The 102,701-nt window shown below is 61.2% G+C and carries 91 protein-coding genes, 2 tRNA genes and 1 pseudogene; 44 read left to right on the top strand and 50 right to left on the bottom strand.

The window, feature by feature from the left end:
* Positions 1 to 61: 61 nt before the first annotated feature.
* The 5 genes from ABD837_RS03360 to ABD837_RS03340 all read right to left on the bottom strand — a co-directional run bounded on the left by ABD837_RS03360 (position 62) and on the right by ABD837_RS03340 (position 4,939).
* Complete coding sequence (locus tag ABD837_RS03360) at positions 62 to 664, bottom strand: helix-turn-helix domain-containing protein (protein ID WP_345050255.1); 603 nt, start codon at positions 662 to 664, stop codon at positions 62 to 64.
* Between the two features lie 98 nt (positions 665 to 762).
* Positions 763 to 1,167: an alternative ribosome rescue aminoacyl-tRNA hydrolase ArfB gene (gene arfB, locus ABD837_RS03355; RefSeq protein WP_345050252.1), complete on the bottom strand. Its 405-nt coding sequence runs from the start codon at positions 1,165 to 1,167 to the stop codon at positions 763 to 765.
* 147 nt (positions 1,168 to 1,314) lie between these two features.
* Entirely contained in the window at positions 1,315 to 2,262 is a 948-nt protein-coding gene (locus ABD837_RS03350; protein ID WP_345050251.1) for a 3-oxoacyl-ACP synthase III family protein, read from the bottom strand.
* A gap of 375 nt (positions 2,263 to 2,637) precedes the next feature.
* Positions 2,638 to 3,366: a head GIN domain-containing protein gene (locus ABD837_RS03345; RefSeq protein ID WP_345050249.1), complete on the bottom strand. Its 729-nt coding sequence runs from the start codon at positions 3,364 to 3,366 to the stop codon at positions 2,638 to 2,640.
* Between the two features lie 214 nt (positions 3,367 to 3,580).
* Positions 3,581 to 4,939: a carbohydrate porin gene (locus tag ABD837_RS03340; RefSeq protein ID WP_345050247.1), complete on the bottom strand. Its 1,359-nt coding sequence runs from the start codon at positions 4,937 to 4,939 to the stop codon at positions 3,581 to 3,583.
* Between the two features lie 162 nt (positions 4,940 to 5,101).
* Here ABD837_RS03340 and ABD837_RS03335 point away from each other — a divergent pair, with 162 nt between their 5' ends.
* From ABD837_RS03335 to ABD837_RS03325, 3 genes are all read left to right on the top strand, one after another.
* Entirely contained in the window at positions 5,102 to 5,248 is a 147-nt protein-coding gene (locus ABD837_RS03335) for a hypothetical protein (protein ID WP_345050245.1), read from the top strand.
* A 66-nt stretch (positions 5,249 to 5,314) separates the two neighbouring features.
* On the top strand, positions 5,315 to 6,097 hold the full coding sequence (locus ABD837_RS03330; protein ID WP_345050243.1) for an alpha/beta fold hydrolase: 783 nt from the start codon (positions 5,315 to 5,317) through the stop codon (positions 6,095 to 6,097).
* A 25-nt stretch (positions 6,098 to 6,122) separates the two neighbouring features.
* Positions 6,123 to 6,830 (top strand): SAM-dependent methyltransferase, encoded by a 708-nt coding sequence (locus ABD837_RS03325; RefSeq protein ID WP_345050241.1) that lies wholly within the window; start codon positions 6,123 to 6,125, stop codon positions 6,828 to 6,830.
* A gap of 118 nt (positions 6,831 to 6,948) precedes the next feature.
* On the opposite strand, the gene ABD837_RS03320 is transcribed toward ABD837_RS03325, so the two are convergent.
* The 11 genes from ABD837_RS03320 to ABD837_RS03270 all read right to left on the bottom strand — a co-directional run bounded on the left by ABD837_RS03320 (position 6,949) and on the right by ABD837_RS03270 (position 21,149).
* Positions 6,949 to 8,313, bottom strand: a complete 1,365-nt coding sequence (locus tag ABD837_RS03320; protein WP_345050240.1) for an ammonium transporter — start codon at positions 8,311 to 8,313, stop codon at positions 6,949 to 6,951.
* Between the two features lie 121 nt (positions 8,314 to 8,434).
* The gene (locus ABD837_RS03315; protein ID WP_345050239.1) at positions 8,435 to 9,745 is read right to left on the bottom strand and encodes a sensor histidine kinase; all 1,311 of its coding nucleotides are present in this window, start codon (positions 9,743 to 9,745) and stop codon (positions 8,435 to 8,437) included.
* A gap of 108 nt (positions 9,746 to 9,853) precedes the next feature.
* Positions 9,854 to 11,242: a sigma-54-dependent transcriptional regulator gene (locus ABD837_RS03310; protein WP_345050237.1), complete on the bottom strand. Its 1,389-nt coding sequence runs from the start codon at positions 11,240 to 11,242 to the stop codon at positions 9,854 to 9,856.
* A 153-nt stretch (positions 11,243 to 11,395) separates the two neighbouring features.
* Positions 11,396 to 12,097 (bottom strand): head GIN domain-containing protein, encoded by a 702-nt coding sequence (locus ABD837_RS03305; protein ID WP_345050236.1) that lies wholly within the window; start codon positions 12,095 to 12,097, stop codon positions 11,396 to 11,398.
* 264 nt (positions 12,098 to 12,361) lie between these two features.
* Positions 12,362 to 13,561 carry an ABC transporter permease gene (locus tag ABD837_RS03300; protein ID WP_345050234.1) on the bottom strand — a complete coding sequence of 400 codons (1,200 nt, stop codon included), beginning with the start codon at positions 13,559 to 13,561 and terminating at the stop codon, positions 12,362 to 12,364.
* 145 nt (positions 13,562 to 13,706) lie between these two features.
* Positions 13,707 to 14,945, bottom strand: a complete 1,239-nt coding sequence (locus ABD837_RS03295) for an ABC transporter permease (RefSeq protein WP_345050231.1) — start codon at positions 14,943 to 14,945, stop codon at positions 13,707 to 13,709.
* A gap of 57 nt (positions 14,946 to 15,002) precedes the next feature.
* Positions 15,003 to 16,202, bottom strand: coding sequence for an ABC transporter permease (locus ABD837_RS03290; RefSeq protein WP_345050230.1), 1,200 nt, complete (start codon positions 16,200 to 16,202; stop codon positions 15,003 to 15,005).
* Between the two features lie 52 nt (positions 16,203 to 16,254).
* The gene (locus ABD837_RS03285) at positions 16,255 to 17,517 is read right to left on the bottom strand and encodes an ABC transporter permease (RefSeq protein ID WP_345050229.1); all 1,263 of its coding nucleotides are present in this window, start codon (positions 17,515 to 17,517) and stop codon (positions 16,255 to 16,257) included.
* Positions 17,518 to 17,679: 162 nt separating this feature from the next.
* On the bottom strand, positions 17,680 to 18,348 hold the full coding sequence (locus ABD837_RS03280) for an ABC transporter ATP-binding protein (protein WP_345050260.1): 669 nt from the start codon (positions 18,346 to 18,348) through the stop codon (positions 17,680 to 17,682).
* A gap of 71 nt (positions 18,349 to 18,419) precedes the next feature.
* On the bottom strand, positions 18,420 to 19,886 hold the full coding sequence (locus ABD837_RS03275) for a TolC family protein (RefSeq protein WP_345050227.1): 1,467 nt from the start codon (positions 19,884 to 19,886) through the stop codon (positions 18,420 to 18,422).
* 12 nt (positions 19,887 to 19,898) lie between these two features.
* Positions 19,899 to 21,149, bottom strand: coding sequence for an efflux RND transporter periplasmic adaptor subunit (locus ABD837_RS03270; RefSeq protein ID WP_345050225.1), 1,251 nt, complete (start codon positions 21,147 to 21,149; stop codon positions 19,899 to 19,901).
* A 281-nt stretch (positions 21,150 to 21,430) separates the two neighbouring features.
* Here ABD837_RS03270 and ABD837_RS03265 point away from each other — a divergent pair, with 281 nt between their 5' ends.
* A complete protein-coding gene (locus tag ABD837_RS03265; protein WP_345050224.1) occupies positions 21,431 to 21,829 on the top strand; it encodes a YybH family protein in 399 nt (132 codons plus the stop codon).
* Here the strand turns inward: ABD837_RS03265 and feoB are convergent.
* Together feoB and ABD837_RS03255 are read right to left on the bottom strand one after the other, a co-directional pair.
* A complete protein-coding gene (feoB, locus tag ABD837_RS03260) occupies positions 21,826 to 23,982 on the bottom strand; it encodes a ferrous iron transport protein B (protein WP_345050222.1) in 2,157 nt (718 codons plus the stop codon). The two genes, ABD837_RS03265 and feoB, sit on opposite strands and share 4 nt — an antisense overlap.
* Before the next feature lie 3 nt (positions 23,983 to 23,985).
* Positions 23,986 to 24,255, bottom strand: a complete 270-nt coding sequence (locus ABD837_RS03255) for a FeoA family protein (RefSeq protein WP_345050220.1) — start codon at positions 24,253 to 24,255, stop codon at positions 23,986 to 23,988.
* A gap of 269 nt (positions 24,256 to 24,524) precedes the next feature.
* Here ABD837_RS03255 and ABD837_RS03250 point away from each other — a divergent pair, with 269 nt between their 5' ends.
* Positions 24,525 to 25,379: a carboxypeptidase-like regulatory domain-containing protein gene (locus tag ABD837_RS03250; protein WP_345050218.1), complete on the top strand. Its 855-nt coding sequence runs from the start codon at positions 24,525 to 24,527 to the stop codon at positions 25,377 to 25,379.
* Positions 25,380 to 25,613: 234 nt separating this feature from the next.
* Here ABD837_RS03250 and ABD837_RS03245 read toward each other — a convergent pair whose 3' ends face one another.
* Both ABD837_RS03245 and ABD837_RS03240 read right to left on the bottom strand, forming a co-directional pair.
* Positions 25,614 to 27,011 carry an alpha/beta hydrolase family protein gene (locus ABD837_RS03245; RefSeq protein ID WP_345050215.1) on the bottom strand — a complete coding sequence of 466 codons (1,398 nt, stop codon included), beginning with the start codon at positions 27,009 to 27,011 and terminating at the stop codon, positions 25,614 to 25,616.
* Between the two features lie 217 nt (positions 27,012 to 27,228).
* On the bottom strand, positions 27,229 to 27,846 hold the full coding sequence (locus ABD837_RS03240) for an OmpA family protein (protein ID WP_345050212.1): 618 nt from the start codon (positions 27,844 to 27,846) through the stop codon (positions 27,229 to 27,231).
* A 280-nt stretch (positions 27,847 to 28,126) separates the two neighbouring features.
* On the opposite strand from ABD837_RS03240, the gene ABD837_RS03235 reads away from it, so the two are divergent.
* Positions 28,127 to 29,029 (top strand): carboxypeptidase-like regulatory domain-containing protein, encoded by a 903-nt coding sequence (locus ABD837_RS03235; protein ID WP_345050211.1) that lies wholly within the window; start codon positions 28,127 to 28,129, stop codon positions 29,027 to 29,029.
* Positions 29,030 to 29,498: 469 nt separating this feature from the next.
* Here ABD837_RS03235 and ABD837_RS03230 read toward each other — a convergent pair whose 3' ends face one another.
* Together ABD837_RS03230 and ABD837_RS03225 are read right to left on the bottom strand one after the other, a co-directional pair.
* On the bottom strand, positions 29,499 to 30,902 hold the full coding sequence (locus ABD837_RS03230) for an alpha/beta hydrolase family protein (RefSeq protein ID WP_345050209.1): 1,404 nt from the start codon (positions 30,900 to 30,902) through the stop codon (positions 29,499 to 29,501).
* 276 nt (positions 30,903 to 31,178) lie between these two features.
* Positions 31,179 to 33,782 carry a bifunctional UDP-N-acetylmuramoyl-tripeptide:D-alanyl-D-alanine ligase/alanine racemase gene (locus ABD837_RS03225; RefSeq protein WP_345050206.1) on the bottom strand — a complete coding sequence of 868 codons (2,604 nt, stop codon included), beginning with the start codon at positions 33,780 to 33,782 and terminating at the stop codon, positions 31,179 to 31,181.
* Positions 33,783 to 34,001: 219 nt separating this feature from the next.
* On the opposite strand from ABD837_RS03225, the gene ABD837_RS03220 reads away from it, so the two are divergent.
* From ABD837_RS03220 to ABD837_RS03195, 6 genes are all read left to right on the top strand, one after another.
* Positions 34,002 to 35,447 (top strand): amidohydrolase family protein, encoded by a 1,446-nt coding sequence (locus ABD837_RS03220; RefSeq protein WP_345050205.1) that lies wholly within the window; start codon positions 34,002 to 34,004, stop codon positions 35,445 to 35,447.
* Between the two features lie 410 nt (positions 35,448 to 35,857).
* On the top strand, positions 35,858 to 39,484 hold the full coding sequence (locus ABD837_RS03215) for a DUF4394 domain-containing protein (RefSeq protein WP_345050203.1): 3,627 nt from the start codon (positions 35,858 to 35,860) through the stop codon (positions 39,482 to 39,484).
* A gap of 87 nt (positions 39,485 to 39,571) precedes the next feature.
* Positions 39,572 to 39,805: a PID-CTERM protein-sorting domain-containing protein gene (locus ABD837_RS03210; RefSeq protein WP_345050201.1), complete on the top strand. Its 234-nt coding sequence runs from the start codon at positions 39,572 to 39,574 to the stop codon at positions 39,803 to 39,805.
* A gap of 316 nt (positions 39,806 to 40,121) precedes the next feature.
* Entirely contained in the window at positions 40,122 to 40,913 is a 792-nt protein-coding gene (locus ABD837_RS03205) for a bacteriorhodopsin (protein ID WP_345050200.1), read from the top strand.
* A gap of 176 nt (positions 40,914 to 41,089) precedes the next feature.
* Entirely contained in the window at positions 41,090 to 42,094 is a 1,005-nt protein-coding gene (locus ABD837_RS03200; RefSeq protein WP_345050197.1) for a Brp/Blh family beta-carotene 15,15'-dioxygenase, read from the top strand.
* Between the two features lie 208 nt (positions 42,095 to 42,302).
* Positions 42,303 to 43,175, top strand: coding sequence for a hypothetical protein (locus ABD837_RS03195; protein WP_345050196.1), 873 nt, complete (start codon positions 42,303 to 42,305; stop codon positions 43,173 to 43,175).
* A gap of 58 nt (positions 43,176 to 43,233) precedes the next feature.
* On the opposite strand, the gene ABD837_RS03190 is transcribed toward ABD837_RS03195, so the two are convergent.
* Positions 43,234 to 45,879: a DUF5686 and carboxypeptidase regulatory-like domain-containing protein gene (locus tag ABD837_RS03190; RefSeq protein WP_345050193.1), complete on the bottom strand. Its 2,646-nt coding sequence runs from the start codon at positions 45,877 to 45,879 to the stop codon at positions 43,234 to 43,236.
* A 162-nt stretch (positions 45,880 to 46,041) separates the two neighbouring features.
* Between ABD837_RS03190 and ABD837_RS03185 the strand changes: the two genes are divergently transcribed.
* Positions 46,042 to 46,548 carry a regulatory protein RecX gene (locus tag ABD837_RS03185; RefSeq protein ID WP_345050192.1) on the top strand — a complete coding sequence of 169 codons (507 nt, stop codon included), beginning with the start codon at positions 46,042 to 46,044 and terminating at the stop codon, positions 46,546 to 46,548.
* A gap of 20 nt (positions 46,549 to 46,568) precedes the next feature.
* Here the strand turns inward: ABD837_RS03185 and ABD837_RS03180 are convergent, their stop codons facing one another.
* Entirely contained in the window at positions 46,569 to 47,204 is a 636-nt protein-coding gene (locus ABD837_RS03180) for a DUF4230 domain-containing protein (protein WP_345050191.1), read from the bottom strand.
* Positions 47,205 to 47,321: 117 nt separating this feature from the next.
* On the opposite strand from ABD837_RS03180, the gene ABD837_RS03175 reads away from it, so the two are divergent.
* Both ABD837_RS03175 and ABD837_RS03170 read left to right on the top strand, forming a co-directional pair.
* The gene (locus tag ABD837_RS03175) at positions 47,322 to 48,497 is read left to right on the top strand and encodes a hypothetical protein (protein WP_345050189.1); all 1,176 of its coding nucleotides are present in this window, start codon (positions 47,322 to 47,324) and stop codon (positions 48,495 to 48,497) included.
* A 150-nt stretch (positions 48,498 to 48,647) separates the two neighbouring features.
* The gene (locus ABD837_RS03170) at positions 48,648 to 49,133 is read left to right on the top strand and encodes a hypothetical protein (protein WP_345050186.1); all 486 of its coding nucleotides are present in this window, start codon (positions 48,648 to 48,650) and stop codon (positions 49,131 to 49,133) included.
* A 15-nt stretch (positions 49,134 to 49,148) separates the two neighbouring features.
* Here ABD837_RS03170 and ABD837_RS03165 read toward each other — a convergent pair whose 3' ends face one another.
* The 4 genes from ABD837_RS03165 to ABD837_RS03150 form a co-directional block, all read right to left on the bottom strand.
* A complete protein-coding gene (locus ABD837_RS03165) occupies positions 49,149 to 50,075 on the bottom strand; it encodes a 1-aminocyclopropane-1-carboxylate deaminase/D-cysteine desulfhydrase (protein WP_345050184.1) in 927 nt (308 codons plus the stop codon).
* 120 nt (positions 50,076 to 50,195) lie between these two features.
* On the bottom strand, positions 50,196 to 52,733 hold the full coding sequence (locus tag ABD837_RS03160) for a YfhO family protein (protein ID WP_345050181.1): 2,538 nt from the start codon (positions 52,731 to 52,733) through the stop codon (positions 50,196 to 50,198).
* A gap of 158 nt (positions 52,734 to 52,891) precedes the next feature.
* The gene (locus ABD837_RS03155; protein WP_345050178.1) at positions 52,892 to 53,161 is read right to left on the bottom strand and encodes a DUF4834 family protein; all 270 of its coding nucleotides are present in this window, start codon (positions 53,159 to 53,161) and stop codon (positions 52,892 to 52,894) included.
* Positions 53,162 to 53,196: 35 nt separating this feature from the next.
* On the bottom strand, positions 53,197 to 53,679 hold the full coding sequence (locus ABD837_RS03150; protein ID WP_345050176.1) for a hypothetical protein: 483 nt from the start codon (positions 53,677 to 53,679) through the stop codon (positions 53,197 to 53,199).
* A 143-nt stretch (positions 53,680 to 53,822) separates the two neighbouring features.
* Between ABD837_RS03150 and ABD837_RS03145 the strand changes: the two genes are divergently transcribed.
* Both ABD837_RS03145 and ABD837_RS03140 read left to right on the top strand, forming a co-directional pair.
* A tRNA-Thr gene (locus tag ABD837_RS03145) sits at positions 53,823 to 53,895 on the top strand.
* 339 nt (positions 53,896 to 54,234) lie between these two features.
* Complete coding sequence (locus ABD837_RS03140) at positions 54,235 to 54,621, top strand: hypothetical protein (protein ID WP_345050173.1); 387 nt, start codon at positions 54,235 to 54,237, stop codon at positions 54,619 to 54,621.
* On the opposite strand, the gene ABD837_RS03135 is transcribed toward ABD837_RS03140, so the two are convergent.
* From ABD837_RS03135 to ABD837_RS03125, 3 genes are read right to left on the bottom strand one after another with little or no spacing between them, the layout of a single operon-like run.
* Positions 54,618 to 55,415: a geranylgeranylglyceryl/heptaprenylglyceryl phosphate synthase gene (locus ABD837_RS03135; protein ID WP_345050171.1), complete on the bottom strand. Its 798-nt coding sequence runs from the start codon at positions 55,413 to 55,415 to the stop codon at positions 54,618 to 54,620. The genes ABD837_RS03140 and ABD837_RS03135 overlap by 4 nt on opposite strands.
* Complete coding sequence (locus ABD837_RS03130; RefSeq protein ID WP_345050168.1) at positions 55,387 to 56,298, bottom strand: hypothetical protein; 912 nt, start codon at positions 56,296 to 56,298, stop codon at positions 55,387 to 55,389. Before ABD837_RS03130 ends, ABD837_RS03135 begins: the two co-directional genes overlap by 29 nt.
* A gap of 11 nt (positions 56,299 to 56,309) precedes the next feature.
* Positions 56,310 to 56,687 (bottom strand): phage holin family protein, encoded by a 378-nt coding sequence (locus ABD837_RS03125; RefSeq protein WP_345050166.1) that lies wholly within the window; start codon positions 56,685 to 56,687, stop codon positions 56,310 to 56,312.
* A gap of 147 nt (positions 56,688 to 56,834) precedes the next feature.
* Here ABD837_RS03125 and ABD837_RS03120 point away from each other — a divergent pair, with 147 nt between their 5' ends.
* Together ABD837_RS03120 and ABD837_RS03115 are read left to right on the top strand one after the other, a co-directional pair.
* Positions 56,835 to 57,977: a DnaJ domain-containing protein gene (locus ABD837_RS03120; protein WP_345050164.1), complete on the top strand. Its 1,143-nt coding sequence runs from the start codon at positions 56,835 to 56,837 to the stop codon at positions 57,975 to 57,977.
* Positions 57,978 to 58,037: 60 nt separating this feature from the next.
* Positions 58,038 to 58,997: a peptidase associated/transthyretin-like domain-containing protein gene (locus tag ABD837_RS03115; protein WP_345050162.1), complete on the top strand. Its 960-nt coding sequence runs from the start codon at positions 58,038 to 58,040 to the stop codon at positions 58,995 to 58,997.
* Between the two features lie 180 nt (positions 58,998 to 59,177).
* On the opposite strand, the gene ABD837_RS03110 is transcribed toward ABD837_RS03115, so the two are convergent.
* Entirely contained in the window at positions 59,178 to 59,741 is a 564-nt protein-coding gene (locus ABD837_RS03110; RefSeq protein WP_345050158.1) for a fasciclin domain-containing protein, read from the bottom strand.
* Positions 59,742 to 60,016: 275 nt separating this feature from the next.
* Here ABD837_RS03110 and ABD837_RS03105 point away from each other — a divergent pair, with 275 nt between their 5' ends.
* Positions 60,017 to 62,461 (top strand): TonB-dependent receptor, encoded by a 2,445-nt coding sequence (locus tag ABD837_RS03105; RefSeq protein WP_345050156.1) that lies wholly within the window; start codon positions 60,017 to 60,019, stop codon positions 62,459 to 62,461.
* Positions 62,462 to 62,677: 216 nt separating this feature from the next.
* Here ABD837_RS03105 and ABD837_RS03100 read toward each other — a convergent pair whose 3' ends face one another.
* The 3 genes from ABD837_RS03100 to ABD837_RS03090 are packed head-to-tail and all read right to left on the bottom strand — an operon-like array spanning position 62,678 to position 63,340.
* Entirely contained in the window at positions 62,678 to 62,977 is a 300-nt protein-coding gene (locus tag ABD837_RS03100; protein ID WP_345050154.1) for a COG4705 family protein, read from the bottom strand.
* A gap of 33 nt (positions 62,978 to 63,010) precedes the next feature.
* Entirely contained in the window at positions 63,011 to 63,130 is a 120-nt protein-coding gene (locus tag ABD837_RS03095) for a hypothetical protein (RefSeq protein ID WP_345050259.1), read from the bottom strand.
* A gap of 9 nt (positions 63,131 to 63,139) precedes the next feature.
* A complete protein-coding gene (locus ABD837_RS03090) occupies positions 63,140 to 63,340 on the bottom strand; it encodes a COG4705 family protein (protein ID WP_345050152.1) in 201 nt (66 codons plus the stop codon).
* Between the two features lie 341 nt (positions 63,341 to 63,681).
* On the opposite strand from ABD837_RS03090, the gene ABD837_RS03085 reads away from it, so the two are divergent.
* The 3 genes from ABD837_RS03085 (at position 63,682) to ABD837_RS03075 (ending at position 67,901) form a co-directional block, all read left to right on the top strand.
* Positions 63,682 to 65,316 carry a T9SS type A sorting domain-containing protein gene (locus tag ABD837_RS03085; protein ID WP_345050150.1) on the top strand — a complete coding sequence of 545 codons (1,635 nt, stop codon included), beginning with the start codon at positions 63,682 to 63,684 and terminating at the stop codon, positions 65,314 to 65,316.
* A 335-nt stretch (positions 65,317 to 65,651) separates the two neighbouring features.
* Positions 65,652 to 66,899, top strand: a complete 1,248-nt coding sequence (locus ABD837_RS03080) for a site-specific integrase (RefSeq protein WP_345050148.1) — start codon at positions 65,652 to 65,654, stop codon at positions 66,897 to 66,899.
* 18 nt (positions 66,900 to 66,917) lie between these two features.
* Positions 66,918 to 67,901, top strand: coding sequence for a hypothetical protein (locus tag ABD837_RS03075; protein WP_345050145.1), 984 nt, complete (start codon positions 66,918 to 66,920; stop codon positions 67,899 to 67,901).
* A gap of 294 nt (positions 67,902 to 68,195) precedes the next feature.
* Here the strand turns inward: ABD837_RS03075 and ABD837_RS03070 are convergent, their stop codons facing one another.
* From ABD837_RS03070 to ABD837_RS03060, 3 genes are all read right to left on the bottom strand, one after another.
* Positions 68,196 to 68,576: an alpha/beta hydrolase gene (locus ABD837_RS03070; protein WP_345050144.1), complete on the bottom strand. Its 381-nt coding sequence runs from the start codon at positions 68,574 to 68,576 to the stop codon at positions 68,196 to 68,198.
* 80 nt (positions 68,577 to 68,656) lie between these two features.
* Positions 68,657 to 69,283, bottom strand: a complete 627-nt coding sequence (locus tag ABD837_RS03065) for a hypothetical protein (protein WP_345050142.1) — start codon at positions 69,281 to 69,283, stop codon at positions 68,657 to 68,659.
* A gap of 129 nt (positions 69,284 to 69,412) precedes the next feature.
* Positions 69,413 to 70,039 carry a hypothetical protein gene (locus ABD837_RS03060; protein WP_345050141.1) on the bottom strand — a complete coding sequence of 209 codons (627 nt, stop codon included), beginning with the start codon at positions 70,037 to 70,039 and terminating at the stop codon, positions 69,413 to 69,415.
* 864 nt (positions 70,040 to 70,903) lie between these two features.
* Between ABD837_RS03060 and ABD837_RS03055 the strand changes: the two genes are divergently transcribed.
* Entirely contained in the window at positions 70,904 to 71,467 is a 564-nt protein-coding gene (locus tag ABD837_RS03055; RefSeq protein WP_345050138.1) for a helix-turn-helix domain-containing protein, read from the top strand.
* Positions 71,468 to 71,667: 200 nt separating this feature from the next.
* Here the strand turns inward: ABD837_RS03055 and ABD837_RS03050 are convergent, their stop codons facing one another.
* Both ABD837_RS03050 and ABD837_RS03045 read right to left on the bottom strand, forming a co-directional pair.
* Complete coding sequence (locus ABD837_RS03050; protein WP_345050137.1) at positions 71,668 to 71,913, bottom strand: DUF202 domain-containing protein; 246 nt, start codon at positions 71,911 to 71,913, stop codon at positions 71,668 to 71,670.
* A gap of 157 nt (positions 71,914 to 72,070) precedes the next feature.
* A complete protein-coding gene (locus ABD837_RS03045) occupies positions 72,071 to 73,429 on the bottom strand; it encodes a DUF389 domain-containing protein (RefSeq protein ID WP_345050135.1) in 1,359 nt (452 codons plus the stop codon).
* A gap of 179 nt (positions 73,430 to 73,608) precedes the next feature.
* On the opposite strand from ABD837_RS03045, the gene ABD837_RS03040 reads away from it, so the two are divergent.
* Positions 73,609 to 74,877 (top strand): cation:proton antiporter, encoded by a 1,269-nt coding sequence (locus ABD837_RS03040; protein ID WP_345050133.1) that lies wholly within the window; start codon positions 73,609 to 73,611, stop codon positions 74,875 to 74,877.
* 11 nt (positions 74,878 to 74,888) lie between these two features.
* Positions 74,889 to 76,214: a DUF2254 domain-containing protein gene (locus tag ABD837_RS03035; RefSeq protein WP_345050131.1), complete on the top strand. Its 1,326-nt coding sequence runs from the start codon at positions 74,889 to 74,891 to the stop codon at positions 76,212 to 76,214.
* Positions 76,215 to 76,248: 34 nt separating this feature from the next.
* On the opposite strand, the gene ABD837_RS03030 is transcribed toward ABD837_RS03035, so the two are convergent.
* The 3 genes from ABD837_RS03030 to ABD837_RS03020 all read right to left on the bottom strand — a co-directional run bounded on the left by ABD837_RS03030 (position 76,249) and on the right by ABD837_RS03020 (position 78,698).
* A complete protein-coding gene (locus ABD837_RS03030; protein WP_345050128.1) occupies positions 76,249 to 76,656 on the bottom strand; it encodes a hypothetical protein in 408 nt (135 codons plus the stop codon).
* A 63-nt stretch (positions 76,657 to 76,719) separates the two neighbouring features.
* Entirely contained in the window at positions 76,720 to 77,682 is a 963-nt protein-coding gene (locus ABD837_RS03025; protein WP_345050126.1) for a mechanosensitive ion channel family protein, read from the bottom strand.
* Positions 77,683 to 77,876: 194 nt separating this feature from the next.
* Positions 77,877 to 78,698 (bottom strand): ion transporter, encoded by an 822-nt coding sequence (locus tag ABD837_RS03020; protein WP_345050123.1) that lies wholly within the window; start codon positions 78,696 to 78,698, stop codon positions 77,877 to 77,879.
* Between the two features lie 222 nt (positions 78,699 to 78,920).
* On the opposite strand from ABD837_RS03020, the gene ABD837_RS03015 reads away from it, so the two are divergent.
* Positions 78,921 to 79,178: a YegP family protein gene (locus ABD837_RS03015; protein WP_345050121.1), complete on the top strand. Its 258-nt coding sequence runs from the start codon at positions 78,921 to 78,923 to the stop codon at positions 79,176 to 79,178.
* A gap of 361 nt (positions 79,179 to 79,539) precedes the next feature.
* Here the strand turns inward: ABD837_RS03015 and ABD837_RS03010 are convergent, their stop codons facing one another.
* Positions 79,540 to 80,184, bottom strand: a complete 645-nt coding sequence (locus ABD837_RS03010) for a DUF305 domain-containing protein (RefSeq protein WP_345050118.1) — start codon at positions 80,182 to 80,184, stop codon at positions 79,540 to 79,542.
* A gap of 270 nt (positions 80,185 to 80,454) precedes the next feature.
* Here ABD837_RS03010 and ABD837_RS03005 point away from each other — a divergent pair, with 270 nt between their 5' ends.
* The 9 genes and pseudogenes from ABD837_RS03005 to ABD837_RS02970 all read left to right on the top strand — a co-directional run bounded on the left by ABD837_RS03005 (position 80,455) and on the right by ABD837_RS02970 (position 89,762).
* The gene (locus ABD837_RS03005) at positions 80,455 to 80,793 is read left to right on the top strand and encodes a four-helix bundle copper-binding protein (RefSeq protein ID WP_345050117.1); all 339 of its coding nucleotides are present in this window, start codon (positions 80,455 to 80,457) and stop codon (positions 80,791 to 80,793) included.
* Positions 80,794 to 80,889: 96 nt separating this feature from the next.
* Positions 80,890 to 81,051 (top strand): heavy metal-binding domain-containing protein, encoded by a 162-nt coding sequence (locus ABD837_RS24935; protein ID WP_425554288.1) that lies wholly within the window; start codon positions 80,890 to 80,892, stop codon positions 81,049 to 81,051.
* 212 nt (positions 81,052 to 81,263) lie between these two features.
* Positions 81,264 to 81,659, top strand: a complete 396-nt coding sequence (locus ABD837_RS03000; protein ID WP_345050114.1) for an HYC_CC_PP family protein — start codon at positions 81,264 to 81,266, stop codon at positions 81,657 to 81,659.
* Positions 81,660 to 81,826: 167 nt separating this feature from the next.
* Positions 81,827 to 83,086: pseudogene (locus ABD837_RS02995) on the top strand (efflux RND transporter permease subunit); the annotation flags it as partial.
* 237 nt (positions 83,087 to 83,323) lie between these two features.
* Complete coding sequence (locus ABD837_RS02990) at positions 83,324 to 85,216, top strand: efflux RND transporter permease subunit (protein ID WP_345050109.1); 1,893 nt, start codon at positions 83,324 to 83,326, stop codon at positions 85,214 to 85,216.
* Positions 85,217 to 85,226: 10 nt separating this feature from the next.
* Entirely contained in the window at positions 85,227 to 86,528 is a 1,302-nt protein-coding gene (locus ABD837_RS02985; protein WP_345050107.1) for a TolC family protein, read from the top strand.
* The gene (locus ABD837_RS02980) at positions 86,506 to 87,933 is read left to right on the top strand and encodes a heavy metal-binding domain-containing protein (RefSeq protein WP_345050105.1); all 1,428 of its coding nucleotides are present in this window, start codon (positions 86,506 to 86,508) and stop codon (positions 87,931 to 87,933) included. The genes ABD837_RS02985 and ABD837_RS02980 overlap by 23 nt, the downstream gene beginning before the upstream one ends.
* A complete protein-coding gene (locus ABD837_RS02975; RefSeq protein ID WP_345050103.1) occupies positions 87,926 to 89,398 on the top strand; it encodes an efflux RND transporter periplasmic adaptor subunit in 1,473 nt (490 codons plus the stop codon). Before ABD837_RS02980 ends, ABD837_RS02975 begins: the two co-directional genes overlap by 8 nt.
* Before the next feature lie 109 nt (positions 89,399 to 89,507).
* Positions 89,508 to 89,762 carry a heavy metal-binding domain-containing protein gene (locus tag ABD837_RS02970; protein ID WP_345050101.1) on the top strand — a complete coding sequence of 85 codons (255 nt, stop codon included), beginning with the start codon at positions 89,508 to 89,510 and terminating at the stop codon, positions 89,760 to 89,762.
* 367 nt (positions 89,763 to 90,129) lie between these two features.
* Here ABD837_RS02970 and ABD837_RS02965 read toward each other — a convergent pair whose 3' ends face one another.
* The 3 genes from ABD837_RS02965 to ABD837_RS02955 form a co-directional block, all read right to left on the bottom strand.
* Positions 90,130 to 90,495 (bottom strand): hypothetical protein, encoded by a 366-nt coding sequence (locus ABD837_RS02965; RefSeq protein WP_345050099.1) that lies wholly within the window; start codon positions 90,493 to 90,495, stop codon positions 90,130 to 90,132.
* 123 nt (positions 90,496 to 90,618) lie between these two features.
* The gene (locus ABD837_RS02960; protein WP_345050096.1) at positions 90,619 to 91,365 is read right to left on the bottom strand and encodes a hypothetical protein; all 747 of its coding nucleotides are present in this window, start codon (positions 91,363 to 91,365) and stop codon (positions 90,619 to 90,621) included.
* Between the two features lie 60 nt (positions 91,366 to 91,425).
* Positions 91,426 to 92,031, bottom strand: coding sequence for a thermonuclease family protein (locus tag ABD837_RS02955; RefSeq protein WP_345050094.1), 606 nt, complete (start codon positions 92,029 to 92,031; stop codon positions 91,426 to 91,428).
* A 70-nt stretch (positions 92,032 to 92,101) separates the two neighbouring features.
* Here ABD837_RS02955 and ABD837_RS02950 point away from each other — a divergent pair, with 70 nt between their 5' ends.
* Complete coding sequence (locus ABD837_RS02950) at positions 92,102 to 92,326, top strand: hypothetical protein (protein ID WP_345050092.1); 225 nt, start codon at positions 92,102 to 92,104, stop codon at positions 92,324 to 92,326.
* Positions 92,327 to 92,632: 306 nt separating this feature from the next.
* Here the strand turns inward: ABD837_RS02950 and ABD837_RS02945 are convergent.
* A tRNA-Phe gene (locus ABD837_RS02945) sits at positions 92,633 to 92,705 on the bottom strand.
* Between the two features lie 170 nt (positions 92,706 to 92,875).
* On the opposite strand from ABD837_RS02945, the gene ABD837_RS02940 reads away from it, so the two are divergent.
* The 5 genes from ABD837_RS02940 to ABD837_RS02920 all read left to right on the top strand — a co-directional run bounded on the left by ABD837_RS02940 (position 92,876) and on the right by ABD837_RS02920 (position 99,235).
* A complete protein-coding gene (locus ABD837_RS02940) occupies positions 92,876 to 94,273 on the top strand; it encodes a 4Fe-4S dicluster domain-containing protein (RefSeq protein ID WP_345050089.1) in 1,398 nt (465 codons plus the stop codon).
* A 182-nt stretch (positions 94,274 to 94,455) separates the two neighbouring features.
* Entirely contained in the window at positions 94,456 to 95,307 is an 852-nt protein-coding gene (locus ABD837_RS02935; RefSeq protein ID WP_345050256.1) for a (Fe-S)-binding protein, read from the top strand.
* A gap of 214 nt (positions 95,308 to 95,521) precedes the next feature.
* The gene (locus ABD837_RS02930) at positions 95,522 to 96,034 is read left to right on the top strand and encodes a hypothetical protein (protein WP_345050087.1); all 513 of its coding nucleotides are present in this window, start codon (positions 95,522 to 95,524) and stop codon (positions 96,032 to 96,034) included.
* A gap of 96 nt (positions 96,035 to 96,130) precedes the next feature.
* Positions 96,131 to 98,083, top strand: coding sequence for a CHU_0125 family OmpA-like outer membrane integrity protein (locus ABD837_RS02925; protein ID WP_345050084.1), 1,953 nt, complete (start codon positions 96,131 to 96,133; stop codon positions 98,081 to 98,083).
* A 150-nt stretch (positions 98,084 to 98,233) separates the two neighbouring features.
* A complete protein-coding gene (locus tag ABD837_RS02920) occupies positions 98,234 to 99,235 on the top strand; it encodes a proline and serine-rich protein 1 family protein (RefSeq protein WP_345050082.1) in 1,002 nt (333 codons plus the stop codon).
* Positions 99,236 to 99,307: 72 nt separating this feature from the next.
* On the opposite strand, the gene ABD837_RS02915 is transcribed toward ABD837_RS02920, so the two are convergent.
* Positions 99,308 to 99,781 (bottom strand): DUF4293 family protein, encoded by a 474-nt coding sequence (locus ABD837_RS02915; protein ID WP_345050080.1) that lies wholly within the window; start codon positions 99,779 to 99,781, stop codon positions 99,308 to 99,310.
* A gap of 90 nt (positions 99,782 to 99,871) precedes the next feature.
* Between ABD837_RS02915 and ABD837_RS02910 the strand changes: the two genes are divergently transcribed.
* Positions 99,872 to 101,077 (top strand): thiolase family protein, encoded by a 1,206-nt coding sequence (locus ABD837_RS02910; RefSeq protein WP_345050077.1) that lies wholly within the window; start codon positions 99,872 to 99,874, stop codon positions 101,075 to 101,077.
* Between the two features lie 105 nt (positions 101,078 to 101,182).
* Here ABD837_RS02910 and ABD837_RS02905 read toward each other — a convergent pair whose 3' ends face one another.
* Complete coding sequence (locus ABD837_RS02905) at positions 101,183 to 101,320, bottom strand: hypothetical protein (protein ID WP_345050075.1); 138 nt, start codon at positions 101,318 to 101,320, stop codon at positions 101,183 to 101,185.
* A gap of 450 nt (positions 101,321 to 101,770) precedes the next feature.
* Here ABD837_RS02905 and ABD837_RS02900 point away from each other — a divergent pair.
* The coding region (locus ABD837_RS02900) for an FG-GAP repeat domain-containing protein (RefSeq protein ID WP_345050073.1) at positions 101,771 to 102,701 on the top strand (931 nt) is incomplete at its 3' end.

The raw sequence follows: 102,701 nt of genomic DNA, 5'->3' as shown, positions 1-102,701 counted from the left end.
ATTCTCCCCCTTTAGTGAAAACTAATTCATCCGACCTACTTACGTCTAAATGCTTCCCTTTCTAGGGGCCAGGCTGGTGCGCTAGCAGCGATGCCAGGGCCGCCGCTTCGGTTTCGAGCGCTTCGGCTTGTAAGCGCAGCAGATGGTAGCGGGCGCTATCGGCGGGCGGCAGGGCCGTAGGGCGCTCGGCTAGCCAGCGCCAGCGATACCAAACCAGAAAAGCCGGCCAGCGGCCCGGCCCCGCATGGGCGGGTGGCTCCTCGCCGCCGGGGTCGGGTGGCAGGGCTGCGCGCAGCAATGGCAGCGCGGCTCGCCACCGAGCGGCGTAAGTAGCTTCTGCTTCCAGAGGGCGCAGGGCCCGGCGCAGGTGGGCGGCATGGTGGCGGCAGTAGTCGAGGCGGGCTTCGAGCGGAGCCGGGTCGGGCGGGGCGAGGTCGGCGGGACCGGGCGGGGCTATGGCAGCGGGCGCAATGGCGGGCAGTTGCTGCACCAGTGCATCGAGCGGCTCGGCCACAGCGGGCGCGAAGCTCCGCTGCCCGGTTTCGAGGCGGCTCATATAGGGGCCGCTTACGCCCAGGTAGCGGGCCAACTCCTCTTGGGAAATGCCGAAGTAGCGCCGCAGCCGCGTCAGCAGCGGGTCGGTGGGAGTGTAAGGGCGGGGCATTGGTTGGCAGGAAATTTTGGCCGGCGTGGAATTTTCCTGCCAAAGGTTGGCAGGAAAATTCCATGGCCAGCAAAAAAACCTGCCAATCCGCCCCGACCCTAGTCCAGCTTGCGCCGGTTGGCCTTCTTCTCCCCCTGAAGCTTTTTACCTTCCAGGCGCTTGCGCACGGCGCTTTTGCTGGGTTTGGTGGCCTTGCGGGGCTTGGGCCGCCGCAGGCTTTTGAGGAGCAGCTCGTGGAAGCGGGCCAGCACAATTTCCTTGTTGCGGAACTGGCTGCGGTCGTCCTGCGCGGCCAGCAGCAACAGGCCCTCGGCGGTGAGCTGGTTCGTTAGCTTCTCCAGAATCAGCCGCTTCTGCTCGTCGGTGAGCACCTGCGAGTCCATCAGGTGCCAGCGCAGCTCCACGCGCGATTCTACCTTGTTCACGTTCTGGCCGCCTGGGCCGCTGGCGCGGCTGGTCTGGAAGGTGATTTCGGGCAGGAAAGAGGCGGCGGGAGGAAGCACGGGGTTAGGAAAATAGTTTAACGTCTGTCATCCTGAGCGCAGCGAAGGACCTTATCAAGCCAGCAGCAGGTGAGTTACTGCTAACTGTTCAGCGGTGAGAAGGTCCTTCGCTGCGCTCAGGATGACAGGCAAATTTCCTCCCAGTTGCTACTTATTAAGGAGCATGGCTCCGTACGAGTAGCCGCCGCCGAACACGGTAATGATGACCTTGTTGCCGGCTTTCAGGGTGTCCCATACTTCGGCCAGGCCGATGGCGGCGCCGGCGCAGCCGGTGTTGCCGAGGCGCTCGATGTTGCTCACGGCGCGTTCCGGGTCGATGCCCAGGGCCTTGGTCACATTTTTCGAAATGCGCAGGTTGGCCTGGTGCGGAATGAGGTAGGTAAGGTCGGGGGTGGCGATGTGGTGCTTGTCGAGCAGCGTCTGGGTCACGCGGGCCATGTAGGTGCAGGCCTGCTGAAACACGTCGCGGCCGAAGGGCATCACGATGCCCTTTTCCACGGGCTTCAGGGTCACGGCCTCGTCGGCCTTGCTCACCGGGGCAGCCCCACCGGTGATGACTTCGGCAATGTGCAAATCCTCGGAGCTGATGCGCTCCTTACTGATGAGCAGGGCCGCCGCACCGTCGCCCCACAAGTGGCCGGCCATGGTGTCTTCCTCGTTGTTGTAGGCCGTGTTGTGCTCGGTCACAACGACGACGGCACGCGTGGCCTTGCCCATGGCAAAATAGCCCTCCACAATTTCAACCGCGTTGAGCAGCGACGAACAGGCCGACGAGATGCTAACGGTGGGGATTTCGTTGATGCCCAAATCGCGCTGCACGGCGTGGGCAGCGGTAAAGATGGTATCGTGGGGCGTGTAGGTGCCGACCACGATAAGGTCAATACTCTCCTGAGCAAAATTGGGGGCGGCAGCCAGCACCGCGCGGGTGGCGGCAATGGCCATGGTGTTGGCATTTTCGCCGGGGGCCGCTTTGCGACGCTCCCGAATGCCGGTGCGCTCAATTATCCACTCGCTGGCCAGGCCATTGATACGAGTGAAGTGAGCATTGGTAACGACGGCCTCTGGGAGGTAGGCCGCCACATGATGAAGATACACGGGGTGGTATTGGGTGAAACGCAAAGCCAGCAGATGCTGCCCAGCAAAGGTACGGCTTCCACCCCCCGACGGTCGGCTCGCTCCCCCCATATGCCCGAATTTTATACCAGCAGGCCATTATTGGTCCACTAAAAAGCCCCGGCTGCAAGCTGCAGCCTTGTCCTTACCCAAAACGGCGGTCGTTGCTCCGGTCCGACCGCCCTAGGCGGTCCGACCGGTTGTTGGCGGAGCGAAACCGGGGGTTCTTCAACCGGTCGGACCGCCTAGGGCGGTCGGACCGGACCAGTCAAGTGCCGCCAGCAGTCAGGCAACGAGTGTTGGGTAAGGACAAGGCTGCAAGCGGCAACCGGGGCTTTCCCACAGGGTATTAGCCTGTTATTCTTTGGTAACCCGGCCGCTGCCGTGGGTAGTGCTGCTGAGCTGGGCGCCCCCGGCCACGTACATGGTGCCCGAGCCCGAGATGGTGCCCTCGGCGGTGCGGCTGGCGTACACATGCGCGTCGCCCGAACCGCTGATGCGGGCGCGGCTGGTTTCGGTTTTCAGCTCGTGCGCCTTCACTTTGCCCGAGCCGCTGATGCGGATTTCGTTGCTGGGGCTGCTGCCGCCCACCGTTACATCGCCCGAGCCCGATACAGCCGTTTCGAGGCGCCCGGCCTTGAGCTGCGGCACCAGCAAGTCGCCGGAGCCGCTCACGGCCAGCGCCATGACATCGGCAGTAAGCGCCCCATCTACTTCGAGCTTGCCCGAGCCGCCCACGCGCAACGCCGTGAGGCTCGGCGCGGTCACGTAAACCGTTACGGGACCGTGGTTTTTGCTATTGAACATCTTGCCCGGCTGCTGGCGGAAGCCCAGGCGCAGCTTATTGCCCTGTACCTCGGTTTCAAATTCGGCCAGGTCTTCTTTGCTGGCTTCTACTACCACGCTTTGGGGGCTCCCCTGCTTCACCACCACGTGCGCCGAGCCGCCGAGGCTGATTTCGGAGAACAAACCCACGGAGCGGGTTTCACGGTCGGCCACGAGCCGGCTAGTTGTGAAGGAAGAGAGCGTGCCAACGGCCAGGGCCAATAGGCCCGCGCATATCGAAGTAATCGGAAGCTTTTGCATGCGAAAAAGGGGAAAGGGTGAATGAGTGAACCCGGTTACCGCCATGATGCCGCCAACGTTACAGCGGTTGCCCCAAGTTATGCTTGTTTCGCTTTAGTGGCCCGATTAGCTTAGAGCGTTTTCGTAGCCAGTGTACAGGCGGCACGATGTAGGGGCGGGGTCGTACCCGGTAGGGCTTGCCCCCGCCCCTACATCCACTGATTCCGAAACGGCTCTAAAACTCAACGTGCAGGCGCACCGCCACCACGTGCACCGGGCCGCTGCGGTCCTTGTTGTAGGCCGGGTTGATGACCAGCTGGTAATCGGGGCTGATGGAGGCGTGGTAAGTGGGCAGCCCGAAGCTGTAGTACAGCTCGCCAATCTTTTCCAGGCCGTAGTTCAGCGCCCCGTCGCCTACGATGAAGCCGTAGCCGCCGGCTGCCAGGTAGGCGCGGTGCTCGGCGCTGATGCCGTTCACCACGACGGCCGCCCCGAACCGGTCATCGGGCCGCTGCCACCGGTCGCCGGTGCTCACCACGCCCAGGCTGGCACTCCGGTCGATTTCGGTGAAAGCCCAGGTTTCGTTCTTGCCATCGTTGTAGCTCACCCGGGAAAACAGGCCCAGGTTTTTGGCGATTTCCTGCTCCGCATTCAGGGCGAAGCCGACTTTGGTGTGGCCGTCGTTTCGTACCAGGGTCACATCGGGCTGCTGGCCGGTAAGCTGGGCCAACCGAACGGCCGTGTTGTAGGTAGCCATGGCCGCCACGTTGCGGAAGCCCAGTGCCCGGATGGTGCCCTGCCGGCCGCGCAGCCGGTATACCTTGGTCAGTTCCAGGGTTTCGGCGTGGGCCGTACCGTAGTGGAAATCTAGGACGGGGCCGTTGGCCAGCGTGGGCATGAGCGTGGAGGCGAACCGAGCCGTAAACCCGGGCGTGACGTACTCCAAAACGCCGCCCACGGTATAGCCGCGCGTGTTGGCGGCGTAGTCCCAGGCGCCGGCGCTCATCAAACTCCAGTTCAGAAACTGGGTGCGGGGGTCGTGCGAGTAACTGTTCTGGTCGAAGAAATCGGCGGTACTAAATTTGCCCAGCGTGACGGCAACATAGCGTTGCGGGGTGGGACCGGCCAGCTGGTTGAGGTCGTCGAGGTCGACATCGGTTGCCGTGCCCAGGGCAAATACCTGGCGCAGGTACAGCCGGGCCAGGTACAGGTTGGGCGAAGGGTCGCCAATACGAAAGGTTTCGCCATTGACAAATCCTGCCACTCCGCGCGCACCGCTCAGGCCGCTGCCACCCGCCACTTCGGGGTTGAAGTAGATGGCCCCGCCCTTCCACAGCCGCCGGCCGATAAACAGCGTGCTGGTGAAAGAAAGCTTGGCTGATTCGCGGTCGGCCAGGCTATAATCGCCCGAATAGGGCGTCGTTAGGTTGTTATGCCACTGGTCGATGAGCGTCTGCTGGAAGTGCAGGCTCCAGTTGCGGGCCTTTTCGGGCTGGTGCGCCGGCTCCTGGGCCGAGGCAGCGTTGGGCGGCGTGGCGGGCGTGGTAGAGCCCGGCGGCGTAACCTGGGCCCAGGTATTGGTGGCGAACAGCACCCCGGCGACTAGTAAAGCTGTGTGTTTCAGAACTGAAAGAAGATGAAGGGCGAAATAAAACCGGACTCAAGGTCTGGCGTTTTGGGTGTTGAAGCGGTGAAGTTAGCCGGCGGCCACAGTTGTGGGTGGGGTTTCAGGCAGCGGGCCAGCCTGTACGACGAGATGACCCGCAACATCAACGCAGGGGAGTCGATGGCCAACGGCCCCCGCGACGCAGCCAGCACCACGCCCACCACGCTGGAAGAGTTTGCCAAAACGGTGTTTGCACCTGTGCTTCAAGCGGCCACCGCTACCCCTGTAACGGCGTAGTCGCCCTGCGGCTTCTTTGCGAAAGCCTTCCCGGTCTGCCGGGGAGGCGTTCGCTATTTTTGCACTATGCCTTTGCTTCATCACCTCGACCAAGGCCAGGGCCGGCCCCTGGTTATCCTCCACGGCCTGTTTGGCACCCTCGATAACTGGCAAAGCCTCGCCCGCCGCTGGGCTACCGAAGCCGACCTGCGCGTTATCAGCGTGGATTTGCGCAACCACGGCCGCTCATTTCACTCGCCGGAGCATACTTACGCCCTTATGGCGCAGGACGTGCTCGACCTCTTCGACCACCTGCAGCTCGGGGCCGATACCACGCTTATGGGCCACAGCATGGGCGGGAAAGTGGCCATGCGCCTGGCCCTTGACCATCCCGAGCGGCTGGCCAAGCTCATCGTGGTCGACATCGCCCCGCGCTTCTCCGACATGGAGCATCAGGACGATATTGTGGCCGGCCTGCAAGCCGTCGATTTTACTACCTGCACCAACCGGCAGGAGGCCGATGCCGCGCTGGCCAAATACGTCCCTAACATGGGCACCCGGCAGTTTTTGCTGAAAAACCTCTACCGCCGCGAGGACAACACCTTCGCCTGGCGCATCAACCTAGACGTGCTGGCGGCGCGGTTGTCTGCTATTGGCGAGTCCACGACCAGCACCGCACCGTTTCTGAAGCCGGCCCTGTTCATCCGGGGCGGCAAGTCGGACTATATCACCGCCGAAGACAAGCTGCACGGCATCCCGGCGCTGTTTCCGCACTCGCAGGTGGCTACCGTGGTCGATGCCGGCCACTGGGTGCACGCCGAAAAGCCGGAGGAAGTTTTTGAACTGGTGAAAGCTTTCGCCCTGAGCTAATTGCAGCATCCAAGCTACTATTCTATTGAAAACCCTCTTCCTCATTCCCACGCCGCTGGCCGAAGACACGGCGCCGCAAGTGCTGCCGCCCCACGTAGTTGCGGCCGTAGCTACGCTCCCTTACTTTCTGGTGGAGAATGCCCGGACGGCCCGCCGCTTCGTGAAAGGTGTAGCCCCGCACCGCGTCATTGAGGATATCCGCTTCGTGGTCATCGACAAAGACAGTACCGATGCCGAGGTACGCGCCGCCCTCGTTCCCCTCGCGAAAGAGGGCATTGATGCCGGCATTCTGAGCGAAGCAGGCTGCCCGGGCATTGCTGACCCGGGCGCAGCTCTGGCCCGGGAGGCGCACCGGCAAGGCTTGCGGGTACGGCCGCTGGTGGGGCCGTCGTCGCTGCTGCTGGCACTTATGGCTTCGGGGCTGAATGGCCAGCAGTTTGCGTTCCACGGCTACCTGCCTATCGAGAAAGCACCGCGGGTTGCCGCCATCAAGGCCTTGGAAAAAGAGGCGCAGCAGCGGCAGCAGTCGCAGCTGTTTATTGAAACCCCTTACCGCAACGGGGCGCTGTTTGCCGACTTGCTGGCGCATCTGCAGCCCGGCACCCGCCTGTGCGTGGCGGCCGATATAACCGGAGCCGGCGAGTTTATCAAAACGCTGACTGTAGCCGACTGGAAACGCTTACCGGCCCCGGAGCTGCACAAGATTCCGACGGTATTTGTGCTGGGGACGTAGCAAGATTTCGGCTGTCATCCTGAGCGCAGCGAAGGACCTTATCAAGACTGAGCAATTCGCAGCAGTCGTGATAAGGTCCTTCGCTGCGCTCAGGATGACAGCCTAACAGTTTTCCTGCTTAGGCCCGCATCATAAAGCGGGGCTCGGTGATGAGTAGTTCTTCTTGCGGCGCGGGCAACACTGTTTCGCCGTGCTGGCTCAGGTCGAGGCCGTCGGCTTCGTGGGTGGCGTTTACCCGAATGGGGATAAGGACGTTGGTTATCTTATAAAGAAGATAGGAGCCGCCGAAGGTGAACACCGAAATGAAAGCCAATGCGCCGAAGTGGTGCAGCAGCAGCGTCCAGGAGCCGGTAGTGGCCAAGCCGCCCTCTTTAGCAAAAATGGCGGTCAGAATCATGCCCACAATACCGCCTACGCCGTGGCAGGGGAATACATCGAGGGTATCATCGAGTGTGGTGCGATTCTTCAAATCTACCGCGCCGGCGCTGATGGCCGCAGATACTACCCCGATGAACAGCGCCGGACCGTAGCTCACGTAGCCCGCCGCCGGGGTGATGGCCACGAGGCCCACTACCGCGCCAATAGCTGCGCCCGCCGCCGAAGGCCGCTGCCCGCGCACGGCCTCAATCAGCATCCAAGTGAGCATGGCGGCGGCCGAAGCCAGGTGCGTGGTGAAGAACGCCTGCACCGCGGTGGCATTGGCCGCCAGCGCCGAGCCCGCATTGAAACCAAACCAGCCAAACCACAGCAAGCCCGTGCCAATGAGAATAAAGGGAACATTGGGCGGCACGTGGGTGTGGCCTTCGAGGTGGGAGTGGCGGCGGCCTAAGGCTAACGCACCGGCCAGGGCTGCAAAGCCGGCCGAGATGTGCACCACCGTGCCCCCGGCAAAGTCGAGCACGCCCCATTTCAGCAGGAAACCGTCGGGGTGCCAGGTCCAGTGGGCCAGCGGGCAGTAGATGAGCAGGCTGAACAGGCACATGAACAGCAGGTAGCCCCAGAACCGGATGCGCTCGGCAAAAGCCCCACTGATAAGGGCGGGCGTGATGATGGCAAACTTCAGTTGGAAGGCCGCAAACAGCACCAACGGCAGGTTAGGCGCCAGACGCGGGTGCGCAGCCGTGCCCACGTTGTTGAACATGAAAAACGTGAGCGGGTTGCCAATAACGCCGCCAATGCTGTCGCCAAACGCCAGCGAAAAGCCTACCACGTACCACAGCACCGAGATGACGCCCAAGGCGATAAAGCTTTGCAGCATCGTGGAAATGACGTTGCGCTTGCTCACCATGCCGCCATAGAAGAAAGCCAGGCCCGGCGTCATCAGCAGCACGAGGCCAGAGGCCGAGAGCATCCAGGCCAGGTCGGCGGGCTCGAAGGCGTTGGGCTGGGCCTCGGGGTGGTTTTGCGGCAGAAAAGCAGCAACGCCAGCCAGTAATAACAACAGACCCAGGCAGGTGGTAGCGATAAATTGTTTGCGAGTCATAACAGAGTGTGATTTTAAATGCTGCTCAGCGAAATTAGGCAATACATTCAATCAATACCCTATTATTTTAAAGGCTGTTTCCCAATAATACTATGCAATCGTTTCAAATACCCTTAATAATTTATAGGGTATCTCCAAATTCAATTGAAAACTCTGTGTGTCCAGCGATATTCGTATCGAGCCGAAATTGAAAGCCGTGAGCGAGCAGTACGTCGCGTACCAGGGTCAGGCCAATGCCCTGGCCATCACGCTTGGTGCTGAAAAAGGGGGTGAAAAGCCGTTGCTGCACTTCGGGAGTAAGGGTAGGGCCATCATTTTCAATACAGAGAGCCGGCGGATGAAGCGTGGCACTCACCCAGATGTTGCCATCGTGCCCAATGGCTTCGACGGCATTTTTGGCCACGTTCAGCAAGGCTTGCTCCAACTGCTGGGCGTCGAGGCTTATTAGCAATGGCTCGTCGGGTAGGTCCAAGTGCCACTGAATGCGCCGTTCCTGGCTCTGGGGCTGCAGCAGGCGGGCGGTAGCACGCAGCAGGGCGCACACGTCGGTGGGTTGCGGTGTGGGGGGCGGCAGACGTACCAACCGGGCAAAGCTGCCAATAAAGTTGGCCAGCTGGGTGTTGCGGGCGATGCTCACATCGAGGGCCTCGGTAAAATCGGGCCGGTCGGCGGGCGCGAGCTGGGGCGCGTAATGCTGGAAACTGTGCAGAATGGAGTTGATGGCCCCAATGGAGTTGTTGATTTCGTGCGCCATCATCCGAATCAGTTGCTCGTAGGCTTGTTTTTCTTGCTTGATGAGTACCTGGGTAAGCTCTTCGAGCACCACAAAGCGGCGGGTAAAGCCCCGGTCGAGGAAGTGGGCCGCCGTGGCGCGGTAAGTGGCCAGGCCCGAGAGGCGCAGCGCCTGCGGCTGGCTTTCGGAAAGGGCGGCCAGGGCCGGGCCCCAGGCCCCGGGCAGCTCGGCGGGCATTCGGCCATGCAATTCGGCCGCGGGCTGGCCTATGAAGCGGGCAGCAGCGGCGTTGATGATTTCGATACGGCCCTCAAAATCGAGCAGCAAGATGCCCGCTGGCGAGGCTTGGATGAGGCGTTCGAGCAGCATGCTTTTTTCGTGCTGGCTTACGCGCTCACGCCGCAGGGCGTCAATCATCTGGTTGTACACGCCGATGAGCTGGTCCATCTCGCGCTGGCCCACGGGCACGAACTTCATGCTGAAATCTTGGGCCTGCATGGCCGCCGTGCCCGCCGCGATGAGTTGAAACGGCCGCACGAACCCCTGGTAGAGTTGAACGGTGAGGACAATGCTGCACAACAGCAACACTTCGCTGCCCACAAACAGAACCGGATTGGTGGTGCGCAACTGAGCTGTCAGCGCAATGAGCACTACATGGATAAGGGTAGCAAAAAGCAGAAACCGGACGCGGAGGGACATGGTAACGTAGCGCGGAGCCTTTGCTTCGCAGGGCATGAAACGGTGCAAGGTCGGCTTAATCGGCGAGGTACCGCGGGCCTGCTCCAGAGCAATTGCTCGGGGCGGTGGCTAGGCGTCGAACGGAATTCCGTGCTTCTCCAGCCTTCGATACAATGCGCCCCGGCTCAGGCCCAGCGCCTTGGCCACGCGGCTGATGTTGCCGTCGTAGTGCGTCAGGCTCTGGCGTATCATGTGCACTTCCAGCTCGTCCAGGGTCATCGAGCCGGGCGCAGGTAGCTCGCCGGCTTCGGGTGCGCGGGCGGGCAAGGGCTGCGCATTGGCTTGGAAGTCTTCGGGGCCCAGCTCTTCGTGGCCGCTCACGAGTACCGCCCGCTCCACCAGGTTTTTCAGTTCGCGGATGTTGCCGGGCAGCGGCTGCTCGCGCAGCCAGTGCAGGGCGCGGGCACCCACTTTGAGGGCCGGGCGCTGGTAGGTGGCGCGCAGCTGGGCGATGAAGTGCTGGGTAAGCAGCGGGATGTCGGCTGGGCGCTCGCGCAACGCGGGCAGGCGCACCGAAATCAGGTTGATGCGGTAGAACAGGTCTTCGCGGAAACGGCCCTGCGCCACCATCTCGGCCAGGTTGCGGTTGGTCGCGGCAATGACGCGGATATCGAGCCGGCGCGGCTTCGAGTCGCCCAGTACTTCGTAGGTACGGTCCTGCAGCACGCGCAGCAGCTTTACCTGGCTGGCCAGTTCCAGTTCGCCGATTTCGTCCAGGAAAATAGTGCCGCCGTTGGCCAGCTCGAAGCGACCCACGCGGTCGGTTTTGGCATCGGTGAACGCGCCGCGCCGGTGGCCGAACATCTCACTTTCAAACAAGCTACTCGAAATACCGCCCAGGTTCACCTTCACAAAGGGTTGGCGGGCGCGGTGGCTGTTGCGGTGAATGGCTTCGGCAATCAGCTCTTTACCGGTCCCGCTTTCGCCCTCGATGAGCACGGCGGCGTCGGTAGCCGCCACCTGCCCCACCTGCCGCAGCACGTGCAGCAGCTGGGCATCGTGCCCGACAATGGGCTGGAAATTAAATTGCTGGTCGAGCTGGCGGCGCTGGCTGGCGGCAGTAGCCGGCTCGGCGGGCGCTACCGGTGCTTCCTGCAACGCCAAGACCGTACGGATGGTCTGGAGCAGCGAGTCGTTGTGCCAGGGCTTGGTCACGAACTCGGCCGCACCAGCCTTCATTCCGGCCACGGCCAGTTCGATGCTGCCCCAGCCGGTGATGAGCACCACGGGCAGCTGCGGAGCGAGCTGCCGCACCTGGCGTAGCAGGGCCAGGCCGTCGTGGCCAGTGGTAGCCAGCGAAAAGTTCATGTCCATCAGCACCAGTTCGGGCGGCGTTTCGCGCACCACAGCCAATGCTTCGGCAGGCGTAGCCACAGCCTGCGCGGGGTAGCCCGCTTGTTTCAGTAGCAGCTTTAGCGAAGTGCGGATGGCAAGGTCGTCGTCGACGATGAGAAACATGCTTGTTTTTGATATCTGGAAATTATAAGCCGTCATGCACACCGCAGCGAAGCATCTTGCCCGCAGTCACTAATCAATGATGTACTCACGATTAGAGTTAGTGACTGCAGACAAGATGCTCGCTGCGCTCTGCATGACGTTTTGCAAAAGCTACTAGCGGCTCTTCACGCTGCCGCCGCTGCTGGTGTGCTTGCTCACGCGGGGCGAGCCGGCGTAGCGAATGTCGCCGCCGCTGCTGGCATGGGCCGTCAGGGTTTCCTGCACGGCCACTGACAAGTTGCCGCCGCTGCTGGCCGAGGCGTCGCAGGCGCGAGCCATCAGCTCACTGCCCTTGAACACGCCGCCGCTGCTGGCGCCCACATCGAGCCGCTGGGCGCTGCCGGCCAGCGTGGCAACGCCACCGCTGCTCACCTGGGCGTGCATGTCGGTGCTGCTGAAATTGGCTTTGAGCGTAGCGCCCGACGACACTTGCACATCGAGTTTCTGGGTAGTGAAGGCACCCAGCACTTCGGCTTTGGCACCGCTGCTGGCGTGCAGGGCGGTGAGGCTGGTGGCCATCACGTCCACGCGCAGGTGGCGGGTAGTCTTGAATCCCATCGACTCGGTGAGTTCGCGGTCGTAGCTGATTTTCAGCACGCCATTGCTCACTTCGGTTTTGAGGCGGGCGAGTTGGTCGGCGTCGTCGGCGCTGGCTTCCACGCGCTGGGTGGTACCGGGCGTGAGGCGCAGTTCGATGCCGTTGCTCACCTCCACGGCCTGGAAGCTGGCGACGCTGCGCACCTGCGGGGCGGTTTGGGCGAAAGCTGCTCCCGTGCTCAGGAGGCAAAAAAAGGCGGTGGCGGTTAGGTTTTTCATAACTGAAACAGAAAAAAGGTGAGAGAAGCCGGAGGTCCTGCCGCGGCAGATGCCGCTTGGCAGGGTTTGGTTGCCTGGAGTATCGGCCAAGGTAGCGGTTCGTTACAAGAGTGGATGAAGATTTTTTGTAATTTGAACAATTACGGGCGGGGCTTGTCCCCGCCCGTTGTTAGCTATACTGGCCTTTATTGGATACCCGGAGTCACCCCAACGATGCGGGCGGGGCAAGCCCCGCCCCTACCTCAGCCGCACCAACCCTGCCGCTCACTCCTCGCGCAACGCCGCTGCTGGCTGAATGGCGGCAGCCTGCCAGCTGGGCTGCACCGCGCACAGCACCGCGAAGCCGTACACCAGCACCAGCGCCAGGCCCATGCCCACCGCGTACACTGCCAACGGCTGCCCAAATGCGTTCAGCAATGGAAATTGCGCTGCCAGCAACAGCCCGGGCCCCACGGCCAGTGTGGTCAGCATTAAGGTTTCGGCCACAAACTGCCGGCTGATGCCCGGGCCGGTAGCGCCCACGGCGCGCCGCAGGCCAATCTCGGCCCGGCGCTGGCCAATGGCCTGCCACAAGGCTCCAAACAGCCCCAACGCTACGTTCAACAGCAGAAACGCGCACACCAGCCCCACGGCCCAGATGGGCGCAAGGGCCGTTTCGAGGCCGGCAGCACGGCTGTCGGGCAGGGCGATAACGCTGGTGCTCCAGGTTTTGGTGATGGCGGCTATGGTGCGTACCAGCTGTTCTTCCAGCACGGCACCGCTGCCGGGCCGCACCCGCACCAGCAGCGTGTGCGAGAACATGGTGACGGCACTGTCGGGCAGCACGGCCCGCACGAACACGCCCGGGGTGGGCGCGCCCAGGTCGCCGCCGGGCCGGTACGAGCCCGTGACGCCCACCACCCGGCCCTCCTTCATTTCCTTTGGGTTGGAAGAATGGCTCGACCGCACCATTTTGCCCAGCGCCGGGCCCGTACCAAACAGCGCCTGCCGCAACTCGCGGTTGATGATGATGGGCGGCACCTTACTGGCATCGTCGCGGGGGGCGAACCAGCGCCCCTCCAACAGCTCCAGCTTCAGCAGCGGACCGAAATGGTCGTCGGCCTGCACTTCGTTGCCACTCACCAGCGGGCCTTTTTCGACGCGAATGTTGCTGCTCATGTTGTAGCCCGAAAATGGCGTACTGAACGCGGCCAGGCTCACGTCGGCCACGCCCGGGGTGGCCCGCAGCTGGGCCAGCAGGCGGCGCAGGGTGGGGCTTTGGGGCGTCTGGTCGTTGTTGGTGGTCAGGCGCAGCTCCCACACATCGTCGTAGGCAAAACCCGGCGGCTGGCGCATGGCCAGCGTCACCACCGCCACCAGGCTGCCCAGCCCAAACAGCACGACGAACGACAGAAACAGCTCGGCCATGAGCAGCGCATTGGCCCGCTTGCGGTTCCAGATAAGGATGAGCAGGTGTTGGAACATGGTTTTTGCGGGAAATCAGAAGGTTGTCATGCCGAGCGCAGCCGAGGCATCTCGCGTGTGATGGTAATCCAACTGATTAAGTCAGTGATAGCAGGCGAGATGCTTCGCTGCGCTCGGCATGACGTTCAATTAATCGGTTATCCTACTACCCGGGCGCGTTGCGCAACGCCTCCACGGCCGGCAGCCGGGCCATGCGCCACGCCGGGTATGCCCCCGAGAGCAACCCGAAAATCAAGCTCCCCAGCAGCGCCCAGCCGAACACTGCCAGGTTGGGCTCGATGCGGCCATAGGCGGCCAGGTAGCGCCCGCCCAGCCCGTGCAGCAGCGCGGTGGCCAGCACCAGCCCCACCACGCCGCCCAGCAAGGTTAGCACCAGGGTTTCAATCAGAAACTGACTGGCCAGCGCCCCTGCTGTAGCGCCAAAGGCCTTGCGCACCCCAATCTCGGCGGCGCGCTCGCGCAGGCGGCTCACGTTCATGGTCACCAGGTTGAGGGCGGGCAGCAGCAGCAGCAACGCCACGGCCACTCCGCTCAGCCACCGGAAAAGGCGGGCTGGGTCTTTCGTCCAGTTGTACTGCGCCAGCACGTGCCCAGCCACCGACTCGGCGAAGGGCTGCAGCTTCATGTCCACGGTCATGCCTTTTTCGACGGGTACCGTACTTAGGCCCTTCTGAAACGCCGCTGCCACGGCCGACAGCGCGGCGGGGCTGGGGGAAAGTACCACGGCTTCGGCAGTGCCGAAGGGGTTATCGGCCTGCATATCTATGGCGTTGGGGTCGAAGGGAACCCACACGTCGGCGTAGGTGTGGAAGCGCACGGCCGGCACGTTGGCTACTACGCCGAGTACCCGGTAGTTTTTCTGGTCGATGACGAGTGTGTGGCCCACCACGCCCCGCGCTTTGCCGAAATAGGCCCGGGCCGTGTGCGCACTGATAACCGCCGGAATGCCCTCGCCCCGCTGCCCGGCCGTGTACGGCCCGCCTTCCAGAAACTGAAAGTCGAACACGCGCCAAAAGCCGGCATCGGCAGCTTTCACGTTCAGCGGCAGCTTGCGGCCTTGCACGTAGGCCACCACCGGCATCGGGTCGACGCTGGCAATGGCCACGGTGGCCTGGCCCTGCACGGGAGCCAGCGCCTTGCTCAGCAGCCAGTGGCTGGGGCGCATGCGCATGGGTCCGCCGCCCATGTCCAAGGTCATCAGCGTCGAGGTGAGCAGGCGGTCGGGGTGGCTTTCGGGCGCGTGCGGACCAGCCGCGGCGTCGTAGAGCGCCACGGCCACGAGCAGGCTCATGAGCGTGGCCCCGATGCCCACCAGGCTAAGCAGGGTGAAGAACTTGCGCCGCTGCAAGACCTTCCAGGCCATTTTCAGATGATTGAGTAGCATGCTGCTGAACGGTTAAACTGGAAAGAAAACTGCATAGACGGCCTCACGGACCACGGGTTATTCCTCGCGCAGGGCAGCGGCCGGCTGAATAGCGGCCGCGAGCCGACTGGGCTGCCAAGCGCACAAAGCCGTGAGCACGAAAATGACGCCCGTAGCCACCAGCATGGCCACGCCATACACCTGCGGCGCTACCCCAAAGGCCCCCAGCAGCGGAAATTGCGCCGCCAGCAGCACGCCGCCCAGCACGCCTAGTGTGGTCAGCACCATCATCTCGCCCAAAAACTGGCGGCTGATGCCAGGCCCGGTAGCGCCCATGGCCCGCCGCAGGCCAATTTCGGCCCGCCGCTGGCTGATGGTGTACCACAGCATGCCAAACAGGCCCAGCGCCACGTTCACCACCAGAAAAATCGCAATCAGGGCCAAGGCGGCCAGCGGGGCCAGGGTTGGCTTCAGCTTGTCGACCCGGTCTTTCTCCAGCGAATACACCTGCGTGCTCCACTGCCGGGTGAGGCTGGCCACCGTGCGCACGATGCGCTGCTCCAACGCGGCGCCCTGCCCAGGGGCCACGCGCATCAACACGGACGCGCTTTCCGAGCGGGCGGTGTCTTGCGGTTGCTGGCGTATCCAGGCCGAAGGCGTGGCCGATGCAAAATCGCCGCCTGCCCGCACGTTGTCCACCACGCCAATCACCTGGTAGTCTCTGAGGGTGTCGCGCCCAAACGGATTATCAGACCGAAAAAGGCGACCCACCGCCGACGTGCCCGGCCCAAACAGCGCGTCGCTGGTATTCTGGCTGATAATGGCGGGCCGGTGCGCCGCCGCATCGTCGCGGGCCTCGAACCAGCGCCCGGCGCGCAGCTTCACCCCGAGGGTTGAAGCGTACCGGTCGTCGGCATCGTAGCAGTCCACGTCTGTCGCTTTTCTCGTCCCGTTTACATACGAGGTGTTGGAGGTGTTGAAGCGAAAGGGGGTGTTGTCGCTGGTGAGGGTGATGTCCAGCACGCCGGGCAGGGCCCGCACCTGCCGCAGCACGTCGACGAGCTGGGCGCGGGCCATTTTATCGCCCTGCCCCGCCACGATGTTGAGCCGCCAGACGTTGGCGTGCTGGAAGCCAAATGGCTGCAGGTAGTTGCGGCCGTAGTTGAACAGCAGCGTGGCCACCCCAAAGAGCACAACGAAGGAGAAAAATATTTCGGAAAGCAGCAGCATATTCGAACGCTTGCGGTTCCAGATTAAGCGAAAAAGGTGGCGTAGCATAGGTGCGGTGGTAAGGGGTACGAAATGAAGGTGGCGAACAGCGCCGAGGGCATTATTGCGGCCCGCCGCCGCTGCCACGCAGGGCATCGACGGGGTTGAGGCGCGACATTTTCCAGGCCGGGTACACGCCGCTCATCAGCCCAAACACCAGCGCCAGCACCATGCCCCAGCCAAAGGCCCACCAACTGAGGGAAAACTGCGAATAGGCAATGAGGTGGCTGCCGTTGAGCAGCCCCAACGCCCCGGCGGCCAGGCCCAGGCCCAGCAGGCCGCCCAGCACCGCCAGCACCACGTTCTCGACCAGAAACTGCGCCACCAGCGCGCCGCCCGATGCGCCAAAGGCCTTGCGCACGCCTATTTCGCTGGCCCGCTCCATAATGCGGGTCACGTTCAGGTTCACCAGGTTCAGGGCCGGCAGCAGCATAAACAGTAGGCCGAGGGCCGAACAACCCAGCAGAAAGATGCTCATGCCGTCGTCTTCGGTTTTTGTATGCATCGTGATTTCCCGCACAATGCTGGACAGGGCCGGGTCGGCGTGGCAGTGCAGGGACTTCACCTCCTTCGGGTTTGGTGGCTGCACGCGGCGCATTACCCCGGCAAACTCGGCGTGCATGGCCGGCAGCTGCTCGCTGCCGGGCTTGGCCAGCAGCATGGCCATAAACTCCCCATCCAGGCGGCTGCTTTTTACATAGGAGGTGCTCAGGGTGTACGGCACCCATACGTCGGCACTGCTGTAGAAGCGAATGACCGCCACGTCGGGCACTACTCCGGCAATCCGGTAGCGGTTGATGCCGATTTCAATGTCGCGCCCACTCACGCCCTTGGTGGTGCCGAAAAAAGCCCGCGCCGTGTGCTCGTTGATAACGCACACCCGGTCGGCGCTGCTCACTTCTTTGCCCGAGTAGGGGCGGCCGTCCAGAAAGTCGAAGTCGGTGACTTTCCAGAAGTTGCCATCGGTGTAGCGCACATCCAGGGTCAGGCTCTCGTTGTTGGCGAAGGAGGTGGCGCTGGAAGTCATCGACGTGAGCGCCACGGTAGCGGGCGTTTTCAGGGTGCGCACATACCGGTCGATAAAGTCAGCGCTTACCGGTGTGTTCCTGTTGCCGCCGTCGCGGTATTCCTGGGCTAGAAAGCTCACGAACAGGATGCGGTCGATGCGCTTTTCCGGCGCGTGCCCGCCGGTTACGTGGTTAACAAACGCCATCACCACCAGCATTATCATGAGGGTGAAGCTGATGCCGAATAGCGAGATGAACGTGAAGAACTTGCGCCGCAAGAGCACCTTCCAGGCTATTTTGAGGTAATTGAGAAGCATGGGTTGTTGAGATTAGAAGCAAAAAGAAACGTCATGCCGAGCGCAGCCGAGGCATCTCGCGTGGGGTAGTAAACCAATCGTTGAAAATGAGTTAGTGGTGGCACGCGAGATGCCTCGGCTGCGCTCGGCATGACCGCCCGACGCAGCGTACAGATTCCGAAATCAGCCGACCTGGCTGCCGTCGAACAGGCGGATTACCCGCTGCGTCTTCAGGGCCTGCTGCGCGTCGTGGGTCACCATCACGATGGTCACGCCTTCCTCGCGGTTCAGGGTTAGCAGCAGCTCCATAATCTCCTCCCCCATCACCGAGTCGAGGTTGCCGGTCGGCTCGTCGGCCAGAATAATCTCCGGCCCGCCGGCTAAGGCCCGCGCAATGGCCACCCGCTGGCGCTGTCCACCCGACAGCTGCCCCGGGAAGTGCCCCGTGCGGGCGCTCAGCCCAACTTTATCCAGGGCCGCGAGGGCGCGCTGGCGACGCTCCTTGCTGCCCATGCCGGGCCGGTACAGCAGCGGCAGCTCCACGTTGTCGACCACCGAAAGGTCATTTATCAGGTGGTAGCTCTGGAAAACAAAGCCGATTTTCAGGTTACGCAGCCCGGCCAGTTCCTTGTCGGAGAAGGAGGTCACGGGGCGTCCGTCTACCTCAATCGTGCCGTTGGTGGGCTCGTCGAGCAGGCCCATCAAGCTCAGCAGCGTCGATTTGCCGCAGCCGCTGGGCCCCATGATGGACACGAACTCGCCGCGGTTAATGGTCATGTTCACCCGGTTCAGGGCCACCGTTTCGATGGTCTTGGTCTGGTAAATCTTCTCGATGCCGGTGAGGCGCAGCACCGGGGTGGCAGTGGCCACGGCAGCACGAGAGGAAGCAGCCACTACGGGCTGGCGGAGGTCGGTTTCAACGTTCATTTGAGGAGAGGCGTTTGGTTTTCGAAATCGTAGAGAGTGAGCGCCCGCAGGCGGTAATAAGCAACCCAGCCGGCGCGCAGAGCGAAGATGTAGCCGCGCCGCGCCCCGTCCTTGGCCACCGAGGCCAGGGTTAAATCGGTGAGGCTGATGCGGCCCAGCAGGTAGGTGGCGCGGGCAATGTCGTAGCGGCGCTGGGCCAGCGAGTCGGCCCGTCCCGCCAGCTGAATCTGCTCGGCCAGCGCAGGCTGCTGCCCGGCCTGGATGAGCACCTGTTGCTCGAAGCTGCGCTCTTCCTGGGCCACGTTGTGGCGGGTCTGGTCGCGGGCGAGTTCAGCGGTTTTCACGATGGACTGGCGGCGGCCCCAGTCCACGAGCGGCAGCGAAAAGGCCAGCCGCACCTGCTGTTGGTTTTGCAGGTTCAGGTAAGTATCGGTGAAGTTCGCGGCCTGGTTCACGTAGCCGAGGTTGGCCGTGAGCGTGGCCTGAAAACCGGTGGTACCCCGGGCCTGGGCCACGTCGCGCTCGGCCTGCAACAGCCGGCGGCGCAGTTCCAGTGTGGTGCTGCGGTACTGCCGGGCCTGGGCCAGCGCCTGCGTGGGAGCCACGGCTGGCTGGGGTGCTGGGGTGGGCACCGCCAAGCCCAGCGGGCCTGCGGCAGCCGGCTGCCCGGTGTAGGCCTGCAGGGTCACGGCCGCGCTTTGGGCATCGAGCTGGGCCTGGTTCTGAGCTTGGCGGGCATCCAGCAGGTTCAGCTCCAGCTGCAATAAGTCGCTCTGCGACATCCGACCCAGCGCAAATCGCTCGCGGCCGATGCGCAGCAATTCGGCCGTGGCCTGGGCATTCTGGCCGGCCACGGCAGCATTCACTTGTTGCAGCAGCACGTCGAAATACAGTTCCGTCACGCGTTGAGCCACGGTTTCGCGCTCCTCTACGTAGCTGCGCTGGCTTTCCTGAAAGCGCATCGGCTCAATGGCCCGCGCCCACTTCAAGCTATTAAACTGGCCCAGCGGCTGCGTAATGCCCAGCGTGAACGGTTGGTTGTTGTAGCGTTTCAGGTTGCCGTTGAAATCATCGAACCGTTGTACTTCGGCCCCCACAAACACTTGGGCCCCGGTCATTCCCACGTTCTGGCTCAGCGTCAGAGCCAGGTTGGAGTTGTTGATGCGCACGGCCCGAAAATCAGTAGTGCCGTCGGGCTGCACCACGGGAGTAATCACGCGGCTGAAGTTGGGCAGCGTTCCCAGCAAGCCCAGTTGCGGGCGGTAGTTGGCCTGGTAGGCCCGCCAAGTCCAGTAGCTGGTTTCGCGGTTGGTGATGGTTTGCTGGCCAGCCGCCGAGTGGTCAAGCGCTTGGGCAATCACCTCGGCCAGCGTGAGGGGGGGCGCGGGAGCTTGCGCAGTGGCACGCTCCCACACCCCACCCAGCAGCAGCACAGTAAGCAGAAAAAAGGAAGGGTATTTCATTGTCAGCGGGCACTAGTCGTGCAGGGTCAGTTCGGGCGTTTCCAAATGGTCTTTCATATCCGACACCACAATCTCTTCACCGGCTCGCAGGCCGTTGATAATCTGCACGAAGTCAAAGTTGCTGTCGCCGAAGCGCACTGTGCGGCGCACCACTCGCCCGTCAATCGTGAGCACAAACACCGGCTGCTCCTTACCGCCCTGGTAGAACGGGCCGTTTTTCACGCGCGGCACGCCGTGGTGAGCGCGGGTTATCACAAACACGTCGGCGCGCAGGTTGGGCCGTAGCGCCGGGTGGTGCGGGTTGTCGAGCTGGGCATAAAACGTGACCACGCCCTTCTCTACGCTCGGGCTGATACTGGCCACTGTGCCGCGCAAGTCGGTGTCGTTGATACGCACCTTTACCGGGTCGCCCTGGTGCAGGGCATCGGCGTAGGTATCCGAAATCGTGGCCTTTACCCGAAAGCTGCTCAAATCGGCTACCCGGGCTAGCGCGTCGCCGGCCTGCACAGTGGTGCCAAGGTTATCGTTCACCCAGGTGAGCACGCCCGGCTGTTGGCTGCTGATGTCGGCCTGCCGCAGCTTGCCGGCCAGCTCGGCAATGCTGCGCTGCTGCATCGAAACCGTGTAGCCCAGTTCCCGCACATCGGCCGCATTCGAACGCTGCTGCGTCTGAATCTGGCGCGTCAGGCGGCCGGCTTCGAGCTGGGCCACGGTCAGGTTCAACTCAGCCTGGCGCACGTTTTCGGCGGTACCGCCGCCAATTTTCAACAGCTGCTGCTCGTCGCGTAGTGCCGATTGCAGGCTGCGCACTTTCACGGCCTGCACCTGGGCCTGGGCGCGCAAATCCGTAAGGCTGCGCTCCAGCGTTAGCTGCAGCTGCGAGTTCTTGTTCTGGTTGCGTAGCTGCTCATCGTCGAGCTTGGCCAGGCTCGAATTGGCGAGCTCCTTATCGAGCTCGAGGATGGTTTCGCCCGGCTTCACTCGCGCGCCTACCGCCACTGCCACTCGCCGGATGGTACTCTGAATCGGACTGGTCAACACTGCCTCGCGGCCCGGAATAACGGTACCTGCTGCCGTCAGCGTCGCTTCTACCTCGCCGGTTTCCACGGTAGCCGTCAGAATATCTCCGCGCCGCAAGCTGGGCTTCAGCGCCGTGCGAAAGGCCAGCAAAGCCCCGATAACCAACACCGCGGCGCCGGCCATCAGCAGCCAGCGGCGGCGCTTACGTTGGGTTTGGGTGGAAGCGGCAATAGCTCTGTCCATTTTCGTGCAGAAAGAAGGGAGGTTCCCCTATCTATTGCCAAGCCGCGTGCCAATCGTATAAACCACTGATTTACATGTGTATGTACGCCTTGTGCGGTTCTACACAATCTCAAAATGTGTCCATTTATGAACACTTAGGCTTAAACCGGACACTTATATGCTTTTCCCATCTAAAAAACGGTGTTGGGGCAGCTCACTATCAACATCTATTCAATCAGCCAGAGCATAATAATTCAATTTAAAATCTATATATTGTATAAACAATCTAAAAAACAACCCTTATGATTGCTACATCCACTCCTGTAGCCGCCGAAATCCGGCGGGCCAACGACATCTTTGAATCCAGCTTCGAGCGGAGCGATGCCGCTGCCATAGCAGGCCTCTACACGCCCAATGGGGTGTTGCTGCCAACGGGCATGGAGGCAATCCAAGGCGCGGCGGGCATTCAGGCATTTTGGGAAGGCGCCATGGCCATGGGCATCAAGCACGTGCAGTTGCATACCCAGGATGTTGAAGAAATGGCCGATACCGCCATCGAGCTGGGCCACTATGCGCTGCTGGGCTCCAACGACCAACCCATAGACCAAGGCAAGTACCTCGTGGTGTGGAAGCAGCAGCACGGCCAGTGGAAGCTGCACCAAGACATTTGGAACAGCAGCCTGCCCGCGCCCACTGCTTAGGCCAGTACCTGGTACACGACAAAAGCCGCGACGTAGGCCAGCCCGGTCATGTACACCAACTGCGCCAGCGGCCATTTCCAGTTCTTGGTTTCGCGGTAGGTCACGGCCAGCGTGCTCATGCATTGCATGGCAAACACGTAAAATACGAGCAGCGAAAACGCCCGCGCCGGCGTGAAGAACGGCTGCCCGCTGGCGTCCTTTTCAGCGCGGAGCTTCTGTTGCAGCGTGCCCATGTCGGCATCCTGGCCCACGCTATAAATGGTCGAAATAGTGCCTACGAACACCTCCCGCGCCGCAAACGACGTGAGCAACGCAATGCCGATTTTCCAATTGTATCCCAACGGGCGGATGGCCGGTTCCAGCACATGGCCGAATTTGCCAGCATAGGAATTCTCCAGTCTGGCCGATGCCACCTGCCGGCTGGTTTCAGCCGCGTCCCAGCCACGGGCGGCAGCAGCTTGCCGCACCTGCGCTTCGGCGGCTTCCTGCTGCCGGCCCGGGCCATAGCTGGCCAGTACCCACAGCAGCACCGAAATGGCGATAATTACCCGGCCCGCCTGTAGCACAAATGCCTTCACCTTTTGATAGATGGTGAGGCCCACGTTCTTCCAGCGAGGCCATTGGTACACCGGAAACTCCATGATGAAGTAACTCCGCTCCCGCGCCTTCAGCAGCTTCTTCAATGCCCAGGCCGAGCCCAGCGCCGAGAAAAGCCCCAGCAGGTACAACGACATCAGCGCCACGCCGCGCAGGTTGAAAATGCCCCAGGCGGCTCGGTCGGGCACTACCAGCGCTACTAGTACTGTGTACACCGGAATACGCGCCGAGCAGGACATCAGCGGCGTCACGAAAATCGTAATCATCCGGTCCTTCCAGCTCTCAATTACCCGCGCGCCCATGATGGCCGGCACCGCGCAGGCTAGCCCCGAAATAAGGGGCACCACGCTCTTGCCGCTCAGCCCGAACGGCCGCATCAGCTTGTCCATCAGAAAGGTGACCCGGGCCATATAGCCCGTTTCTTCCAACACCGCCAGAAAGCCAAACAGCAACGCAATCTGTGGAATAAACACCAGCACGCCCCCCAAACCGGCCAGCACCCCCTCGGTAAGCAGCCGCACCAACGGCCCCGAGAAGTTGGCCTGAATAACGGCACTCAGGCCCGAAATGCCCTGGTCAATCCAGTCCATCGGGTACTGCGCCCAGGCAAAAATGGCCTGAAACAGCAGGAACAGAATGCTTAGAAAAATCAGGTAGCCGCCCACCCGGTGGGTCAGCACCTTGTCAATCCGGTTGCTTATAGGCTCGCGTTTTTCGGTGCGCACCACCGTCACCGTTTCAAGCAGAATCTCGTTGATGCGTCCGTAGCGGCCAATGGTCTCGGCTGCCTGTGTCGCAGTGGCATCGAACCCCACCTGCTGCGTCAGTTCCTGAATGTGGGTCTTCTCTTCCGCCGTCAAAAACCCAATCTGACGGTACTGCTGGGCATAGTGCAGCGCCAGGTAGTCGTTGTGCAGGTCGAAGTAGTAGCGAATCTGGCGCACCAGCGGCAGCAGCTTTTCATCGGGCTCCCAAAAGCGCACCGGCGGCGCATCCAGCCGCTGCGCCATCACAATCTTCAGGGCCGCTACGCCAATCCCCTTCCGGGCATTCATCGGAATAATGGGCACGCCCAGCTCGCGCTCCAGCGCTGGCAAATCAATGTTCACGCCGTGACGCTCGGCCACGTCCATCATGTTTAGGGCCAGCACCGCCGGCAGGCCCAGGTCGCCGAGCTGCGTAAATAGCAGCAAGCTGCGGCGCAGGTTGTTGGCATCCACCGTCACCACCACAAAATCGGGGTAGTTATCGGCGGCTTTATCGTACAGTAAATCGGTAATTACTTTCTCATCCAGGCTCTTGGGATAGAGCGAGTACGTGCCCGGCAAGTCAATAATCTCAGCCCGCTGGGTGGCAGTGAGCTGCGCTACGCCGGTTTTGCGGTCCACCGTCACACCCGGGAAGTTGCCCACCTTCTGGTTCAGGCCCGTAAGTTGGTTGAAGAGCGAGGTTTTACCGCTGTTGGGGTTGCCAATGAGGGCAATGCGCAGGGGCCGCACGTCGGCCGGAAGGCCGGCGACCTTTGCGGGAGCCGGAGTGCCTGCGATTGCCGCCATGCGCTACTCTTTTAGTAAAATGGTGGCGGCCTCGCTGGCCCGCACCGACAGGGTGTATTCCTGGTCGCCGAGCACCAGCATCAGCGGGTCGCCAAGGGGCGCGCGGCCACTCAGGCGCACCTGCACACCGGGCACGCAACCCATCTCCAATAGCTTGAGCGCCATCTCAGGGTCTTCGAGGCAGCAGACGGTGCCGGTTTCGCCCACCCGCAGGTCGCGCACGCTGCGCCGTGCAGAACCAATTGCAGTAGAAGAGGGGGAACGTCGAAACAAAGCCACTGGGAAAACGCGAAAAGCTTATTTAGAAACAATACAAACAAAGGTACACAGGCAATTTGTTACCGGCTCTGCAATTTTTTTTATCCCCTAATAATTCGATTTCAAGCAATTCACCCATCTTTGTAGAATCCTAAAACGATACTTACTTGGTTGTGGCAAAAAAAACGGCTAACTTTCAGCCCTTGATTTGTAATTTTGTTCGAACTACTCGATAAACTATGTACGCAAGACTACTTTCTATAGCACTATTCTTATCTGCCATTGTGCCCGTCGCTAACGCTCAGAAGGCGGAGATAAAGGGGGTAATTGTGGATAAGGATACCAAAGAGCCGCTGCCCTTTACATCCATTGGGCTTAAAAACGAACAAATTGGTGCCCTCAGCAATGAGCATGGCCAGTTCGTGGTGCCTGCACCCTCACAGAACACCGCCGACTCCTTGGTAGTCGTCGCGCTGGGCTACGGCCGCCGCGCCGTACTGGTGAAGCGCGGCGTATCTGTAGCCAGCCTCACCATCGAATTGCCTAAGCGCGCCGTAGCCCTTGGCAATGTAACCGTGAAGGCCGGCAAGGTGAAAAACCTGGGCCTGGGGTCGCGCTCCGACGACCCAGGTGAGGGCATGATTCAGGGCCTGCCGGGCAGCCAGTACGCTTTCTTCGTGAAAAACGAGAAGAAAAAGCGCCTCGGCAATGTGCGCACGGTGTCGTTCTACATCGGTGAGAACGGCTTCCCCCGCGAGCCTTTCCGCGTGCGTCTCTACAAGGCCGATGGCAACTACAACGCTCCCAACACCGACCTTCTGCTGGAAAACGTAGTGGTATCGGCTCCACAGGGTGGCCAATGGTACACGGTCGATTTGACGCCTTACAACATTATTGCGCCCGAAGAAGGCTTCTTTGTGGCCATGGAATGGGTAGTGAGCGGCGACAAATTCTTCACGACGAATTTTATGGACGACTACACGCCCTACGGCCAGATTATGCGCCCCACGTACGAGTTCAAAGAAAGCCGCACCTGGAACTACACCATGGGCAAGGGCTGGAGCCTCATTACGGCTTCTAACGGCCAGGGCCTGCGCTACAACGCCATGATTCGGGCCGAAGTAGACATGATTAAGTAGTGCTCCCGGCTGCATAGCCGAATGAACACCCACAAAAAAGGCCTTGCTACAAGCAAGGCCTTTTTTATTTAAGTACTCGTTCAAAAGTAAACGAGTACAAGCACGTCATGCAGAGCGCAGCGAAGCATTTCGCGTGCTGCAGTAAATCAATCGTTTGACCATGCGAGCGAGATGCTTCGCTGCGCTCTGCATGACGGTTGCTTTTGCTTGAGTACTTAACGCAAGTGCTGCGCGCTATTTCACTTTAGCTTCAGCAGGGTTTGCGGGCTTTTTCGGTCCCAGCCCCTCGATGAACTCCCGAATGGCATCGGCTGCTACCGGAGCCAGGACGGGCTGCATCTCGCCGTTTATCAACACCCACTCGGTTTTAGGGGGCTGAAACAGGTGGTTGGCTCCGGGCAGGCGCCGAACTACTGTGCTGTGGCTGATGCTACGCAACTCCTTTTCCAAGGCCACCAGATGCAGGTCGGCAGGCGCTTCAGAATCGTCGGTGCCACTGAGCAACAGCACCGGGCATTTCACCTGGTCGAGCTCGGCTACGGGGTCGAAGGTGAGGAAGTAGCGCCGCCAGGGAGTAAGTTGCTCGGCTGCCGCCTTCTGCGCGGCTTCGGGCGTTAGTTCGGGCTGGTCTTGCCGCATCATGTTGCTGACGATGGACAACGCTTGTGAGGGCGTGCTCTGCCGAATGATTTCATACATCGTCTTCTGGCGCTCGTAGCCCACCTGCACGGTCACAGGGTCGAGCTTTTGGGCTTTCAGCTGGGCGACGTGCTGCTGGAGCAGAGTTTGCTCGCCCGTAAGGCCATAGCCAGCCATCGATACAACGAATGCGGGTGGCAACGGCTGGCCAGCAGCCAACAGCGCAATATCCGCTCCTTCGCCGTGGCCAATTACTCCAATGCGGCCGATGTTTACTTCGATGCGCGAGCGCAGAAAATTCATCCCGGCTTGCACGTCGCTCACGAGCATTGCCGTGGTGGCCAGTGATGAACTGCCGCCCGACTTGCCAACGCCACGGTCGTCGTAGCGCAGCACAGCAATGCCGCGGCGGGTAAGGTAATCGGCGAGTGTGCCCAGCAGGCGGAAGTTGCCAATCGTACCGTCACGGTCCTGCGCGCCAAGGTCGCTCACGAGCACAACAGCCGGAAAAGGCCCTTTGCCTGGCGGCACTGTGAACGTGCCGCCCAGATTCATACGCGAGACCGGGTTGCTAAAGGTGACTTCTTCTTCGTGATAGGGAGGCGCCAGACGGGTTGCTGTGCCACTGCCAAGCGTGGGCATGGGCGAATAACGCAGCTCCAACGGAGACTTCACGCCCGACTGTATCCAGGTGCCTTCGAGCTGGCGTTTAGCGGCCACATAGCGGGCGGCATACCGGCTGCCAGCACCGGGCATGAAGAACAGCACCGAGTCGTCGCGAACGGTCATTTCCGTCATCATGCGGGCAACCTTTTGAGCTGGCACGTCGAGAGCCGCAAAAAACTTACCGCCCGCCAACGGTACAATGCTGATAGTCAGGTCCAAATGTCCACCCAACATCGTTAGCTTGCCTTTCCAGATGCCGCCCAATGGCAATGGTGGGGCAGCAACAGCCGGGGCTTGCGCCTCCGCCTGAAAAGCAGCACCTGCCAACAATGAAAGTAACAGTGTTATGTATTTTTTTCTCATAAATTACTAGTGCCGACTAGGGCAGTTGCAAGGTACGGAAAAGCCGGCTGAGTACCGAAATCCTTACCATGCAGACCGCGAAAAAGCTCAGCCATAGCATGTAATTATAGTAGCTATTATATGCTAAAGGCCCGCCCTGAAACAGGGCGGGCCTTTAGCATGACAAACGGGATGTTCCGGGCTAGCGGGTGCGCACTGCTATTTCGACGCGGCGGTTTTCCTGGCGGCCGGCGGCCGTAGCGTTAGATGCTACCGGCTGGGTTTCGCCCATCGGCTCGACGCTCACTCGCGCGGCGTCAATTTTACCATCACCAACCAAGTAGCTTTTCACCGCTTCGGCGCGCTTCTCGCTTAGTTCGCGGTTGTAGCTTTTGTCGCCGCGCGAGTCGGCGAATCCCATTACGCGCACTTGCTGCGTAGCGTAGCGCTGGCCGATTGAAGCGGTTATCTGCTGCAGGGAGGCAGCAGCACTGGGCTTAATTTCGGCCTTCTCGGTGTCGAAAAGCACGGTCTCGTCCACGCTATACACACTGTAGGTGCTGTCGCCGCGTACCGTTACACCGGTCGTAGTCACTTCCTTGAATTTCATATCGGCCAGCTTGGCCTTGGTCATGTCCCAGGCATTGGCAGCCGAGGCACTGGCGTCGCCGGCCATCTGGCTGGCGGTCTGGCCATCGCGGGTCATTACGGCCGTGTCCTGGCCCGCTTCAGCGAGCTGGTCTTTGGTTTCAGAGTGTTTGGTTTCGCAGCTAGCCAGCAGCAAAGTGGCGGCTAAGCCGGGCAGGATGAACTTCATCATGGAGAGTGGGCAACAAAATGTGAAAGAAATTATTTGGCTTCCGATACGGAATTGCCGCTTAATGAGTTAATTTTATCACCACGCAGAATCAAATAAAACAATTCTGCTAACCCACCAAAAGCCTTTCCCAAAGCGACAAACGCCATTTAGGGCTGTTTAGAGCCCAAAAAAGTTTATTCTACCATTCGTCCTTTCTCTACTTCTGTGCTGCCACTACTACCATATGTGGTGCAGAATTTGTAAATTTGCCAGACTACATCCATTATAATTATTCTTGGCGATGATGAAACGCATACCTTTTCTCGCTTTATGGGTTCTGCTGCTGCTTCCGGCACTGAGCTGGGCGCAGGAGAACCGCATTACCGGCCGCGTCGTGGATGCCAAAACCAAAGACCCGGTTCCATTTGCTTCCATTTCACTCCGTGAAGAAGGGACAGGTGCCCTCACCAACGAGTATGGCTACTTTCAGCTGGCTGGCCTGGAAAAAACTAGCCAGGACTCGCTCATCGTGATGACGCTGGGCTATGACCGCGCGTCCATCTTCATTAAGCGTGGCAGCACCGAAGACCTCATTGTCGAACTGAACAAGCGATTCATAGAACTCGGTACCGTAGAAGTTAGAAGCAAGGACAAGATTAAAAATCTGGAACTCGGTTCAAACTCCAACAACCCGGGCGAAGGCATGATTCAAGGCCTGCCGGGCAGCCAGTACGCTTTCTTCGTGAAGAATGAAAAGCAGAAAAAGCTTGGCAACGTGCGCACGGTGTCGTTCTACATCGGTGAGAACGGCTTCCCCCGCGAGCCTTTTCGCGTGCGCATCTACAAGGCCGACGGCAACTACAACGCCCCCAACACCGACCTGCTGACGGAAAACGTAGTGGTATCGGCTTCACGCGGCGGCGAGTGGTACACCATTGACCTGAGCACCTACAACATCAAAGCCCCTGAAGAAGGCTTCTTTGTGGCCATGGAATGGATTGTGGGCGGCGACAAGTTCTACACTACCAACTTCATGGACAACTACACGCCCTACGGCCAGATTATGCGCCCCACGTTCGAGTTCAAAGAGAGCCGCACGTGGAGCTACACCATCGGTAAGGGCTGGAACCTGCTCACGCTGGCCAACAGCTCTGGCCGCCGCTACAACGCCATGATTAAGGCTGAAGTAGACATGTACAAGTAAGCGCGCAGCATTTGCCGCCCGAAAAGCCCCGCAGGTCCTCCTGACGGGGCTTTTTTGTGTAATCTGTCTTCGTAATGCTATACAATCAATGCACATACAGGCCGGGTACACTATCGCGGCTCCGTGGCCAGTGTACAGGCGGAACGATGTAGGGGCGGGGTCGTACCCGGTAGGGCTTGCCTCCGCCCGTCGTTGAACGGAATCGGGCAACGGGCATCAACGTCCGGGCGGGGGCAAGCCCTACCCCTACATCCACTGATTCCGAAATGGCTTTGGTGTACCAGTTAAGCAACTCCTCTGAGCAGGGCCCGGCTACGGGGCTCCAGGAACGTGTCTGATGCGTTTGCATGACTAGAAGCCTGGCTGTGCAGCCCCTAACTGGTGGCTACAATACACAGTAAACAAAAGGCCCTGCTTTACAGCAGGGCCTTTTGTAATTCAGCACTTCAATGCTTAGGCGAAGCTAAACCTACTTTTTGGCTTGAGCGATAATCCACTCGCGAATGATTTCCTCTGACTCGGGCGAGAAGTTCGGCTGCTGCTGGCCGTTGATAATGGGCCATTTCGTTTGCTCCGGCTGAAAGAGGTGGTTTACGCCGGGCATCTTGTGCACAACCACTGTTTTCTTGCTCACCTTCAAGCCTTTTTCAAGTGCACCAAGGTTAGCATCGGCATTCACGGTAAGGTCGGAGGTACCGTTGAGGAGCAGCACGGGGCAGGCTACGGCGGGCAGCTTCTCGATGGGGTTGAAGGCCAAGAAGTAGCGGTAGTGCGGCGAGGTCATCTCGGTGGCGCTGGCCTGGGCCGTGGCGTTGTCGATGGCGGCGTTGTTCTGCTTCAGCATGTTAGCCACAATGGCCTGGGCCTGTGAGTTGTCGGTGGTCTGGCGAATGATTTCGAGCATGGCCAACTGGCGCTTGGTAGCGGCCTCAATCTGCGCATTCTCGGTGCCGAGGGTGCGCAGGGTAGTGGCCTGCTGCTGCACCACAATATCGCGGCCCGGCAGGCCGTAGGCAGCCAGCGTAATCACGAAGGCCGGCGGCAGGGGCTGCGCGGCGGCCAGCAGAGCCACGTTACCGCCCTCGCCGTGACCGATGAGGCCAAGGTGCGAAAGGTCGATTTCGGGGCGGGTGCGCAGGTAATTTAGGCCTGCCTGGGCATCGCTCACCAAGTCGGCAGTAGTAGTTGCGGGCGTGCCACCGGACTTGCCCACGCCGCGGTCGTCGAAACGCAGCACGGCAACGCCGCGGCGGGTGAGGTAGTCGGCGAGCTGGCCCAGGGGGGCAAAATCGCCTACGGTGCCATCGCGGTCGTGCGGGCCGCTGTCGCTCAGCAGCACTACCGCTGGAAAAGGGCCCTGGCCAGCCGGAATGGTGAGCATGCCGTTAAGGCGAGCATTGACAACCAAGTTACTGAAGGTAGCTTCCTCCTCACGGTAAGGTGGGGTAAGGCGCACGTTTTTGGCATTGAAGGCCGGCTGGGCGCTAAAGGTCAAGGTCATGGGCGTTTTGTAGCCCGGGGCCTGCCAGAAACCAACCATTTCTTTACCTCCCGGCATAATGCGGCCGATGAAGCGGCTGGCAGCCTCTTCGGCGAAGAGGCGAATGGAATCGCCTTTCACGTCGGCCTTCACACTCATGCGGCTCACCTTCTGGAGGGGCACATCAAGGGTGCAGAAGTAGCCATCGGTCAGCTTCATGAGGCGAAAGATGACTTCTAGTTGGCCGCCGGGCACTTTCAGCGGGCCTTTCCAAAGGCCGTCGAGTGCGGGAGGGTCGGCGTCGTTACTTACCGTAGCAGCCAACGCGATACCAGCGCGACCGGACAAAGCCAATGCCAGCAGCAAGCCGCAGGTAATCAGCAAACGAGGCATGCGTAAATTATTGATTTTCATATAAGAAAAGAGATACAAAGGCTCTCGCACAGGCCCCCTACTAATTGGGACGGGCTAAGCCAACTGTAAAGTAGCAAAATAAATACCTTGCCAACATTAGGCGTACCGACAAAATTAAAAAAAAACACGGCTGCACAGCAGATAAAACCTCGCTAATGCCAGCCTGAAAAGCAGAAATGGAGGCTGAAGTCACCGACCTGCATGAAGAAATATTTTCCATTCGTAAGCCTTGGCAATGCCTGCCTTCGTCTGGGTTTATTCGCTCACAAACACTCGCTTCACTCGCTCACTTACATTGGTGAGCAGCTCGTAGGCAATGGTGCCGATGCGGGCAGCCAGCGGGGGCAGCGGCAAGCCCTCGCCAAATAGCAGGGCCACATCGCCGGCCCGGGCCAGTGAGATTTCCGTCACATCGACCATGCACATATCCATGCACACCGAGCCCACCAACGGGGCTGGCTGGCCGTGAATGAGCACCGTGCCCACACCGTTGCCGAAGCGCCGGTCGTAGCCGTCGGCGTAGCCAATGGCCAGCGTGGCGATGCGGCGCTCGCTGCTAGTGGCGAGGCCGCGCCGGCCGTAGCCGACGGTGTGGCCGGCCGGCAAGGTTTTAATCTGCGAAATGGTGGTGCGCAACTGGCTGACGGGCCGCAGGGCGGCCGGGTCGGCGGTGTTGCTGGCGTCGACGCCGTAGAGGCCAATGCCCAAGCGCACCATATCGAACTGGGCCTCGGGAAAACGCAGAATGCCGGCCGAATTCAGGGCGTGCTTCAGAACCGAATGACCCAAAACGGTCTCAATAGCGGCAGCCATGCGGCGGAATACGGCGAGCTGGGTTTGGGTGAAATCGTCGTGGCCGGGCTCATCGGCAGCTGCCAGGTGGGTCATCAGGCTGGCCACGGGCAGAAGGACAGCGTCGGTACGCAGGCGCGCCAGCAGGGCCGGCAGGTCGGCTTCGTCGAAGCCAAGCCGGCGCATACCGGTATCGAGCTTAAGATGAATTCCAGGAACTGAGAGCGGAGACTGGGAAGTGGTGTCAGCTGAGTTGGCGAAGGTGGCCAGGTATTCATCCAACAGCTCGAAGGAATAGATTTCGGGTTCCAAACGGTAGCGGCGCAACAGGTCGAACGAATCGGGGGCGGCGTTCATCACCATGATGGGCAGGCTGATGCCGGCCTCGCGCAGGGCGATGCCTTCGTCGGCATAGGCTACGGCTAGGTAATCGGCCCGCTGGAATTCGAGCAGGCTGGCCACTTCGTAGGAGCCCGCGCCATAGGCAAAAGCTTTTACCATTACCATCAGCCGGGTGCCAGGGCGCAGCTGGCGGCGGTAGTGCTGCAGGTTGTGGCCGAGGGCGTCGAGGTTGACCTCGAGTACGGTGCCGTGCTGCTGGGCCTCTAGCGCCGCCACAATGCGCTCGAAGCCAAAGCGCCGGGCACCTTTAATCAGAATGGTTTCCTGGGCGAAATCGGCGGGGCTGAGTTGGGCCAGAAAGGCTTCGGTGCTGGGGTAGGTCTGAATGAGGAATGAGGAATGAGGGATGAGGAATTGGGGGCTCCCAATGTCTGGTACTAGGCCGGACTCAATTCCTAATTCTTCATTCTTCATTCTTAATTCTCCTGAAATCTCCTCCCCAATACCAACAACCCGGGTTACGCCAGCAGCAGGCAGCAAGGCGGCCACCCGGGCGTAGAGCTCGGTGCGGCTGAGGCCTGACTCAAGAACATCGCTGAGGATGAGGGTACGACGACCGGGGCGGCTCTGCCGAGCCAGGGCATTGAGCGCCAGCGCCAGGCCAGCGAGGTCGTTGTTATAGGTATCGTCGAGCAGGTAGGAGCCGTGGCGACCCGGCTTCATTTCGAGCCGCATGGCCACCGGGTGCAGGCGCAACAGCCGCCGTTGCACTTCGGTAGGCTCGACTTGGCGGTGCAGTAGAACGGCCAGGCAATGCAACGCATTTTCGAGCGACGGTTCGTCGGCGAAGGGCAGCATGAAATCGGCCGTAAGCCCTGTGGCCGGGTACTCGGCGCGCACGTGGCTTGAGCCAGCGGCAGCGGGCTCGGCAGTGAAGTAGAGGTCGGCTGATTGACCAGGCTGGCGGGTCCAGCTGAAGCCGGGCAGTTTCAATTGGGTTACGGCGGCGCGCACCAATGGCTGGTCGGCGCAGTAGAACAGGCGTTGGAGCTGGGGGCCGGTAAAGAGCTGCAGCTTTTCGTGCAGCTTCTGCCCTTGCGAAGCAAAACCGGCATCGTGGGCGGTGCCAAGATTGGTAAAGAGCCCCTCAGTAGGCTGGATAATAGTAGCCAGCCGGGCCATCTCCCCCACTTCTGAAATACCGGCTTCGAAAATACCCAGCGTGTGGCGGGCCGGATTCAGTTCCCATACGCTGAGGGGAACACCCACCTGCGAGTTGTAGGAGCGCGGCGAACGGCAGATGTCCTCGTCGGGGCTCAGCAGTTGGGCCAGCCATTCCTTCACAATGGTTTTGCCGTTGGAGCCGGTGATGGCCAGCACCGGACCGGTGAATTCGGCGCGGTGGGCACCTGCTAATGCCTGCAGCGCAGCCAGCGGGCTGGGCACGGCCAGCAGGCCAGCGCCAGGGTAAGCAGCTATGCCGCCGGGTAGGGTGGCTTCCTCTTCGACCACGAACTGGCGCACGCCCTGGGCGTAGAGTTCGGGCAGGTAGCGGTGGCCGTTGTGGCTGGGGCCACGCAGGGCAAAGAATACCGCGCCGGCAGGCACGCCCACCCGGCGGCTGTCGAGCAGAAAGTGGCGGGCTTCGGCGGTGGCATCGGCGGGGGCTTGCAGCAGGTGGCCACCCAGCAGGGCCGGCAGTGCGAGGAACGAAGGGAACGGCATGGTGCTGCAAAGGTCCGGCAAAAATGTGGCCCTCCTCGTTCGGCCTGTGTTCGGCTGCGTATACCAGCGGCAGGCATAGGGGCTTCGTCGCGAGTCGCTGTTGCAGCTGCATTACATGACCCACATTCGGAAATAGAAACCGGGCGAAAGAATGGGCTGAATTTCGCGGACGGCTCTTGGGTTAACTTTGTCGGACTCGCCCGCTTTCGCTGCCGCTGCATGAAATTGTTTCGCCTTCTTTTTGGCCTGAGCCTGGCCGGGCTACTCACCACCTGCGCCCGCAAGCCCCGGCCTACCAAGCTGGAAATTTTTGACGTGGTCATCAACCACGTGACGCTGGTGGACGTGCGCACGGGCCACCTCACGCCCAACCAGGTAGTAGCCATTGCCAAGGGCAAAATCGTGGAGGTGCAGCAGGCCGACAAAGACAGCTACGCTGCCAAGCAGTACGTGAACGGCAACGGCCGCTACCTCATTCCGGGCCTGTGGGACATGCACGTGCACTTCCGGGGCGGCGACAGCCTGGCCGCGGCCAATAAAAAAAGCCTGACGCTGTACCTGGCCCATGGCATTACCACGGTGCGCGACGCAGGGGGCGACCTTACCCCACGCATTTTTGAATGGCGGCGCGAAATGGAGGCAGGCTTGTTGCCCGGCCCGCGCATTTTTACTTCGGGGCCGAAAATAGACGGACCTGAAGCTACCTGGCCGGGCTCGCTGGAAGTGGAAACCTCGGCCCAGATTCGGCACGCGCTCGACTCGCTGCAAAAGCTGAAGGTGGATTACGTGAAAATTTACGACAGCAAAATTTCGGGCCGCGCGTATCTCGAAACCATCAGGCAGGCCCAGCGCCGTGGCCTGAAAACCACCGGCCACATGCCGTACACCGTGACGCTGGCCGAAGCCATTGGCCGGGGGCTTGATGCGACCGAGCACCTCTATTACGTGCTCAAAGCTTGCTCGAGCAAGGAAGACAGCCTCACGGCGCTGGTGCGGGCCAGCCAGAGCACGGCCAAGCCGCTGGGCCTGTTTGCCACGCTGCCGGCGGTGAATGCAACGTACAGCCCGGTGGCGGCAGCCCGCATTTTCGCCCTCATGGCCAAGCGGCAGACCGCAGCGGTACCTACCCTCTTCATCGGCCAGACATTGGCGGGCCTGCCCACCAACGACCACGCCCGCGACTCGCTGCTGGCTTACATCGACCCCAAAATTAAGGCGACCTACCAGCGCCGGCTGGCGGGTGCCCGGCAGCAGTCGCCGACGGCTCAGGCGCTCAGCCGCCAACTCGAGAACCGGTTTTCGAGCATGATTGCGCCCATGCAGGCCGCCGGGGTGCGCATACTGGCAGGGTCTGATAGTGGTCCGTTTAACTCCTTTATATACCCTGGGGCGTCGCTGCAGGAAGAACTGATTCTGTTGGTACGGGCAGGCCTTACGCCGCTGCAGGCGCTGCAGACGGCCACTATCAACGGGGCTGAGTTTATGGGCGTGGCCGACCATACTGCTGCCATCGCGCCCGGCAAGGATGCCGACCTGCTGCTGCTCACCGGCAACCCGCTCGAGAACATTGCCAACGTTAAGAGCATCGACACGGTGATTTCGCGCGGCAAAGCCTACCCGGCAGCATCACTGCAAAACCTGCTACGCGCGATTCGGAATCGGTAAAGTCAGCAAAGATTTCTCTGAGCCAATGGTTGAAATGCGCCGCTACTGTGACAGCACACGGTTCTGCGGGCGGTACTGTGCTGTTGGAACGTTTCCAACCACCTGTCTTCCTAATCCTGCAAAACGAATTATTAGGAGTGAGCGGGTTGCTGTAGAATTGCTTACTGCGCTTCGCACCAAAACACAAATGCCTACGACGCTGCTATAGGTGCGGGACACACAGAATCGCTGTATTTTAAGCGTGAAAATAATCGTGTAGCTTTAATAAGCCACATATATTGATTAAAACAATATTAAAAGGAACAAAGGAGCAATCTGAAGAGAAGGTTGTTGGCGTATGGCATAAGTGAGTGGCTTGAAAACTCGCACTTTACCAACGCTTATTGTTTCACTTTACACCTTCCTACTCCATGTTCGAACACCTACTTTCACCGCTGGCAGCGCGCCAGCGGTTTCGCCGTTTACTAGGAGCCACTGCGCTGGGTGCAGGCCTGCTACTAGGGGCCACGGCGGGGGCGCAGGCCCAAACAGTTTACGGATTGGGCACGGCTACCAGCAGTGTTACTGTACCAATGGGTTCGCAGGGCCTCATTACCATTAATCTGGCGACGGGACTTACCAACACCCTGATGCCGACCCCAATTACCTACGCGTCGGCCACCGATAATTTGCCGTTGGTAGGCCTGGACTTCCGGCCCGCAACCGGGGTGCTGTATGCCCTGGGGTATGATGGTTTGGGCATGGCGCAGCTCTATACCGTCGACCCGGCCACCGGCGTCACCACGATGGTAGCCGCCAAATTTGCGCTGGCGCTGGGGGTTGACCCGGTCCGCGTCGGGTTCGACTTCAACCCGGCGGTTGACCGCATTCGGGTGGTAAGCTCAACGGGCGCAGACTTCCGCCTCAACCCCATTACGGGTGGTGTTGCAGCCACCGACACCAACCTGGCCTACGCTGCCACGGATGTGAATGCGGGCACGACGCCACGCGTGGGCGCCGTTGCCTACACCAACTCCGTGACGGGAACTGCACCGCTGAACACCCAGCTCTACGACATCGACGAGCAGAACAACAACACCCAAAATGGCTTCTTGACCACCCAGGCGCCGCCAAACAACGGCACCCTAAATACCGTGGGGCCGCTGACATTGGGAGCCGCCGGAATAGGAGCAGCGCGCGGCTTCGACCTCGACATTTATTTCAACCCGACCACCGGCCAGAACGTGGGCTACCTGGAAGAGGTGAATAACGTGGGCGGCAGCAACTTTTACACCCTCAATTTGGGCACGGGCCAGGCCACGCTGGTTGGCAATACCGTTCCGGCCAGTAATGCTTTTGAAATCCGCGACATTGCCGCGCAGCCCTCGGCGACGGCGCCCAGCACCACTGGCCAACTGCTGTATGCGGTGAGCGGCGGGCAGCTGGTGTCTTTCCTGTCCGATACCCCGAGCCTGCTGCGCTCCACCGTGGCGCTGGGCGCCCTGAATGCGGGCGAAACGCTGGCCGGCCTCGACTTCCGCCCCCTGACCGGCGAGCTCTACGCGTTTGGCTATAATGCCACTGCTGCCACGGGCCGCCTTTACACCGTGAACCAGACCACCGGCGCGCTCACACCCATTGGTAGCGGCCCAACGACACTGGCACTGGGCGGGGTGAATGACCGGATTGGCTTCGACTTTAACCCCACTGTTGACCGCATTCGGGTGGTGAGCACCAACCGGGCCGATTTCCGCCTAGTGCCTACCACGGGCGCTGTTGCGGCTACCGATGGTGCGCTCACGGCGGGCCCGGTTATCAGCGCTGCGGCCTACACCAACAACCAGGCCCCGACGAACGCCACTACACTTTACGACTACGACGCTACTAATAGCAACCTCTACACCCAGGCGCCGCCCAACAACGGCACGCTAAACCTGGTAGGCTCGTCGGGACTGACGCCGCCCACTACGCCCCGCGGTGCGGACTTTGATATCTTCAACACGAGCAACACGACCACCAACGCGGCTTACCTGTTGACCAACACCGGCGCTTCGGTAGACGACCAGCTCTTCACCCTGGACCTGGCCACCGGCGCGGCTACCCTGAAAGGCACCGTGGGCAACGGCGGCGACGTGAGCGGCTTGGCTGCCTTCGTGGCCACGGGCTCGCGCCTCACCTGGACCGGTGCCGTGAGCACCGACTGGGGCACGGCTGGCAACTGGACGCCCATGCAAGTACCGGCCGCTAATAGCGACGTGCTAATTGGCAGTGCAACAAACCAACCCATTGTAAACAACGCCCAGCAGGCCCGCACCGTGACGCTGAACGCCGGCGCCATTCTGACTACCGCCAACGGCGGTACGCTGACTGTAGTCGGCAACTTCACCAACGCGGCCGGCACCGTAGCCGGCGCGGGCACCGGTACTGTGGCGCTGAACGGTGCGGCCCAGCAAAGCATTGCTGGCCCGGCCCTGTCCACATTTAACAACTTGAGCATTTTAGGTACGCCCGGGGCCACCACCACCGGCCCCGTAGCCATCCAGCGTGGCCTGACGGTAACGGGTCCGCTGGCTATTGGAGCCAACCAAGCCTTCACGCTACTATCCAGTTCTACTGGCACGGCCTACGTGGTAAACAACGGAACGGGCGTTGTGACCGGTACAACCACTGTGCAGCGCTACATCGACCCCAGCCTGAACGCGGGCCTGGGCTACCGCCATTACAGTGCGCCGGTGAGCAACTCGACTGTCGGCGACCTGGCCACCAGCGGCTTCACTCCCGTTCTGAACGCGGCCTACAACACGTCGGCCACGCCGAACATGGAGACGCCCTTTCCCACGGTGTACGGCTACGACCAGAGCCGCCTGAGCCTGACCAATACCTCCACGCCCTTCGACAAAGGCTTCTTCTCACCCGCCGCGCTCGGCGACCCGCTGACGGTGGGCCAGGGCTACACCGTCAATCTCGGCGCAAGCGAGTTGGTCGATTTCATGGGTACGCTCAACAACGGTACCGTTACGCAGGCGCTGGCCAGCAACCGGGGCACCTTCCCCGACGGCGGCTGGCAGCTGCTGGGCAACCCCTACCCCGCTCCGCTCGACTATTCGCTCGTGGCCCCAGTCGACCGCCTCAACCTCGACGGCGCTATCTACGTGTACAGCAGCACGAGCCAGTACATCGGCCAGTACCGCAGCTACGTCAACGGCATCGGCGGCAACCCCGTGCTGCCCGTGGCGCAGGGCTTCTTTGCCCGCGTGAGCGCCGGCCAGACCAGCGGCTCGCTCACCTTCCGCAACAGCCAGCGCCTGACGGCCCCCAATTCTACCACCTTCCAGCGCACTACCGCCGATACCCGGCCTTTAGTGCAGCTAACTCTGAAAGGCGCAAGCGGAAACGCTTCGGACAATGCCTACGTGTACTTTGAAAGCGGGGCAACGGATGGCTTCGATGCCCAGTACGACGCGGCCAAGCTCTCCAATACTTCCGGGCTGAACCTTTCGACGGGCATCATGGGCCAGCAGCTTGCCATTGATGGCCGCGGCCTGCTGGGCACTACCCCGCGCAGCATTGCGCTAGCCGTGGGTGTGCCTGCTGCAGGCGCCTACACCTTGAACACGGCCCAGCTGCTGAACCTGGACAGCACGCCGGTGTACTTGCGCGACTTGCTGACCGGCGCCGTGGTGGACCTGCACACCCAGCCCAGCTACCAGTTCACGGTGAGTAACGCCTCGGTGCTCATCAAGGGCCGCTTTGAGTTGATGTTCTCGGCTCAGTCCGTGCTGGCCACGGCACCGGCCGACCTGGCTCGACTGGCCTCGGTGTACCCCAACCCGGCTCGTGGTTTGGCTACGCTGCGGCTGCCTGCCGCCCTGCGCGGCCAGCAAGCCACTGCCGTTACGGTGGTTGATAACGTAGGCCGCGTGGTGCTGAGCCGCACAATGGCCGCTGGTGCCACCGAGACGCTGGAGCTGCCCCTCACGGGCCTGGCCCCGGGGGTGTACTCGGTGCTGGCCCGCACGTCGGCTGGTGTTGTAGCCAAGCGCCTTGTAGTTGAATAACTGGTTTTGTTGCTAACCCCGGAGGCGCTAGTGCTTTCGGGGCTGGCAACACCACTTCTCACTGTTCTTGTCTTTCAGACTCCTATCATGAAAATCATTACCTCATCTCTCCGCCTTGTTGCCGCCGCCGCGGGTGTGTGCCTTCTGGCTGGCAGCCTAACGCCGGTGCTGGCACAGGGCCCCGGCAGCGGCGGCCCTACCCCTGCCACGCCCGCCGCTACCGAAACCCCCATCGATGGCGGCGCCTCGCTGCTGCTGGCCGCTGGGGCCGCGTACGGCCTCAAACGCCTGCGCAACGCCCGGCGCAGCAAAGCGAAGTAGCCGCCGCTTACCCATCAACTCCCGGCCATAAGAAAAGCCCCAGAACAATGTTCTGGGGCTTTTTTTATGGCCGGAAGTTGGGGCAACGGCTTGTGAACAACCATGACTTACACTTCTGATTTCGGCTAAAATTTTTAATGTGTTTCAACTAGTTATCCCTACAGATTCTTGTGCTTACATGGTAAAGTCCTGCGATTTTATAAGTGCCAATATGAGAATAGCCTTTATAGTGAATTTTTTATTTCCGAATCAAAACATTTGTTTAATCTTGATGGTCTAAAAGATAAACAAAACCCAAAACTAAATCCCCAAACTCATGATGACCACACTACTGGCCAATATCGTAGACATTCGGGTTGATGACCCTATTGCCTTTACCTTTTTCACGGGGTACATGGCCATGCTGGCCGCCTCTATATTCTTCTTTGCCGAACGCGGCGTTGTGGAAGGCAAATGGAAGCTCTCGCTGCTGGTATCAGCCCTGATTACGGGCATCGCCGCGGTGCACTACTACTACATGCGCGACTACTACCTGGCTACCCACCAAACGCCCACCGCGTTGCGCTACATCGACTGGACGCTGACCGTGCCGCTAATGTGCGTCGAGTTCTACCTGCTCACCAAAGCCGCTGGCGCTAAAATCGGGCTGCTGTGGAAACTCATCGCCGCCTCGGTACTGATGCTGGTGGCCGGCTACATCGGCGAAGCCTTTGCCGATGGTTCCACCAGCCACTCGGTGTTGTGGGGCACCATTTCTACCGTCGGCTACGTGTATATCCTGTACACTGCCTGGGCCGGCGAAGTGGCGCAGTTGGCCCGCGCTTCAGGCGATGTGGCCGTCATCAAGGGCATTCGGGCCCTGGGTTGGTTTGTGCTGGTGGGCTGGGCCATTTACCCCATCGGCTACATGTGCATGAAAGGCGGCTGGCTGAACACCGGGCTGGGCTGGCAGGCCTCGAGCGTCGACTTGTTCTACAACATCGCCGATGCCATCAACAAAATCGGGTTTGGGCTAGTGGTTTATGGCATTGCAGTATCGGGTAAGAGCCCGGCTGCTGTGCGCGAAACGATGCCCACAGCGCCGCATCAAGGCACCGTACCGGCCTAAATCGTAAGGCCGGCTGGGTTTGTTTCCCACCCTACCAGGCCGGCTTTATGCCTTATACTACTTCGTTCCCGCTCTCCACAAATGTTTTGCGGGGGGCGGGAACGACCATTAAGGGCCCTTTTTGTTTCTGACTTCGCAACAAGGTTATGCGCTTGGGGAGCTCCCCACCAAAACGTATGTTGACGCTCAATCCTCTGTTTCCCGACACCCGGAGCCGCACCGCCGGTCCCCAGCGCTATTCCTACGCTGCGGTGGTAGTGGCCGTAGCCGTCGGCTTGCTGGCGCCGGCAGCGGCCAATTGGCTATTGGGGCCGGCCTTGCTGGTGGGCATGGTGCTGCTGGGCGTGGCCCACGGGGCCTGCGACCAGTTTGTGGTGCCGGCCACGCACCCGGCACTGGCCCGCGGACGCGGGCGGTACTGGGCTGGCTTTCTGGCGGGCTACCTGGGGCTGGCCGCGGTAGTCGGGCTACTGTGGTGGCAGCAGCCGGGCTTGACGCTGCTGCTGTTTTTTGGGCTCACTGCCTGGCACTGGGGCTCAGGCGATGCCCCGCAGCAGGGCGTGGGACGTGGCCAGTGGCTGGCCCACAGCCTGCTGCGCGGCAGCCTACTGTTTGCCGTACCGCTCTGGCACTGGCCCACCGAAACCCAAGCCATTGTGAATGGACTGCTGGCCCTGACGGGTGCCACGCCAGCGGGGCTTGCCCTATTGGGGCCAGCCGCCGCCGGGCTGGCACTGGCCATTGCGCTGGGCCACGGGGCACTCTGGCTTAGCTACGTGCGGAAGGGGCAGCGCGACCTCGCCCGCGTCGACGCGTTGGAGGTACTGCTGCTGCTGGCCCTGCTGCTAGTACTGCCGCCGGTGCTGGCCGCGGGCGTGTATTTCGTATTCTGGCACAGCCTGCAACACGTACTGCGCATGAATGCCCTGATGGACCGCAACACGCGCGCGCGCCGGAGAGGCCTGGGACAAGAGTTGCGGTTTTTCCTAAGGCGTTCGGCCCCGCTGCTGCTCATCAGTATAGCTGGCCTGGCGGTGCTGTTCGGCTTGGCCTGGGCGCACGCCGCCAGTGGCACCGTGCTCGTGAGCCTAACGCTACTGGCTGCCTCAGTAGTGACGCTGCCGCATGCCCTACTAGTGACGCTGGGCATGGATGCCGCCCGCTGGCGGCACAGCTCCTAGCCGTTAGGCAGCGCCCGATGAACTGCTTAAGCTGCGGTGTCAAGCGCTGTCATACTCTGCGTGAACCCGTGCGCAAGAACAATGTGGCCAAGCGGCCCACCGCGTCTCAGCGTTCGCTAGCCGGTTTTCGCATTTTATCTCTTGACGAGTGCAAGCGCTGAATATTCACGCCAGCCCATCGCTGAGCAGGCGGCAAATTATTCCCCCGATGAAGCTCCTAGACCTGGTACAGCAAGCCTACCACCCGTTGCACGAATTCTGGGAAAGCCGCCGCACCAATTATTTCCTGAGCGGGGTGCTGGTGAGCGTTTTCGTGCTGTGCATGGTGGTGGCCCTGGTCAATTACCTCGGCTGGCTGCCAACGGGTAGCCTGATGGGCCGGGTGCATTTTCTGCAAGCGGTGGAAATCTCGTTTACCCTGCTGCTGTTTTTCGAAATGATAAGCTTGGTGTTCGTCATTCCGCAATCCATTGCCAACTCCATCGGCAAGCAGATTGAAATTCTGAGCTTGGTGCTGCTGCGTTCGTCGTTCAAAGAATTCTCGCACTACCAGTTTCAACTGCCGCTGCAAAGCCAGCTCGAATCAGTTTACAAGATGGTGTCGGACGGCGTCGGCGCGCTGCTGGTGTTTCTGCTGCTCTCCTTTTACTACGGCGTGCAACGCCACCGTGCCATCACCGAAGCAGGCGACCGGCAGCAGTTCGTGGCCCTGAAGCAATTTATTGCGCTACTGGTGCTGGCCACCTTGCTCGGCCTTTCGGGCCATGACCTGCTGTTTCTGCTACGCAGCGGCGTCTGGGTGCAGTCGGTCGACCGGTTCTACCTGATTCTCATTTTCGCCGACTTGCTGTTCATGCTCGTCGCGTTTCGCTACACGCTGCACTATCCCGATATTTTTCGCTACTCGGCCTTTGTGCTGGTCACTGTTTTCATCCGGTTTTCGCTGCTGGCCCCGGTGTACTACAATGCCTTGCTGAGCCTGTTTTCGGTGCTATTCGCCATTGCGGTGGTCTATTTCCACAACCTGTTCACCGATGGCCGGCTGGCTTACCTCGCCAGAAATCCGCCGCCCACCCGGTAGCAGGCCCAGCCTTGTCCGGGTACGCTGGCCAATCCTGTGCCGGCGGCGTCAGCAACTGCTAAAACCCGTACCCCACCCGCAGGCCGGTGCCCAGCCGCTGGCCGCTTTGCAGGGCGGTATAAAAGTCCACGCGCAGCACTTTTAGAATGTGCTCGACGCCCGCGCCCAGCTCCACGTAGTGGCCCGCCTGGGCCGTGTGCAGGTAGTTGAGCGAGGCCACTTCCTGCCACTTCAGCTTGCGGAAGAGCGGGATTTTGTTGAAGATGAAGCCGTTGAAGTGGTGGTCGTAGTGGGCTTCGAGATAGGTGTTGTTGGTGCTAAAGCGGTAGTAGTCGAGCAACTGGAAGTTGCTGAAGTTACCGGTGAGAATGGTTTGGTTGCCGGCGAAGTGGCGGTAGTCAATAAACGTCAGGCCCTGCTGCCGGCCCACAAAGCCGCCCACATTCACGCGAAAAGCGCTGGCCCCCAGCAATCCCAGCGACACGTTGTGGCGCACGCCGGCCTGCAGCAGCAGGTAGCGCACATCGGCCCCAAACACGCCGGGCACGGCCAGCCGGCCCTGCACGTTGAACGTGGGCCACTTCGAGCCAAGGTTGAACTTGCCATCGGGCCGGTTAATGTAGCGCTGCCCGGGCTTGAAATCGGCCGACAGGCCCACTGTAAAAATCTGGCTGCGGCCGAAGCTGGTGCTGGGCAGTTCCTCGCTCACCGGCGTGTTGGGGGTGAAGAGCCGGTCGGTCGAGTTGCGGATGAGCCGCTCGGTGGTGTTGAACAGCTCGTGGCGGTCGAAGTAGCCGGCCGTGGCGCGTAGGGTCAGGCCGTTTAGCGCTTCCGAGAGGTAGCTGAGCTCCAGGCCGTCGCGGCGGTAGAGCTTGGCGTAGTTGTAGTTGCCCAGCAGCGTGTACACCGTGTTGATAAGGGGCGTGAGCTGCGAGTTCTTGTCGAAGTTTTCGATGGTGCGGCCCGCCAGCAGGCCCACCTGCCGGCGCTTGGCCGGATGCAGCTGCCAGGCCAGCTCCACGCTGGGGTTGAGCTGCCGGCTGCTGAAGCCATACCGCAGCGTGGGCGTGAGCGTAACGAACCGCCGGTCCTCCGTGCGCTGGCTGAAAACGGCCTGGGCATTGAGCACAGCTCCTTCTACGGTGTTGTACTGAAAAATCTGGGTGAGCGGCTGCACCGAGTACGACTGCTTCCGGAAGCTGTTCTGGTGCAGGTAGCCCCCAATGAGCAGGCTGGCGGCCTGAAACTCGTTGCGCTTGCGGTCCATCGAGTCCTGGTAGGGGCGCGAGCGGCGGATGACTTCGCTGCTGTCCTTTACGTGGTAGTCTTTCTTTTCCTCGACCGTGAGGGGCACGGGGCGCACCTGGTCCCAGTAGCTGGAGTCGCGCTCGTTCACGCCCTTCTCAACCAGCTGCACCTCGCCGCGCGGCATGCGGGCAAACGGGTCGTTTTTGATGGAATCGCGCTGGGCCTGCTTCACCTGGCGGCGCACCTGGGCGTTCAGGCCGCGCAGGTCGGGCTTGCGCTTGCGGATTTGGGCGGCGGTTTCCTGCCCCACGGGCGCGTCTTTGGCCTCGGCTATCACGGGCGGCGCGGCTTTGGGCTCGGGCGGCGTGGGGTAAGTAGCCACCACGCCACTGTAGTTCGAGAGCACCGCCGTAATATCAAAAGCCCCCTTAAAACCCAGACCCGACAGGTTGGCCCGCGCTTGCTGCGACTGCATCAGCCACACGTTGGGGTTGCCCGGCATGGGCGCGTACTGCTGGGTGATATGTACGTCGTCGGTGTAATCAATCTGGGCCTCTTTACCGAGGTTCAAATCGACGGAATGAATGCGCCACGAGCCATCGACGATGTAGATGTAGCCGAAAAAAACGGGGTCGGTGCGGCGGCGCGGCACTACCCGGATTTTGTGGACCACCACGCCGTTCTGCGTCGAGCTGCCCACCAGCTCGTACTTGTAAAAGAGCATGGCGTTGGCCGCGATGGGCGACACAAAACCGCGCTCGGCAAACCCCGGCTTCACCAGGTTTTCGTAAAAAGTGATGTTGCGACCGGCACTGGCCCGGTTGAAGCTCAGCCCGCGCGAGTCGCCGCTCACCCGGCTCGAAATCATCCGCTCCTTCACCTGGTTGGGCTGGGTGAAGCTGATGTCCGACAGGCTTTCGGAGAGGTAGAGAATGCCCTTTTTGATGTCGGGGCCGATTTTGAACAGGCCCATGATTTTGGCCGGCGTGTCAATCACGCGCAGCACGCTTTTGAGGTAGATGCGGGCCCGGTAGGCCGACACCTCGCGCCGGTGGTAGGCCCGCCACTGCTGCGCCTGCTGAATAATGGCGTAGGCCGGGTCGCGGTCGGACGAGCGCACCAGCACCTCGCCCAGGTTGTAGTTCTCGGCCTGCAGGCTCACGTTTAGCACCACCGCCGTGTCGCCGCCGGGCACGCGTATGGCTTCGATGCGCGGCTTGTAGCCCACGTATTGGAACACCAACTCGTACTGCCCGGCCGGCAGGCGCAGCTGGTAGCGGCCCTGCTCGTTGGCGCCGGTGCTGGTGGCTGCGCTGCGCACGGCCACGTTGGCAAAAGCCAGCGGGGCCTGGTTGGCCCCACTCACAATGCCTTTAATAATCCCGGCCTGCGACCACAAAGGCAACCAGCTCAGCACCACCACAACCACGAAAACACGCAACGAAACCAACGACATACAAGCAGGAAAGGACAACCACTAAGCCCGTCAAGTTACGACCCTGCTGCAACTGATGCGGTAAACAGGGCCAATGGTTGCCTAGCCAAGCCAAACAGTGCGAGCACCAACGAAACGCGTAGCCCGCCGTTTCTGTTATTTACGCTCCCGAAACCCGTCTCAATGTTCAAAAACCCCGATAAAGCGCCCAAGCAGTACACGCCCGGTGAGGCCCTGCAGAAAATTGCCGCCTTCTGCGCCTACCAGGAGCGCAATCATAAGGAGGTAGAGCAAAAGCTGAAGTCCTACGGCCTCGACGAGGACGAAGCCGGCGAAATCATCATCCGTCTCAGCCGCGAGAAGCTGCTCGACGAGCAACGCTTCGCCCAGGCTTTCGTGCGCGGCCACTACCGCCAGAAGAAATGGGGCCGCCGCCGCATTGTGCAGGAACTCAAGCAAAAAGGCATCAGCGAGTATTGCATCAAGGCGGGCCTGAAGGAAATCGACGGCGAAGAGTATTACCAGAACCTTGTTGAAGTGATGGAGAAAAAAGACCGCCAGGAAAAGGAGAAGAACCCGCGCGTGCGCCGCATGAAGATTTCGCAATACCTCACTGGTAAAGGTTACGAGCAGGACCTGATTAAAATGGCCCTCGATGACTTGGGCAAGGTGCCAGAGGAGGACGAGTAGGACGCAGCAAAGGCTGCGTCCTACTGCTTCGGCCCCACTTGTGGCAGCAACAATTGCTGGCCCACCACCACGCGGCGCCCAGTGAGCGTGCGCAGCATCGGCACTAGAATCTGCTCGGCGTTGCGCTGCGTTTGGGCCAGAATGCCGGCTTGCAGAGCAGCGTTGCGCACCTGTACTTCGGCGTATTTATAGCCCTGGTCAACCAAGTCGGCATCCTGAAAAAATCCGTTTTCGGTGCTGAATACGCGGCTCTGGTTATGCTTCACTTGGAAGGAGCATAGCTCGGGCGCGGGCAGCACCACCCGCACCACCGAGTCGCCTTCAAACGTCACATCCTGCGGGCGAATTTTGCGCAAATCGAGGCAGCCTACCGCTTCGCCGCCCACCACGAGGGCCACTTTGGCATCGGGCAGCAGCGGGTAGCGGCTGGCCCGGCGGTACTCCACAATATCCTTGAACTTGTAGCGCACCAGCTCCAGCTTGCCAAGGCTCTCTATTTGCGTCAGCACCGTGTTGTGCGTCACGGTGACTTTTGGTTCGGCATTGAGCGGGTTGAGGTCGCTGAGCGCAGGGCCGATTTTGCGCCACAGAAACCATCCCAGGGTCAGCAGAAACAGTAGTGGCAGCAGGCGGCGAACAAGGCGGGCTAAATTCATATGGGAGAAATACGTAGCAGCGCGAACTTTGTGGTTCGCGGCTCTGCGCCATCACAACGATTATCGTTTGGCACGCGAATCACAAAGTTCGCCCTACTGCGCGTCACTGCCGTCCGTATGCGTCTCCCCTCCCTTCTTCGCTTGCTGGCCCTGCGGCTGTGGCCCCACCACCGGACGCTGCTGGCGGGGCTGTGGGTGCTGGTGCAGCTGCTGTTTTGGCGCAAGTTTAGCGGGCCGCATTTCGTGAACGACAGCGCCCGCTACCTCGAATATGCCCGGGGCATTGCCGAGCACGGCTATTTTGAGCCCGGCCACAACCTGCGCTACGTGCTTTACCCCCTGTTCCAAAGCCTGTGGCTGTGGCTGGGATTGGGCTGGCCGGGAATAGTGGCGGGCCAACTGGCGGTGTCGGCGCTGGCTACCCGGGCCATTTACCGGGGCACGCGGCGGCTGGCAGCAGGCCACCGCGGCGCAGCGGCGCTGGCCACATTGGCCTTCATTGCCTGGCCCGACATCCAGCAGTTCAACCTTTTCCTGCTCACCGAGTCGTTGTTTATTAGCCTGGTGGCGCTGTCTTTTGGTGCGTTTACCAACATACAAAATGGTTGGCCACGCCATTGGGCGCTCTTGCTACTGCTGCTGGCTCTTACGGCGCTGGCCCGGCCCAACGGCTTTGTGGTAGGTTTGGCCGCGGCCCTGGCCGGCCTCGATGCCCTGCGCCGCCGCGCCGACCCCCGACCCTGGCGCGCGGCACTGCTTGGCCTGGCGTTGCTGGCTCCGCTTTTATGGGTGGCCCTCAACCACCAGCTCGCTACGTTTTATTTGATGGACACCTACCAGCGCGGAGAGTTGATTTTCCGGTACCAGCTCTGGGCCGTGCACCAGGCTGCACCGCTCAAGTTGCCCCCGCCCGGCACTGGGCCGGCAGCCCGGGTGTTCTACTTCGCGGTGCACAACCCCGTATACCTGGGCCGGCTGATGCTCGGCAAATTATTTGTCTTTGTGAGTTACCTCAAGCCCCACTACTCGGTGGCGCACCGGGTGCTGGGCGTGCTGCTGCTGTGGCCATCCTACTGGCTGGCAGCCCGCGGAGCAAGGCGAGCGGGCATTTGGCGACCGGCCCGGGTGTTTCTGGCGAGCGTGTTCCTGCTGCAAACGGCCATCATCATGCTCACCGTCGATGACTGGGACGTACGATTTCTGGCTCCGGTGTTGCCAGTGGTGTTTGTTTTAGCTACCTTAGAGGTAAGCAACCTTGTGTCTATTACAAGTCATGCGCGACCAGAAGGCTAACCCCTGTATTAGCAGGGTTAACCCGTGTATCGCTATTTGGCCGAGTAATTGCGTTGATTCGTCTGGTTAGCACTGCGGGCCGGGACATCCCTGCTTAAATTTGTAAGCATCCTGCTATCAATATATCCTTTCTGACTAGCTTTGTACACTATGCATCACCTCGTTACCCTGGTTGCCGCCCAATTACTGCACCTGCCGGCTGGGCCCGGCCCCGTGCTGCCGCCGGTTCCGGTGGTGATGCAGCATCGCCTTGCAGCCCCAACCGACACGATTGATGCGGTGGACCTGGCGGCAGTAGCTTACACGGCTTACCTCACCGACCTGCTCAGCCTCACGCCCACGCAGCAGCGCCAGCTGGCCCAGCCAACCCGGTTGCAGCTGCGCCAGCTGTACAATATTCAAACTGCGCCTACCAGCCGCCCCGACGCCGAAGCTGCTGCTACTATCGTAGCCGCGCGCTACCACCGGCAGCTGGCGCGGGTGCTCACCACCAGCCAATACGGCAACCTGGTAATTTTCGGTGGCGCTCTCGAAGCCCTGCCTCACCGCCGCAACAAGCAGCAGGTGAATGCCTACTGGACGCGTAAAGCACTGGCCGCTACGCCAGCCCACTACGCAGTCTCCAATAACCAGTAATCTGCTACCTGGCAGCTAACCCTGCGCTTGGCCAAAGCGGGCCTCCCAGCCTGCCCACGCTTGCTGCCCGCCGGTATGAATGGCTACCACCGTGCTGCCCGGCGCGAAGTAGCCTTGTGCAATTAAATCGAGCACGCCAAACAGCAGCTTGCCGGTGTAAATGGGGTCGAGCAGCACCCCGTGCCGCTGCCGAAACTGCGCAATAAAGCCCAGCAACTCGGCCGAGTATTTAGCATATCCGCCAAAGTGGTAATTGGTCTGCACCGAGTAGTTGGCGTAGGTAATCCCGGTGGCCGCTTGCGTTAGCGCATCAATTTCCGCTTGTAGAAAGCCGCCGTTCTTTAGCGCGGCCACGCCGACCGCGTGCTGCTGGCCAGCCAAGCCCGTGAGCAGGCCGGCCAGTGTACCGCCCGTGCCCACTGCCACCGCCAGCGCATCAAAATCAGTGAACTGACGAATTTGGGCTACTAACTCGGCGCAGCCAAGCAGAGCCAACGCATTGGTGCCGCCTTCGGGCAGCACATACGCCGGCCCGAAGCGGGTGAGTTGCTCCTCCAGAAATTCGGCTTCAGTCCGGCGGCGGTAGCTGCTGCGGTCGAGGAAGTGAAGGGCCATGCCATTGGCGGCAGCCTGCGCCAGGGTAGGATTGTGTGAGGCCCCAAGGGCTAGGGCATCCCCCCGAATCAGGCCAATAGTTTGGAAGCCGAATAGGCGGCCGGCAGCAGCCACGGCAGCAATATGGTTGGAATAGGCCCCGCCGAACGTCAGGAGTGTATGGTGCCCCTGCCGGCGGGCGAACTCCAGGTTATACTTCAGCTTGCGGGCCTTGTTGCCGGGCAGGTCGGGGTTCAGTAGGTCATCTCGCCAAAGCAGCAGCCGCACTCCGCGGGCGGCGGCAATGGGCTCGTTCAGCTCCTGCAAAAGAGTCTCCGGCGAAAGCATAGGCAAGTATTGGCTGCAAAAGCGAGCACCCCGCAACATCATTTCGCCCGCATGAACGGATGACGTTCTGACGAGCCGAAATGATGTTGCGGGGTACTCAGGCGGTATATACCTGCAGAATTAGGCTAGCACCGGCACGTCAAGCATTTCGTCGTCTCTGCGCTCATTGCGGCGCACCACGTACACCACGGCACCTACCAGCACCAGCAAGAGCACAATGCTGGCGGCCAGCGACACGCCATTGCCTACGGCATAAGCCTTGGGCTCGAACTTAAACTCGATGGTGTGCGTGCCGGCCGGCACCGGCATAGCCCGCAGCACGTAGTTGACGCGGAAATGCGGCACGGGTTTGCCATCGAGGTAGGCCTGCCAGCCGTCGGCGTAGTAGATTTCAGAAAATACCACCGTGCCGTCGTGGGCAGCATTGACGCTGTACTTCAACGCATCGGGGCTGTAAGCAGACAGGTTGATTGTGGAACCGGCAATGTCGTAGGTAGCGGCCTTTTGCTGCGGGAATTTGCTGGCGTCTACTACGGCTTCGGTGGCGGGGCTCAGGGTGCTCAGGGCAGCCATTTCGGCGTCGGGGTTGGCCACGGTTTTCAGGCTGCTCACGAACCAGGCATTGCCCAGGGCGCCAGGGTTGCGCTGTAACGGCTGCTTGGCATCGCCGGTGATGAGGTAGCGCATGTTCAGCATGTTGAGCACCTGCTGGTTGCCCGTGCTAATCTGACGCTCAATCAAATCCTGGTAGCGGCGCAGCTTAGCACCGTGGTAGCCCCCAATGCTCTTGTGGAAGAACGAAGTCTGGGCCTCGTTGAAGGGGTTTTGCATGTTCAGCACGCGGTAGCTCAACTCCTTGTCTTGCAGAATCATCTGGTCGGCGGGGCTGGGCTGGAACTCTTCGGCAATGGTCTGGCTCTGGAACTTGTTCTCGCCCAGGTAGCGCTTATCCACGCCCCACAAATCAACCAGCACCAGCAGCACCATGATGGCCGCGGCCACCACCATTTTCAGTTGGCCTTTCAAGTGGAAATAGAGCACGCCCAGCGCCGCCCCAATAAAGAGCAGCCCGCGCCACACGTCGTTACGAAGCAGGTCGGCGCGGTCGGCGCGCAGGGCACTCAGCAACTCCGGAGTGAAGCCTTGCTTGGTCAGCTCACCGTCGATGGGCGCGGCAAAATCAAAGCTGAAGCTGGCCAGGTAAGCCAGCCCGCACAGGCCGGCCGTGATGGCGCCAGCGTACAGCACCTTGGGCAGCAGTGCCGAAGCGTCGGCGGGCAGGGGGGCTTTGGTGCCGGGCAGCGTGGGGGCTGCATCCGGACGGGGCCGCAGCACCCGGCTCAGGGCCAGCGCTCCGAGGATGGGCATGGCCAGCTGCGCAATAACGAGGGCCATGCTCACGGCGCGGAACTTGTTGTAGCCCGGCAGCAGGTCAAAAATCAGGTAGTTGAAGGTTTCAAAATTCTTGCCCCAGGCCAGCAGAATGCTCAGCACCGTGCCAGCCAACAGCCAGTAGCGCGTGCGCTTTTCTACCACAAACAGGCCCAGAATGAACAGGAAGCACACTACCGCGCCCATATACACCGGGCCAGCCGTGTAGCTCTGTTGCCCCCAATAAGTGGGCATGCTGGCCAGGTATTCCTGCGGTAAGCCGGCCTTGGCTAAGTTTGAGCTGCCGCCCAGGGGCATGGAGCTGGCGCCGCCGTAGAAGTTGGGAATCAGCAGCGTGATGGTTTCGCCTACGCCGTAGCTGTACTGAAAGGCATAGTCGCGGTCGACGCCCGTGCCCTCATCTTCCGCTTTAGGGGCTGGCGCTTGGCCGGGCGCAGTAGGCACGGCCGACTTCAGCTCGCTCGGGCCACGGTTGCTGTATTTGCTGTACTCGGCGGTGGTGTAGAGGCGGCCGAAGCTCACGCCCACGGCCAGGACCGCGCCTAACCCCAACAGAGCAGTGCGCTTAGCAAACTCGGGCAGGCGGCCGGCACGAGCAGCAGCTACCAACTCTATTACTACAAAAATGGCGGCCAGCAACAGCAGGTAATAGGTAATTTGCAGGTGGTTGACGTGGATATTCAGGGTGAGGCCCACGGCGAAAAGCACCCCACCGAGCCACTTGTCGCGCCGGTAGGCTACGAGCAGGCCACCGAGCACCAACGGCGCGTAGGCCAGGGCAATGCTCTTGGTGTTGTGGCCAGCCGCCAGAATGGCGAGGTTGTAGCTCGAAAAGCCCAGCGCAATGGCTCCGGCTACGGCAATAAGCGGCCGTAGCCCAAGGGCCACCAGCAGGATGTAGCCACACAGCAGCGCCAGAAACAGGTTGGCCACCACGGCCGGCAGGCCCAGCGTGAGGCCCTTTTGCAGGTAGCCCGACCAGTCGCCCGGGAAGTGCAGGCTGATGAGGTAGGTGGGCATGCCCGAGAACATGGAGTTCGTCCAGAGGGCCTCTTTGCCCATTACGGCCGCGTATTGCTGGGCCTCGTGCGCACCGCCCTGAAACTGGGTGATGTCGTGCTGGGCCAGCGTTTTGCCATCGAACACGATGGGCGAAAAATACAGGCAGGCCAGCAGCACGAAAAACAGTACCGCCAGCACGTGCGGCACGGCCCGTTGCCATAGCGGCGCGGGCGAAACAGAAGCAACAGGAACAACAGCAGCCATCGGGGCAATTCGGGGGAAAATGAAAATGGCCCCGAAGGTACAGTAGAACCGCGCGAAGCCCACCCGCGCAAGGTTTCGCGAAGTGAAAAGGGGTTTCGCAAGGTCGGCGTTCTGCCTATCCTTGCGAAACCCCTTTTCACTTCGCGAAACCTTGCGCGCTATTTCACCTCTTCGAAGTCAACGTACTCTCCTCCCTTAAAGCCGCTGGGCTGGTCGCGCTCCGGTGGTGTGGGCGGCACAAAATCCACGCGCACTTCGCCGGGCTGGGTAGCGTAGCGGTCACTAGTCGGCGGGGCCTGGGGCGGCACCACGAACCCACCGTTGCGCATCTGCTTGCGCACAAAGCTGCCCAGAGCCAGCCGCAGCACGATGGGCAACAGGTAGCGAACCGCGAAAAAAATCAGAATGAAGATGAGCCAGAATTTCATACAGTCATAAACAGTAATGCCGCCACAAAGTACGGTCAGCGCCTGCTGACGCTGAAGTGACGCAATTGCTTTACGAGGGCCCGGCGCTTCCGCATTGCCCGAGCTACCGTTCCGGCTACCAGCCCGCCCACAGTGTACCACGCCACCGTCATCGCTTGCGTTTGAGGAGTGCGGTTGGTGGGCGCAGTACCCAGCCCCATTGGGCCGGGTAGTAGCACGCCACCCACACCAGCCAAGGAACCCAGCGCCAGGCCGCGGGCCAATGCATGCCAGCCGCTGCCCACCAGTGCGTAGTAGAGCCCATTGCTGAGAACATCTCCCGCCATGGTGAGGTCAAAAAGGGTGTCACCATCGGGCTTTCGCACATCGGCTTTGCCCAGCAGTTTGCGCAGGCCACGCATGCCCAGCAGGTCCATACGGGGTGCGTCTTGGGGGCGCAGGCGGCGGACAGTTTCGTGGAGCGCAGTAAGGGCGACGGCTCCGGCAAAGCCCGCGACTAGGGAAGGAAGCAACTTCATAGCAAAAGGCAGAACTGGTTGAAATGCTTTTTAAAACGCGGATGCCTTGGCGTGGTTGCCAAATTTTCTGCGGGTGCCGTTGTGTCGCTTCCAACGCGGTGCCTATCTTTGCAGCCCCTTCTAAAATTGTTGGTTGGGCACAAGCCGATTTAGCTCAGTTGGTAGAGCAGCTCATTCGTAATGAGCAGGTCGTTGGTTCGAGTCCAATAATCGGCTCCCGAAAAAGGCCCGAATCCGATATCCTGGCAATGCCGGGTGTTGGATTCGGGCCTTTTTTTGGAATGAAAGCCACTTATGGGCAGAATTTTCTGGACGTTGTCAGCTAATGCAGGCTCAACATGGAAGCTACCGAACATGCCATCAGTACTCGATGCATCCGAATTATACGTTGGCAGCACCAGCATCCTACTATGAGGGGAATACGGGGATGACAACTGAAGAACTTAAAAAATCTGGGTTCAGGTATTTTTTTAAGTTAAATTTGTCTTCATATTGCTGCTGTATATCAAGTACATCGAGAGTTGCTTTAGGAGGCTGTCAACGCCATTTCGTTCTATGAAATATTTGGTTAATCTCGCTTGGATACTCATTCTGCTCGGCTTAGCACTTACCACCGCAGGGTGGGCACTGAAGCTGCATGGACATCAGCAGGCCGATACTTTGCTTATGGCAGGAAACGGATTGGTGTTGCTATTTGGAGCCATGGCTTTGTGGAAGCTGGTCCGGCGGCTGGATGTTGGCCTGCGTGGTCCACTAGGCGTTATTGCAGCGGGGTTGCTGATTTCACTACTAGCAACTTCCAGCCTAGTTGCCAGTGCCGCACTAGAACTGGCCTTGTTGGGCGGCTCCCTGGCTACCGGAGGCACAGTCTGGCTGCTGTTCCGGCTCAACCGTACCCTGGACCGCCCTTTGGGCACCAAGCAGCAGAAATACTCGGCTTAAGCAACCACGCTGCCTACTTGTGATGTTGAGGCAACTGTCCGGTTGAAGGACGCTACCACCCCAGCTACCTCAGCTAGAAATTCCGGCTCTGCTTCAATATGGTTGCCTACAACCACTACATCGGCCCCAGCGGCTAGGGCAGCATATACTTTCTCGCCGGAGTTCAACCCCCCCCCCACAATGATGGGTGTGCTCACGGCCTCCCGCACAGCCGCAATCATGGCCGCTGATACCGGGTTTTGAGCCCCACTACCCCCATCGAGGTACATTAGCTTCAGACCCAATTGCTCACCAGCCAAGGCAGTACAGGCTGCAATGCCGGGCTTGTTGTGCGGCAGGGGCGTGGTGCCACTCATATAAGAAGCGGTGGTTTGCCGACCCGAATCGACGAGCATGTAGCCAGTGGGCAGCAGCTGCAGGCCGCTGGCCCGCAGGCGCGGCGCAGCTACCACGTGCTGGCCGATAAGAAAATCGGGGTTGCGCCCCGAGATGAGCGAAAGCAGCAGCAAGCCATCAGCCGGGCCATCGAGGTGCATGCTGTGGCTGGGGAAAAGCAATACCGGCACGTCGGAGTGCGCCTTAATTAATGTGATAAGGGCAGCTTGGTGCTCGCTTAGCACCAAGCTGCCCCCCACAAAATAGTAGTCGACCGGGTGCGCCTCGCTCAGGGCGAGCAGGTGCAACAGGCTGGCTTCATCCAGGTTGTCAGGGTCGAGAAGTACAGCCAGTGCCTTGCGGCCATGCACCCGACGGGTTAGCAGCGCATCATACAGACTGGGGTGATTTGGACGCATCCGGGGAAGCAGAAGGAGCAGACGAAGCAACGGGCGACGGGGCTGGTTCAGCCTTGGTCACGTCGGAGGAGTCCGCAAGGTCGGCATTTTTGTCGGCTGGGAAAAACTCACCCGCCTTTTTTGTCACGGCAGCCAGCGCTAAAGCACCCGCCTGAGCCACCAGTACCTTGCCAGTATCTGACTGCAAAAACTGCTGCAACACCGAACCGACCACGCGGGCCATCGAGTTGCGAGGGGCTGCGGCCATGGCAGGCGTAGGTACACCTTTATCGGCCGGCGCATTTTTATCGAAGGACTTCGAAGCAGGCAGGCGACGGCTGTCGTCGTAAGGCAAATCCTGGAAAGGGTCTTCGTCGGTGCTCGCTGGCTTGGACTGCGCGGGTTTAGCAGAGGCGGGCTTTTCGGCCGCTTTGGGTGCGGGAGCTGGGGCACTGGGCTGGGCAGCCGGCGCAGTAGCCGCTGGACCCGACGCCGAATTAGATAGCGCGCCCACCGGCTGGGCTGCTATGGGGGCCGATTGCGTCCCAGGATTCGAACGGCCTACGCCACCGCCAAACTCGTGGTCGCCATCGTCGAAATGGTCGATGAAGACCATGGCCGAGGCGGCCGCTGACTTCCACTTGTTTTTGGCCGGAGCTTTCTCCTTGCTTCGGCCTTTGCCATCGGGGTGAGCCTCGGCGCGGTGCTTTTTGCTGCCGAAAGCTTTGCTAATGAGCCACACAGTGCCGGCCAGCCCGGCACCTACCAGCGCCACTTTGCCTACCGTAGCCGACTGCTCCTTGATGTGCGCGACATCGCCGCGCAGGGCCCGCTCGTACTCGAGCTTTTTACGCTCCAGAAATTCTTTTTCTTCGTCGAAGATGGGGTTTTGCAACTCACTCATGGCAAGGGTACTTAGGCTTGACGTTTGTCGGATTTATAGATAGTGTCCTTGAGCGCCTTGTTGGCGATGCCCTGGAAAGCGGCTTTGTCGACACCTATCAGCACCAGCACCAGCAGCACCAGGTAAATCCCGGCTACAATGCCAAAGCCCCAGTACGCGCTGTCGAGGGCCGAATTGAGGGCCAGGCCCGCGAAGATGCTAACGAAAATAATAAACAGCAGACCCAGCATAGCCAGAGCCGCGCCGTGGATGGTGCTCACCATCACGGAGGAGGCTTTCTGCTGGAGCTCGAGGCGCACAATGTCGATGCGGGTGTCGAGGTAACCGGTCAGGTTGCCAATCAGGCTGTCATTACGGGGCGTTTTGGAAGGGTCGTCGTCGGAGAACATACGGCGCGAAATAGAAGTGGCAAGAAAGAATAGGCGGTGCGGTAGCTGCTGGCGCAAGGCGCCAGCGCATAGCCGCTTGTGCCGGGTTTACGGAAAATTGCGCCGCGTGGCTGACTTTTGTGCAGTCGTTCGTGTTTGCAGCCCAGCGTGAGTCAGAATCATTATCAAATCCTGGGCGTGGCCGCCACTGCTTCGGCGGCTGACATCAAGCGGGCCTACCGCCGCCTGGTGGTGCAGTACCACCCCGATAAACACGGCGGCGATATTCGCTACGAAGAGCAGTTCAAGGCCGTAGCGGTAGCTTATGGTATTTTGGGCGACCCGGGCAAGCGGGCCACCTACGATTTCCAGCTGGCCCAGGCTGTCCGCCGCCTCGACGAGGAGCGACGCCGCCAACAGTACCGGCCGGCCAGCCAGCACGTGTACGGGGTACCTATGCCGCCACCCGCCCCGTTGCGCACCCGCCCGCCCGCCGGCAGCCGCGAGCGCCACTACCAGCGCATCCCCAAGCAGCAGCCCCGCTTTAATGGGCGCGATTGGCTGCTCACGCTGCTTTTTATTGGCGGCATCGTGCTGCTTGCCCTAGCCGTGAAGGTGACGATGGACCGAGTGTCGGCCACCAGCAACTACGAAAACGGCGTGCGTGCCTACGCCAGTGGCAACCTTGGGGCAGCCTACAGCTTTCTGGAAGAAACCCTGCATTTTCGGCCGGACTATGCGCCAGCCTTGCGCCGCCACGGCGAACTGGAGCTATTGTTACAGGACGCCCCCCACGCCGCCCGGGCTGATTTCAAGGCTGCCCTGCAAACGCCTGACCTTTCGCCCCGGGACAAGGCAGCTACCTACTACTACCTGGGTCGTAGCGAAGCCAAGTTGTCTCAGCCCGAAGCAGCTGAACAAAGCTTCACCTTTTCTTTAAAGCTCGATAGCACCTGCAGCGCCGCCCACCTGGCCCGCGGCGAAGTGCGCCTACTCGACCTGCAGCAAGCGGCGCAGGCCGAAGCCGATTTTACGGCCGGATTGGCCCAGCGGCGGCGCGCGGGGCAGGCGATGCCGTGGCACTTTGTGCAGCTGCGCGGCCTAGCCCGTACCGCTTTGCAGCGCTACGACGAGGCCCGTAACGATTATTTTGAAGTCATTCGGGCAAATCCGACCGATGGGCGCACTCATTTCCTGCTCGGTAAGCTGGCCGCTCATACCGGCGACTCGGCGGCGGCGTGCGAGTTCTACCGCCGCGCCGTGGGCCTGGGCTATGAGTATGCGCAGGCGGCAGAGAAAGGGTGCAAATAGCCTGCTGTCGTTGCGGGCGGGAAGGCTTCCTTTGCTAAAACAGTTTTTGCGCTCGATTTTATGTTGCTAGCTCTTCCCTTTTTGCTGCTATTGTCGTGCCTGGCTCCTGCCAACGATTACCAGGCGGTGATAGTGAATGCGACAACCAGCCGCCCACTGGCGGGAGTTAGCATCGTTGACCTCCAAAACCAGGCGGGTTCTGTTACAGACGCGCAAGGGCGGTTCGGGTTGGCTGGCCCCGTTGCGCATTTCCGCCTGCACAGCCTCGGCTTTGCCGACCTGGAAGCCACTCGTGCAGCGCTGCTACCGGGTCAGGTTGATACGCTCCGCCTGCTGCCCGATGCCATTTTGCTAGCGGAGGTAAGCGTGCGCCCAGCCAAGCCAGTCGAGCTTTCCAGCATCGGGACCAAGGCGGGCAAGCCACATGGCTCTGTCATCGTGCCGGGTGCGCAGTACGGCATCTTATTCCAGCCCGCAGCCAATATGCTCCCGGCGGTGGTGCAGCAAATAAATGTGCGGTTCCACCCTGGGCACTGCGCTATTGGCCGCGTGCGGGTGCGGTTGGTAGCCCCCGAGCGGCATTCGCTGATGACGCCCAGCGCCCATGATCTGGTACCCATTGCCGCTACCTACACGGCTGCCGAGCTGGCCGCTCTGCCCAACCACCTGCTTACCATCGACCTGTCGGCGTACAACATTCGGCTGCCGGCCACGGGCTTCTATGTGCTGCTAGAAGGCCTGGCCACCGTTGCCGGAGAAACGTACGTAACCGATAAGCTCGTGAGCAGCAAAGGCACGCTCACGGCCGTCGTCGTAACGGCTTCGGACCCTACAAACCCCGCCACTTTTCGCGAAACTCCGGCCTTTGATTATCCGGCCGTTTCCTGGACGTCATCCCTCACCGAGGTAGAAACCGTGACGCGCCTGGGAGCCAATAAGTCGTGGACCATCAAGCACCAGGAACGCAGTTCTCCAAAGACAGACAACGTGGATATTTCCCTTTCTATTTTGGCGGAATAACATCGCCTGTTGCGAAGGCTGGCAGTTCTACACGGTTTTTTGAATTAGCCACGTTGTCCTCTAGTAGCCGTGCTCCCCTGCGTTGCGCTTGCCGTAACAGGCCTTCTGCAAACGCAAACAACCGCCGCCGGCACGGGGCCGACGGCGGTTGCCGAAGTTGCTTGCAGCAGCTCAGAAAGCTTACATGGGCAGCAACACGGTGTTCACTACGTGAATCACGCCGTTGCTCTGCATCACGTTGGCGATGGTAACCATCGACACGCCGCCTTTTTCGTCTTTCAGCTCGATGCTTTTGCCTTTCATCATGGCCGTCAGGGTGCCACCGCTTACGGTTTTGAGGGTTGCCTTGCCTTTACCAGCTTTAATAGCCTTCATCAGGTCAGCCGAAGTCATGCGGCCGGCTACGACGTGGTAGGTCAGGATTTTGGTGAGGGTAGCCTTGTTCTCGGGCTTCACCAGGGTTTCTACGGTGCCAGCGGGCAGCTTGCCGAAAGCTTCGTTGGTAGGAGCAAATACGGTGAAGGGACCAGCGCTTTGCAGCGTTTCAACCAGGCCAGCGGCTTTCACAGCGGCTACCAGGGTGGTGTGGTCTTTCGAGTTAACGGCGTTTTCCACGATGTTTTTCGTGGGGTACATGGGGGCGCCGCCTACCATAACGGTTTTAGCTTTTTGGGCCGAAACGGTGGTAGTTGCACCAAAGCTGAACAAGGCAACGAGAGCGAGGGAAAACAGGGACTTTTTCATCTTTATAGATAAATGCTTGGATGTTTTGAATGATGACCCACCTACGCCCCGACTTGTGTGAGCGGATTGCCCCGGCAGTAATATTTATTTGAGGGCGCCTGTCGGCCGGGGCTTGGTCATAAGCATCATCGCCTGTCATCCTGAGCCCAGCGAAGGACCTTTTCACCGCCGCACACTTTGCAGCTATCACGCGGCGGAGCTGTGATAAGGTCCTTCGCTGGGCTCAGGATGACAGTTGGCTTCAAACATTTTCCTTTTCCGATTCTTGCTGCTGCATGAGAACACCTACCCTGCTGCTCTTCTTCCTATTCTTCGCCACCCTGGCCGGGGCCCAAAACCCCGGCACGCTGGCCGGCACTGTGCGCGACCGCGCCACCCAAGAAGTACTGCCCGGCGTGAGCGTGACGTTGGACGGCACTTCCTTCGGCACCGCGACCGATGCCGAGGGGCGCTACCGCCTCGCGGGCGTACCAGCTGGGGCCTATAACCTGCGCGCCGGTTTCGTGGGCTACGACGCCCTGCTGCGGGCCGATGTTGCCATCAGCAGCGGCAACGTGAACACGCTCAACCTCGAAATCAACAAAAGCCCGCAGGCACTAGGCGAGGTAACCGTGACGGCCAACCGCGCCATTCGGGTGGCCACGGCCGAAACGCCGCTGAGCGTGCAGCGCCTCACCACCGAAGAAATCAAAAGCAACCCGGGCGGCAACTTCGACATTTCGCGGGTGGTGCAGAGCCTGCCCGGCGTGGGCGGTGGGGGCTCGGGCGGCACAGCCGGGTTTCGCAACGACATCATCATTCGGGGTGGCGCGCCCAACGAAAACGTGTACTACCTCGACGGCATTGAGGTACCCGTCATCAACCATTTCCCCACCCAGGGCAGCGCGGGCGGACCAGCCGGCATTCTCAATGTGAGCTTTATTGAGGACGTGACGCTGAGCTCGTCGGCTTTTCAGGCGCGGTATGACAATGCGCTGAGCGCGGTGCTGCAGTTCCGGCAGCGCGATGGCAACTCGGAGCGGCTGCAAGGCAACCTGCGCACGTCGGGCACCGAGGTGGCGGCTACACTGGAAGGGCCTCTCGCAAAGAACACGACCTTTCTGGCCTCGGCCCGCCGCTCGTATTTGCAACTGCTCTTCAAGCTGATTGATTTGCCCATTCGGCCCGATTTCTACGACTTTCAGTTTAAGACGACTACGAAGATTTCGCCCAAGACCACGCTTACCACGCTGGGGCTGGGCGCTATCGACCATTTCGAAATTGTACCGCCGAAGAATAGCTCGCCCAGCAAGGAATTCATCCTGCGCAACAACCCCACCATCAACCAGTGGAACTACACCGTGGGCCTGAACCTGCGCCACCTCGTGGACAACGGCTACCTGAACCTAGCTCTGAGCCGCACCCAGCAGTACAGCGCCGCCGACCAGTTCCAGTTCGGCTACACCGGGCAGGAAGCCTACCGCAAGCTGTTCGCCCGCAGCCACGAAACCGAAAACAAGCTGCGCGCCGACGTGAACAAACGCGTGGGCCGCTGGCAGTACAGCTACGGCGTGGTGGGCCAGCTGGTGCACTACGACAACAACCTGCGCAACCGCATTCGGGCCGAAGTGCGCGACGGGACCGGCGCACTGGTAAGCCCGGCCGTAACGGTAAACTTCACCACCGACCTGGACTTTGTGCGCTACGGCCTCTTCGCCCAGGCCACCCGCACCTATGGGGCCGACAGCCGCCTCACGGTGTCGGCTGGCGTGCGGGCCGACGGCACCAGTGCCCTGCTCCAGGGCTACCGGCTCGACCGTACGTTGTCGCCCCGCGCGTCGGTGAGCTACGCCCTGCTGCCGACGCTGAATTTGAACGCCAGCCTCGGCCGCTACTATAAGATTCCGCCGAGCACCATTCTGGGCTACCGTGACGCGGGCGGCCGGCTCGTGAACGAGGGCAGCCGCTACGTTCGGTCCGACCACGCGGTGGCGGGGCTGGAGTGGCTGCCCGGCGCAGGCACCCGCTTCACGCTGGAAGGCTTCTATAAAAAGTACGCCTACTACCCCGTGAGCGCCCGCGACGGCATCAGCCTGGCCAATCTGGGCGGCGACTTCAACGCCATCGGCAACGAGGCCATCACGAGCACCGGCCAGGGCCGCTCCTACGGGGCCGAGGCCTTTTTCCAACAGAAGCTCAGCGGCAAGCTCTTCGCCATTGTGTCGCTCACGGCCTTTCGCTCCGAGTTCAACGGGGCCGATGGCGTGTACCGGCCCACGGCCTGGGACACGCGCTTCCTGGGCTCGGCGCTGCTGGGCTACAAGCTGGGCCGGGGTTGGGAGCTGGGCGCCAAGTACCGTGTGGGCGGCGGCGGCCCCTACACGCCCTACGATGCGGCCGCCAGTCGCGCCAGCTACCAGGCCGTGGGCCAGGGCGTCCTCGACTATGCGCAGCTGAACACGCAACGGCTGAAGCCTTTTCAGCAGCTGGACCTGCGGCTCGACAAGAAAATCAGCTTGCGCCGGCTGAGCTTCGATTTCTACATCGACGTGCAGAATGCACTGTTGGCCAAGCCCGTATCCGTACCCACCTACACCTTCGAGCGCCTGGCCGATAACTCGGCCTACACCACCACCGACGGCCAGCCCCTGCGCCCGGACGGCAGCAACGCCGTGCCGATTTTATTGCCAGACAGCGACGCGCTGGTAGTGCCCACGGTGGGGTTTATTGTGGAGTTTTGAGCTAGCAGCAGGAATTATCAGAATAATGTATGGACGCGACCCCTCGCGTCTCGCGTTTGCGCCGCGCGGCTTTCGTTCACCGCCGAGACGCGAAAGGTCGCGTCTCTACATTGTTCTCTACACCGCTCAAATCATCTCGTTCGGTCGCACGGCTACCGGGCGTTTCCATAGCGATTTATACACCACCAGCGCCACCAACAGGTCCAACAGAATAAGCTACGAACCCTGGGTGCCGAAACCCAGGCCGCTCCTCTCGACGGGCTTGGTAAGCAGGTCGCCAAATGTGGCCCCGAACGGCCGCGTGAGCACAAACGCCAGCCAAAACAACAGCACCCGCGAGATGCTGGTGAAGTAGTACAGCGCCACCACTACGGCCAGCGCACCCCCAATCAGCAGGGCCCCGCCGCCGAAACCCAAGCCCGAATCACCGGCCAGGAAATCGCCCAAGGCCGTGCCCAGCGTGTTCGAAAACAGGATGGCCGCCCAGTAGAACAGCTCGGCCCGGCGCGACTGCACGTCGGTTACAGACAGCGACTTCTAGGGCGGCCACTACGCACCCAGAATAAACAGCAGAATAGCCATTAAAATAGCCGAGGCCGTGGCGTAGCCCAGCCCCAGGGTGCGGTCCATGTAGTCCGATATGGTGGTGCCGGCTGTGCTGGTGGCCAGAATCGCGGCTCAGTACAGCGCCGGAATGTAGCGCCGCACCACCAGCTGCCTGGCCAGCGTAGCCAGGAAAAACCCGATGAGAATCATCGAACTCACGGCGTAGCCCACCTTCATGGTCTGGGCCAGCTGGTCGCCGGCCGTTTCGCCCAGCGTCGTGGCGCAGATTTTCATTATCCAGAACAGCAGGGTGACTTCGGTATTTTTTTTCATAGGAGTCGCTAACGAATTTTGCGCGCCGAACATCGCGCCTGATTCTGAGGAAATCGGGGAGGTCCGGCTCTGGCGCGCGCATCTTGCCCGGCCGCAATCTATCATTCTTCTTCTGCCGTTGCCCGCGAGTAAACATCCAGCAGTGCCAAGCGCGCCACCTACAAAGCCTCACCGGTTCCGAGCCTAATGCTTGGCCTCAAGTCCGTAAAAGTGTGGGTCTGGCTTGCTACCTTAGATGCCCGGGGCCTGGTGCAGCAAACACCAGAAACAGCTCTCGCTAGTTAGCTCAATCACTCGCACTACCACTTTGCTGTGCCCACACGTATTACTTTTTCCACACTTTGGCTCGCGGTTCTGCTATTGGCGTGCCTGTGGCCTTGCCACACGGCGATGGCCCAAACAGCCCCGCTTGGACGAGCGCCAATTTATTGAAGAGCAGCGACTATTTGACAGAAAAAGTGTTTGACGCGGCGGGCAACCTGTACGAGGCGAGCAGCTTTGTTGGCACCATCAATATTGGCGGCACTACTCTTCAAAGCAAGGGCCTTTTCGATGCGTATGTGGCCAAATATTCATCCACTGGCGCCTTGCTGTGGCTACGGCAGCTAGGCTCGAGTACGGATGAGTCGATTGATGGTATCTGCCTCGATGCAGCAGGCAATGTTTATGTAGCCGGCGGCTTTACGAGTTCATTAGCAATCGGCAATGGCGTCATGCTCAACGGCCGCGGCTTCGCAACTAGTTTTCTGTCCTTCGTTATTCGCTATTCCTCACAAGGCACTCCCACTTGGGCTCAGCAAAACTCGAATTTTACGTCAGCGAATTCCTCTGCTCAGAAGGTAAACGTAGATGCAGCCGGTAATGTGGTCGTATTAGGTGGTTTTGACAATGATTTAACCATCGGCAACACTACTATCGAAACGACAGCCTTCGCCACTTATGGTACCTATATAGCTACTTTTTCCTCCGCTGGCGTGCCTCAGTCGTTGATACGGGCTTACGAGTATCTTCTCCTTCCCTCTCCCGCTATAAATCTCATTTACTTACCCACTGCGGTAATCGCGAAAGCCGGTGCTGTGTATGTAGTTAGCCAATTCGTTCCCGATGCTGTGTTCAATACAAACACTACGCTCCATTCCCGTGGTGGCGTGGATGTTTTGATAGCAAAGTACACTCCCTCAGGTGTTCTAGAGTGGGTACAGCAATTCGGCGGGGCCGACGATGATTTCGGCTTGGCGGCCGAAGTTGATGCAGCCGGCAACGTGTACATGGGGGGCGCTTTTAACAGTGCCATAAGTTTTGGTGCCACTACGCTCACTAGCAAAGGGAAACTCGACGGCTACCTAACCAAATACTCGCCACAGGGTGCTCCACTCTGGATACGCTCTTTCGGCAACTCAGGCATTGATATCGTGTTCGAAGTAGGATTGGATGCGGGCGACAACCCTTATCTAACTGGCCAATTCCAGAATCAGGTGATTCTTCCACCAGTATCCTTCACCGCAGTTGGCTCTACCGATGCCCTGGTAGCTGCTTACACGCCGCAGGGACAAGTACGCTGGGTGCATTCGGCAGGGGGTGCCGGCGATACCGGTGCTGGGTCAATGGGCTTCGATGCCCAAGGCGACATTTTAGTGACTGGGTATTTCTACGACTCATGCTCGTTCGGCTCCATTAAGCTCAATACTTCCGGCTCCTTAGAGCATTTTGTGGCCCGCTTGCACGACCCGACCGTAGTTCCCACAAAATCACTCAAGGGGCTATATCCTAACCCGGCCACCGACCTTGTGCACTTAGATGGCCTGCTCCCCGGTGCTAGCCTACAAATAATAGATGTGCTAGGCCGCGTTGTGCGCGAAATAACTCTGACGCCTGCAGCTACCTTTTCGGTACGTGGGCTGGCTGCCGGCCTTTACATTGTACGGGCCACCGATGCACAAGGTGAGCGGTTTCAGAGCCGCCTTGAGGTAGAATAAAGGTTATTGTTCCTCCTACTAGCCAACGAACCTACCACAGCCAGTTGTGGCAGGCTTCCATCTTTAAAGTTGTTGTAGCTTAAGCAAACGAAAAAGGCCCTTAGCGCATTGCTAAGGGCCTTTTTCGTGGCAACAGTTGTACTAAAGTGGCACTATCTAAACTGACCCATCCCGACACCAAATCCCTCCAAACAAGCCAGAAACAAACTTCTCAAAATCGCCTCATCCGTTAACGACAAACTAAATCCGTTAATAAAGGCCCAACTGTCCGATTTCCTGTCCGATGTCGGACACCCGTGAGTATCTTTAGAGTGGCAACTAATTCACTCTAAAACATGGCTAAAGTAACGTTTTTACTCTACAATCCCGCCGCCGATAAACCCACTCCAATCATCGCCTCCATCACTTTTGATGGCCAGCGGCACAAGGTTTACGTCGGCATTTCTATCCTGCCCAAGCAGTGGGATAAGAAAGAACAAAAGGCCCTCACCCGCGGGTATTCCCACACCAACAACAGCACGATAAACGACACGCTGGAGGACACTAGCGAGCGACTTTTGAAGTGCTACGACGACCACCGCGCCGTGGGCACGCTGCCCTCACTAGCTACCCTAAAAAAAGTAGCTGAGCCAGTCGAAGCCGAGCCACTGCCCGAGGCGGAAGCCACCAGCCCCGCGCCCACGCCCGCCGGCCCCGACTTCTTCACCACCTTCTCCGAGTGGATAGAAAGCCGCAGCCTTACCCAAAGTCCCAACACCCTGCGCACCTACCGCACCTCGCTGCGGCATCTGCGCGACCTGCAGCAGCTCGAAGGCTACGCCGTCGACTTCGCCACCGTGGGCAACGGCTTCGCGGAGCGCTTCGCCCGCTACCTGCTCACCAAGCGCAACCTCGTCGACAGCGCTGTGCACAAGAACCTGTTTCGGCTCAAGCACTTTCTAAATTGGGCCCTCGACAACGGCTACCCCGTCATCGCCGACCCCAAGAAATTCAGCTGGCAGCACCGCGAGCCCGACATTCTCACCCTCACCCGACAGGAGGTGCAGCGCCTGGCCGACCTCGACCTGAGCGCCCGCCCAGCCCTCGACAACGCCCGCGCCCTGTTTCTGGTGGGCGTCTACACCGGCCTGCGCTTTTCGGATGTTGCGGCCCTGCGCCCCGAGCACATCCAGGCCGACCGCCTGCGCGTCACCACGCAGAAGACCCGCCTCACGGTCACAGTGCCCGTGCGACCAGAGGCGCGCCCGCTGCTGGCCCGCGTCACCGAAGGCACCCTGCGCCCATTGGCCAACCAGAAGCTAAACGGCCACCTCAAGGAGCTGGCCCGCCTCGCCGAAATCGACGCGCCCACCGAACGGGTGCGCTATGCCGGCGGCCAGCGGCGCGCCACCACGGCGCCCAAGTACGAGTTTGTCACCACCCACACCGCCCGCCGCACCTTCGTCACCTTGGCGCTGGAGGCCGGCGTGCGCCCCGAGGTGGTCATGCGCATCACCGGCCACAAGAGCCTCTCGGCGTTCCGGCGCTACGTCAATATCACCGAGGACACTATGCTCGATGAGTTTTCCCGTGCCTTTGCTTAACCGGCCTCTGCGGCAGCTATGCGCCAGTATTCTCTCCCATCCGACGCGCTGCCCGCCGAAGTGGGTGACGCCTACGAAAGCCTCCTGCACGCGCTGAGCGACTGGCTCGGCGCGCCCGGCCCGTTCGCTTCTACCAACCTAGCCGACTACTTCGAAGACCACCTGGCCAGCTTCGACGCGCCCGAAGGACGCATCCGCTACCTCTGCCGGCTCACGCTGCAGGGCGGAATCAACGGTGAGGCCTACCCCGAAGCCGCTATGGAGCTGGTTCAACTGCAGGCCGAATTCCGCGCCTTCCCCGGCTATACTGACACCGACCTGGACCTGTATTTCGACGAGTACTACTACTCCTGGCTGGCCGTGCGACTCACTGAAGCCCTGTGCGAGTACACCGGCCGGGCCCGCCTGCGCGGGGCACGCGCCAGCCTCCGCGCCGAGTGGGAGTCCCTGCCGCTCACCCGCCTGCAGTACCGCCCCACCGACGCCAACACCATCCAACTGCTACGCTTCCTGTTTGTGGTGTTGGTGCCCTTTGCCCAAAACAACCGCATCCGCAGCGTCCGGAGCGTAACGGAAGAAGTTGTGCAGGAAGCACGCGCTGCCGTCACCAAGCCCCAACGCCCCGCCCCACTGCCCCTCTCTTCCAATGTAGCCACGCTGTGTTCCGGCAGCTTCAAACCTGCCGACCTGCGCGCCCTGCTCACCGCCCTTGGCGTGCTCGATGTCAACACCGGCCACTGGCAGCTCGGCGAGCTCAAAGGCAAGGCCGCCGCGCCCCTGAGCGCCTTCCCTGCCGCCTACCGGGCCCTTTTTGAAGCCAAGCTCATGCTATTCGCCGACGCTCCCGTGTATCGCAAGGCGTTCGAGGAAGAATTCCACGTCAAGTTCAGTGACCGCCTCGCCACCTTCAAAGACGGCAGTGGCAGCGCCCGTTTCCAGGATTACTTGGTTGAAGCCCGCCGCTGGATTACCATCTGGAAAGCTTCCGACTCCAAGCTTTAGCACTGGTAGCAAGCCATAAACTGTTGGGCCAAACCCTGGCAACAGCCCGACGTTTTCCGCCGACTTGAATTCTATTCACCGTTTTCTCGTACTCTCGTTTCGCGGTAGCCTGTTAATATCTCGTTATTATTAGGAGCAACTGCCAGTTAGTGAATGGCATCTGCGGGGCTGCGGCGGGGGGCGGTGGCGTGGCCGTCACCGGCGGTTCGGTCGGCGGCTGGGTAGCTGTGCCAGGCTTTTGTTCGCAGCCGGCCAGCGCGACCGTCAGCAGCGCGATTAAGGAAAAGTTTCGCATCAGCGGGTCAACAGGTTGTGGGCGTCGAGCCAGTTTTTCAGGCGTTCGGTCCAGTCGTCTTTGGTGGTTTTGTTGCGCGGGCCGAACCCGTGGCCGCCGTAGGGGCAGAAGTGCAGCTCGACCGGCACGCCGTGGCGCAGGCAGGCTTGGTAGAACACCCGGCTGTGTTGCACGGACACGGTGTTGTCGTCCTGGGCGTGTGCGAGGAAGGCGGGCGGGGTCTGGGCCGTCACCTGGCGCTCGGCCGAAAACCGCGTCAGGTAGGCCGGGGTTGGGTTCTCGCCGAGCCGGTTGGTGCGCGAACCCGGGCGGGCCAGGCCGTCGGCGAAGCTGATGACCGGGTAGAGCAGGGCCAGAAAAGCGGGCCGCCGGGCCCACAAGCCAGTAGCGGTCCTGATAAAGAAAAGGGCGCGTTCTCGGGCTTTTACCGTTGCTTCCGTTCACGGCAAAGCACGGCCGCCTACTTGGTCCTTTTCAGGGTGACCTTCTTCACTTCCCCGTCTTTGTCGATGGTTATTATTTTTTCCACCAATACGCCGGCACCCACGGTTACTCCATAGCTTCTGGTCATATCGGTGGTGCCTTGGTAGCTACCGTTTACGTAATGGTCGGTCTGGCCCACGACATCGGTCTGGGTAGCCTGGTGCACATACCCAAAGCTGGTATAGATAAAATATTTGCCTGGCATCAAATTGTCGAACACATATTTTTGTCCTTCGCCAATCTTATGGAATTTCATGCACTCAACGGCTTCGTTGGGAATTAGCAACGACTTGCCACGGTTACGCTGTTTTTTGAATTCCTTCAGGTATTCTTGAAAATACGCGGTATAAGGCATTAATGCCACTTCGGTTCCCGCACGTGCGTATTGCTTTTCGTTCGTATTCAAAATGGACACCCCTGGTATCAATGTGCCTTGGTTGTCTCGGGCGAATACCTCTCCGGTAATAGTAGAACTGCCCGCAGTAAGCATTCGCACCGCTTCTTCTTTGTTGAGCTTGTTGTTTGGGCTTGGCGTAAAGACTTGGGCGTGAGCATAAAAGCTCATCGACAAGGCGCAGGACAGGAAAGCGAAGGTTGTTTTCATGGGGGGTGTTTTTGGGGTGGTTTGTTTGTTTTTAGCTCTCGGGTTGAACATTAAGATTGTCAGACAACCAGAAAAGGGCGCGTTCTCGGGCTTTTACCGTTGCTTCCGTTCACGGCAAAGCACGGCCGCCTATAACGTCTTTTTCAAGTTAACCTCCTTCACTTCCCCGTCTTTGTCGATGGTCACCAGCTTTTCTACCAATGCGTCCCCACTCATGCCGACTCCATAGCTGTTGGTTATGTCGCTGGAGCCTTGGTAGCTGCCGTTTACGTAATGGTCGGTCTGACCTACAACGTCGGTGCGAGTGGCCGTGTGAACATAGTCAAAACGGGTGTAGAGAAAATACGTGCCCTCCTTCAACTTGTCGAACAGGTATTTTCCGCCGCTGCCGCCAACCTTGGTGATTCTCATGCACTCAAGGGCTTCGCCAGAAAGGTTCAACGGCTTGCCACGTTTACGTTGTTTTTTGGATTCCTCCAGGTACTCTTTAAAATACGCGGTATAAGGAATTAATATTACTTCGGTTCCCGCAGGCGCGTATTGCTTTTTGTTTATATTCAAAATGGCTATCCCTTTTATGGCGCTTTGGTTGTCTCGGGCGAATAATTGTCCGGTAATGGAAGAACTGCCCGCAGTAAGCATTCGCACCGCTTCTTCTTTGTTGAGCTTGTTGTTTGGGCTTGGTGTAAAGATTTGGGCGTGAGAACATAAGCTCATCGACAAGGCGCAAAACAGGAAAGCAAAGGTTGTTTTCATGGGGGGTGTTTTCAGGATGGGTTGTTTTTAGTGCTAGGGCGGGCTGAGGGAGTTGTTCCCAATACCCCGGCCCACACCTACTCAAAAAGGGCAGCTCAAAAGTATCAGAAAAAGAGACGATTCCAAGAGGTTTTTGCCAAAAAGGGTGCTGATTGCACCGGGCCGCCGGAAAAAGCCGGGAACTGTTCCCCATTGGGTGAACCGGGCGCGGCTAGCAGTGGCAGCCAGGACCCGCGCCGCAGGTCCCGTCGGCTTGCCCAGGACTTTCTGGGGTGGTGCTGTCAACCCGTCAGCACTGAGCGTGTCGGAGCGTTTCTGCCGCTTCGTCAGAACGCTCCAACGAAGCGGCCGAGCTGCTGCGGCAAACGGACGCCCGATGAGCAGCACGCCCCCTCGCTTTGGTGAACCTCAGCAGCCACCCATTCCCAGGGGCCTGAGCACCGCTATTATGTTGGGCGATTTTAAGAAACTCGTCTACGAATCAAAGTTCACGAAACTGCAAAAGGAGATGAGTTTCGTGAACTCCCATCCTGTACATTTCCGTGGCCGCCGCTTCCTGTAAACTACATGTAGAACAGGCCGCGCACCTTTGGGCTCATATATTAGCAGGGCTTGCGTTTGTCCGAGCCGGCTTGGTCAAACGCAAACGTCAACATAATCCTGCCATCTGCTGGTGGGTTTCGCGGAAAACCCGAACAACACCCGCCCAACCCCCACGCCAGCCAATGAATGCCAGCCCGTTTCATGCGGGCTTACTACCATTTCATGCGGGATTCGTGCGCGTTTCATGCCGCCGATTGACCCCGCATGAAAACCGAGTTCCCTTTGTGCCGTCGCTGGACAACACCCCCAGCGCTGCCTCACATGGAGCCTTTCATCCTTAGCCCCGTCCCCTACGCCCAGCTGCTCGAAGACCTCCGGGCCATCATCCGGCACGAAACCGCGCAGCAGCAAGCCTCCGCATTCCCAGCCGAGCCCAACGCCGGCGCTGACCTGCTCACCGTGCAGGAAGCTGCCGAGTTGCTCGACGTCTGCCCCCAGACCATCCACGAGTGGAAGCGCCGCGGACTGCTCACCTATCACAAGATGGGCCGCCAGCTCACGCTCATCGACTTCAAAACCACCAGCAGCCCTGACCTGGGCCACTTCCTCACCACCATCGAGAAGTACGACTACGACCGCCAGGCCGCTCTTTACCTCGACGTGCTCGGGGCCACGCGCTTCCTCATCATCGGTGTGCAGAAGAAAGCCCCGCACAACGTTTGGCGCGTTGAGCTAACGGGCACGCCCGGCCTCATCGAGCAGGGGCGCAAAAAGTATGCTCGCCTGCTTAAAGCATTTTGGCAGCAGGGGCGCCCCGTCGTGTCGGCTGTATTGGGCCCACCTACGCAAGCCCGGACCCATGATTTTCAGCCGAGCATAGATTAATTTCTGCTCTTATAGTATGACTCGCGAGCTGTTTTTCTTCCCCGCACTGAACGTTGTCATTTGGTCAGGCCATTCATCCGCTGGGCGCGGCAATTCTGGTGCTGAGAACGACGGACCGCGCCCTCTCCGAAAAAGGCTACGCGGTTCAGCTCGGCATTGAAGGTTGCCAAAATCGAAGGTCAAGGCCCGCCAGCGGCCGCCTAGCAGGCTTCTATTTCTTTGCGCCGCTGGTGGAAGCGGAGCCAGCCGGTCAACATGACCAAGGCGGCCGCCGCCACGGCTCCGTAGCCGAGCATCCCGGCGCGGACCGGGTAGAGCTGAATAATTGCCAGGCCAAACCCAAGCATGGCCAAGCTGGTGCGCACGTAGGTCAGAAAGGTGCGCTCGTTGGCCAGCCGGGTGCGCTGCAGCGCCAATCGGTCGGATAAGGAAAGGGCGTCGGGCATAGCAGCGGAAGAAAGCCAAGTTGCCGGGCCACGCGGCCCAGCAAGCGCAATACGTTTCCTGCGCCACCAGGGCTGCCACGGGGGGGGTACCAGCATCATTGCGCGCCGGCCCCATGCCTAAATCGGCGCCGCAAGATGGCCCGTTCGTGGCCTCTCGCTAGTTGGTCAACAACAGCTGCACGGCCTGCTTGCCCCCGGCCCGCAGGGTCAGCCACCGCTGCAGGCGCTGCTGCTCGGCCGCCGGCAGGGGCTTGGCGGTGCGCACCGATACCACGACGGTGGTGTCGGCCCGAAGCGAATCGGCCGCCGGGCGCACCACGCCGCTCAGGCCCAGCTGGCGCACCGCGGGGTGCTCCACCTGCACTTCGCGCAGCAGGGCGGGGGCGGCGGGCAAGCCGGTTAGGGCCGGGTTGTTGCCCTGGGTGAGTACCCGCTGGAGCTGGGCCAGGCGGGCGTCGTAGCCGGCCATGGTTTGCTCGTTGCGGCTGCGCACGTCTTCGAGCAGGGTGTTGCGCATGGACTGGGCGTCGGCCGAATCCAGCTGGGCCAGGCCCTGGCGCACCTTGAGCTGGGCCTTGGGGATGCGGTAGCGGGCCAGCTGGCTCCGGGCCTGGCGCAGCTGGGCCCGCGTCAGCGGTTCGCCCGTCAGCAGCACGTTGATGGTGCGGGCGTCGGCCTCGATGCGGCGCGTGACCACGAACGTGCCCGGCAAGTTGAGCTGCTCGTCCACGAACTGCTGGGCGTTGTGGGCAAACACGGTGCGCTGCACGATGCGCGCCGCCAGGTACACGCTGGGACCGGCCGTGAGCAGGGCCACGGCCCAGATGGCCAGCTGCACTCGCCGGGCCCGCGGCCGGCTCACGAACGTGTGGTGCGGCAGGGGCAGGATGCGGGCCACCAAAAACGTGGCCAGACTGATGAATACACTGTTGATGAAAAACAAGTACAGCGCCCCGAACAGGTAATCCCAGTGGGCCGTAGCCAGCCCATAGCCCGCCGTGCACAGCGGCGGCATCAGGGCCGTGGCAATGGCCACGCCCGGGATGGTATTGCCCCGCGAGCGGCGCGTGAGGCCCACCGCGCCGGCCGCGCCGCCAAACAAGGCAATGAGTACGTCCCAGGTGGTGGGCTGGGTGCGGGCCAGCAGCTCGGAGCCCGCGTCGGTGAGCGGCGTGAGCCGGAAGTACAGGGTCGAGACAACCAGGCTGATGCCCGCCGCGATGAACAGGTTTTTCAACCCCCGCTTGATGAGGTTCACCTCCACCGTCGCGGCCCCGAACCCGATGCCCACAATGGGCCCCATGAGCGGGGAAATGAGCATGGCCCCGATGATGACGGCCGTCGAGTTGACGTTGAGCCCCACCGAAGCGACCAGAATGGCGAACATGAGCACCCACAGGTTGGTGCCTCGAAAGCTCACGCCCTCTTCCACGTTGGCCACGATGTCGGCCGGGTCGGCCATGTCGTGCACCAGGTCAAACCGGTCGCGCAGCCAGCGGTAAAGGGGAAGGTTCATAGGCAAGAGAGCAATGGATACCCGTACGCTAGGTGTGGTGTTTGGACCGGAAAAATATCAACTTGTCGGCAAACTACCCAACGGCTGGCTCCTGCGACTTCAGCGGCCCTGCCGCCAGCGTTGTCAACAAAGCCCGCTGAATTAGGGTATACCCCTTTCCAACTCGTACCCGCCTATTGATGGAATTATACAACACCCTGGCCCTGCTCATCGTCATTGCGGCCGTTTTCGGCTACGTCAACCACCGCTTTCTGAAGCTGCCCGGCGCCATTGGGCTGATGGTGCTGGCCCTGGTCTCGTCGCTGTTGGCCATCGGCCTGGGCAAGCTCGGGGTGCATTGGGTGCTGGCAGCGGGCGAGCACCTGCGCGGCCTCGACTTCCACACCGTGCTCATGCAGGTGATGCTAAGCTTTCTGCTCTTCGCCGGCTCTTTGCACGTCGACGTGCGCGCCCTGGGCAAGGAAGGCGTGGCCGTGGGCGCCATGGCCACGGCCGGCACGCTGCTGTCCACGGCCCTGGTGGGCACGGCGTTCTACTACCTGCTGCCCTTGTTCGGGCTACCTACCGACTTCATCTACTGCCTGCTGTTCGGGGCCCTCATTTCCCCCACCGACCCCATTGCCGTGCTGGGCATCCTCAAAGAAGCGCGCATCGACAAGCGCCTGGAAATCCGCATCGTGGGCGAGTCGCTCTTCAACGACGGCATTGCCGTGGTGGTGTTCGTGAGCATACTCCAGGTAGCGCAGTTTGGGGCCGGGCAGGCCACGCCCGCCGTGATTGGCAAGCTGTTTCTGCAGGAGGCGGTGGGCGGCCTCGCTTTGGGGGTGGCGCTGGGCTACGCCGGGTACTGGGCCCTGCGCAGCATCGACCACTACCAGGTGGAGGTGATGATAACCCTGGCCCTGGTGATGGGCGGCACGGCCCTGGCCACGCAGCTGCACACCTCCGGCCCGCTGGCCATGGTGGTGGCGGGCCTGATTGTGGGCGACCAGGGCCGGGAGCTGGGCATGTCGGACCTGACCCGCGAGTACCTGGACAAGTTCTGGGAGCTGCTCGACGAAATCCTCAACGCCATTCTGTTCGTGCTCATCGGGCTGGAAATGCTGGTGCTCGATATCAGCCGCACGACCCTGCTGGTAGGTTTGGTGGCCATCGTGGTGGTGCTGCTGGCCCGCTGGGTGTCGGTGGGCCTGCCGCTGGTGCTGCTCAAGCGCTTTTACCCCTTCGACCGCCAAACCCTGCGGGTGCTCACTTGGGGCGGGCTGCGGGGCGGCATCTCCGTGGCCCTGGCCTTGTCCTTGCCCGAGTCCATGCCCCGCGACCTGATTGTGGGCGTCACCTACGTGGTAGTCATTTTCAGCATCATCGTGCAGGGCCTGAGCATTGGGCCGCTGGTCAAAAAGCTGGGGCTGAGCACCGGGGAGGCCCCAGAAGAAGCCAGCCACTAACCGCTCGCATCATGAACCGACTCCGCGCCCTGTGGCAAAATGTCAACGCCAGCCTGTGGTTCGTGCCTACCTTGATGGTAGCCGCCGCCATCGGGCTGGCGTTTGCGCTGGTGTTCCTGGACGCGGGCATGAGCCACGACTGGGTGCCGGACTATCCGCTGCTGTTCGGGGCCGGGTCCGACGGTGCCCGGGGCATGCTCACGGCCATTGCCGGCTCCATGGTCACGGTGGCTGCCCTCATCTTCTCCCTGACCCTGAGCACGCTGGCGCAGGTGTCGAGCCAGTACACCTCGCGGGTGCTGCGCAACTTCATGGCCGACCGGGCCAATCAGCTGGTGCTGGGCTTTTTCGTCAGCATTTTCGTGTACTGCCTGATAGTGCTGCGCACCATCCGTGGCGGCGACGAAGGCGGCTTTATTCCTTCGCTGGCCGTGTTCATGGGGCTGGTGCTGGCCTTGGTCAGCATCGGGGTGCTGCTATTCTTCATCCACCACATGGCCACGGCCATTCAGGCGTCTACCATCATCCGCCACGCCACCGAGGAAACCCACAAGGCCATCGGGCGCCTGTTTCCCGAAGAACTGGGCGAGGAAGCCGGCCCGCAGCAGGCGCAGGACCTGCTGCGCCAGGCCGGGGAACTGCGCTGGCAGCCGGTGCCGGCCCGGGCCACGGGCTACGTGCAAAGTCTGGACGAGAAAGCGCTGCTCGTCCTGGCCCGCCAGCTGGCGGGCGTGGTGCGCCTGGAGCACGGCATTGGCGGCTTCGTGGCCCGCGGTGCGGCCCTGGTCAGCGTGGCGCGGTACGAGCAAGCAACCGTAACGCTGACCGAGGAACTGACCAAGCAACTGACCGACTGCTTTAGTCTGGGCAGCCAGCGCACCATCGAGCAGGACGCCGGCTTTGGCCTGCGGCAGATTGTGGACATCGCCCTCAAGGCCCTCTCGCCGGGCATCAACGACACCACCACGGCCATCATCGGCATCGACCACTTGGGCGCCCTGCTCGCGCAACTGGCCGACCGCCGCTTCGAGCAGCAGTTGCGGGCCGACCAAGCCCGGGTCCGCGTCATCGCCGTGCGCCCCACGTTTGCCGGATACGTGGCCACCGCCTTCGACCAGATACGCGGCAGCGCCGACGGCAACGTGGCCGTGTACCTGCGCCTGCTCACGGCCCTGGCCACCATCGGGCAGCGCACCCACGCCCCGGAGCGCCGCCGGGACCTGCGCCAGCAAGCCGACCTGATTGCCGAAGCCGCCCGGCGCACCCTGGCCACGGACTACGAGCGCGAGCAAGTGCGCGAGCGGCTGGAGCAGGTGCTTCCGCGCTTGGCCGACTAGCAGCTGCGCGAATCCCCGCATCGGCGCGGGACTTCTAGGCTTCTTGCAGCCAGGCCCCGGCTTGGTCCAGGTCGCTGAAGACGGCTACCTGCAGGCGCTGGCGCAAGCCTTCTAGCACGGTTTCGGTGTGCAGGCGCCGGGCCGGGTCCGGCGTGGGCAGCGCCGCGTAGCGCGCCAGGGAAGTAGCGGCGACCGTTTCGGGCAGCCACTGCGTGAGCAACCACTGCTGGTCAGCGGGGTTGGGGGCCGAAGGCATGGCTTGATGGTCGGCCAGAATGGCTTTCAGCTTGTGCCGCTGCAAGAGGTTGCGGGCGTGCACGTACAGGGCCCGAAACTCACCGCTGGTCAGCGGCGCCCCCGACCAGTGCAGGTACACGTAGGCTTGGGGCACGAAATCAACCGAGCCCACGGCATTGGAAAAATAAAAACGAGTCGGAAGCACGCGAGTAAAAGAAGACGAAGAAGCTCCCTTACGTGTAAAGGCGCTGCTTAGCCGCAAACCCGGCTATTGGGAACGTTCCGGCTGTTCCGCGGCAGGGGGGCGGGGTACTTCTGCCCGCGCCGGGGGCACGTCGCCCGGGCCGGCGGGCCAGCCTTCCCGCTGTTGCTTCCGGTTCCCGTCGGTCGCTTCGGTTTGGTCGTGCCACAGAATCTGGCGGGTGGGAAAGGGCAGGTCGATGCCATTAGCCGAGAGCTTGTTTTTGATGGCTTCGAGCACCTTGTCCTGCGCATCGAGCACGTCGGCCTGCCGGGGCGGGTCCACCCACCAGCGCGCCCGGATGTTCACGGAGCTTTCAGCCAAATCCATCACCAAGGCTTCGGGAGCGGGGTCCTGCATCACGCCCGGCACCTCACGCATGGCTTCTAACATCAGCTCCCGGGCCCGGGCGATGTCGTCGCCGTAGCCGATGCCCACGTCGTACTGCAGGCGGCGCTTGTCGTAGGCCGTGTTCACGGTGATGGCGTTGGTGAACAGCTCGGCGTTGGGGATGATGACGCGGCGGCCGTCGTAGGTTTTGATGGCCGTGGCCCGGGTCTGAATGTCCTCCACCGTTCCCTCGAAGTCTTTGTACTTAATCTGGTCGCCAATGCGGAAGGGCTCGGTAAACAGCAGCAGGATGCCGGCCAGAAAGTTCTGAAAGATGTCCTTAAAGGCAAAGCCGATGGCAATGCCGCCCACGCCCAACGCACTCACCAAACTCGCCGGCGTGAAGCCCGGCAGCACGATGGTAACCGTGACCAGCACCCCCAGGATGAGCGTGGCCACGTAGGCCAGCCGGCTCAGCAGCACGGAGAGGTTATAGTTGTCTTTTTTGCTGCGCGTTACGCGCTGCACCAGGGCCCGCACGCCCCGGGCCAGCAGCATAAACCCCACGAACACCACCAGCCCAAACACAATGTTGGGCAGGGCCAGCATCAGGTCATGGCCAATCTGGTTGAGCTTCTGCCAGGCAAGTGAAAAATCCATAGCGGAGATTGAAAGTTAACAACAGCTAGCCTATGCCCAGCCACGGGTGCCGGCAGGCTTCCTCGCACCATGTGCAGAGCCGGCGCTCTCGTATCAGGGTGGTTCAGCGTGCCAATCCTGGGCAGCTTGAGCAAGGGAACAACCTTTTATACCCCGCATCGGGGCAAAGGTTGAGACGCGCTACTCTTGAAAATCTACTCATCCGGCTGCCTGGGGGCAACGGGGGCGGTGGGCAGCGGCGCTTGCCGCAGCTCGGCGCGCAACTGGCGCACCTCCTCGTGTAGGGCTGCCACGGCGGCCGCGCCAGCCACTTCGGCCTGCGGGTTCTCGGCATCGCGGCCCATGAAAAACGTAGCCAGCGTGGCCGTGAAGTAACCGAATACCGCAAAGCCGTAGAGCGCCAGCAGCAAGCACAGCGCCCGGCCCTCGGCGGTGCGGGGCCAGTACTCGCTGCCCATGCTGGTGAGCAGCATGGCCGTCCACCACAGAGCTTCGGGGTAGGTGCGCAGACCGTCCGGCACGTCTTTCTCGAAGGCGTACATGCCCGCCGCGCCCACCAGCAGCACCAGGGCCGACAGGCCGAGCACGTAGCCCACGCCGCGCCGCCCAAAGCTGGCGGCCAGCGCCTTCATGCCCCGGTTCAGTGAGCCGACCACCTTCACCAGCCGCAACCCGCGCACGGCCCGCGCCGCCCGAAACACCCGCGCCAGCCGAAACAGCCGCAGGGCCGGCACCAGCAGGGAAATCAGGGTGATGACGTTGCTTTTCAGGAACGCCAGCTTCTGCGGGGCCAGGGTGAACTTGAGCAGAAAATCCAGAATGAAAATCACCCAGATAACGGTTCCCAGTAGTTCCAGCGTCGACGACAGGCCCCAGACGAGCTCGACGCCCAGCAGCACCAGCCAGCCGAAGCCCAGCACCAGCAGGGGCGTTTCGAGCCAGTCCGTGAGTTGCTGCAGAAGCTGGTACCGCTCCAGCTGAAGTTGCTGCTTGTCGGGGGTTGATGGAGGCATCATGGAGGGGACTGCACATTGAGATACCAACCAGCTTACGCCTCCTGCTAAGCCGGGTTAACGTCCGTCAGGATAAGGCCAGTTGCGGCGCTGGGAAGTGGCTAGTCGAACGAGCAGTGCCCAAGCCTTGTAGTCGCTTACTTGCTCAGGCGCCTTTTTCCGCACCTCGCTCCCCCTTCCGCCGTGCATCTGAGGCTGGTCGCCTGAGCAGGTTATCCGTTATAGGTGCTCACCCTATCCTTTCTCGTTGGCAACCTTCCAAATCTTCCAGAGCAGCGCCAGTACTGGTACCGCCTGCGCGCCGACAACGGCGAAATTGTCCAGTCCAGCGAAGGCTATACGGCCAAAGCCAGCTGTGAAAACGGCATCCGCGCCGTGAAAGCAAATTGTCAGCCCCACCGCTTCGAGCCCTTCTTCACCGCCGGCCAGTACGGTTTTAACCATGTGGCTGCCAACGGCGAAATCATCGGCCGCAGCGAGTAATACGCCACCGCACAGGCCCGCGACATCCAGGTCGTGATACAGGAAGCGTCTGGGGCATCGGCTTCATGGTACACATGGCGCTCGACTACCTGGGGTGTCTACCGCTGGGAGTGCACGTGCCCTGAAAACGTGCCACAAAGCTAATTGAGCGTTGGCCCCTGCTTGCGGTATCTGTAACCCCGCTACCCCTTGCTGGCGTGGCCAGCCACCGGTCAGACGTTCTGCGGCCGGCAGACCGCCTGCCACCCTTTACCACGGTTACTTCGGTCAGCCACTCAAAAAAGCAGCGAACCATTTGGTTCGCTGCTGATGCGCTGATAAAGAACTGGATGTAACCAGCACCTCTGACTCTGGGAGGCGCCTAATACTTTTTGTTGGCCAGCAGGAAATCCTGGAGCATCTTGATTTCCATCTTCTGGTCAGTGATGATTTGCTGTGCCAGTGCCCGGGTGGCGTTTTCGCGGCCGAATTTGAGCAGGGCCTCCGAGTTCCCAACGGCGCCCTGGTGGTGGTCAACCATGAGTTGGGCGAAGTCGAAGTCCGGGTCGCCGGTGAGGGGACGCAAGTCCACAGCTTTCTGCATCTGCATCATGTTCATCATCTGCAGGGCCCCGAACTCGGGTACGGCCGGGAGGCGGGGCGGGTGGCCGGCCAAAAACGCCTGAAACTGCCTAATCTCGGCCTCCTGCTTGGTGATGATGGACTGCGCCATAGCCTTCATCTCGGCACTTTTGCCGCTTTTCAGTTCTTCCTGGCTGTTCTTTATGGCCGACTGGTGGTGAATTATCATCATGGAAGAGTAGTCGTTGTCCGGGTCGCCGGTCTTGGGCATGGCTTCCATCATAGCCATCGACTCGTGCATGTTGCGCATGTATACGCTCTCGTCGTGTCCAATTGTGTTCAGGCCGTTGTTGTCGTCGTCTTTGCTGCAGCTGCTGGTGCCGAGCGTGAGGGTGGCGCCCAGCAGGAGTAGTGCAAGGCGGGGAAATCGGAGGAGCTTATTCATACGGTTGTAGATTGATGAAAAGGATATTACAGCGGATTTTGCCTGCCTGAGTTACGCGCAGTTGCCGGGCAGAGTTCCTGCCGGCGGCGCCCGCCCGGGCCAGCTATTTCTGGCTTCCCGATGCCTGGGGCCCGGTTTTCAGCTCCCTTGCGCCACCCCTAAACCCCGAATTGTGTTGGTCGGGAACCCGAATCTTGTCACAACATTCCGCCCTAAGAAGTAGTAAGCTCTACCGTTATCAACCTTCTTTTCACCAACCCATTTCCCGCCATGCACGCCCAAAACCAAGCCCTCCTCGACGCCCTCAACGCCTGCATCGCCGCCTGCGAGCACTGCGCCTCGTCCTGCCTCAAAGAGGAAGACGTGAAGATGATGGCCGGCTGCATCAGCATTGACCGTGACTGCGCCGACATTTGTGCTCTCACCGCCCGCCTGGTAGCCCGCGGCTCCGAGCACGCCCAGCACCTGATGCGCGAGTGCGCCGAAATCTGTGGCAAGTGTGCAACCGAGTGCGAAAAGCACGGCGCTCACATGGACCACTGCCGCGAATGCGCCGAAGCCTGCCGCCGCTGCGAGCAGGCCTGCCGCTCGGCTATGCAACAGGGCTAGCCTATACATAACGCCACTGACTAACCGTCAGCAGCCCCGGTCCGATAGAGCGCCAGTTTCATCACCGGACGCCGTCCCTCATTGCGACGTCTGGTGATGAATCACATAGCGGTGACTGAGTGTTGCCCGCGGGACTCCCCGGCACACTTCACTTTCACCTACGGCGTGCTGTACAACTGCCCCGTGCACCCCGCAGTACTGACGAACGAGCCCGGCGACTGCCCTAAGTGTAAAATAGCGCTAAGCGGGAAAAGCTAGCGGTCAGGGCTTATTTTTTACTTAACCCAATTGTTCTGGCCAAGTGGCATTCGGTTTTTCTTAATCGGCCGGGGCCTTAGCAGTGCCTAGGGCTGTCAAATCTTACCAGGTGGGCGTAGGAATTCTATTACAACCCCTGTTTGCCAGCCCCGTACATTTGTGGCACCTACCAAATAGCCTTCCTCAGTAGTTGCCCTTCCCGTGCTTTGTTAGTGAAACGCCTCACCAGCTTCTTTCTGCTCTTTGCGTATCTGCTGTCCAGCCCCGGGCTGGTGTACAGCCTGCATTTCTGCGGGCAGGCGCTGACGGCTGTGACGGTAGCTGAGGACGCCGATAAGCACTGCTGCTGCCAGGACGCGGGCACGCCCGACTGTGGCTGCTGCCACGACCAGCAAGTAGTCAGTGGGGTTAAAGACCTCAAGCTCACGGCCACCCACTTCTTGCTGCAGGTGCCCGACGTGGCCCCGGCGCCAGCGGTACTGCAGCTAGTATGTCAACTCACCCAGCTGGCATACCCCACGGATGAGCCGGCCCCCAAGCTGGGCGCTCACGCCGCCCCGCCGCCCGATTGCCCGGCCTACGTGCGCGGACACGCCTTTCTGATTTAGTTGGTAAGACGATGCTCATTTCCCCCGGCCAGTCGGCTGTGGGGCTTTCGTGCGTGCTGCTACTTCTAGCAGGGCGCACCCGCGTCTAGCCAACAGGTCCGCCGATGTCCCCGCTTGGGGTTTCCGTCGCCCTGTGACGCTATCCATCTTCTTGCTGCTAATCAGATATGATTGAGCGACTCATCTCCCTATCTCTGCGGAACCGCTACCTCGTGCTGCTGCTCGCCGCCGGGCTCTTCGCCTGGGGCGCGTACTCGGTGCGCGAAAGTAAAATTGACGCCATCCCCGACCTGTCCGAAAACCAGGTCATCGTCTTCACCGAGTGGATGGGCCGCAGCCCTCAAATCCTGGAGGACCAGGTGACCTACCCGCTGGTGACCAACATGCAGGGCCTGCCCAAGGTGAAGTCCGTGCGCGGCACGTCCATGTTCGGCATGAGCTTCGTGTTCCTGATTTTTGAGGACGACGCCGACATCTACTGGGCCCGCGAGCGGGTGCTCGAGCGCCTCAACTACGCTCAGCGACTGCTGCCGGCCGGCGTCACGCCCACCCTGGGCCCCGACGGTACCGGCGTGGGCCACGTGCTCTGGTACACGCTCAAGGCCCCGGGCCTGGACCTGGGCGAGCAGCGCGCCCTGCAGGACTGGTACGTGAAGTTCGGTCTGCAAAACGTGCCGGGTGTTAGCGAGGTGGCCTCCTTTGGCGGCTTCCAGAAGCAGTACCAGGTGACGGTGGACCCCACCAAAATGACGTACTACGGCCTGACGCTGCCACAGGTGCTGGCCGCGGTGCGCAGCAACAACAACGAGGCCGGGGGCCGCAAGTTCGAGCAGTCGGGCGTGGGCTACATCATCAAAACCACGGGCTACATCCAGGATATGGCCACGCTGGAAAACGTGCCGGTCATCACCCAAGGCACCACGCCGGTGCGCATCAAGGACGTGGCCACGGTGCAGATGACGGGCGAGAGTCGCCTGGGCATCATGGACCTCGACGGCGAGGGCGAGGCCGTCGGCGGCATCGTGGTGATGCGCTACGGCGAAAACGCCGACGCTATGATAACGCGGGTCAAAGCCAAGATGGAGCAAATCCGGGCCGGTTTGCCCCCGGGCGTTTCGTTCCAACTGGTGTACGACCGCAGCGGGCTGATTCAGGACTCGGTGGATTCCATCAAGCACACCCTCATCGAAGAAATGGTGGTGGTGTCGCTGGTCGTGCTGCTGTTCCTGTTTCACTGGCGCAGCGCGCTGAGCATCCTGATTCAGATTCCCATTACGATTGCCACGAGCTTCATTCTGCTCAACGCCTTCGACATCTCCTCCAACATCATGTCGCTCACCGGCATTGCCCTGGCCATCGGCGTCATCGTCGACAACGGCATCGTGATGACCGAAAACGCCTACCGCAACCTAGCCGAGTACCAGGCTGGTGAAGCGGCGGGCGGCCCGCTGGACGCTGGCCCACCGGCTCCTTCAGCCACTCCCACCCAAACGTCATGAACGTCATGAACGTCATGCTGAGCTTGTCGAAGCATCTCTACCGCAGCAGTAACTCAATCGAAGCAACGAGGCGGTAGAGATGCTTCGACTGCGCTCCGCTCCGCTCAGCACGACAGCCTTTTTCGGTTGCCGATTAGCCGGAACCGACTACCAAAATCAACTCCCATGGATAACCAAAAGCGGCTCGACATCATTGAGTCCTCCAGCAAGCAGGTGTCGCGGGGAATCTTCTTCTCGACCATCATCATCGTCACCTCCTTTTTTCCGGTGTTTCTGCTCACCGGGCAGGAGGGCAAGCTGTTCCACCCGCTGGCCTGGACCAAGAGCTTCATCCTCATCATCGACGCCATCCTGGCCGTGACGCTGGCCCCGGTGCTCATCTCCTTTTTCCTCAAGGGCAAGTTCAAAACCGAGGACCAGAACCCGCTCAACCGCTTCCTGGAGCGCATTTATTCGCCCATGCTGCACTGGGTGATGCGCTGGCGCAAAACCACGCTGGCCATCAATATCCTGGCCTTGCTGGTCAGCATTCCGCTGGTCATGAGCCTGGGCACCGAGTTCATGCCGCCGCTCAACGAGGGCTCCATCCTGTTCATGCCCGTGGCCCAGCCCGACGTGTCGAACACGGAGATGAAGCGCATTCTGCAGGTACAGGACAAAATTATCAAACAGGTGCCGGAGGTGCTGAGCGTGCTGGGCAAGGCCGGCCGGGCCAGCTCGGCCACCGACAACTCGCCCATCAACATGATTGAAACCATCATTCTGCTCAAGCCCCGCGACCAGTGGCGCGCAGGCATGACCAAGGCCAAGCTGATTGACGAGATGAACGGCAAGCTCCAGATTCCGGGCGTGGTGAACGGCTGGACCCAGCCCATCATCAACCGCATCAACATGCTGAGCACCGGCATCCGCACCGACGTGGGCGTGAAGGTGTACGGCCAAAACCTGAACACCATCAATCAGGTGTCCAACCAAGTCAACGCGGCCCTCAAAGGCGTGCCCGGCGTGGAAGACCTGTACGTGGAGCCCGTGACGGGAGGCAAGTACCTGGAAATCGAGATGAACCGCCCCGAGCTGGCCCGCTACGGCCTGACCGTGGACCAGGTGAACGAGGTGGTGGAATCGGCCATCGGCGGGGCGCCCATCGCCAGCACCGTGGAGGGCCGGCGCCGCTTCGCCATCAACGTGCGCCTGGCCCAGGACTACCGCAACAGCCTGGCCGACCTGCGGCGCATCCCCATCCAGAGTGCCGGCTTCGGCCCGGTGCCTTTATCGGCCGTCACCACCATCCGCTACGCCGAGGGCCCGCCCATGATAAGCTCGGAAAACGCCCAGCTCCGTGGCGCGGTGCTCTTCAACGTGCGGGGCCGCGACCTGGGCAGCACTGTGAACGACGCCATGCAGAAGCTGCAAAGCCTGGAGAAGCAGCTGCCCCAGGGCTACTACCTGGAGTGGAGCGGGCAGTACGAGAACCTGATTAGCTCGCAGCGCACGCTCAAGCTGATTCTGCCGCTGGTGCTGGTGGTGATTTTTGGGGCGCTGTACTTCGCCTTCCACTCCGTGCGGGAGGCCTTTATGAGCCTCATCACCATACCCTTCGCCCTCATCGGCGGGGCCTACATGGTGTATTTCTACGGGGTGAATTTGTCGGTGGCGGTGGCCGTGGGCTTCATTGCCCTGTTCGGGCTGGCTGTGGAAACGGGCGTTATCATGGTCATCTACCTGAATGATGCCATGCAGCGGCTGGTGGCCGAGAAAGGCAATTCAGCTGAGACGATTACCAAACAAGACCTGCAGGAGGCCGTGTTTCACGGTGCTGCCAAGCGCCTGCGGCCCAAGCTGATGACCGTATCGGTGTCCTTGTTCGGCCTGGTGCCGGTGCTTTGGGCCACCGGCACGGGCTCGGACGTGATGCTGCCCATCGTGCTGCCCATGATAGGCGGGGTGTTCACCTCGGCCACCCACATTCTACTCGTCACGCCGCTCATCTTCCTCTACACCAAGGAATACGAGCTGCGCAAATTCGGAAAAATCGATGTTTTGGAAGTCACCCATTAATCGTCGCCCCATGAACTACTGGCTTAATCTATTACTGGTCGCCTCCCTGCTGGCGGTAGGCCCGCAACTGGCTCACGGCCAAAAGATGGGCAAGGACATGCACATGGCGGCCCCGAGCGCCCCGGTGCTGTCGCTCGACTCGGTGCTGCGGCGCGTCGAGCGCCGCAACCCCGCGGTGCAGCAGTATGCGTACCAGGCCCAGGCCAAGCAAGCGGCCGTGGCCGGCGCCAGCAGCTGGGAAGCGCCCAAGCTCAGCGCCGGCTACTGGATGACGCCCTATAACCAGCGCCCCATCCGGGAGATGAACAACGGGCAGGGCGAGGGCATGCAGATGGTGTCGGTGGAGCAGATGCTGCCCAACCCGGCCAAGCAGCGCGCCCGCCGGGCTTACCTGAGCAGCCAGGCCGCCGTGGTGCAGGCCGACCAGCAAAACGCCGTGGTGCAACTGCGGGCCCAGGCCAAAACCCTGTACGTGGAGCAGGCCGTGCTCACCAAAAAGCTGGCCGTGCTGGACGAAAACGAGGAGCTGCTGCGCTTCCTCATCAAGCTGGCCGAGGCGCGCTACTCCTACAACCAAGCCACGCTGCCCAACATCTACGACGCCAAGGCCCGGCTGGAAATGCACCTCAACGACCACCGGCAGGCCGCGGCCCGGGCTACGCAAAACCAGATTGCGCTCAACACGCTCATGAACCGGCCCCGCGGCGAGGCCTTTGCCGTGGACACCGCCGTGCTAGCGGCTGCAACCCTGGCGCTGGCGCCCACGGATACCGCCGCGCTGGCCGGTCGTCGCAGCGACATTCGCAGCCTGGACCGGGCCCTGACCACCGTGCGCCTGAGCCAGGACCTGGAAGCCAGCCGCCGCCGGCCCGACTTCGGCGTGCGCTACGACCACATGCGCGGGCTGGGCACGACGCCCAACCAGTTCAGCCTGATGGGCATGGTCACCATTCCGCTCGCCCCGTGGGCCGCCCGCGAGTACAAGGCCAACACGGCCGCCCTGGGCTTCGAGGCGCAGGCCCTGCGCAAGCAGCGCGAGGACGTGCTCAACGAAGCCAGCGGCCGGCTCGCCAGCCTGCAAACCGACCTCACCCTGCGCCGCGACCAGACCCGCGCCTTCGAGCGGCGCATCCTGCCGGCCCTGCGCCGCAGTTATCAGGCCACCATGCTGGCCTACGAGCAGAACACCGGCCAGCTCTTTCAGGTGCTCGAGGCCTGGACCGCGCTCAAGCGCACCCGGCTGGAATACCTCGACAACCTCCAGCAGCAACTCACGCAGCAAATCGACTATGAAAAAGAGCTGGAACAATAGCCCGCGGCGGGCCCGGCTCGCACTCCTGCTGGTGCTGCCCCTGGCGCTGGTACTCGGCGCCTGCGGGACCGACCAAAAGCCGACGGACGCAGCCCTCACTACCGAGGCCCAGGCCGGAGACGTGTACACCTGCCCCATGCACCCGCAAATTATTCGTGATACACCCGGCGACTGCCCCGTTTGCGGCATGGCCCTGGTGAAAAAGCCCAAAGCCGGCGGCACCCAGGCCCCGGCCAGCGCCAGCCTGCAAAACCTGCTCAAGTCGCCCGATGCGACGGTGGTTTCCACCCAGGCCACGGTGTACCCCACTGCCGGTGCCCCGGACCTCACGCTCACGCTGACCGGCCGGGTGGAATACGACACCCGCCGCGCCGAAGTCATTGCGGCCCGCTTCGGGGGGCGGATAGAAAAGCTGCTCGTGCGCTTCAACTATCAGCCCGTCACCAAGGGCCAGAAACTGCTAGAGCTCTACAGCCCCGAGCTGGTGACGGCCCAGCAGGAGCTCATTTTCATCCTCACCCAAGACGCCGAGAACCGGACGCTGCTACGGGGCGCCCGCCAGAAGCTGCGCCTGCTCGGGCTCACCGATGCGCAAATCAACCGCACCATCGCCACTCGCAAGCCCACCTACAGCGTGGCCATCTACAGTCCCTACACCGGGTACGTGGTCGAGCAGCCGGCCCAGCCCGGGGCGGCCCTGCCGCCGCCCTCGGCCCCGGCTGGTGGTGGCATGGGCAGTGGGGGAGGCGACCCCATGGGCGGGAGTGCCCCGGCCATGCGCAGCGCCGCGGCCGCGGCCCCCATGCCGGCCGAAGCCGGGCTCACGCTCACCGAAGGCGCGTACGTGGCGATGGGCCAAACCCTGTTTCGGGTGGTCAACACCCGGCAGGTGTGGGGCGTATTTGAGCCCCGCCCCGACGAGCTGGCGGCCCTGCAGGTGGGCCAAGCCATTCGGGTGCTGCCCGAAAACAACCCAGTGCGGGCGAGAACGGCGCGCATTGACTTAATAGAGCCCTTTTTCCGCAAGGGTGCCCGCACCGGCGCCGTGCGGGTGCACCTGAATAATGCCGACGAGCGGCTGCGCAGTGGCGCCCTGCTTACGGGCACCGTCAACGTGCCGGCCGCCGGCGGGCTGTGGCTGCCCCGGGCCGCGGTGGTTGATTTGGGCAATCGCCAGGTGGCATTCGTGCGCCGCGGCGGGGCCTTCCAGGCCGTAACGGTGCAGACCGGCCGCCGCAGCGCCGACCGGGTGCAAGTCCTGCAGGGCGTAAGCGCGCAGGACGCCGTGGCCGCCAACGCCCAGTTTCTGGTCGATAGCGAAGGGTTTGTGCAAACCGCTCGAACCCTGACGGGCGCTCAGCCTGCCGCCTCAACCTCAGCCAAAACCGACTACCGCGATGAATAAGCCTCTTAACTTGCTTACCCGCTGGACCCGGGGCCGCTTGCTGGCCTTCGCGCTACTGGCGGCCCTGCTGACCTTCGGGGCCGGGGCTTGCCAGAAATCCGCGCCTGAGGACGCCCATGCCCACGACGGCGCCAGCACCTACTACACCTGCCCCATGCACCCGCAAATCGTGCGTGACGAGCCGGGCAAGTGTCCAATCTGCACCATGGACTTGGTAAAAGCCACCAAGCAAGCGGCAAAGCCGACCGCTTCCACTCAGTCCGTGACCGCCTCATCGGCGGCACTCACGCACTACATGTGCCCCATGCACCCGCAAATCAGCCGCGAGCAGCCCGGCAAATGCCCCATTTGCAGCATGGACCTCGTCAAGGCGACCAAGGCCGCGGCGGCGGCTCCAACCCCGTCCGGGGCCGCCGCCGCGCCGGAGGTGATGCTCAGCGCGCAACAGCGGCAACTGGCGGGCATCCGCGTAGCCGCGTTGGGTGGCGTCGGCAGCCCCGCCGGTACGGCCTCGGGCACCACCGTGCTCACAGGCACCGTCACCGCCGACGCCAACCAGACCCGTACGGTGAGCAGCCGGGTAGCCGGGCGCGTGGAGCGCCTGTTCGTGCGCCAGACCGGCGAGGCCATCCGCGCGGGGGCCCCGCTGGTGTCCATTTACAGCGAGCAGTTGCAAGCCTTGCAGCAGGAGTACGTGCTCAGCTTGGCTCAGCAGCGGGCCGTGGGTCCGGGCGGGAACCAGTACGGCCGCCTGGTGGCCAGCGCCCGCCAAAAACTGCGGCTGCTGGGTCTTACCGAGGGCCAACTACGCACCCTGGCCGCCACGGGCCGGCCGACTGCGTCGTTGACCTTTTACAGCCCGCAGGCGGGCTTGGTGCAGGCCGTAGGCGTGACGGAAGGGCAGTACGTGGGCGAGGGCACGTTATTGGTTTCGCTCACCAACCTTTCCTCCGTCTGGGTTGAAGCCCAGCTCTACCCCGAGGAAGTAGCCGGCGTCGAAATGGGCCAGTCCGTGCAGGTACAAGTCGCCGGGCTGCCCGATGCCTACACCGGCCGGGTGGTCTTTCTAAGCCCGGAACGGCAGGCCAACAGCAAGGTGACCCTGCTGCGCGTGCAAGTGCCCAACCCCGGCGGGCGGCTGCAGCCCGGCATGCAGGCCAACGTGCGCCTGTCCATGTCCAGTCGGGGCAACACCGCAACCGCCCAAACCCTAACCCTGCCCCAGGACGCGGTGTTGCGCGACAGCCGCGGCAGCTACGTGTGGCAGCAAGTGGATGCTGCTGGCCGCTTCCGCCGCCTCAAGGTCACCACGGGCGCCGAAACCGACGAGACCGTGGCCATCACCGGGGGCTTGGCCGCCGGCGCGCAGGTCGTGGTCAGCGGAGCTTACCTACTGGAAAGCGAGTACGCGCTGTACCAAGGCACCGACCCGATGGCGGGCATGGACCCCAACATGAAAATGTAAGCAGCGGCCTTTCGGTCCCATCCATGTAAGCATCCATTCTTATTTTACTCACAAAAAACCGTTCTGGTGCTGCGGTCCAGCGCCTGTCATTTATTCCCCATTCCAAACCATGAAAAAGCTTTTGTTTCTCGGCCTGGTACTTACCAGCCTCCTCGCCACCACTTCCTGTTCCGACAACAAGGGCAACGCGGAAACCAGCACGGCGACTGGCTCGGCCACGGCCACGGACAGCGCCGCCACTCCCGGTTCCTCCAACAGTTCGGACGCATCCGCCGCAGTATACACCTGTTCCATGGACCCCGAAGTGGTGGCCAACCAGCCCGGCAAATGCCCGAAATGCGGCATGGACCTGGTCAAGAAATAGCGCCTGCCCGCAGATGGGCAGCCGCGCTTACGGGCGTCGCTAGTCAGCCTCAACTTCTCCCAACTCTTCCACATTCCCAACCCATAAAAAACCTCCTGTTTGCCCTGACCCTGCTGGCTACCATCGGCACCGCCGCCGCCAACGACGGCAAGCCCGGCAAAAAAGCCAAGAAAGGTGCCGCCGAAGTCAAAATGCAGTGCACTAAAGATGAGAAAGCCGGCGCCAGCTGCTGCGTGAAAAAAACTGCCACAGCCGCCGTCGTAGCGCCTGCCCCGGCGCTTGTGAAATAAGCCTCAGCACCGGCCCGGTCCCATAATAAAAAGCCCCGCTTGCGTAACGCAAGCGGGGCTTTTTATTTTACTATAGGTTATCCCAACGCCTGCGCGAAGTCAACTGGCGGCGTAATAATCGGCGTGCCCGTCACCAACTCACCAAACAGCGGATTAGCCGGCAACTCCTGCCCGCCGTTGCCGTCCGGCACCTGGTTAAACAATACCACTTCCTCACCGGGCGTACTCTGCGCCAAATGGTCGACCAACACTTCCTGCCCGCTGTTGGCGTGCAGGGCCTGCGTGAGCAGCGTGTAGGTGCTCACGTCCACGTTGTAAAGCTGGTTCAGCTCGTTCATCTGCGTAGCCGCGTCCTCAGCCGCACCGATGGCATCAGCCAGCAGTTGGGTGTAGCGCCGGGCTTTCTGGTCGGCTTTAGCGCGCAGCTTGATAGCGCGCTTCATGCGCCGCTTATATTGGGTTTGATAGGCCGTTAGTGGCATCGTAATCAAGAATAAGAAGATGAAAAGAAAAAGAAACGGCCGGCCGCTAGAGTGGCCGGCCGTTTCGGGCTTCACTGCCGTGGCTTAGGCCACGTACTCAATGGCCAGCGGGTTCGTACTGTTGTTGTTGAGCGGGTAGAACTTGCCATTAATCTGCTGGTAGAAGTTGATGCCCACCACGCCCACCACCAGGTTAGCGTCGGCCGGAGCCGCCGGGAAGGTGGCCACCACCGTCTGGTTCACCAGCGGCGCACCATTCAGCGGCAGGATGCCCAGCGGAGCTGCCACCACACCGTTGGTGAAGGTCAGCGCCTCCATGTCCAGGTCCGAAGCCGCGAACACCACCTCGAAGTGCGTAGCGCCTTGCGGAGCCGCAATGTCCGAAGCCGGGTTCAACGCCGGAATGCTCATCGTCACGTCCGCACCGTTGCCCGTCACCTCATAGGGGAAGTACATGGTTTGGCCGATGCCGGCGCCGATGTTGAAGTTGAAGCCGAGCAGGGGAGCCGAGTTCGAAGAATCGAACACGCGCTGGCCCCGGTCATTCGTGTCGTCGAGCCCGATGATGGCGCGCATGGCCTTGGTCAGGCGAGAAGCTAACCGGCTGTCACTGGCCGAGGCAATGGACACGCGCAACGAGTCACGCAGCAGCTTGCTGTACTTGGCCGACAAGCCGAATTCAGCCGCGTTTTCACGGGTACGGGCCAAGCTAGCCGAGCTAGCGAAGGCCGCTTTGTTAGAAGCAGGTTTTTGACGGACCGAGCCGTCTTTGGCGAACACAAGGCCACCCACGGTGCCTTGCAGTCCCAGGATGCCAGTTTGAGAGGCCATGAGATAAGGGGAGTAAAAAGTGAGATAAAGAACCCGGCTGCTTTCACTTGCGCGGCCTTGTTACCAGGTGCAGCCAACCCGGTAGCGCCGCTTGATTTCTGAATTGAAGGACCGCCATAGCTTCGGCGATACCGCTTGCCCTACACCGCATTTCCACAGCCCCAGCCCGGCGCGCTGCGCTGCCACTTGCTGCTGCGCCCGCCCGGCCACTGTGCGGTTGGGGTCAAAGGCCCAGGCCCACCCCCGCACGACCATAAGCGAATCCAGCGGGACCGCGCGGCCGGCCACGGCCACGGTCGCCGTCGGAATGAGCACCGCGCCCAATGTTCGCCCATACAAATCCAGGCCAGCTCGCGCCACCAGCACCACCCGCCCAGGCGTCAGCAGTCGTGCCACCGAGTCGGTCGCCTGCGACCCGAACGCTTGGTCCTGCTCCGGCGCGTCCACGCCCAGCAGCCGCAGCCGATAAGTCGTAGAACCCGACAGCATGATGTAGGTATCGGCGTCAATAACACGCACCACCCGGGCCGCTTCAGCAGCCAGCGCGGCGCGAGCCGTCAACGACAGCGGCGCACCCGTCTCGTGCTGGCTCGACAAACAGCCCACGGCCAGCGCCCCCGCCAGCCCCAGTCCTGCCACCCTCGAAACAAACCATTTGGCCTTCATTTCCCGAACCTACCGCCCGGTTTCAGCAGTTGTATCTTCGCTTGCCTCTTTTACCCCATTGTACCCCACTATGCCCCAGGTTTGCATCCACCCCAAGGAAGTGGCCCAGCTCACCGGCACCAAATACGGCACGGCCAAGGTCCTGCTGCAGCGCATCCGCGCCGAGCTCAACAAGCCCGCCCGGGCCTACGTCTCCGTCGCCGAGTTTTGCCAGTACACCCATCTCCCCGAAGAAGAGGTTTCCCGCGCCCTTAACGGAACGTCGGCGGCAGCCAACCAAGGCCAGCGCATCTAGCCGGCCTTCAACCGTAGCTCGAGTATAGCTGGAGGCACCTTTGCCCCGCCTTCATCCATTCCGTTCTGCAGTTCCTCAGCGGCCTGCCATCACACTAAAAAGGGCCGCCCCCGAAACGGAGACGACCCAAATGTCGAAAAGAAGCGTTTGGCAACTAATTCCCTCCGATATCCCGAAAGTAAAGCCAACAAAGCGAAAATGTGTAACCAGGGCAGCCTTTAAGCATTCAATCGGCACCAACTGTCCGATATTCTGTCCGACCTAAAAGCAAAAACCCCATTTCTGCTATAGAAATGGGGTTTTTCGTGGCAACAGTTGGAATCGAACCAACGACACCAGCATTTTCAGTGCTGTGCTCTACCAACTGAGCTATGTTGCCGTTTCCCCGAGGCGTCTTTAGGTTGCTTAGGGGACCGCAAAGGTACGAATCCAAAACAATGACGCAAGAAACCAAGTAAAAAAAGTGTCGGAGGCAGTGCTTTTTTCTAAAAAGTATTCGGCATGCCTACTATCTTGCAGCTCCTAACGTTCCCGCCTTACCTTTACCGCATGTTGCAATCCATCCTCTTTGCGCTGCTGCTCATCGCAGCCTTTGGCCTCTTCACCTGGCAGGTTCGGAAAATCCGGGCCAACATCCTCGTCGGTCGCGACCGCAACATGAGCGGTAATGCCGCCGAGCGGTTTCGCAAAACGCTGCTCGTGGCCTTCGGGCAGCAGAAAATGTTCAAGCGGATGACACCGGCCCTGCTGCACATGGTGGTGTACGTGGGCTTTCTGGTCATCAACATCGAGGTGATTGAGATTGTGATTGACGGCTTGTTCGGCAACATTTTCGGCTTTCATCGCGCGCTCAAATTCCTCGGACCGGTGTACGATGTGCTGATGGCCACCAACGAAATCCTGGCCGCGCTCGTGATTGTGGCCGTGGCCGCCTTCTGGTGGCGCCGCAACAGCAACCCGCCACTCAAGCGCTTCACCGGCCCCGAGCTGCGCCTGTGGCCCAAGCTCGATGCCAATGTCATTCTCTACATCGAAGTAGTGCTGATGGTCGCGTTGTTCTTCATGAACACCGCCGACCTGAAGCTGCACCAAATGGAAGGCCAGGACCTGCCGGGCACTTTCCCAATTAGCAACTTACTGGTGGGCTTGCTACCCACCAACGTGGCCACGCTCGAAGTACTGGAGCGCCTTGGCTGGTGGCTGCACATCATTGGCATCTTCCTGTTTTTGAACTACCTGCCCAGCTCGAAGCACTTCCACATCATCATGGCGTTTCCAAACGTGTGGTACTCGCGCCTCGTGCCGCAGGGCCAGTTTTCGAACGTGGAAAGCATTACCAACGAGGTGAAGGCGATGATGGACCCCAGCTTCGTGGTGCCGCCTGCTCCTACCGCACCCGACGGCTCGGCCCTGGCCCCCACGCCCTTTGGCGCGAAGGACGTGGATGACTTGCCCTGGACCAACCTGATGAATGCCTACTCCTGCACCGAGTGCGGCCGCTGCACCTCGGTGTGCCCGGCCAACCTGACGGGCAAGCTGCTTTCGCCGCGCAAAATCATCATGGACACGCGCGACCGAGTGGAGGAGAAGTATAACTCGCCGCTCATTTTCCGGCCCAACGTGTACGGCGAAGAAGCCAAGCACGAGCCCATCACCGACCTGATGGAAGCCACGCTGCTGCGCGGCAAGGTGACGCCCGAGGAGCTATGGGCCTGCACCACCTGCAACGCCTGCGTGGAAAGCTGCCCCGTGAACATCAACCCGCTGGAAAGCATCATCGAGATGCGCCGCTTCCTGGTGCTGGAAGAGTCGGCCGCGCCCAACTCACTGAACGTGATGTTCTCCAACATCGAAAACAACGGCGCCCCGTGGGCTTTCTCGCCGTCGGACCGGTTCAACTGGGCCGATGACTTGTTCGCAGCGGAGAAGTCCACGGTTACAGCCTAATAAAACGTCACGCAGAGCATTCTGCGCATCAAGCAGCGACGAAGCATCTCGCGTGCCCAGGGGACACCAACTACTGATTTACTGCTGCATGCGAGATGCTTCGCTGCGCTCTGCATGACGCTTTACACCATCTTGTTATGACTCCTGAAGCTCCCACCAAAAAGCAAATCAACGTTCCCGTTATGGCCGATTTGGCGGCCCGCAACGAGTCGCCCGAAATCCTGTTCTGGGTGGGCTGCGCCGGTGCGTTTGATGACCGGTACAAGCGTGTGACCCGCGCCTTCGTCCGCATTCTGGAGCACGTGGGCACCAAGTACGCGGTGCTGGGCCTGGAAGAAAGCTGCACCGGCGACCCCGCCAAGCGCGCCGGCAACGAGTTCCTGTTTCAGATGCAGGCCATGCAGAACATCACGACGATGAATGGCTATGGCATCAAGAAAATCGTAACCGCCTGCCCGCATTGCTTCAACACCATTAAGAACGAATACCCGGCCTTGGGCGGCGACTACGAGGTGATTCATCACAGCACCTATTTGCAGCAGCTCATCAACGAGGGCAAAGTAGGCGTGACCGGGGGCGAAAGCTTCAAGGGCCGCCGCATCACCTTCCACGACTCCTGCTACCTGGGTCGCGCCAATAACATCTACGAAGCTCCGCGCGATGTGCTGGCCGCCCTCGACGCTGACCTGGTGGAGATGAAGCGCAGCCGCGCCAACGGCTTGTGCTGCGGCGCGGGCGGCGCCCAGATGTGGAAAGAAGCCGAGCCCGGCAAAAAGGAAATCAACATCGAGCGCACCGAGGAAGCACTGGCTACCCTCGCCGGCAAAGCCGAAGCGCTGGCCAACCTGGGCGGCGTCGAAACCGAAACCAGCACCCCCGGGGCCCACGACCTGCAGGGCAGCATCATCGCCGTTTCGTGCCCCTTCTGCATGACGATGATGAGCGACGGCGTGAAAAACAAGGAGCAGGAAAGCAAGGTGCAGGTATTTGACCTGGCCGAGCTGGTAGCTTCGGCCGAGGGCATCAACGCCTAAACCATCGATTAATCGGATTATTCTACAGGTTACCCGCACTTTAGCTCTGCTATCCTCCGGTTGTGGCCGACCTTGCGCCGCCGTTCTGCTTTTGGGCAGAACGGCGGCGCAATTCTTACGCGGCACTTTTGTTGCCCGTAGGCTGGTCCAGCACTGCTTGCTGCAAGGCTGCGAAATTCTCCCAACCGCGAACACACCGACTAACCCGTGATTTATGCACGTTTCCTTTGACCAACTGCCCGCCACCGCCCGCGTATGGATTTACCAGGCCAGCCGTCCGTTCACCAGCGCGGAAACCGTGAGCATTCTTCCGCTGCTGGCCCAGTTTGCGGAGCATTGGACCAGCCACGGCCGCAACCTGTTGGCCTCGGCTGAGGTGTTGCACCAGTACTTCCTGGTGCTGGGGCTCGACGAGGCCGTGGCGGGAGCCAGCGGTTGCTCCATTGATGCCTCGGTGCGGTTTGTGGCGCAGCTGGAGCAGCACCTGGGGCTGGAGCTGCTGGAGAAGTCGCGGCTGGCTTTTATGCAAAATGGGGCAGTGCACCTGCTGGAGCGGCGCGAGCTGAAGGCTGCTACGGCAAGCGGAGCCGTAACCCCCGACACCTTATATTTTGACAATACCTTAGCCACTAAAGGCGAGCTGGATACCCTGTGGCCCCGCCCGGCAGGCCAAACGTGGCTGGCCCGCTATTTTGAAACGTTCGAAAAAAACCCGGGGCTGGCTTGAATCCTACGCAAACGTAGTATTATTGCTAACAGAAAGTTTTTGTGCCGGAACCCCCCTTTTCGGTCGCCCCTCGCCACCCCTCCTCCCCGACCACCTATGAATAAACTTTTTATCATCTGCGTCGCGGCTGGCGCGGCCGCGGCGATGAGCGGCTGCGCGACTTCGGGCAGTATCAAGGGCGACAAACAGTTTGCCCGCGGCCAGTACGAGTTGGCCATTCCGCTTTACAAGGCCGAAGTGGCCAAGGGCCAGAATGCGGCCATCATCAACTACCGCATCGGCGAATCTTACCGGCTTTCGAACCGGGTAGAGCTGGCCGAGCCTTTCTACAAAGAAGCGCTCGACGGCAAAGTGAAGAATGCCGACGCGGGCTTCCACTACGCGGAGGCCTTGCGCGCCAATGGCAAGTACGACGAAGCGGCTGCCCAGTTTGCCACCTACGCCACCAGCGGCGGCAACCGCACCCTTGCCGCCCGCGCCGATGCCGAAAGCAAGAATGCCGTGGCCAGCAAGGAAGTTGCGGCCATTAAAAATGCCTACGAGGTGATGGCCGTGGACGCGCTGAACTCGCCCAGCTCCGACTTTGGCGGCACCCTGATGGCCAGCACCGGCGAGCTGGTGTTTGCCTCGGGCCGCGACAACCAAAAGAAGTTTCTGGGCAACGGCGAAAGCTATACCGACCTCTACGCCATCAAGTTTGACAACGCGGCGGCCATGACCGGCGGCACTGCCCGCAAGCTCGAAGGCCCTTTCAACTCCGAAAACCGGCTCGAAGCCAGCGCTACCTACACGCCCGACGGCACGACGATGGTATTTGCCCGCTCGAACACCGGCAAGAAGAACGACTATCGCGGCCCCGATGGCAGCAAAACAACCCTGCAAAGCGTCGACCTGTGGATTTCGTACTACAAGGCCGGGGCCTGGAGCGAACCCGTGCTGGCTAACATCAACGACCGCACCGCCGATGATTTCTCGCCGGCTTTTGCCCCCGATGGCACTACGCTGTATTTCGCATCGAGCCGCAAGGGCGGGCAGGGCGGCAACGACCTGTACCGTTCCACGCTGGCCCCGAACGGCCGCTTTTCGCCCGCCGAAAACCTGGGCGAAACCATCAACTCGGCCGGCAACGACAACTTTCCCGGGGTAGCCCCCGACGGCACGCTGTACTTCGCGTCGGACGGGTGGCCCGGTTTGGGCAAACTCGACATCTTCGCGGTGAAAGGCGGCAAGCCCATGAACCTGGGCGCCGACGTGAACACCCCCGCCGACGACTTTGCCCCCGTGCCCGTAACCAACGACACGGGCCTGTTCAGCTCGAACCGCGCCGGCGGCAAGGGCTCCGACGACGAGTACATGTACAAGAAGAAGGCCCTGAAACTGGTGACCTTCTACGCCGACGGCACGGTGCTGGAGCGCGACGACAAAGCTAAAACCACCCTGCCCATCGCCGGCGCAACCGTGACGGTGACCAGCGCCAACGGCCAGCGCCAGATTGCCACCAGCGGCCCCGACGGCAAATTCAGCGTGAAGCTGGACTCGGTGACGAACTACTCGTTTATTGCTGAGCGGCCCGGCGACTTTGCCGCCCGCACCAGCCTGAGCACCAGCGGCCGCAAGCCCAGCCAGGCCCAGCTGCCCAACCCAATGAACGACGTGAAGCTGCCGGTGTCGCTCACGCTCAACAAAATCATCCTGGCCAAGGCCATTGAGGTGAAGGACATTCTCTACGACTACAACAAGTTCGACATCCGTTCCGATGCCGCCATTCGCCTCGATACGCTGGTGCAGACGCTGGTGGACAACCCCAAAATCAGCATCGAGCTGAGCTCGCACACCGACCAGCGCGGCAAGGACGCGTACAACCTCAAGCTCTCGCAGCAGCGTGCCCAGGCCGCCGTCGATTATATCGTGAGCAAGGGCATTGACAAGGCGCGCATCACGGCCAAGGGCTACGGCGAAACCCGCCCCGTTGTGCTGAAGCCGACGAGCGAAGAAGAATACCAGCGCAACCGCCGCACCGAGTTCAAGGTGACCAGGGTAGCTAATTAGCTAGCTTAGCTTAACCTCGGCATGAAACGCCCCCGCAACGCGAGTTGTGGGGGCGTTTTGCATTGGTTGCAGCTTTGCGCGAACGTGGCACAGGTTTTGGAATCAGGGTTTTCGGCCGGAGTTCCCGGCCGAAACTTTTCTTTGCAAGCCATGAAAAAGGCGCTACTTCTGGGTTTAATGGGTTGGCTGCTGGCCGCCGCTCCCGTGCTGGCTCATCCGCCGGTACCGGCCAATGTAAACTTCACTTCGGAGCACGGTGTACCCTTTGGGCTGGTGCTCGACGGGCGTCCCCTCACGCGAGGCGTGGCCCGGCAGGTGCACGTCGACCAGCTGCAGCCCGGCGCGCATTGGGCCGAATTCACCGTGCCTACTTCCTACGGCGGGGCGGTACGTTTCCGGAGCCGCGTGTGGCTGCAGCCCGGCCTCGAAACCTCGTTTGTGCTGCTGGCTCGCCCGGGCCGCCCCCTCGACCTGCGCCAGGTGAGCGCCGTGGCCGTGTATGGCCGGGGCCGGGGCTATGGCAATAGCTATGGCTACTCCAACTCTCCGCAGCCCTACAACTCGCCTTCTCGCTATGGGCAGGGCCCGAGCGGCTACCCAGCGCCGCAGGGCGGTTACGGCCCGGGTCAGACCGGCTCAACTGGTAGCTACCCGAATGGTGGCAATAACAACTATCCTGGCAGTGGCAGCAACGGCAACTACCCCAACAACGGTAGCGGCTATCCCGGCGGTAACAGCCAGGGCGGTTACCAGAATGGCGGTAACGGTCAGAGTGGTTACCCCAACGGCAACAACGGTAATACTGGCAACAACGGCCAAGGCGGCTACTACCCTGGCACCGCCACGAGCAGCTACCGCACCCTGCCCCCGCAGGAACTGAATGGCTTGGTACAAGCTGTGCAGCGCCAGCGCTTCGATGCTGACAAGCTGCGCACTGCCAAGGAAGCACTCGCCCAAAGCGCCCTGCCTACCGACGACCTGAAGCGCCTGCTGCTGACCCTGGATTTTGAGCCTTCGCGCCTGGAGCTAGCCAAGTTTGGCTACGACCACGTAACCGACCCGCAGAACTTCGAGCGAGTGTATGATGCATTCAACTTCGAGGCCAGCAAGCAGGAGTTGGACGAGGCCATTAATGAGGAACCGGAGAACTGATTCCTTCGCTAATAACAAAAAAGGCGGCTGTCGTTATCGACAGCCGCCTTTTTGTTTGATTGGGAAGAGGGCTTAGCGCAGGCGGTCGGCGCTGCGTACCAGCTGCTCGTCGCGGCGGATGAACCGGTTGGCCAGCAGGTTCAGCACCAGGGCCAGGGTGGGCAGGTAGAAGGCAATCATAATCTCGCCTTCGAGCTTGATGTTGAGCAGCTGCTCGCCTTTGGTGTAAAACAGAAATTCGGCCCCGAGCGTGGCCGTTATCAGGAGCAGGTTGACGGTGCCCAGCAGCAGCTGGCGCAGGCGATGGCGAAACTGGAAAATCTCATAAATAGCCAGTACAGCCGAAGCTGCTGCCAGCGAGCCTATCAGCCACACCGGGCCTCCGTTGGCGGGCAGGTTCACGCCCTTGCTCACGTAGCCGAAGGCAGTGAGGGTGAGCTCCTGGTTCGTTAGAGGGTCGATTTTGTGCCACAGAGGTAGCGCCAGCAGGCTGAGCATGGCCAGGGCCAGCAACAGTAAAAACACGCTTTGGATTCTTTGTATCATCTTTGTTGTAGTAAAGGAATAGGCCCGGGCTTGTACCGGGGCCACAAATTTAGTCCCATCCGGCGCTTGCGTCGCTATTGATACCACCTAATGCCGAATGCTTATATCGTGGATGCCGTGCGCACCCCGATTGGAAAATTTGGCGGCGCGCTCAGCAGCGTCCGCCCCGACGATTTGGCCGCCCACGTCCTGCGGGAACTGATGCGCCGCAACCCTTCCGTTGATAAAGCCGCGATTGAGGACGTTATCATCGGCGCCGCCAACCAAGCCGGCGAAGACAACCGCAACGTAGCCCGCATGGCCGCGCTACTGGCCGGCTTGCCCACCACAGTGCCCGGCAGCACGGTAAACCGCCTCTGCGCCTCGGGGCTGCAGAGCATCATGGATGCTGCCCGCGCCATAAAGTGCGGCGAGGGCGACGTGTACCTGGCCGGCGGAGCCGAGAGCATGACCCGCGCCCCGTTTGTGATGGCCAAGTCGGAGTCGGCCTTCGGGCGCGAGCTTACGGCCCACGACACCACCCTGGGCTGGCGCTTCATCAACCCCAAGCTGAGCAAGCTGTACTACCCCTTCGCCATGGGCCAGACGGCCGAGAACGTGGCCAAGCAGTACGGCATCACCCGCGAGGAGCAGGATTTTTTCGCCTTCGAGAGCCAACGCAAATATGCCCGGGCTCTGGAGAAAGGCCGGTTCCGCAAGGAGATTGTGCCGGTGTTCATGCCTAACCCAAAGGGCGACACGGCCCTGTTTGATGCCGACGAGCAGCCCCGCTTCTCGCCCATCGAGAAGCTGGCAAGCCTCAAACCCGCCTTCCAACCCGAGGGTGGTACGGTAACGGCAGGCAACTCGGCGGGCATCAACGACGGGGCTTCGGCCGTGCTGATGGTGAGCGAGGAGGCCCTGAAACGCTACAACCTGAAACCGTTGGCGCGGGTAGTGGCCTCGGCCGTGGCCGGCGTCGACCCGTCGGTGATGGGCCTGGGCCCGATTCCGGCTACCCAGAAGGTGCTGCAGCGGGCCGGCCTCACCATCGCCGACATTGACTTGATTGAACTCAACGAAGCTTTCGCCGCTCAGAGCATTGCCTGCGTGCGCGAGCTGGGCCTCGACATGGCCAAGGTGAACGTGAACGGCGGCAGCATTGCCATGGGCCACCCGCTGGGCAGCTCGGGTGCCCGCATCACGGCCACGCTGCTGCACGAGATGCACCGCCGCGGCGAAGGCATGCGCTACGGCCTGGCCACCATGTGCGTGGGCGTGGGCCAGGGCGCTGCCGTGATTTACGAGAAGCTGTAGGGAAGGGGGCAACAGTTGTAGGGGCGGGGCTTGCCCCCGCCCGCCGTGCGCGCCGTTCCAACGGTGGTGCAACGGCGGGCGGGGACAAGCCCCGCCCCTACTCATTTACACCACCACCACCTTCTCAGGCTTGGGGGCTTGCAGCAGGCCCACGCGGAAGTAGGCGGCGGCGCGGGCCGCGGCGCGCGGGAACTGGGCGGCTACCAGCCCCAGCGTGACTGTTACCATTGGCAGCGGCCCCATTGGGCTAGGTCTGGCTCGGCCGAACGACTGAGTAGCGCGGGCCACGTGGTGCGCGGCCTAGAGCAGTTTCGGAGTCAGTGGATGTAGGGGCGGGGCTTGCCCCCGCCCGGACGTTGACGCCCGTTGACCGGTTCCGTTCAACGACGGGCGGGGACAAGCCCCGCCCCTACATCGTTTAGGCTGTATACTGACCACGAAACCGCTCTAACCGCAAACAGCTCAAGCTTCAAAGCCAACACTGCAGGGCTGGTTTAAGGTGTATATACCTTACGGCGGCCCAGGGGCACCAGGCACCATGGCCCAGCGCATGGTGGATTGAGGCAAAAAGCGGCGCGAACAACGACGAATTAAATATTCAAGTTATTATGTAATTTGTGCGACCCGGCCCGGCTATATAAGCGGGGTCGGGTCGTTTGCTTTTGCACTTCGCTTCAGCTCCCTTATCCGCCCATGAAACACGTTTCCGCACCTTCATTTCCTCAAGCACCGCTTTTGGCTTGCGCCCGGCGCGGCGCCTTGCTGCTCGTGTTGGGCATCTCATTACCTGCCGCTCATGGCCAAAGCTTCGGCGCTTTCAGCTCTTACCCGACTGGTGGAACGGGGCAATACGCCATTGCCATGGGCGATGTAACCGGCGATGGCCTGACGGATATCGTCACCGTCAGTTTCGACAATACCACGGCTTCGGTGCTGGCGGGGCTGGTCGGGGGCGGCTTTGCATCAGCCGTTAACTACGCCACAGCTCCCAACAATGCGCCGACGGCTTCGGGAGGGGCGCCCCAGGGGGTTGCCTTGGGCGACGTGAATGGCGATGGCCGGCGTGATATCGTGGTGGCCAACACCTTTGCCAGTAACGTGGGCGTGCTGCTAAGCCTGGCCGGGGGAGGCTTCGCGCCTTACAGCACCTACAGTACCGGAGCCAACAGCGCCCCCCGCGGCGTGGCCCTCGGCGACGTGAATGGGGATGGCCGCCTCGACATCGTTACGGCCAACGGGAATACGGGCACTGTGGGCGTGCTGCTGGGCGTAGCCGCCGGAGGCTTTGGGGCCGCCAGTGCATATGCCGCCGGCCTCAATAGCGGCAGCACCGTTACCATCCCCTACGGCGTAGCGCTGGGCGATGTGAACGGCGATGGTCGACTGGACATTGTTTCGGCCAACGACGCCGGCAACAACGTGGGGGTGCTGCTGGGGCTGGCTGCGGGCGGCTTCGCGCCGTTCGTGAACTACTCCACCGGAACGAATAGCTCGCCCACCCGGGTGGCAGTGGGCGACGTGAATGGGGACGGTCGGCTCGACATTGTTACGGCCAATGTTAGAGCAGATTCGCAGTCATTGTACATGATAGCCGCAGTGGTGAAACCAGTTTTGGGCGTCGTCT

The organism is Hymenobacter glaciei (assembly GCF_039539585.1).
Lineage (GTDB): Bacteria > Bacteroidota > Bacteroidia > Cytophagales > Hymenobacteraceae > Hymenobacter > Hymenobacter glaciei.
The sequence above is the reverse complement of the archived record's forward strand: the minus strand, read 5'-3'. Positions and strand labels throughout refer to the sequence as shown.

Bases quoted from the DNA above. Each gene is read 5' to 3' on its own strand.
- ABD837_RS03360 (WP_345050255.1), bottom strand. From the start codon at position 664: ATGCCCCGCCCTTACACTCCCACCGACCCGCTGCTGACGCGGCTGCGG.
- ABD837_RS03345 (WP_345050249.1), bottom strand. From the start codon at position 3,366: ATGCAAAAGCTTCCGATTACTTCGATATGCGCGGGCCTATTGGCCCTG.
- ABD837_RS03335 (WP_345050245.1), top strand. From the start codon at position 5,102: ATGACCCGCAACATCAACGCAGGGGAGTCGATGGCCAACGGCCCCCGC.
- ABD837_RS03330 (WP_345050243.1), top strand. From the start codon at position 5,315: ATGCCTTTGCTTCATCACCTCGACCAAGGCCAGGGCCGGCCCCTGGTT.
- ABD837_RS03320 (WP_345050240.1), bottom strand. From the start codon at position 8,313: ATGACTCGCAAACAATTTATCGCTACCACCTGCCTGGGTCTGTTGTTA.
- ABD837_RS03315 (WP_345050239.1), bottom strand. From the start codon at position 9,745: ATGTCCCTCCGCGTCCGGTTTCTGCTTTTTGCTACCCTTATCCATGTA.
- ABD837_RS03310 (WP_345050237.1), bottom strand. From the start codon at position 11,242: ATGTTTCTCATCGTCGACGACGACCTTGCCATCCGCACTTCGCTAAAG.
- ABD837_RS03305 (WP_345050236.1), bottom strand. From the start codon at position 12,097: ATGAAAAACCTAACCGCCACCGCCTTTTTTTGCCTCCTGAGCACGGGA.
- ABD837_RS03300 (WP_345050234.1), bottom strand. From the start codon at position 13,561: ATGTTCCAACACCTGCTCATCCTTATCTGGAACCGCAAGCGGGCCAAT.
- ABD837_RS03295 (WP_345050231.1), bottom strand. From the start codon at position 14,945: ATGCTACTCAATCATCTGAAAATGGCCTGGAAGGTCTTGCAGCGGCGC.
- ABD837_RS03290 (WP_345050230.1), bottom strand. From the start codon at position 16,202: ATGCTACGCCACCTTTTTCGCTTAATCTGGAACCGCAAGCGTTCGAAT.
- ABD837_RS03285 (WP_345050229.1), bottom strand. From the start codon at position 17,517: ATGCTTCTCAATTACCTCAAAATAGCCTGGAAGGTGCTCTTGCGGCGC.
- ABD837_RS03275 (WP_345050227.1), bottom strand. From the start codon at position 19,886: ATGAAATACCCTTCCTTTTTTCTGCTTACTGTGCTGCTGCTGGGTGGG.
- ABD837_RS03270 (WP_345050225.1), bottom strand. From the start codon at position 21,149: ATGGACAGAGCTATTGCCGCTTCCACCCAAACCCAACGTAAGCGCCGC.
- ABD837_RS03265 (WP_345050224.1), top strand. From the start codon at position 21,431: ATGATTGCTACATCCACTCCTGTAGCCGCCGAAATCCGGCGGGCCAAC.
- feoB (WP_345050222.1), bottom strand. From the start codon at position 23,982: ATGGCGGCAATCGCAGGCACTCCGGCTCCCGCAAAGGTCGCCGGCCTT.
- ABD837_RS03240 (WP_345050212.1), bottom strand. From the start codon at position 27,846: ATGATGAAGTTCATCCTGCCCGGCTTAGCCGCCACTTTGCTGCTGGCT.
- ABD837_RS03235 (WP_345050211.1), top strand. From the start codon at position 28,127: ATGATGAAACGCATACCTTTTCTCGCTTTATGGGTTCTGCTGCTGCTT.
- ABD837_RS03230 (WP_345050209.1), bottom strand. From the start codon at position 30,902: ATGCCTCGTTTGCTGATTACCTGCGGCTTGCTGCTGGCATTGGCTTTG.
- ABD837_RS03225 (WP_345050206.1), bottom strand. From the start codon at position 33,782: ATGCCGTTCCCTTCGTTCCTCGCACTGCCGGCCCTGCTGGGTGGCCAC.
- ABD837_RS03220 (WP_345050205.1), top strand. From the start codon at position 34,002: ATGAAATTGTTTCGCCTTCTTTTTGGCCTGAGCCTGGCCGGGCTACTC.
- ABD837_RS03215 (WP_345050203.1), top strand. From the start codon at position 35,858: ATGTTCGAACACCTACTTTCACCGCTGGCAGCGCGCCAGCGGTTTCGC.
- ABD837_RS03210 (WP_345050201.1), top strand. From the start codon at position 39,572: ATGAAAATCATTACCTCATCTCTCCGCCTTGTTGCCGCCGCCGCGGGT.
- ABD837_RS03205 (WP_345050200.1), top strand. From the start codon at position 40,122: ATGATGACCACACTACTGGCCAATATCGTAGACATTCGGGTTGATGAC.
- ABD837_RS03200 (WP_345050197.1), top strand. From the start codon at position 41,090: ATGTTGACGCTCAATCCTCTGTTTCCCGACACCCGGAGCCGCACCGCC.
- ABD837_RS03195 (WP_345050196.1), top strand. From the start codon at position 42,303: ATGAAGCTCCTAGACCTGGTACAGCAAGCCTACCACCCGTTGCACGAA.
- ABD837_RS03190 (WP_345050193.1), bottom strand. From the start codon at position 45,879: ATGTCGTTGGTTTCGTTGCGTGTTTTCGTGGTTGTGGTGGTGCTGAGC.
- ABD837_RS03185 (WP_345050192.1), top strand. From the start codon at position 46,042: ATGTTCAAAAACCCCGATAAAGCGCCCAAGCAGTACACGCCCGGTGAG.
- ABD837_RS03180 (WP_345050191.1), bottom strand. From the start codon at position 47,204: ATGAATTTAGCCCGCCTTGTTCGCCGCCTGCTGCCACTACTGTTTCTG.
- ABD837_RS03175 (WP_345050189.1), top strand. From the start codon at position 47,322: ATGCGTCTCCCCTCCCTTCTTCGCTTGCTGGCCCTGCGGCTGTGGCCC.
- ABD837_RS03170 (WP_345050186.1), top strand. From the start codon at position 48,648: ATGCATCACCTCGTTACCCTGGTTGCCGCCCAATTACTGCACCTGCCG.
- ABD837_RS03165 (WP_345050184.1), bottom strand. From the start codon at position 50,075: ATGCTTTCGCCGGAGACTCTTTTGCAGGAGCTGAACGAGCCCATTGCC.
- ABD837_RS03160 (WP_345050181.1), bottom strand. From the start codon at position 52,733: ATGGCTGCTGTTGTTCCTGTTGCTTCTGTTTCGCCCGCGCCGCTATGG.
- ABD837_RS03155 (WP_345050178.1), bottom strand. From the start codon at position 53,161: ATGAAATTCTGGCTCATCTTCATTCTGATTTTTTTCGCGGTTCGCTAC.
- ABD837_RS03150 (WP_345050176.1), bottom strand. From the start codon at position 53,679: ATGAAGTTGCTTCCTTCCCTAGTCGCGGGCTTTGCCGGAGCCGTCGCC.
- ABD837_RS03140 (WP_345050173.1), top strand. From the start codon at position 54,235: ATGAAATATTTGGTTAATCTCGCTTGGATACTCATTCTGCTCGGCTTA.
- ABD837_RS03135 (WP_345050171.1), bottom strand. From the start codon at position 55,415: ATGCGTCCAAATCACCCCAGTCTGTATGATGCGCTGCTAACCCGTCGG.
- ABD837_RS03130 (WP_345050168.1), bottom strand. From the start codon at position 56,298: ATGAGTGAGTTGCAAAACCCCATCTTCGACGAAGAAAAAGAATTTCTG.
- ABD837_RS03125 (WP_345050166.1), bottom strand. From the start codon at position 56,687: ATGTTCTCCGACGACGACCCTTCCAAAACGCCCCGTAATGACAGCCTG.
- ABD837_RS03115 (WP_345050162.1), top strand. From the start codon at position 58,038: ATGTTGCTAGCTCTTCCCTTTTTGCTGCTATTGTCGTGCCTGGCTCCT.
- ABD837_RS03110 (WP_345050158.1), bottom strand. From the start codon at position 59,741: ATGAAAAAGTCCCTGTTTTCCCTCGCTCTCGTTGCCTTGTTCAGCTTT.
- ABD837_RS03105 (WP_345050156.1), top strand. From the start codon at position 60,017: ATGAGAACACCTACCCTGCTGCTCTTCTTCCTATTCTTCGCCACCCTG.
- ABD837_RS03090 (WP_345050152.1), bottom strand. From the start codon at position 63,340: ATGAAAAAAAATACCGAAGTCACCCTGCTGTTCTGGATAATGAAAATC.
- ABD837_RS03080 (WP_345050148.1), top strand. From the start codon at position 65,652: ATGGCTAAAGTAACGTTTTTACTCTACAATCCCGCCGCCGATAAACCC.
- ABD837_RS03075 (WP_345050145.1), top strand. From the start codon at position 66,918: ATGCGCCAGTATTCTCTCCCATCCGACGCGCTGCCCGCCGAAGTGGGT.
- ABD837_RS03065 (WP_345050142.1), bottom strand. From the start codon at position 69,283: ATGAAAACAACCTTCGCTTTCCTGTCCTGCGCCTTGTCGATGAGCTTT.
- ABD837_RS03060 (WP_345050141.1), bottom strand. From the start codon at position 70,039: ATGAAAACAACCTTTGCTTTCCTGTTTTGCGCCTTGTCGATGAGCTTA.
- ABD837_RS03055 (WP_345050138.1), top strand. From the start codon at position 70,904: ATGGAGCCTTTCATCCTTAGCCCCGTCCCCTACGCCCAGCTGCTCGAA.
- ABD837_RS03050 (WP_345050137.1), bottom strand. From the start codon at position 71,913: ATGCCCGACGCCCTTTCCTTATCCGACCGATTGGCGCTGCAGCGCACC.
- ABD837_RS03045 (WP_345050135.1), bottom strand. From the start codon at position 73,429: ATGAACCTTCCCCTTTACCGCTGGCTGCGCGACCGGTTTGACCTGGTG.
- ABD837_RS03040 (WP_345050133.1), top strand. From the start codon at position 73,609: ATGGAATTATACAACACCCTGGCCCTGCTCATCGTCATTGCGGCCGTT.
- ABD837_RS03035 (WP_345050131.1), top strand. From the start codon at position 74,889: ATGAACCGACTCCGCGCCCTGTGGCAAAATGTCAACGCCAGCCTGTGG.
- ABD837_RS03025 (WP_345050126.1), bottom strand. From the start codon at position 77,682: ATGGATTTTTCACTTGCCTGGCAGAAGCTCAACCAGATTGGCCATGAC.
- ABD837_RS03020 (WP_345050123.1), bottom strand. From the start codon at position 78,698: ATGATGCCTCCATCAACCCCCGACAAGCAGCAACTTCAGCTGGAGCGG.
- ABD837_RS03010 (WP_345050118.1), bottom strand. From the start codon at position 80,184: ATGAATAAGCTCCTCCGATTTCCCCGCCTTGCACTACTCCTGCTGGGC.
- ABD837_RS03005 (WP_345050117.1), top strand. From the start codon at position 80,455: ATGCACGCCCAAAACCAAGCCCTCCTCGACGCCCTCAACGCCTGCATC.
- ABD837_RS24935 (WP_425554288.1), top strand. From the start codon at position 80,890: ATGAATCACATAGCGGTGACTGAGTGTTGCCCGCGGGACTCCCCGGCA.
- ABD837_RS02990 (WP_345050109.1), top strand. From the start codon at position 83,324: ATGGATAACCAAAAGCGGCTCGACATCATTGAGTCCTCCAGCAAGCAG.
- ABD837_RS02985 (WP_345050107.1), top strand. From the start codon at position 85,227: ATGAACTACTGGCTTAATCTATTACTGGTCGCCTCCCTGCTGGCGGTA.
- ABD837_RS02980 (WP_345050105.1), top strand. From the start codon at position 86,506: ATGAAAAAGAGCTGGAACAATAGCCCGCGGCGGGCCCGGCTCGCACTC.
- ABD837_RS02975 (WP_345050103.1), top strand. From the start codon at position 87,926: ATGAATAAGCCTCTTAACTTGCTTACCCGCTGGACCCGGGGCCGCTTG.
- ABD837_RS02970 (WP_345050101.1), top strand. From the start codon at position 89,508: ATGAAAAAGCTTTTGTTTCTCGGCCTGGTACTTACCAGCCTCCTCGCC.
- ABD837_RS02965 (WP_345050099.1), bottom strand. From the start codon at position 90,495: ATGAAGCGCGCTATCAAGCTGCGCGCTAAAGCCGACCAGAAAGCCCGG.
- ABD837_RS02960 (WP_345050096.1), bottom strand. From the start codon at position 91,365: ATGGCCTCTCAAACTGGCATCCTGGGACTGCAAGGCACCGTGGGTGGC.
- ABD837_RS02955 (WP_345050094.1), bottom strand. From the start codon at position 92,031: ATGAAGGCCAAATGGTTTGTTTCGAGGGTGGCAGGACTGGGGCTGGCG.
- ABD837_RS02950 (WP_345050092.1), top strand. From the start codon at position 92,102: ATGCCCCAGGTTTGCATCCACCCCAAGGAAGTGGCCCAGCTCACCGGC.
- ABD837_RS02940 (WP_345050089.1), top strand. From the start codon at position 92,876: ATGTTGCAATCCATCCTCTTTGCGCTGCTGCTCATCGCAGCCTTTGGC.
- ABD837_RS02935 (WP_345050256.1), top strand. From the start codon at position 94,456: ATGGCCGATTTGGCGGCCCGCAACGAGTCGCCCGAAATCCTGTTCTGG.
- ABD837_RS02930 (WP_345050087.1), top strand. From the start codon at position 95,522: ATGCACGTTTCCTTTGACCAACTGCCCGCCACCGCCCGCGTATGGATT.
- ABD837_RS02925 (WP_345050084.1), top strand. From the start codon at position 96,131: ATGAATAAACTTTTTATCATCTGCGTCGCGGCTGGCGCGGCCGCGGCG.
- ABD837_RS02920 (WP_345050082.1), top strand. From the start codon at position 98,234: ATGAAAAAGGCGCTACTTCTGGGTTTAATGGGTTGGCTGCTGGCCGCC.
- ABD837_RS02915 (WP_345050080.1), bottom strand. From the start codon at position 99,781: ATGATACAAAGAATCCAAAGCGTGTTTTTACTGTTGCTGGCCCTGGCC.
- ABD837_RS02910 (WP_345050077.1), top strand. From the start codon at position 99,872: ATGCCGAATGCTTATATCGTGGATGCCGTGCGCACCCCGATTGGAAAA.
- ABD837_RS02905 (WP_345050075.1), bottom strand. From the start codon at position 101,320: ATGGGGCCGCTGCCAATGGTAACAGTCACGCTGGGGCTGGTAGCCGCC.